Origin of the sequence: Microbacterium sp. A8/3-1 (assembly GCF_040267695.1) — a bacterium.
Lineage (GTDB): Bacteria > Actinomycetota > Actinomycetes > Actinomycetales > Microbacteriaceae > Microbacterium > Microbacterium luteolum.
This window is the reverse complement of the sequence record NZ_CP158357.1, coordinates 732678-846779: the sequence shown is the minus strand read 5'-3', so window position 1 is coordinate 846779 and position 114102 is coordinate 732678. Positions and strand designations below refer to the sequence as shown.

Genomic DNA, 114102 nt, shown 5'->3' with positions numbered 1-114102 from the left:
GGGCCCGTGCGCGTGCCCGGGAGCGACCACGAGATCGTCGGCAGCGACTGGACAGCGGCGATCTCGAGCTTCCTGCTGTTCGCCTCCGGCGCGATCATCCCCGTGCTGCCGTGGATCTTCGGCCTGCAGGGCGCCGCCGCCGTCATCCTCGCGCTGGTTCTGGTGGGCATCGCCCTGCTGAGCACGGGCGCGATGGTCGGCGTCCTCTCCGGCGGTCCGCCCCTGCGTCGTGCGCTGCGTCAGCTGGCGATCGGCTTCGGTGCGGCCGCCGTGACCTACGCGCTCGGGCTCGCGTTCGGCGTCGGCGTGGCCTGACCCCGAATGCGGGCACGCGCCCGGACCACGAAGAAGGCCCCTGATCCGGAGATCAGGGGCCTTCTTCTTACCTGTGCGCGGAGGGGGACTTGAACCCCCACGCCCTTACGGGCACTACGACCTCAACGTAGCGCGTCTACCATTCCGCCACCCGCGCAGGTCTTGGATGATCGTTGCCGACCGAAGAATGAGATTAGCACGTAATGGAGCGCGCTTCGAACCGAGCCGTACGCCCGGGCGTGGCTCGCCGCTTCGGTAGCCTGGAGGCATGACCGATCCCTCCCTGCCCGAGGTCGTCCGCATCGCGAGCGACCTGATCCGGTTCGACACGTCGAACTTCGGCGGCGGCAACGCCAAGGGCGAGCGCGAGGCCGCGGAGTACGTCGGCGCCTACCTCGAGGGCCTCGGACTCGACGTCGAGTACTACGAGCCGATCCCACGCCGCACGAACGTCATGGCACGGGTTCCGGGCCGCGACAGCAGCAAGCCCGCCCTCGTCGTGCACGGCCACCTGGACGTCGTTCCGGCGATGGCGGAGGACTGGAGCGTCGACCCGTTCGCCGGTCTGGTGCAGGACGGGATGCTCTGGGGCCGCGGGGCCGTCGACATGAAGAACATGAACGCGATGATCCTGACGGCCGTCGCGGACATCCTGCGTGCGGGGGAGCAGCCCGAGCGCGACCTCGTCCTGGCGTTCTTCGCCGATGAGGAGAACGGCGGCGTGGAGGGATCCGCGCTGGTCGTGCAGAACCACCCCGAGTGGTTCGAGGGCGCCACGGCCGCCATCAGCGAGGTCGGGGGCTACTCGATCACCGTCGATGACCGGCGCGCGTACCTGCTGCAGGTCGGCGAGAAGGCCCTCATCTGGATCCGCCTGGTGGCCAAGGGCCGCGCGGGTCACGGCAGTCGTCTGCACGACGACAACGCGGTCACGAAGCTCGCCGAGGCTGTCGCCGCCATCGGACGCACCCGCTGGCCCCTCCGCCTGACGCCCACGACCGAGGCACTGCTCCAGGGGCTCAGCGACCTGACCGGCCGCAGCACAGACGATCCGGATGCTCTCGCCGCAGCCGCAGGGCCGGCCGAGGCCTTTCTGCGCTCGTCCTTCCGGACCACGTCCAACCCCACCGCGCTGACGGCGGGGTACAAGCACAACGTGATCCCGGAGCGCGCCGAGGCGCTGATCGACGTGCGCGTCATCCCGGGCACCGAAGACGACGTGCTCGCCGAACTCCAGCAGATCATCGGCGACGACATCCTGATCGAGACGGTCGTGCGCGACATCGGCATGGAGACGCCGTTCGAGGGAGAGCTCGTCGAGGCGATGGTCGCGAGCATCGGCCGCCATGACCCCGGTGTCCCCGTGATCCCGTACCTGCTCGGGGCCGGAACCGACAACAAGGCGCTGGCGTACCTCGGCATCACGGGTTACGGGTTCGCCCCGCTGAAGCTGCCGGCCGACCTCGACTTCACAGGCATGTTCCACGGCGTCGACGAGCGTGTGCCCGTAGAATCGCTTGTCTTCGGCCAGCGCGTGCTGGCCGATCTGCTGCGCACGTACTGACCGCAGCCCCACCCGCTTCCGCGCCCTCCTCACACCAGAAGGCCCTCCATGCACCTGCTCGAAGCCCTCATCCTCGGCATCGTCCAGGGACTCACCGAGTTCCTGCCCATCTCCTCCAGCGCCCACCTGCGCATCCTGGGCACCTTCCTGCCTTCCGGAGAGGATCCGGGCGCGGCATTCACCGCCATCACGCAGATCGGCACCGAGGCCGCGGTCGTGGTCTTCTTCTGGCGCGACATCGTGCGGATCGTCTCGCAGTGGTTCCGCTCGCTCGCCGGACGTGTTCCACGCAACGACCCGGATGCGCGGATGGGCTGGCTGATCATCATCGGCAGCATCCCGATCGTGGTGCTCGGACTGCTCTTCCAGGACCAGATCGAGACCGTGTTCCGCTCCATGTGGATCGTCGCGATCATGCTCATCGTGTTCGGCATCCTGCTCGGCATCGCCGACCACGTCGGGGCCAAGCGCCGGAAGCTCGGCGATCTCACCTACCCGCACGGCATCGCGTTCGGCTTCGCTCAGGCTCTCGCCCTGATCCCCGGCGTCTCCCGCTCGGGCGGCTCGATCACCATGGGGTTGTTCCTCGGCTACGAGCGCGCCGCCGCGGCCCGGTACGCGTTCCTGCTCGCGATCCCCGCAGTCTTCGGCAGCGGCTTCTACCAGGTGTTCAAGAGCTGGGGAGAGCCCTCGTTCTTCTCGTTCGGCGACACGCTGGCCGCGACCGGCATCGCGTTCGTCGTGGCACTCGGAGTGATCGCGTTCTTCATGAACTTCATCTCGAAGCGCAGCTTCCTGCCGTTCGTGATCTACCGGATCCTGCTCGGCACGGTGCTGCTGATCCTGCTCGGCACCGGGGTCATCGCGGCCTGAGCCGCGTCAGCGCTTGTGATCGCCGGGGGCGTCGCCCCTACGGCGCAGATAGCGCTCGAACGCCTGCGCGATCGCATCTCCGGACGCCTCGGGGGAGTCCCACGTGTCCCGGGTGCGCTCGAGCTGGCGGATGTACTCCGCCATGTCCTCGTCCTCGGACGCCGCAGCATCGATCGACGCCTCCCACGCGGCCGCTTCGGTCCGCAGGTGGCTGCGGTCGACGTCCACACCGGTGAGTTCCTCGAGACGGTCGAGGAGCGCGAGAGTGACCTTGGGGGAGGGCGTGGCGGAGGCGACGTAGTGCGGCACGCTCGCCCACAGGCCCGCCGTCGGGATGCCCGCGCTCTCCGCGAAGTGCTCGAAGACGCTGAGGATGCCGACGGGTCCCTCGTAGAGCGATCGCTCGAGGCCATGGGCCTCACGCACTTGCTCGTTCTGGCTCGAGGCGAAGATCGAGATCGGGCGGGTGTGCGGGACATCCGCCAGCATGGCGCCCATGGTCACGAGTCCGGTGATGTCGTCGCGCAGGGCGATGTCGATGAACTCCGAGGCGAAGGCCTGCCACGTGCGCGCCGGCTCCACTCCGGTGAGCAGCCAGAACTCGGGCCCAGGGCCGGGATCGCGAGGGCGCCAGAGGCCGGCTTCCGGCCACTTGAGCTGGCGACGGCCCTCCGCATCCATCTGCGTCGAGGGACGCGTGTACTGGTAGTCGAAGTACAGTTCGGGGTCGACCGAATGCACGAGTTCGTAATCCGACGACGAACGCAGCGCCTCGACGGCGCCACTGGCTGCTTCGCCCGCGTCGTTCCAGCCGTCGAAGGCGGCGATGACGATGCGTGAACCGAGAACATCCATCATGGGCTCCCTTCGAGATCGAGGACGTATCCCTCCAGGCTAGTCCGCGGCGGCGGGATGTGGGCGGCACCGGGCTAGCATGGGTTCAGTGAGCAGAAAGCCCCGCGCAGTCCTCTGGGACATGGATGGAACACTGGTCGACACCGAGCCGTACTGGATGGCGGCGGAGACGTCGCTGGTGGAGTCCTTCGGCGGGTCGTGGACCCATGAGGACGCCCTGCAGCTGGTCGGGAGCGGTCTGATCGACAGCGCGATCATCCTGCAGAACGCCGGCGTGGCGATGGAGCCGGAGGCGATCGTCTCCCACCTGACCGATGTCGTGCAGGAGTCGCTGCGCACCCAGGGCGTCCCGTTCCGTCCCGGGGCACGCGAGCTCCTCGCGGAGCTCAGGGATGCCGGCATCCCCACGGGGCTGGTCACGATGTCCCTCCGCCGGATGGCGCTGAACGTCGTCGACCTGATCGACTTCGAGGCTTTCGACATCGTCGTCGCCGGCGACGACGTGGACAATCCCAAGCCGCATCCTGAGCCCTACCTGCAGGCTGCCGCCCTTCTCGACGTCGACATCACCGAGGTCGTCGTGATCGAGGACTCGCCGACCGGCGTGCGTGCGGGTCTCGCCTCCGGCGCCGTCACGCTGGGCGTCCCGCACATCGTCCCGCTGGACGACCTCGGGGCGCACGAGCTCTGGCCGACGCTCGCCGGACGAGGCGTGTCGGACCTCGGAGACCTGTTCGACGCGAACAACGCCATGACGGAGGTCATCCGATGACGGATTCCGCTGCCCAGCGACCGAGCGGACCTTTCCGCGTGGGCGACCGTGTCCAGCTGACGGGGCCGAAGGGCCGCCTGCACACCGTGACCCTCCGCGAAGACGGCGAACTGCACACGCACCAGGGCGTGCTCCGCCACCGCGACCTCATCAGCCTCCCCGATGGCTCGGTGGTCGCGAACAGCTCGGGACACGACTATCTGGCCCTGCGCCCGCTGCTGCGGGACTTCGCGATGTCGATGCCCCGCGGTGCCGCGATCGTCTATCCGAAGGATGCCGCGCAGATCGTCATGCAGGCGGACATCTTCCCCGGCGCCACGGTCGTCGAGGCCGGTGTGGGCTCCGGCGCGCTGTCGCTGTCGCTCCTTCGCGCGATCGGGCCGGTCGGACGACTGATCTCCTTCGAGCGCCGCGACGACTTCGCCGATGTCGCCCGGGGCAATGTCGAGACGTTCTTCGGCGGGCATCCGGACACCTGGCGCGTCGTCGTCGGCGACCTGGTGGAATCCCTCCCCGCCGAGACTCCTGCGGGCACCGTCGACCGCGTCGTGCTCGACATGCTCGCCCCCTGGGAATGCATCGATGCCGTGGCGGAGGCACTGACCCCTGGAGGCGTGGTGCTCTGCTACGTCGCGACCGCGACGCAGCTCTCCCGCGTGGCCGAGTACATCAGGGGGACCGGCCTCTTCACCGATCCCGATGCGTCCGAGACCATGGTGCGCGGCTGGCACGTCGAAGGACTCGCCGTGCGCCCGGACCATCGGATGGTCGCGCACACCGGATTCCTCCTGACCGCCCGCCGCCTCGCTCCCGGCGCGGTCGCGCCGTCGGTCAAGCGCCGCGCGTCCAAGAGCAGCTACGGTGACGACGACGTGGAGGCCTGGACTCCCGGAGCCGTCGGCGACCGGGAGATCAACGACAAGAACCTGCGCAAGCGCGCCAGGGAGGCGGGCAAGGCGGCCGAGGGGGCGCGCCTTGCTGCTGCTTCGCGCGAATCGGAGCACGCGACGGAATAGACTGGAACGCGTGCGTAAAACGTCCGCCGTTCTGGCCTCCCTCAGCCTCGCCGTCCTCGCCCTGACGGGCTGCACCGCGTCGGCCTCCTCCGACGGTGCTGCGTGCGATCGCGGCGGCGACGACAAGATCCTGAACATCGCCGACGTGAGCGGCGACCTCGGGTCTCTGCCGGACGTCTCCGTCTTCGGACCGGTCAAGACCGACAAGACCTCGTTCGCTGATGTCACCGTGGGCGATGGCCTCGCGCTGGGTTCGGACTTCCAGCCCGTCGTGCTGGACATCGCGTTCTATGGCGGCGACAGCGGCAAGAAGCTCTACCAGTCCGAGTTCAACGGCGACGGGAGTCGGGTGCACAGCATCGACTACTGGGCCCAGCGCTCCGCCGGGTTGTCGAGTGTGCTCGAGTGCGCGACCGAGGGCAGCCGCGTCCTCGCCGTGCTGACCCCGGAGGACTTCGGGGAGCAGAACGTCGAGGCATTCGGTCTCGCCAAGGATGAGACCATCGTGGCAGTCGTCGATGTGCTCGATGTCATGCCGTCGAAGGCCACCGGTGCGCTGCAGTTCAACGACGCCAGCGGTCTGCCCACAGTGGTGCGCGCTCCGGACGGCACTCCCGGGATCATCGTCCCCGACGTTCCGGCACCGACCAAGACCGTCACGCAGACGCTCATCAAGGGCGACGGCCCGAAGGTCAAGGAGGGCGACGCGGTCGTCTCCAACATCATGAGCGTCGGCTGGGACGACAAGAAGGTGACCACGAACACGTGGGGCACGGAGGCCAGCATCAGCGCGGCTCCCGAGCAGCTCATCGGTGCGACCGTCGGGTCGCAGGTCCTCGTCGTCTTCCCCGAGGCCGACGGATCTCCCTCCACGGTGGTCGTGGTCGACATCCTGGGCGCAGTGACGGCGCCCACCCAGTGATGGCCGCCCGGATTCCCGCGGAGGAGCGCCTGACGAATCTCGTCGTGGCGCTCATGGCCACGGAGATCGGGCTCACGAAGCAGCAGATCCTCGACAACGTCTCCGGCTACCGTCAGCGCGCCGATGCCGGCACGCGGTCGGATGCTCTCGAGAAGATGTTCGAGCGCGACAAGGAGGAGCTGCGGTCGCTCGGGGTGCCGATCGAGACCATCGGCGACGCCGCAGACCCGAACGATCTCCGCGAGGCGCGCTACCGTATTCCGCAGGCGGAATACGACCTGCCCGCCGACATCGAGTTCACTCCGGCCGAGCTCGCCGTGCTCCGCCTCGCGGGCAGTGTCTGGAGCGCCGAGTCCGCCTCGGGCGACGCGCAGTCCGGCGTGCGCAAGATCCGGGCGCTCGGCATCGACGGCGATGAGCCGATCATCGGCTTCGCTCCGCGGATCACTGCGCGCGATGCGGCTTTCGCGCCGCTGCAGGACGCGATCGAGAAGAGCAGGGTGGTCGCCTTCGAGTACCTCAAGCCGGGAGAGGCGGTGCCGCGTCGGCGCAGCATCCGTCCGCTGGCGCTCGTCGACTACGAAGCGCGCTGGCATGTCTTCGGGGTCGACGTCGACATCGATGAGGACCGCATGTTCCTGCTCAGCCGCATCGTCGGCGACGTCAAGGTGACGACCACGACATTCGATCCCGCGCTGCGCGATGGGGCGGGGGAGCGCGCTCTCGCAGGACTCGAGCGCGTCTCCGCGGAGAACGCCGCGCTGCTGGAGGTCACACCCGGCACCGAGGCGGCGCTGCGCCTCGGTCGGCGAGCGACGCCTGCGGCGCAGGGCATCACGGTGCCGTTCGTCGACCTGCACATCCTCGCCGACGAGCTGGCCTCGTACGGACCGGAGGTGCGCGTCGTCGAGCCCGCGGCGCTGCGAGATGCCGTCATCGCCCGGCTCCAGGCCGTCGTCGATGCGCATGCGGAACGTGAGGAGGCCCGATGAGCGCCCAGCCCAAGCCGCTCCTCGCCGCCGAGCGCGTCCGTCTTTACCTGACCCTCGTGCCGTATCTGCTCGAACACGGTCAGGTGTCGCTCGCCGAGGCATCGGCGGAATTCGGCGTCACGCCCCAGGAGATGCGCGGGATGGTCGAGAAGCTCACGGTGATCGGCCTTCCCGGCGAATCCGGATACTGGCAGCAGCCGCAGGAGATGTTCGACATCAACTGGGACCTCCTCGACCTCGAGGACGTCATCGAGATCACCAACGATGTGGCGCTCCGCCGGGTTCCGCGGTTCACGGCACGCGAGGCCGCTGCGCTGCTCGCCGGCCTCCAGATGGTCGCGGCGGTGCCGGCGGTCTCGGACTCCGGCCTCGTCGCGGGGCTGATCTCCAAGCTGTCCCGTGGCGCAGCCGACGCGCCGGCCGACGTCGTGGTGGCTCCCAGCGCGGTCGACGAGGTCCGCGAGGTCGTGGCGCGCGGGCTGCAGGACGGCGTCGCCATCTCCTTCACGTACCAGGCACCGGATGCCGCCCCGACCACGCGGACGGTCGATCCGGTGCAGATCCTGATCACCAACGCCCAGTGGTATCTGCAGGGCTGGTGCCATCTCCGACAGGCGATGCGCACGTTCCACCTCGACCGGGTGAGTGAGCCGAAGCTCACGGACATCCCGATCACGCACGGCGGGGATCAGGTCCCCGAGCCCTTCGCCGGCCTCGACGACGAGCGCGAGGTCACGGTGCGCGTCTCCGAGCGGTTCGCACCTCTGCTCAGCGGATTCCTGCCGGCGACCACGCTGGAAGCCGTCGACGGCTCGGTCACCGCGCACGTCCACCTGGCCGATCCCCGCGGCATCAAGCGTCTCGCCGCGCGCTTCGGCGGGGCCATGGAGGTCCTGGAGCCGGGTGTCGCGCGGTCGTCGACCCGCGAGTGGGCGGCATCCGGACTCGCGCTCTATCACCGCCCCGATCACGAGGATTGATCTGTAGACTGGGGCGAAAGCTTACCGAAGACGGGAATCCTGACATGTTCGCTGGAATGCAAGGCTGGCACCTGCTCATCGTGCTCGCCGTGATCCTCCTTCTGTTCGGTGCTGCGAAGCTGCCGGCGCTCGCGAAGAGCATGGGCCAGTCGGCCCGCGTCTTCAAGGGCGAGATGAAGGCCATGAAGGACGAGGACGCGACGCGCACCGACGCCGTCGTCGCCGAGCCCACCACGGTGAAGGACTCCGGCGTCGACCCTGAGACTCCGCCTCGCGCCTGACCGACCGTGGCAACCATCGAACCGACCGTGAAGCAGAAGGCGGATCGGGATCGGCGGATGTCGCTGGGCGCACATCTCGTCGAACTGCGCAAACGCCTGATGTATGCGGCGCTCGCGCTCGTCGTCGGCATGGTGGTCGCGTTCATCATCGCCGATCCGGTCATCCACCTGATCACGGAACCCATCCGCGTCATCATGGAGAAGCGTGGTGACAACTTCAGCGCGCTGAACTTCGGCACCGTGACGGCCGCGTTCGACATGCGCATGCGGATCGCCTTCTCGATCGGCCTGTTCATCTCCGCGCCCGTATGGCTGTGGCAGATCTGGGCGTTCATCATGCCCGGGCTCACCCGCAAGGAGATCAAGTACACGATCGGGTTCATCGCCGCCGCCGTGCCGCTCTTCTTCGCAGGGTGCTACCTCGGCATCGTGATCATGCCGCACGTGATCGAGCTGATGTGGGGCTTCACGCCCGAAGGCGGGACGAACTTCTACCAGGCGCAGGAGTACTACGACTTCATCTTCAAGCTGATGATCGTGATCGGGGTCTCCTTCGTGCTCCCGGTGTTCCTCGTCGCGCTGAATTTCGCCGGGGTCATGTCCGGACGCGCGATCCTCAAGGGCTGGCGCATCGCGATCATCATCGCGACGGTCTTCGCGGCCCTGGCGACGCCTGCTGCCGACGTGATCAGCATGCTGATGCTGGCCGGCATCCTCATCGTCCTGTTCTTCGCGGCCGCGGGGCTCTCCCTGCTCTTCGACCGCCGCAAGCGCAAGCGCGACGCCGCAGCGGGGCTTCTGCCGGACGCTGCATGAGTTCGCCGTCCGAGCGATATGCGGCAGCGCGAGAGGCTGCCGATAACCCGGCGACGAACGCCTTCGCCGCGCGCCAGAAGTTCGAGCTCGACCCGTTCCAGGTCGCTGGCTGCCACGCACTCGAAGCCGGCCGCAGTGTGCTCGTCGCCGCGCCGACCGGAGCGGGCAAGACCATCGTCGGCGAGTTCGCCATCCATCTCGCGATGCAGTCTCCGAGTGACAAGGCGTTCTACACGACGCCGATGAAGGCCCTGTCCAACCAGAAGTTCCGCGAACTGGTCGAGGTCTACGGCGCAGATGAGGTGGGGCTCCTCACCGGCGACACCAACATCAACGGCAACGCACGCATCGTGGTCATGACGACCGAGGTGCTGCGCAACATGATCTACGCCGACTCGGCGGCGCTCCGCGACCTCCGGTACGTCATCATGGACGAGGTCCACTATCTCGCCGACCGGTTCCGCGGTGCGGTGTGGGAAGAGGTGATCATCCACCTGCCGCAGCACGTGCGGCTCGTCTCCCTCAGCGCGACCGTGTCGAACGCCGAGGAGTTCGGCGACTGGCTCGACACCGTGCGCGGCGACACCGAGGTGATCGTCTCGGAGATCCGGCCCGTCCCGCTCGAGCAGCACGTGCTGGTCAGGGACGACCTGCTCCCACTGTTCGACGACCGGGCGGGCATCGCGACCGCGCAGGTGAATCAGGAACTGATGCGGATCCGCTCCTTCACGGGTTCGAACTACGAGAACAATCGTCAGGTGCAGTCGTACGTCAGCAACAGGCATGCCGGGCGGCAGGCCAAGCGACCGCCGCGCGGTGGCCAGCGGCCCGTACGGCCGTCCAACCTGCGCCGCATCGAGCGGATGGATCGCCCCGATGTGATCAAGCTCCTCGAGCGCGCCAACCTGCTGCCGGCGATCTTCTTCATCTTCAGCCGCGTGGGCTGCGACGCGGCGGTGCAGCAGGTGCGCCGCTCCGGCATCCGACTGACCTCGTCGGAGGAGAAGGCGGAGATCCGCGCGATCGTCGAGGAACGCACTCGATCGCTGCAGGACGAGGACCTCGGTGTGCTCGGTTACTGGGACTGGCTGGAGAATCTGGAGCGGGGCGTCGCCGCCCATCATGCCGGACTCCTGCCCGCCTTCAAAGAGGTCGTCGAGGAGCTCTACCGCCTCAAGCTCGTCAAGGTCGTCTTCGCCACGGAGACGCTGGCTCTCGGCATCAACATGCCCGCCCGCACGGTCGTGCTCGAGAAGATGGAGAAGTTCAACGGCGAGGCCCGGGTCGCGATCACCTCGGGGGAGTACACGCAGCTGACCGGGCGTGCCGGCCGACGCGGCATCGATGTCGAAGGACACGCCGTGGTGCAGTGGACCGAGGGCATGGATCCGCAGGCCGTCGCCGCATTGGCATCGCGGCGGACCTACCCGTTGAACTCCAGCTTCCGCCCCACGTACAACATGGCGGTCAATCTGATCGACCTGTTCGGCAAGGCGCGTGCCCGGCAGATCCTCGAGTCGTCCTTCGCGCAGTTCCAAGCGGACAGGGCTGTCGTCGGGCTGGCGCGTCAGGTGCGGGAGGCCGAGGAGTCGCTCGCCGGGTATCAGAAGTCGATGGCGTGCGAGCACGGAGACTTCCCCGAGTACGCGGCGATCCGGCGTGAGCTCAGCGACCTCGAGAAGAAGTACCGTCAGGACTCCGGCGCGCCACGTGTCGCCCGTGAGAAGCGCATGAAGCGCATCCAGGCGCTGCGGACGGCCATGCAGCGGCACCCCTGCCATCGCTGCCCGGATCGCGAGGCGCACGCCCGCTGGGCCGAGCGCTACTGGAAGCTCAAGCGGCAGACCGACCGCATCCGGCGCCAGATCGAGACGCGCACCGGCACCGTCGCGCGCGTCTTCGACCGCGTGGTCGAGGTGCTCGAGACCCTGGACTATCTCTCTGACGAATCCGGAGAGCCCGCGCTGACCGAGGCCGGTCGCACGATGCGCCGCATCTACGGGGAGCGCGACCTGCTGGTCGCCGAGTCTCTGCGTCAGGGATTGTGGAACGGACTCGACGCCCCGTCGCTCGCGGCGATGGCGTGCTGCCTCGTCTATGAACCGCGACGCGACGAGGCGAACTCGGGGGAGCGGGGCCTCCCGCGCGGCGCGTTCCGCACCGCGTACGAGAAGACCACCACGTTGTGGGCTGAGCTCGACGATCTCGAGAAGGATCACCACCTGCCGGGTTCCGAGCCGCTCGCGGCCGGTCTGGCCGGCGCGATGCACTCCTGGGCCCGCGGCGGCATGCTCGATCGCGTCCTGATCGACGCCGACATGGCGGCGGGTGACTTCGTGCGCTGGGCGAAGCAGACGATCGATCTGCTCGACCAGCTGTCGATCGTCGCGGAGGACGGTGCTCTCGCGCGGACGGCTCGCACGGCGCTCGACGGCGTGCGACGTGGAATCGTCTCCTACTCGTCGATGTGAGAATGAGAGGGATGTCTGAATCCCCGGCGCGCCAGCGCCCTCTCCTGCCGCTCTGGGCTGCTCTGCTCGCCGCCGCGCTCTCGGCCTTCCTGATGAACCTCGCCTATCCGGAGACAGCGATCTGGGTGCTCGCGTTCCCCGCTACCGCCCTCCTGCTCGTCGCGCTCATCGGTCGGCGTGCGGGAGGTGCTCTGCTGGTCGGGCTCGTCTACGGCATCGTGCTGTTCGGCTTCCTGGTGTCCTTCACCTCGCGTTATCTGGGGCCGATCCCGTGGGCGGCGCTGAGCGTGGTCGAGGGCGGGCTCACCGCTGTCGCATTGATCCTGACGGCGCTCGCCTACCGCTGGATGCCGCGTGCGTTCCCGGGCACAGCCGGACGCCTGCTGGGGCTCCCCATCGTCGTCGCCGCTCTCTGGGTCGGCCGGGAGGTGTTCGTCGGCTCCTTCCCGTACGGGGGCTTCCCCTGGGCGCGCATCGGCATGAGTCAGGCGGAGAGCCCGCTGGCCCCGCTGTCGTCCTGGTTCGGCGTCAGCGGCCTCGGATTCCTCATGGTGCTCCTGGTCGCCATGCTGATCGAGGTGGTCCGCCTGCGGGCATGGCGGTCTCCTCTGCGACTCCTCGTGCCCGCCGCGCTCGTACTCGTCCTGTTCTTCACACCGTTGTTCCCGACAACGGATGCCGGTTCGATGCGGATCGCCGCCGTACAGGGCAACGGTCCCACCGGCTACTTCGACGAGCGCGAGCCGTTCTCGGTGATCGACGCGCAGACCGAGGCCACGACCCCGCTGTACGGCGAGGGCGTGGATCTGCTGGTCTGGCCGGAGGGGTCGCTGGACACCGACCCGTTCCAGAACGAGGCGCTGGCTCGACGGATGACGCTGATCACGACCCGGATCGGGGCGCCCCTGCTCGCGAACGCCGCGACCGGGCGGAACGAGCGCTACTTCAACACGTCGATGCTGTGGACCGATGCCGGGGGAGCGACGCACCTCCACGACAAGCGGCATCCGGTGCCGTTCGGGGAGTACGTACCGGATCGGGCATTCTTCAACGCGCTGGCGCCCGACCTGATCGGACTCATCCAGCGCGAGTACACGCCCGGCGAGAATCCACCGGTGGTCGACGTCGACGGAGTTCCCGTGGGACTCGCGATCTGCTTCGACGTGATCTACGACGACGTGATCACCGAGGGTGTGAACGCCGGAGCACAGGTGCTGGTGTTCCAGACGAACAACGCCGACTTCCGCGGGACCGATGAGAATCTGCAGCAGCTTGCCTTCGCGCGGATGCGGGCGATCGAGACCGGCCGCAGCGTCATGAATATCTCGACGGTCGGCACGAGTCAGATCATCCGTCCCGACGGCTCGACCGTGACGAGCCTGGATGCCGGGGAGGCTGGTGCGATGCTCGAGGACGTCGAGCTGCGCACCGGGCTGACGGCGGGCGTCATCCTGGGGCCGTGGGTGCAGCAGCTCCTGGTCTGGGGCGGGCTGATCGCGCTCCTGATCGCGTGGTGGCGCAGCACGCGGCGGCGCGACGAGCAGGTGTGAACCGCGCCCGCCTCACACAGAGAAGCAGCAGGGCTCGTTCGAGCCCTGCTGCTTCGTGATCCGGGCGGTCAGGCCCCGATCTTCTCGCGGGTGGGGTCTTCGCCGGCACCGCGGCGGGCACGGATGAAGGCCAGACGCTCCTCGAGCAGCTCCTCGAGCTCGGCGCGCGTGCGACGCTCCATCAGCATGTCCCAATGGGTGCGAGCGGCCTTCTCGTCGGTGACCTCGAGCGTGACGGCCTGGCCGTCGACGTTCAGGCGGGCGTCCGCTCCACAGGAGCGGCATTCCCAGGTCTGCGGCGGCTCGGCGTCAGCCGCGAACATCAGGTTCGTGACGTGTCCGCACGTGTCACAGGAGTAGTGGGTCTCGCGGCGCTCCATGAAAACGACGCCCTCTTCGCTCTGTAGGCTCTGGGCGCCGAGTCGGATGCCGCGCAGGCTGCGATCTGCCATTTTGTGGTCCTCTCGTCGCTGTCAGGTATAACGCTCCAGCCTGTGCGCCTGCTCAACGCGAGCGGATTCTCGGTGGGATTCACAGCGTAATCCCAGCGAAGGAGGTTATAGAGCCCGCCGAGGGCCGTCAGCGGGGTGGAGCGCGGCCAGTGCGACGTCGGCACGATCGGAGACGATGCCATCGACCCCGAGGCCCACCAGGCGCCTCATCTCGTCCGGATCGTTGACCGTCCACACGTGCACCTCGACACCGGAGCGATGCGCGGCGCGGAGCAGCGCCGGGGTCAGCACCGTGAGCGCGCCATGCCGTTCGGGGATCTGCAGAGCATCGATCTCACGGAGGACCCTGGTGGGGGAGAGGCGCAGGGACGAGACCGCACGCAATGCGGCGATCGTGCGGCTGCCGCCCGACGTGGCAGGCCGGAGCGCGGCACCTGCTCCCATGACGGACGCGATCGTCGCGCGACGGTGTGCGTCGGAGAAGCTCGTCACGAGCACCCGATGCGTGTGCTCCGCGAGGATCGGGCCGAGGAGTCCCGTGGCGGCATCCGTCTTCACATCGATGTTGAACCGGATCCGCGGGAACGAGGAGAGTGCTTCCGCGACCGTGAGCAGCCCGCCATGATCGGCGAAGACGCTGCGGAGTTCCCTCGTGCGCACCTCCCTCACCGGACGTTGGTCGCCGAGGAGACGTTCGAGCGTCGCGTCGTGGAAGAGCACCACGTCGCCGTCGGCCGTCACCTGGCAGTCCGTCTCGATGTAGTCGACACCGGCGGCGTGAGCGGCGGCGAACGACGCCGCTGTGTTCTCCCAGACGCCGGAATCCTCGCCCGCCGCGGTGATCAGACCGCGGTGAGCGAGGACTCGGGGATGCCGTGCCTTCGAGAAGTACGGGTGCGTCACGCGCCCGGCAGAGTGTTGCTCGGGCCGCCCTGGCCGGGCTTCGGCGTGAAGGCGCTGCCGATGCCCTTGAGAGCCTCGGTGAGCTCGCTCGGGATGATCCACAGCTTGTTGGACTGGCCTTCGCTGATCTTCGGCAGCATCTGAAGGTACTGGTATGCGAGCAGCTTGTCGTCCGGAGCACCCTGGTGGATCGCCGTGAAGACGTTCTGGATGGCCTCGGCCTCACCCTGCGCGCGGAGCACCGCGGCCTGCTTGTCGCCCTCTGCGCGGAGGATCTCGGCCTGACGCGCACCTTCTGCTTCGAGGATCGCGGACTGCTTGGTTCCCTCTGCCGTGAGGATGGCCGCGCGCCGGTCCCGCTCTGCGCGCATCTGCTTCTCCATCGAATCCTGGATGGATATCGGCGGATCGATGGCCTTCAGTTCGACGCGGCCGACACGGATGCCCCACTTGCCGGTCGCCTCATCGAGCACGACTCGGAGCTGGCCGTTGATGTTGTCGCGGCTCGTCAACGCCTCTTCGAGGTTGAGTCCACCGACGACGTTTCGCAACGTCGTGGTCGTCAGCTGCTCGACGGCGCCGAGGTAGTTCGCGATCTCGTAGGTGGCCGCACGAGCGTCCGTCACCTGGAAGTACACGACCGTGTCGATGGAGACGACCAGGTTGTCCTCGGTGATCACCGGCTGCGGCGGGAACGAGACGACCTGCTCGCGCATGTCGATCAGCGGGCGGAGTCGGTCGATGAAGGGCACCAGGAGGTTCAGACCCGGCATGAGGGTCTTGTGGTACCGGCCGAGCCGTTCCACCACGCCCGCGGTCGCCTGGGGGATGATCCGGATGGACCGGGCCAGCGTGACCACCACGAAGATGATCACCGCGATAACGAGTATCCAACCGATGGCGGCCGGGATGAACGAGGAGTCGTTCATGTGTTTCTCCTAGTCATTGACGGGGCGGACGGTGGCGGTCGCCCCATTGATCGCGATGACCGCGACCGGTGAGCCTTGGGGGATCGGCACAGAGGTGGATGTGCGGGCGGTCCAGGTGTCACCGTTGCTGAGCTTGACCTGGCCGGAGATCTGCGTGACGTCGTGCAGAGCGATGCCACGGAGGTCGATCAGTGCATCGACATTCGACTTCGTGGGGTCCTCGCCGCGCCGCAACCTCTTCAGGAGTGGAGGCCGGAGGAAGAGGACGAACAACGCTGCGGCCGCCGCCGCGATCAGCACCTGTGCCCAGACCGGGAGCCCGACGAGGTCGGCGACCAGACCGATCACGCTGCCGAAGCTGAGCATGAGGAAGGTGAAGTCGAGAGTGAGCATCTCGATCACGAGGAAGAGAGCGATCAGGACCAGCCAACCGATCCACGCCCAATTGTCGATCAGTTCGATGAAGACGGAGAAGTCGTTCATGCGGCCTCCTTTGCGGTCAACCTATCACGCGCCGTCGACGCTCTCGGGTGCCCCGGGCCCTGATTGATAGTCTGTGAGAGCCGTGCGATCACGGCATCTCACCCATCTCCAGGAGTCATCGTGACCGACGTTCTTCCCGCAGGATCTCTCGACGGCAAGGTCGCCCTCGTCACCGGCTCATCCCGGGGGATCGGCGCCGACACGGTGCGCTACCTGGCCGAGGCCGGTGCCGATGTCGTCATCAACTTCCGGAACAAGGCTCCGCGGGCCGAGAAGCTCGCCGCGCAGCTGCGCGAACTGGGTCGCCGGGCGCTCGTCGTGGGGGCCGACCTCACCGATCCGGCATCCGTCGCCGAGATGTTCGACGCGATCCGCGCCGAGTACGGCCGGCTCGACGTCCTGGTCCTCAATGCCTCGGGCGGCATGGAGTCCGGGATGGCCGCGGACTACGCCCTGACGCTGAACCGCGACGCCCAGCTCAACGTCCTGAACGCGGCGACGCCGCTGCTCGGCGACGGCGCACGCGTGGTCTTCGTGACCAGCCACCAGGCGCACTTCATCCGCACCACGCCGACGATGCCCGAGTACGAGCCGGTCGCGCTCTCGAAGCGAGCGGGGGAGGATGCGCTCCGGGAGCTCATCCCCGGTCTCGCCGAGAAGGGCATCGGCTTCACCGTCGTCTCCGGCGACATGATCGAGGGCACGATCACGGCGACTCTTCTCGAGCGTGCCAACCCCGGTGCCATCGCCGAGCGCCGCGAGTCCGCGGGCAAGCTCTACAACGTGTCGGAGTTCGCCGCCGAGGTGGCGAAGGCCGCGGTCGACCCGGTGCCCGCCGACAACACGAGGCTCGTCGGCGACGTCAGCGCGTTCGCCGCAGAGTAAGAAGGACGCCCGAACGACGATCGGCCCCGTCCTGCTTCGCTCAGGGCGGGGCCGATCGCTGTCGTCAGGACCGTCAGGCCGTCGCGCCCTCCGCGGCGGTGAAGGTTCTCGCGTCCTTGCCGAGCGTGATCGCACGGACGATCTGCACGATGCCGAGTGCGACGAGCGAGATGCCGAGGAGCAGCCAGAACGCCAGGCCGGCGATGATCGGCGAGAACAGCACGACGACTCCGGCGATGATGCTCAGCAGCGCGTAGAGCAGCGTCCACACGCGCGAACCGTCACGGCCGAGCAGCGACAGCGAGACGACGCCGTCCACGATCCAGCTGATGCCGATGAAGATGACGACGAGGAACGCGAGGGTCGCCGCAGCCGCACCGAGGTTCGCGTAGGCGATCACACCGGCGACGATGTAGACGAGACCCAGCACGATGTGGCCGACGCGGGACCATCCGCCCTTGGCGCCCGAGAAGATGCCGAGTCCGATGTACACGAGGCCGGCGATGATCAGATAGGTGGCGAAGATCGCCGTCACGATGACCGCCGACTTCACCGGCCAGATCAGGAGGACGAGGCCGGCGATGAGAGCGATGACGCCGGACACGGCCAGCGCGACGCGGATGGACTTGAAGAGGGACTTCGCTTCGGAGAGTGGTTCGGACATGATGTGGACCCTTTCTGAGAGAATCCTGTGGGGATGCCCTCAGGGTAGCGCCCGCGGGATCGCCTGTGGGAGAGGCTTCGATCGCGCGTCGCAGAACGTCACCCCGTGACGTCTGGTGACATGACAGGATCGACTCGTGACAGCCGTGGACGACGCCCGCCTGCGCGAGCTCGCCGTGATGCGGAAGGTGAGGGACCGCATCGACCGCGAGTACGCGCGGCCGTTGGACGTCGAAGCTCTTGCCAGGGGAGTTCACATGTCTGCGGGGCATCTGAGCCGCCAGTTCCGCGAGGCGTACGGGGAGTCGCCGTACTCCTATCTGATGACCCGTCGTATCGAACGGGCGATGGCTCTGCTGCGCCGTGGCGACCTGAGCGTGACCGAGGTGTGCTTCGAGGTCGGGTGCTCGTCGCTCGGAACGTTCAGCACGCGGTTCACCGAGCTGGTCGGTGTCTCACCCCGGGTGTACCGTGAACGCGCCGCCAATGTCGACGGCATCCCGTCCTTCCAGGCCAAGCACGTGACCAGACCGATCAGGAATCAAGAAGCACCGCGCACCGATGCGCATCTAGCGTGAACACCATGAACATCAGCATCCACTACGCCTTCCTCCCGCACACCGACGCCGATGCGGCCCTCGGGTTCTACCGAGACACGCTCGGCTTCGAGGTGCGCAACGACGTCGGGTACGACGGGCTCCGCTGGCTCACTGTCGGTCCCGCCGGCCAGCCCGAGACCTCGATCGTCCTGCACCCGCCGGCCACTGACCCCGGCATCACCGACGTGGAGCGGCAGACCATCCTCGAACTCATCGCGAAGGGCAGCTATGGTGCGCTGACCCTCGCGAGCGACGATCTCGACGGCCTGTTCGAGCGTCTGGTCGAGGGTGGGGCCGACGTCGTGCAGGAGCCCATGGATCAGCCATACGGAGTGCGCGACTGCGCGTTCCGCGACCCGGCAGGGAACCTGCTCCGTATCAATCAGGCCGGCTGACCGATCAGCCTCGACAACGAAGGACGCCGATGACCGCCGCCGAGCATCCCGCAGACGCCCATGACCTGATCCGCGTGCAGGGCGCGCGGGAGAACAATCTGAAAGACATCAGCGTCGACATCCCGAAGCGACGCCTCACCGTCTTCACGGGTGTCTCGGGATCGGGCAAGAGCTCGCTCGTGTTCGACACGATCGCCGCCGAGTCCCGACGCATGATCGACGAGACCTACAGCGCCTTCGTGCAGGGGTTCATGCCGTCGGTCCCGCGTCCGGATGTCGACGTCCTCGACGGACTGACCACGGCCATCATCGTCGACCAGGAGCGTCTCGGCGCCAATCCGCGTTCGACGGTCGGCACCGTGACCGATGCGAACGCCATGCTCCGCATCCTCTTCAGCAAGCTGGGCTCGCCGTACATCGGCGGGCCGACGGCGTTCTCCTTCAACATCCCGACCCAGCGGGCGAGTGGCGTGATGACGGGCCCGAGCGGCGAGAAGAAGATCGTGAAGGATGCGATCTACCTCGGGGGGATGTGCCCGCGATGCGAGGGCAGGGGAGCGGTGTCCGACCTCGACCTCGCGCAGATCGTCGACGAGTCGAAGTCGCTCGACGAGGGCGCGATCATGGTTCCGGGGTACACCGCTGACGGATGGATGGTGAAGGGCTTCTCGGCCTCGGGCTTCTATCCGGCCGACAAGCCGATCGCGCAGTTCACCGAGAAGCAGCGGCACCTCCTGCTCTACGGCGAGGTGACCAAGGTGAAGATCTCCGGGATCAACATGACCTATGAGGGTCTGATCCCGAAGATCACCAAGTCGATGCTGTCGAAGGACCTCGACGCGCTGCAGCCGCACATCCGCGCCTTCGTCGAACGGGTCGCGACGTTCGCGGTCTGCCCGGAGTGCGATGGAACCCGGCTCACCGAGGGAGCGCGCTCCTCGAAGATCGACGGCGTCAGCATCGCCGATGCCTGTCGCATGCAGGTGACCGACCTCGCCGCGTGGGTGCGCGGACTCGAGCTGCCCGGAGCAGGACCCCTCCTCGAGGCTCTCAGCGCGAATCTCGACGCGTTCGTGACGCTCGGACTCGGCTACCTCAGCCTCGAGCGGCCGTCCGGTTCGCTCTCCGGGGGAGAGGCGCAGCGGATCAAGATGCTCCGCCATCTCGGGTCCTCGCTCACCGACGTCACGTACGTGTTCGATGAGCCGACGATCGGACTGCACCCGCACGACATCCAGCGCATGAACAGTCTGCTGCTGAAGCTGCGCGACAAGGGCAACACGGTCCTGGTGGTCGAGCACAAGCCCGAGACCATCGCCATCGGCGACCACGTGATCGACCTCGGCCCGGGAGCCGGAGGCGCCGGCGGAGAGATCTGCTTCGAGGGCACGGTCGAAGGTCTCAAGTCCAGCGGCACGCGCACCGGCGATCATCTGGAAGATCGTGCTCAGCTGAAGGATGCCGTGCGCGCGAGCGACGGCGCCATCGAGGTGCGGGGTGCCACGGCGAACAACCTCCAGAACGTCGACGTCGACATCCCGACCGGAGTGCTGACGGTCGTCACTGGCGTCGCAGGGTCGGGCAAGAGCTCGCTCATCCACGGTTCGGTCTCGCGTCGAGACGGCGTGGTGGCGATCGACCAGGGGGCGATCAAGGGTTCGCGGCGGAGCAATCCTGCGACGTACACGGGGATGCTCGAGCCGATCCGCAAGGCGTTCGCGAAGGCCAACGGAGTGAAGCCGGCCCTGTTCAGCGCGAACTCCGAGGGTGCGTGTCCGACCTGCAAGGGCGCCGGGGTCATCATCACCGAGCTCGGCTTCATGGACACGATCGAGACGCCGTGCGAGGACTGCGGTGGCAAGCGCTTCCAGGCGAGCGTGCTGGAGTACAAGCTGGCAGGCAAGGACATCACCGAGGTGTTGGATCTCCCGGTATCGGATGCGCGGGTGTTCTTCTCCGACGGCGAGGCGAAGATCCCGGCGGTCACCGCGATCCTGGGCCGCCTGGACGACGTCGGGCTCGGATACCTGTCACTCGGCCAGCCGCTGTCGACGTTGTCCGGCGGCGAGCGTCAGAGGATCAAGCTGGCCATCCAGATGGGGGAGAAGGGCGACATCTACGTGCTCGATGAGCCCACCACCGGTCTTCATCTGGCCGACGTCGACAAGATCCTCGGACTTCTCGATCGGCTCGTCGATTCGGGCAAGACCGTGATCGTGATCGAACACCACCAGGCCGTCATGGCGCACGCCGACTGGATCATCGACATCGGTCCCGGCGCGGGCCACGATGGCGGCACGATCGTGTTCGAAGGGAAGCCTGCCGATTTGGTATCCCAAAAATCGACGCTGACGGGGGAGCACCTCGCCGAGTACGTGGGGGTGTGACGCAGCCGGCGATCGCCTATGAGCCGGCACCGAGGTCGGTCTCATGTTGCTATGAGCCCCGCAGAGGGCGTCCTCTCGATCTAGCATCAGGACCTGTCCCGTCTCGTCCGTGGTCTCTCGCTCACAGCCCCCTCGTGCTCGCCATGACCGGGTGCGCGAGCGCGCCTGCCCCTGAGGCATCTCCGCCGTCGAAGCAGAGCAGCCTGGAGGCGGCCTACGGCGCTCTTGACCGCGCTGACACCTCGGTGGTCGTCGCTGTGTCATTGGACGGGGCGCCGCCGTCGGTGCGGGAGTTCGGTGCGCTGCAGGAAGACGGCGTGCCGGCGGAGAAGACGTTGGTGGACATCGGCTCGATCACGAAGACGGTGACGGCTGTGGCCGTCTCGAAGCTCGTCGATCAGTCGGTTGTGCGGCTCGACGAGACGCTGGCGGAGATCTTCCCCGGTGTGCCCGAGGACAAGTCGAGGATCACCGTCGAGCAGCTGCTCACGCACAGCGGTGGTCTGACCGGATCGGTAGGGGACGACTTCGAGCAGATCGATCGGGACGAGTTGCTGAGGCGTGCGTTCACATCGCCGTTGATCGAGCTCCCCGGCACGCGATATGCCTACTCGAACGTCGGATACTCGATCCTCGCCGCCATCATCGAGATCCGCAGCGGCAGGTCTTACGAGGATTACCTGCGTGACGAGGTGCTGGCCCCTACGGGAGTCGGGGGTATCGGGTACCTGTCGGAGTATGCCGATGAGCGGTCGATTCGCTCCGCGAGCGGCGAGAGCGTCCTTGCGGCGAGTTGGGGTGAACACGATGTCTCCTGGAACCTCGTCGGCAACGGCGGACTGGTCACCACGGCGCCGACGTTCGTCCGCTTCCTCCAGGAGTTGACGAGCGGCCGCCTGCTCTCAGCCTCGGCGCTGGACCGCCTGCAGCAGCCTCACATCGCTGAGGACGATGCCGGATCGAGCTTCTACGGTTACGGACTCGTCGTGCAGGACGTTCCCGATCTCGGCCGCATCTACTGGCATGACGGCGGGAACGACGTCTTCTCCGCCGAGTGGTCGCTCTACGCGGATCACGGAGATGTCATCTTCACCGCAGGAGTGGACGCGGCGCCGGGGGAGAGCGCCGCGGGTGCTGCTGCGAGTGTGCTTCGTGAGCACCTCTACGGCGCGTCGGGCTGAGTGCGGGGACCAGGGTCTCGCTTTCCCGTCGGCGCAGTGCGGTCAGTCCCGGCGCGCGACGATCGTGTATGTACAGGGCACGAGGTTGCGTTCGCCCTCGGGCCAAGCCCAGTCGCCGTCAACTTCGACCATGCGAGGGCTGAACTGCCACGGCAACGTGCGTCCTTCGTCGAAATGGATCAATCGGAGACCTGCGCGGAGCAGCGCTCCGATGATCTCCGAAAGCGGGTGCGGCCACTCGAAGGTGCGCGGGTGCGCCACGGTGCCGTCTCCGACGTAGGTGGAGGCATCGTCCCATTGCTGTGCTCGGCCGTCGCCGAAGTACGGGTAGCGGATCGTCAGCGTCGCGGCATCCTCGTCGAGGGCGTACAGCGACGGATGGCCGTCGCGGATGAAGAAGATGCCGCCGCGGCGGAGCAGCGCTGCGATCTGAGCGGCCCAGCGGTCCAGATCCTCCAGCCACGTGACGGTGCCGATGCTCGTGTAGACCACATCGAATTCACCCTCGACGGCGCTCCGAGCTTCGAGCACATCCGTCTCCACCCAGGTAGCAGTGACGCCCGTACGCCGTGCGAGTTCGGCAGCGGCACGGAGGGCGGGTCGTGAGAAGTCCACACCGGTGACCGTGGCGCCGGCACGAGCCAGCGAGATCGTGTCGGTCCCGATGTGGCATTGCAGGTGGCACACATCCAGCCCGGAGACGCTGTGCGACGCCAGGAACGACTCGAGTACCGGAAGGTCGTGCCGTATGAAGTCACTGAGATGCGTCGGGTCGTCGAAGGCGTCGAGTCCGTAGGCGTCCTCGTGCAACGGCACCCGGTCATTCCAGTTCTGCTGATTCGCGTGCCGCGCGGCTTCCCAGTCGATCTCGACGTTGCGTGGAGTCATGGGAGGAAGCCTAGTGAGGGCCCTCCCAATCGATCCACGCGGATAAACCGATAATGCACATTATGTCAGTTCGTCTCTGAAGATCCCCCACGCCTGGGCGAATCACTGCCCGGTCTCACCAGACGTGTCAGTTGTCTCATTGGACCTGTCAATCTCCGGGACTGCGGCCCGAATCTCATTCAACCTGTCAGTGACGGCCGCTCCGATGAGGGTTGATCAACCTGCTCTTGCGCGTTGATCCTTCGGGGGCACATGATTCTCCCATCGACCTCGGAGCCAGGCTGGGCGGTGACAACAATGAGTTCAGTGGTGAACCTGATGGCACAACCACGCGTGGTTTGCCAGCCACGAACGCATCGAGCCCGGGTCAATCTGTCTATCTCGGAGTTCGCCCAGAGCAAACCTGGGGAGCTCTCCCCCATCTCGCGAACTCCGGGTCGTGCAGCGGCCGAGTCCTTTCAGGGGAACTGGTGGTTTGCATCCACTGCATCGCACATCGGATTCCGATCGCTCGTGGAACGCGATGTGCTCATGATGATCGATTTTGGTGGGGGCGCGGCACAGATTGTGCGCGATCCGTGTCTCGTCCTGCCGGCGCGGGGTGCACCGGCGCTCCCCCGCCCCTGGTTGTTGATAGACCAGCGGGATCATTCACGTCTTCTGCTCGTTAGAGGTTCTGAGTCGGACGCAGACGAACTCGCTCACGTCTTTCGGGCGACCTCGGTGAACGTCGCAGCGGTACGAACCGTACCTCGACTGGCCATGAGCACAGCGAAGTGGCTGGCAGCGTATCGCTTCTCTCGCTGCCGGCTCGAACGAGAGGAAGAGACCCAGCTCCTCGAGTACGCTGCGGAACCGCGCGAGCTACGTGAGTTGATCAGCGCCCATGGAGGCGACGAGCGATTGACGCGGGCGGGCGTGTACTCCCTGCTTTGGCACCGGCGCCTCGCGCTTCAGGACGAGTGTTCCCCGCTGACTGACAACTCCGTACTGGTTGCAGTATGAACAAGATTCGGTTGTGGGAATGGGTCGTGCTCGACGGCATCCGCTGCCAAGTGGTCGCGATAGATGGCGCCACGGTGGAAGTACAGCACGCGAACTCTCTCCGACACCAGAAGGTCCTCGCGTCAACTCTGGTCTCGGCGGCCGCCATCGAACAGCATCGCGAGGCGCTATCCGATGTCGCGAAGCTCAGCCGCGTCTCGCCCGAGGAACGCGCACGGTGTGAGTTCCTCGCAGATGTACTGCACAACCATGCCGATGAGTCTGCTCGCGGTCTCAACGTGGAGCACGCGCGCCAGCAGCTGGCGGCACATGGTATCCGCGTGAGCGAGCGACAGGTGTGGCGGTACCTTGCTGCATATCGCGCTCATGGCATCGCGGGATTGATAGATCGTCGGCGAGACAACGGCCCGCGACCGTCACGCGTGGACCCGCGGATTCTCGAACTGATCGAGGAAGAACTGTCCGCTCAACAGGACGCATCAACGGGGACGCAGACACGCGCAATCCGGCGAATCGGATGGAACGCCGAGCGGATCGGTCTGAAGATCCCCTCACGCGCGACGATGTTCCGGCTTCTCCAAGAGCACGACCGTGGTCGAAGTAGTTTCGGGTCAGCGACAACGAGGCGTTCAAAAGCACTCCGACCGCAGCGGACATTCCACGGGACAGTTGCGACCCGCCCGGGCGAGCTGGTCGAGTTTGATTCCACACCGTTGGACGTGATCGCGGTTCTGCCCGATGGTTCCCACGGCCGACCTGAGTTGACCTACGCCATCGACGTTGCCACGGGTACGATCTGCGGCACGCTACTGCGCGCTGGGGCAACGAAATCGGTCGACATCGGCGCCGTGCTGCTCGCACGAATGCTCACCCCGCTGAGTAAACGCCCCGGCTGGCCTGCGACGCGTGATCAGGCACGTGCCCTGCTCGGCCCCGGTTTCCTCCCCACTGATGAGGAATGGCAGGAGCTGGCGGAGACGATGCCTTTAATCGTTCCCGAATCGGTGACCGTCGATCGCGGCAAGGTCTTCGCCGGATCAACCTTTACGGCCGCATGCGAGAGGCTCGAGATCTCGCAGATCATCGCGAACCCACGACATCCGACTGACAAACCGCACGTTGAGGGTGGGTTCAAGCGCATCCGTGATGGATTCGTTCAGTATCTCGCTGGATTCACAGGCGGGTCCGTTGCGGATCGTGGTGCGCACCCCAAAGACGACGCAGTATGGACGGTAGACGAGCTGCAAATTCTCCTCGACCTCTGGGTGCTCACGTCTTGGCAGACAACGCCGCAATCGGGCTTGCGCCTGCCTGACATTCCGCGACGCACGCTGAGTCCGAATCAGATGTATCAGGTGCTCGCCGTCGCTGCACCGCAGGTCGCTGTCGGCCTGGCTGAAGAGGACTACATCGCGCTGATGCCAATTGCGTGGAGAACGATTCAGCCATATGGAATCAACCTGCACGGACTCGTCTATGACAACGATGCGCTTCACCCGCTGCGCGGCCGCTCCTCCGGGTTGCCCGGCCCCGCACGTGGACGTTGGGAGGTGCGATTCGATCCGTACAATCTGCGACAGGTGTGGGTACGCGATCATCGTGCAGGCTCCTGGATCTGCGCGGCGTGGACCCTATCAGCCTTATCTGACCAGCCGTTCTCCGGGGAAGTCCTTCGCGCCGCGCGTGCCACTCTCGAGGCCGGCTCAGGTCCGACAGCACGCGGAGCCGATCTCCTCGAGGAGATAACTCGAATTCAGAGGGAACGCGCAGAGACACGCACACGAACGAAGAGTGCGACGGCGCTGACCGACCGCGCACCCATTCTGCGGATCGTCTCGCCTCCGACTGCGGACGAAACGGTGGATACCGACCTATCCTCTCCCCCAAGGCGTCTCAGGATTCTGGAGTAGCACCCCATGGCGCTTCCCACGACTCTGGACTCATGGCGCGAGTTCGTCTTACGTACCCAGTCAAAGCCCGACGAACTGACAGCTAAGCAAATCAGCGCACTCACCGCTGCCGCTCGCGAGAGCTATGACCGGCAACGCGTGCGGTGGCTTAGTGCCGACATCGTCCTTGAGACGCCCGACGTTCGCCAATTGCGCCGCCTATGGGCGATCCTCAGCGCAGAAGCACTGAGCGACGCGGCTACGCTCTCTCGCACGCTGGCGGTCTCCGGCGCCCCAACGTACGGGAAAACGACGGCAGTCATGTGGGTCGCAAAACAACATGAGAGACGGCAACGGCAACGACACCCCTTGCTGTCGACTACAGAGTTTCAGCCTTCGGTTTACGTGGTCACACCAGCGGCGACGACCCCGAAGATGCTCATGATCTCGTTCTGCAACACTCTCGGCATCCCCCACACCCGATCACAGACGGCGCAGGAACTCACAGAGCAAGTCGTTCACGTCTTGCGCACGCTACGCACGTCGCTTGTTGTATTGGACGAGATTCACAACGTGCATAGCAACCGCCAGATGGGCGCTGAAGCGGCATCAGTGCTAAAGCTTTTCGCCGAGCGCCTTGACGCCGCGTTTCTCTTTGCGGGTATTGACCTGCCGCGATCTCCCGTTTTTGCAGGCCCGGTCGGTGAGCAGCTCGCCGGCCGAGCCATGAAGTACGAGATGGTGGGGTATGCTTCCCGATCCGCCGAGGGGCGCGCCGAATGGAGGGAGCTGGTCGCGACGCTCAATGATCTTCTCCCTCTCGCAGAACAGCCGGACGACGCACTAAACCACGCGGCGGACTTCCTATTCGACGCCAGCGGTGGCTCGATTGGTCAACTGCGGGCACTACTTAGACGGGCGGCAATCGAGGCGATTCTGACGGGTCGTGAACACGTTGTCAAAGCTGATCTGCAGCACCTTGCGACGATAACCCGAAGCCCCGAGGCCTCCTCTGCCGGGCATGTCTCGCCGAGCGCACCCAGAGCGGCGTCGGCATGACTGATCAACCGCGACCGATCCGCCCGGAGGAACTACAGCCGTTACCAATCAGGCGTCGCCGCTTCGCAAACGAATCATTCGACAGCTATATTCGTCGCCTCGCAGAAGCCAACGGTACTAGTGCAAAGATCGTGAAAACATGGTTAACACAGATAGGCGCACTGGGTCCGTACGTCGATCAACGGGAGTGGCATGCCGCTTGGCGTGTGCTCGGCGATGATCACCCCTCACCGGCTTGTCAAGCGGTCTCGATCGGCGTGATCGACCGGGACCTTTGTCGTAGATGCACTCGGGGGCATCCTGCTTCGGGACCACTCCCCCAGTTCGGACTAGTCTGCTTCAAGCACGCCCGGTGGATCGATTCGACCGACGGCGGGAGTGCGGACGGCGGGTCTATGCGCGCCGAACGTAGCTTCCGCCGAGACATAGCTCTTGCTGGTCTGACGATGGAGTCGAGCGAGATGCGCTTCGCGTCTCGGCTGGTGCAGCTCGCAGTCGACCAACGCTGGATCAACGAGCGCCACCGCACACTCGATACGCGGACAACACGCGCCGCCCAGTACGCCTCCCAGGTGACGATTGCCCGCGACCTCTTTATCGGAGATGGACTGCTCCAGCTGGCTGGCTCCCCTGCAGGACAGAGGCTCAACCCGTGTACGGAATGGCTTGCTGCTCGCATAGAAGGGTTGGCTTCCAACGCGGAACCCTGGCGCGCCGGCGCGCTCCTAAGCCATTTGATCGGCGAGCTCGAGCGCGTTGAGATGCCAGCGGATCTGCTTCGCAGTGTCCGCACAGATATCTTGCAACGGCTCTCCCTGTAGCACTCGGCGATGTTGCATGGGCGCACGTCCGATCACCGCTCCGAGATATGCGCCACGCAGCGCGATCGTCGCGAGGGCGTCCTCGGTCGGCTTTCGTGATTCGGGGTCATGAACCATCACTCGCGCGTCAAGCACCACACCGGGACGGATCACGCCCGGGGCGTGTGCTGCGCCAGCCAGAGTGAACACGAGCAGGTGGTCGTCGAACAGTTCTAGGCTGACGCCTTGAGGCTGGTGGCGGACACGGGCGAGTCCTGGTTCGAAAGCCGAGCTTTCCATGCCCGACAAGACCTCGACATGTACGGGCTCACTCCCCGGTAGCTCCGCAAACCGAGGATTTGTCCAAGGTTCGAGTACCCAGCCGGGCACGAACCAAAGCCCTGTCATCGGCGTGCGACGCGTGCGTCTCCCCCAGCGCTGAAGGGACTCAGCCAGATCGGCCCGATTCTCCGGATGATCAGGGTCTGAGCGCAAAGCGCGGGTTCGTCCCCACGGGCGCGCGAGCACTGCCACTTCCGCGCGTGCCCGGTCAGCATCAGACGAGACGCTGGGCAACGCCAATCTACGCAGGTCGTCCAAACTCGTCGCAGAGAAATTGTGCGGGCGGTCGCAGATCGACAACCCCCGACGTCGTCGCCAGAACCCTGACTTATCTTGTTCTGTCGACGTGATGCCGTATATCCACGACGGCGCACCAACGGAAACGGGGCGATCCGCAGAACCAGACATGGCGCGTCAGCCTGTGACGGTCCGGATTACCCGAAGGCAACTGCACGAGGAGCTACTGGCGAGCGTCGCGATAGCTGCTGGTCGGTGCAACGTCATGAGCGCGGACTGAGGCGTGGTCAGCGCGAGGAGCTTGATCGTAGCGACCATATCGGGCGCCATACGATGAGTCCCTGAGCCAGCGCTCGGATGGGGAGCGAGCGTAGTGACGCCACGCTTCCGATACTGATACCCGCGCTGCGCTCTCTCGCGAATCCACCACCGCCCGTTAGCGTCCACCGCTCCTCTACATCTTTGCGTTGTCGCGCGCAGCTTCGGCTTGCTGGTGACGGTAAAGAGTTGCACGGCTCCACCCAACCAGGCGCGCCGCGTCCTCGGCGGTGCGGCCCTTCGCGCGAGCTTCCTTGACCAGCTCCAGCTTGTCAGCGATCACCGCCGGGTTGGACAGCGGCCGTCCGAAACGCGTGCCGTTTTGTCGAGCCGCTGCGATGCCGGCATTCACGCGTTCGACGATCAACTCGCGCTCGTACTCGGCAAGGGTGGCGAGCATGTTCAGCATCAGCCGGCCTGTCGACGTCGCTGGATCGATGCCGTCCGAGATAGATCGGACGTGTACGCCCCGCTCGCGCATCAGGTTAACCGTATTCAATACATCGATGAGAGATCTGCCGAGGCGGTCGACTCGCCAGACGACGACTGTGTCTCCCTCGGCGGCATGCTCGAGCAGCTTCATCATTCCCGGACGCTCGACCGCTTTCCGACTTCCCGACGTGACGTCTGCGAACACATCGCGCTTTTGAACGCCCGCCGAGGTGAGCGCGTCCACCTGCAACTGCGCGTCCTGACTCGACGTGCTCACCCGCGTGTATCCGAGAAGCCTCATGCGACCAGTCTGGCTCAGAAACCTTCTCTGCACACCTGGGTGAGACGAAATGCACCGAGACAAGTTTTCAAGACAGCACGCACCCCGAAATTTCGCGGAAGTCGCCTACGAAGCGTCCAGTGCTCGGTGCGTCTCGAAAACCTGTACATTTCTTGGACGCCGTCGCGGAACCTCACCAGATCAATCTTGTCCGCGAGACGCACGGGTGGCAATGGCTACGGAACCACGTCCGCGAGCGACGCGGGCGCCCCTCTGCTCGCGGTTCGAAGCTCCCGAATGCGCCGTACGCCACGATGCGCTCGGCGAGCGAGCCCAAGGGCGAGCAGGCTGTGAGGGTGATGAAACGCTCACTGGTTTGCATCTCGGGCATCTGAGGTACGTCCAGAAGCACTTCAACCTCGCTCGGTTTGACGTACGCGAGGTTGCGGTATCGGTAGGTGTAGCAGCCGTTAGATTTGATTCGACAATAGGAGCTCAAATGACGGACGACACCAGCGCCAAGCCTCCACGCATCACTTCCGTGGAGATTGGTCCAAGGACTCGCGCCCTTTGCTGGGTGTTCGGCGTCGCTCTCGTATCAGCAGGCGGAGTTGCAGCGTTCGTGTCGGACAACCAGGCCGGCACCACTGCGCTCGTCCTATTTGGCGGCTTACTGCTGTTCATCGCAATCACGCAGAGAGTGCCGCTACTGATCGAGGTTGGCACCGCGAAACTCGATACGTCCTACTACGAAGCGTCCGACTCCGTGTTCGAAGCCGGACGGGACGCTGCGGCCCCCGAACCGGAGATCGAACCAGCGGCTCCCGACTCAACAGTAAGCGAATCCGACCGCCGCCGCGTCCTCGGAAGCCTGTACCGAGGTGCTGTCGCAGCGAGGGCAGCTGGCATCACATACCGCCAGCTCGACTATTGGGCTCGAACAGAACTCGTTACCCCGACCACCGGAGATGACGAAGTTGGGGGGCGGCGATTTTCCGGTAACACCGTGGTCTTGTTGCGGCTGGTGAAGGAGCTCCTGGACTCGGGTCTGTCGCTGCAGCAGATTAGACAGATCATCGAAACGCTCCGCCCTGTTGATCTGGCAGGGTTGCGAGGCATGTACCTGGTGCACGATCGCAACGCCATCCAGATCACAGCCGAACTCAAATCGACCGATTTTGCTCTGCCATCCACGGTTGTCCGGCTAGATCCAGCGATCGATCGAGTCGTCCAGACCCTAGCTGCCTTCGACCCAACTACAGACACCGAAGGCAAGCAGCGATGAGGCCACGCGGAGATGAAGACCCGTTGTGATGGGTCATTGTTTCATCGGATCACCGGGCGCTCAATCTGAGCTGGGCAGACGAGGAGAGCCCCGAGACTGAGGGGTCCGCACCACGCTGATCACCGATCGGCTGTCCGTAGCGGGAGGCAACTGCGTTCGCGTCTGCTTCCATGCCTACTCGTCGTCGTACGCGTCCTCGGCCTGGTACTCCTCCGTCGCCTCATCCGGCTCCTCGCTGTTGAGCGTGACGACGCCGCGTTCACCCGAAATAAAGTCTTCGAGTCCTCGAGCTCGCGCGCGCCGATTTCCGAGATCGCTCGCAGCGCGCTGTACTGCACGCGCATAGTCCAGGACAGGCTTCACGACCGTTGCGGATTCGGTCGGGTCGAGCCGAAGAACGACGCCAACCTGATCGGCGAACTGCACGAGCTGAGCTGACAATTCTTCTCGCTCATCACTGGAAAGCGGGAATGCATCTGCGCGCGAGGCCAGGTAGAGGAAGAGCGTGTAGAAGTCAGACTTCTTTGCCCAGCGAGTTCGGCTGAGATTTGGCAACATCCGATCAATCTCGCCGAGGGTGGAACGAAACACAGCTTCCGTTCGTTCTCCCTCCTCGTACTCGGCCTCGTAGACGGCGTACCAGCGTTCGAGGCTGAGTTTCTTGTTCTGGGGGCCGTGCATCAGTCCGATTGCGAGTTCGCTGATGAACTCGACGTCGAGCATGCGGCGCACTTCGTTGGCGGTGAAGACTCCGGAGTTTCTCCAGAACCCGTCGGTGGCCAAGGTCTCCATGGACTTGATGAACTCGCCCCAATAGGTAGCGTGTCTGAGCTCTTGCCGACTGAGTGCGACCACGTTGCGGTTCAACCGCTGGAAGATAGCCCGGATCTGTTCGTCGGGCATCTCAGGTAGCATCCGCACGACGAAGTTGTAGCCAAAAATCGAGGTCTTCTCCTCGGCTGTCAAGTCTTCGAAGCTACTGTCGTTCCAGCTCGATTCGAGCCCACTGAGCGTGTATTCGCCTGCGATGAAGTCGAGAAGTGCGGTCAGACGTTGTTGACCGTCGACGACGATGTGGGTCTCGGCTCCCGTTTGGTCGGCCACGACCTGCATGTAAAGCTCGGGCACCGGGAAGCCGTGGAGGATCGTGTCGATCAGATAGCTCTTCTGGCCCTCCAACCACACCGGGTTGCGCTGATAGGGAGGTTTGAGCTCCAGTTGTCCGTGGTCCGACAGCCGCTTGAACGTCGCGGCAGTGAGCGTGGAGATACGGAGGTAGTCCTGAGTCATCATGCACCTTCAGCTAGACGTGTTCGGGCATCTTCCACTCCGCGACGCTGGTACGACCTGAGTGCGAATAGGTCTCGGTAGAGGCGCACCTTCACCTTGCGTCCGTTGGCCGGGGCAGCCAGGGTCATAGCCTCGAGAACTGGTACCCACGTTTTTCCGAATGGTAGATGTTCGACGAAGGTGTCCGTGGCAATGACCCCATCGAAAACATGGCCAGATCGATGCGAGTTCACGGCTTTCTTGCTCGCGGTGGGAAGTTTATGGATTTGTGCGCCCAGGTCTCGCAAGAACCGCCAGGCCTCATCGAAGTGTCGATCGGAAACAACAGCTACGTCCAGGTCACTGCGTTCATGGAAGTCGCGGAAGTTCTTTTGCGGGTTCAGACTGTATCCGGTACACGCGCTTCCTACGAGGATGACCCCGTAAGGATCTACCTTTAGCCCCGTGGCAAGTTCATGTTTCCACGCGATGTACGCGAAGCGGTCGTCGAAGACCGCCGGCACTCGGTCGATGAGTCGGTGAGAAACGTAGTCATCAGGGGTCAACTCAAGCAGCTCCGCGGCTAACGTCGACCGTTCTAACACAAGTCGATCATGCCGTGATCGCTAGAGGATGTCACGCGCACCTTCACCATCACTCCAATCGCCCCGGAGATCAAAGGCACCGCGCGCTACTCCCTGGCCTACCCGCGAGTTAGATCGGCGCTGACGGTGGTTCGCTCTATGGTTGTGACCATGGCGCGTACGGGGACGAAGACAGCGGCTGCGTCGGCGGCTGCGTATCGAGTGGATGCCACCGCCGAGGTTCTCACTTCGGTGCGGGGTTGGTGGGCTCATCGCGCGGCGCGGGCGGGGCTGTCGGGTCCATGGCTTGATCCCCAGCACGCGATCGCAGCACAAGAACCGGTGTTCGACGAAGTAGCCGATGCCCCTGATCTTCACGAGCGTTCTGGCCACGAACTCGGGCAAGCGTACGTACAGACGGTGTCGCCGGCCAGCCGCGTCCAGCACGGCCAGCATTACACCCCGGCTGACCTCGCCGACCATCTGTGGTCGCAGACGCGCGTCGCTCTGGGATGGAAGGCCGACTACAACCGGCTCCCTGGTCTCATTCGAGACCCTGCGGCTGGCTCAGGCGCATTGCTGTTGCCCCCTCTCCGGGAGCACCTCCACGCCACAACGACAGACGACGCCTCGCTCGTGCTCAACGGTCTTCCGCAACTCATCGAGGGTGTCGATCAGGATGCTCACGCAGCGTGGGTCGGGAGCGTAATTCTCGCTGCGGAGATGCTGCCGACACTCGCTCGCGTCCCCGAAAAGCACCGCCGGCCTCTCCCAGGGCTCGTTCGACAGGGCGATGGGTTGGACCCTGACCTTGCTCCAGCAACGATCGCGATCATGAATCCCCCTTACGGACGGGTCTCACTCGATCCGGCGACGCGCCAGCGCTTTGCTCACGCGGTCTACGGCCACGCGAACATCTACGGCCTGTTCATGGCAGAAGGTGCACGCAACCTCACGCCTGATGGTGTACTCAGCGCCCTGGTGCCCACGAGTTTCGCGGCCGGCCTCTACCAGCACAGGCTTCGCGGATATCTCTCTGAGCACGCTCCGCTGCGTAGCGTCGCGTTTGTTCAGGACCGCAGCGGATCGTTCACGGGAGTGCTCCAAGAGACCTGCCTCGCGGTGTTCCAGCGCCGACGACACCGCAAGACTGCGGTGGGGCGCGTAAATGGGCACATTGAATCGGTCGCATCCATCGCCCCTCCCCGCGGCGAAAACCCCTGGCTCATCCCGCGCGACCCCGCCGACGCCGCGATCGCCGCAGCGGCCGCCCAGCTTCCCCTCACCCTGAGCGCTGCTGGGTACCACGCATCAACCGGACCGCTCGTCTGGAACCGACGGCGCGACGATATCCACGCGAAACCAGCGAAGTCTCGCCGCCCCATCCTGTGGGGCGCTGACATCGAAGACGGAGAGGTGCACCGCAGCACGAGCCGAGACAGCCAGCGGTACCTCACGATCCACAGTGATCGCGACGCCAACGTCATGACTCTCAGCGAACCCGCGGTGTTGGTACAACGCACCACAGCTCCAGAACAGACGCGACGACTCGTTCCCGCCGAACTCACCGCGAAAAAACTCGACGAGCTCGGCGGGAGCGTCGTCGTAGAGAATCACGTCAACGTTCTGCGGCCGACCATGCTGGTCCCGCTGCTTTCCCGAGCTACAGTCGCGCGCGTTTTGGCCACTCGAACTCTCGACCGCTTGATGCGCTGCCTCAGCGGCACGGTCGCGGTATCCAGCTACGAACTCGCAGCTTTGCCCCTTCCCTCCGCGGAGGTCCTGGCATCCTGGGAGCAGTTACAGGGCGAGGAGCTTGAACGGGCCGTGGCGAAGGCATACAGGCTCAGCTGATGGTGTCCCTACGCCCCATCATCACGCGAGAACTTGCCGAACAACGGCTTCGAAGGATCTTCTCGCGGGAAGCGTTCGACGCGGATCTCTCCAGCCCCATCTCAGCCGCAGGCGTCGTAGCAATGATCTACGTCGGTGCCGTCGACGGCACCGACATCGTGTGGGCTCGCCCCTCGACCGCCTTGTGGATGCAAGAGGAAGTGCTCGCTACGGGCACCTCTGATGCCCAGCGCATCGCCTGGGGCAAAGCCGCGATGCGGGGCAGTAAGGCGGTCAGCAACCTGGTGGGCAGCTGGGGTCTGACATTCCAGCCCTGGTACGCCCAGGACTCGCGCGAATCACTCCGCGACGACTCGTGGAACTCGCTGTACGACAACAACGCCATGGTGAGTAAGCCCGGCGTGAAAACCACTTCGTCGGGCCCTCGCTGGGCACTCGCCGATCATTTCGCTGATCTTTTCGACCCGCAGCTGGTCGGTGATGACCTCGATGCAGCAATACTCGCCTGGATCGACACGCACATGACGACGAGCGCGAGAGCACGGGCCATGGCAGTGCGAGAGCGCGCACAGGCGGTCGATGCCGTAAAGGTTATCCTGCCCAACGGGTCAGTTCGACTCCTCGAGCCGGGCGCCGCATCACTGATCTTGAAGGGCGTCGTCGAAGAGTGGGCACCTCGCAAGCTGCTCAACCCGTTGGTCCTGGCAATCTCCGAGCCAGGCGAGAAGCAAGCGTACGTAGACGAACAACGACTCCAAAGACTCGGCTTAGCGATCTCCGTAACTCAGCTGCTACCGGATGCGTTGCTGTTCGACGGAGGTCCCGGAGGCCGCTTCTGGGTGATCGAGGCCGTCCATTCTGACGGCCCCATCGACGAACGACGCAAAGCTCAGCTCATCGAATGGGCAGCGGCTCAACGGATCCCGCCCGACCAACTCGCATTTCTCACCGCCTTCGAGAGCCGGAACGCCGACCCGGCGCGGCGGCGACTGAAGGACCTTGCTGCTGGCACGTTCGCGTGGTTCCGCGACGAGCCCGATTACGAGCTTCAGTGGGACACCATCGACACCACAGGCACGCTTGCACCAGTCACGCCGCTGAGGCCCGGAAGCTCCTGACCCGCTACGCACGCCTGATCGATATCATCTCCGGGTGCCGGCTGATTTGCCGAATCCGTTTCGCCGAAATCGAACGTTTCCGGCATCCTCTACAACAGTCCGAGTACCAGTGACATCGCGAGGAAGAGCACGAGCTGATACCCAGTGTTGATGATCGTGAGCTTGGCGGGCTTCAACTCGAATGCGTTGTGCTGGACCAGTGTCGACGCCGAGAACGCGACCCACATCACGAGCCCCACGAGCAATGCCGCCCACACCGAATCATCACCGGTCGCCTCGGCCGCGAGCTGGATCACGACCGCCAGCCCGATCGCCATGATGATGACGGTGATGAAGAGCTGGACCATGCTTCTCACCCGCACCGGCTTGATCCGCTCCGGGGTTACCCCTGTCAGCTTTTCCCAGGCGTTAGCGATGGGCCCTTTTTGGTACCAGACAAACGCGACGATCATCCCTACGACGATGGCGAGGACGACACCAAGCCAGTTGATACCCATCATGCGATTCACTCCCCTGTAGGCGCGAGCGTCGCCCGATGGCGGCCAGCAGTGGCAGACCAGGCAACAGGTTGATAGTATCTATCGCAATGGAGAAAGTAAAGCGACCCGGAGCCCGCTCCTACGGGCAGTTCTGCGGTCTGGCGCGCGCGCTCGACCTCGTAGGAGAGCGGTGGAATCTCCTCATCGTCCGGGAGCTGCTTCCCGGCCCATTGCGCTACAACGAACTGAAAGCATCACTCGCTGGCATCGCCTCGAACCTCTTGGCCGAGAGACTGCGCACGCTAGACGAAAACGGCATCGTCGAACGACGGCTCGGGGATGCTGGCGTGCTCTATGCCCTGACCCCGTGGGGTGCCGAGCTGCGCGAACCGATGGAAGCCCTTGGACGGTGGGGAACGCCACTGGTCGTCTCAGGACGTGGCGACGATGCGTTCCATCCGCGCTGGCTGGTTCTCGCTCTGCCCGCCCTCCTGAGAGGCGTCACGGCGACGCCCGCGGTCGAGGTCGATCTATTGATCGAGGGGTACTCGATCACCCTGCTCGTTGACGAGCGTGGCCCCCAAGCTCTCCATCGACCTGACCACGCGGCAGGGACCATCGTCGAAGCGGACCCTGAGGTTATCGTCGCCCTTGCAGCCGGCGCACTGACGGTCGAACAGGCGCGCCCCTCGCTGCGAATCCGCGGTGACGCGCAGGTTCTTGATTCCCTCTTTCCTGCGGGACGCTCCGCTGGCGTGCCGAAACTCAGCCCCGAAACCTGATCGCCCGAAAACCTGGTTTTGAATCGGCAGCCGTTTGTGGCCGCCCAGTCTCGCGGTCGCCGGAAACGATCGTTTCTGGCGGGACCGTCTTCCTCGGTCTGCGCGGCGTGCCAGAAACATCTGCCGGAGGAGAGTTCCGACGGACGATTGCGGCGGTGTGGCGGGTGATAGTGGCTGAGTCTGGTCGGCACGATGCCAGGCTCAGCCACTGTTCTACGTATCGAGCGGGTGCTGAAGCTCGACGATCCGCATGCGTCCTGCCGCGAGGGCGAGGAGAGCGAGAGCGGGCGGAATGATCCCAGCGACGATGAAGATGCTTTCCACGGGCACGAGCAGTGAGAGTGGGCCGGCGATTGCGATCGAGACGGGCATGAACGCGATTGAGACGAAGAAGTCGAGGCTTGCGACTCGACCGATCATGTCGAGCGGGACGAGTCGCTGCAGGAGAGTTCCCCAAATCACGACCCCCGCGCCGGTTGCCGCGCCCACGACGAACAGCGACGCCAGCATGAGCGGGAGGCTATCGGCCGTGCCAAGCAGAACGAGGGGTAACGTTCCGCCGCCCCAGCAGAGGATCATGAACGTCAGATACCGGCGCGGCAGCTTCAACGACGACACCACGAGTGACCCGAAAGCTCCACCGATCCCGAACGCCGCCAGAAGAATCCCGAAGGTAGCTTCCGCATCCTCGAAACGGTCGCGCGTCAGGAACGGCAGCAGGACTTCGATCGGCCCCTGGATGATGAGCGCGAGCGAGGAGCCGAAGATCAATGTCCAGAGCAACCAGCGGGTGCCCGCGACATATCGGATGCCCGCTTTGAGGTCATCCCACACGTTCGCCTGGTCGGTTGCCGCTGCCTCGTTCGTCTCCTCCCGCCGGCTGAGGAACAGAACGATGAGGAAAGCGATCCCGTAGGACGCGGCAACGATCACGGCACCGATCGCGGGGAAGAAAGCACCCACGATGATCCCGCCGAGAGCAGGACCGAGCCCCTGGCCCATCGAGGGGCGCAGCGCGCCCTCGAGGCCGTTGGCGGCAAGCAGCTGTTCCGGCGGAAGCACCTGAGGCAGATACGCGCTGTACGCGGGGTAGAAGAACGCGCTGCCGGCGCCCATCGCGAAAGAGGCGACGCCGACATGCCATAGCTCGATCGTGCCGGTGAGTGACAACGTGGCGACAGCTGCCATGACTAGTGCGGTGCAGCCCTGGACCGTGATGATGATGCGACGTTTGGAGAACCGGTCGGCGACGACCCCTCCGAGGATCGCGAAGGCGAAGAGTCCGAGGCTCATGCCTGTTGCGACGGCGGAGAGAGCCAGGGGGCTGTCGTTGAGTGCCAGCACCTGGAACACCATGACGATCGTCCACATGCCGGTGCCGAAGACCTCGATTCCGACCGCTGCAAACAGCAGCCGGTAGTCGCGAGTGGCGAGCGGGAGCAGAGCGCGCAGCGCCTTGGGATTCTTCTTGCTCATGCCAGCGCCTCACTTTTCGTCCTCGCATCGAGATGCAGCTGCGGCCAGTCGGCGACGTCGCGCAGGAGTTGACGATCGTGGCTGGACAGAACCACGGCGGCTTGTGTGGCGCCGAGCGCATCGGTGAGTTCGTCGACGAGCGTGATGGAGAGGTGGTTGGTCGGCTCGTCGAGCAGAAGCACGTGAGGCTTGCCCGCGAGCACCAGTGCCAGCTCGAGCCGGCGTTGTTGACCCATCGACAACTCACCGATGCGCTTGCTTGATTGCCGAGCTCGCAGAAGACCAAGCTGCGACAGCCCGACCGCTTCCGATGCGGGGAGGGTTCCGGCAGATACCAGAGCGTCAACATGCGCGGCATAGACCTCGCTCGCCCGGCGACCCAGCGGCAGATCTGTCTCCTGACGAAGGAACCCGAGAGGAGCGTTCTGCGGCATCCGGACCGAACCGGTGTCCGGGTGCAGCTCGCCCGCGACCACTCTCAGCAGGGTCGACTTGCCAGCACCGTTCGGGCCCGTCACCACCAGGCGTCCGCGATGCGATAGCGAGAACGATACGGAGGATGCCAAGCGTCCGGCCATGCTGACCTGATCGACGCTCAGTAGTACTGCTCCGGTCCTCGTGGGCAGGTCCGGGAACCGGAACTGCAGTGGTGGCTCAGGAACCGTCACCGCGTGTGCGTCGAGCTGTTCCTGACGCCGATGCACGCTCTGAACCAGCCCGCCAGCACGGGTCGCACGGCCGTGCTTGTTGGTCCCCTTCTCAGGCCGCCATCCCGAGACGAGCCGATTCCGTGCGGAGCTGAGGCTGTCCTGCAGGCGGGCATGCTCGGCTTGTTGCCGGTCGTACTCCTGTTCCCAGCGTTCCCGCTCGGCCTGTCGGCCCCCGCGATACCCGGCATACCCGTTGCCATACACCCGCACTCGATCATCAGGTGTCGGGTCCAGGTCGACGATGGTGTCCGCGACGTCCGAGAGCAGTGCCCGATCGTGCGTGACGACGACAACCCCGCCGGCACGGGACCGGAGCTGCGTACTCAAGAACTCGAGCCCGGATCTGTCGAGATGGTTCGTCGGCTCGTCGAGCAGCAAGAAATCATCGTCAGCACCGAGCAAGCACGCCAGACGCACTCGATACCGCTGTCCCACGGAGAGGTCACCGAGCAGCCGGGTCGGGTCGGTCTCCGCGTCGAGCGCTTCGAGCGCGATCTGCACCCGACGTTCGGCATCCCACGCATCGAGCAATTCGGCGTGCTCCAACGCAGCCGCGTAAAGTTCATCCGCGCCAACAGCCCCGGCCGACATCGCACGGGCCGCCTCGTCGAGAGACGCCAGAGCAGCGAGCGGTTCGGCAATCGCTTCCGCGACGGCCTGGCCCACGGTTCGGTCATCGTCCGCAGCCATCTCCTGTTCCGCGACGCCAAGTGTTCCGTTGCGCTGCACCGTTCCGGAGTCGGGGACCAGGGTGCCGTCGAGGACGTGAAGCAAGGTCGACTTTCCGCGGCCGTTCTCGCCGACGATCGCGATCCGCGATGCGGGAGTCACGGTGAGGTCGACGTGGTTCAAGACGCTGGTCGCCCCCCGCATCACTGAGAGGTCGGAGGCAATGAGTTGGGCGCGCTGGCGCGCCGGTAGATGTTTGGTCAGGGTGAGCATTCGAATCCTTCGAGACGACGCACCGAGCACTCCATACGGGAGCGCAAAGGTACACAGATGACGGCGACCCGCGAGGGTCAGGAACGAGCGGCCGCCGCAAGCTCGGAGAACTCAACGAGCGCGGTGGGCCTTACTCAGCCTTCAGAGGAACAACAAATGCACGTATCGATCGTACGATGCCGCACTTGCCTGCCGCAAACGATCGTTTCTGGTGGTCGATTGCGCGACCGCTGCTGTTTGGAAGGTCTAGCGGTCATTCACAGCCACACCTCGCACTCCCCCTGCCCATCGAACTCACTGATCTGTCGCACTATCCGTCAGGTGCGACTTAGGCTCAGGTCTATGGCTCCTCGTCCTCGCTGGTGGCACACCCTGCAGTCGTCAAAGGCAGAGGCGCGGCTAGCCGTCGACCTCTATAACCGCTCGGGCAATGAGCGGCAGTTGGAAGCATTCATCGTTCACATGAACCTCGGGTGGACGAAGCTTCTGCAGGCGCGAACGGAGGAGTCGGGCGGTGACCTGATAGTCAGAGACGAGCGTGGGTGGCGAAAAAAGCACCCCGAGGGCGGCTACTTGTACAAACCACTTCGCGAGCTGCTCGCGGAGCAATTCGTCGATGCCGATCCGCGCCGGAACAACATCATCTTCTTCCTCGGGCTACGTAACCAGATCGAGCACCGTCACGAAGCAAAGGTCGCTGCGCTTGTCGCGGGTCGGACGCAGGCACTCCTCATCAACTACGAGCAAACGCTGGTCGATTGGTTCGGACACGACGAAGCTCTCGGTTCCGAGCTGCGCTTCCCGCTATTCGTCTCAGCAATCACCGAGGACGCGGTCGAGGCAGTAAAGAATGTTCGCGCCCAGGTGCCCAAGGGCGTTCTCGATTGGCTCCAGGATTTCGACGCTTCCCTCGAACCCGGTCTGAGCGCAGATCAGCGCTTCGACTTCCGCATCTATCTGATTCCTCATACCGGGCCCAAGAGTGAAGCTGACGCATCTATGTCATTCATTCGCGAGGACGATCTCACAGAGGACCAGCGCGCGGCTGTCGAGCAAGTACGCACGATTATTCGGGAGAAGCACGTCCCCGTCGAGGACCTAAATAGGTTCAAGTTCGGCGAGGTCGTCGACCAGGTGGCCGCTCGTCTCGATGTACCTTTCAACAGCTACATGCACACCCAGGCGTGGAAGTACTTCGCTGCGCGACCCCTGACCAACGCCCCTGACCCCGCTGCCACGAAGCCGCAGTTTTGCGTCTACAACTCTACTTTCGAGCAGTACACCTACACTCCAGCTTGGGTTGAGTATCTCGTCAGACACTTGGCAGACCCCGCTGAGTATGCGTTAGTGCGCGCCTGGCGACCCTCGGTGCTCACCGATGCCACCGGGGTTGCTTCGGGATGATGCTGAGGTGGGTGGGGTTTCCCGCGAGTGCTGCCGTGTCATCGTATGAATGGGATTCAACACCCCAACCGGGCTTCACTTGTGCACGAATCAGACGGGTCAACAGAGGCGGCCGCCAATGCGGCGGCGCAGCCCCATGTTCACGCCCATCAGCGAGAGATCACCCGGTGTCTTAAACGATCGTTATCGGCCGGCGGTCGCAAGGGTGCCACACCGACTGCTCACGTCGACAGCGGAAATGACGGCGGAGATCTTGAACTCGAAGTGATCTACGGTCACCGAGGTCGATCTTCACTTCCTCATCTTTAGCCTCCCAACGTCAAGGGAGGTGCCGAGTCCATGCGTTTTGCGCTCCTTTGCGTGTAGCCATCGAAATCTATGTGCCCGCCCGCAAGCTCAACGAGGTCTGCAACCGCCGCCCGGTCAGGTTCCCAACCGGTCAGGTACTCAGAGGCGAATACCTGACGCACCGTTGCGCGGCGAAGGTCGTCAAGATCGCCGAAAAGCTCAGGCCACATCTCACAAACGTCGATACCTTTCATCCCATCCTTCATCTCCAGGCTCCCTTCAGTCGCTCCAGTCAATCCTGATGCCCGACCGACCCTCGAGCCGGCGATCAGCGCGAGCTGCGCCGCTCGTCGACCGTGACGTGCACCGCAACTTCACTGGGGTCGACATCGAGCCATGCCGAGGCGAGTTCTAGAGCCGCCTGGGCGATTCCGCGGGATGTGAACGCACTGCCAGTTGCAGGAATGGTTTCACCGCTGGGTGTCCTGGAAGTGAGTCTCGGGATCTCGATCGTCCACGTCTCGTCTTCTTCTTGAAAGGCACGAGCCTGAAGCTCAATCACGATGGAGCTAGTTCTCCCCTCCCCGCCACTGCGGGCTCCGGTGTTGTTCCTATGGCGCTCGCTGAACCGCGGCGTCCAACCCTCGGTGTCGATCTGAGCGAGCCCTCGGCGAATCGACTCAATTAGAACAGCATGAACGGATTGGCGCTCACGCTCGGCGTACTCTGCGACCGCGTCGCGAAGGACACCGTGGTGCTCCCAGCGGAGCAGACTTGAGGCGGGACGGTTCGCACGACCTGTAGCTCTCGGCGTCGACTCGGGATCAATGGTCGCCGTGGGCGACTCGGCCAGGGGTGCACTAGCGGCCTCAGCGAACGCCTGAATCACCGCTTCTCGGTCAGCCGGGACAGCGTCCCGGGTCTCTCTCGTCATCATGAGCTCAGCTCTGCCCGCGGATCATGGTGTGACCGCGGCCTTGCACGCTTCATGCGCACCTCTCACGATTCCGAGCTTCGACATCGTTCAGAAGTACCTCAGATACGACCCATTGCACAAGTAGTTGGGCAGACTTTTCCGCGCTACTACGCGCGAATTGAAGCATGCCTGTTTCTCGCTCGAGTGTGACCTCCGAGCAACAAGCAGCTTGGCAACACGCGAGGAAGCTCGTTGGTGCCGCGGTCCGTGAAGCGCGGATCCGTGCCGGACTTACCCAGGAGGCTCTAGCGCTTGAGTCCGGCGTCACGCGGAACATGCTCATTCACATCGAACACGGCACCCGAGGAGTGAGTTTCGAGAGGCTGTATGACCTGGCAGAGGCGTTGGATATCATACCCGCCTCGTTAGTGCCGGACATCGATCGGCATAGCCGTGCTCGCCGGAAACTCTAGCGACTCGCTCTCAAGAATGACAGATGCGATGAGACAGATTGGTAAGAATCTGTCTCACGCGACTTGTCGCAGCCGCGAAATCATGCGGACTTCGATGACAAGTCGAATGAGACCGGACAATCACCTCGATGACCGTCCCGTCGCGCCGCAGATAGAACGTACCGGCCTCTCTGGGCGGCGTTCTGGCTGGCGATGCTCCTGCCCGGGAACGGTGGTTTCCTCCGTAACCCGTCCGGCACGACCGAGGCCCAGGTCAGCCATTTGATGAGCCTCATCGGGTGATCGCGTCTCTCGGAGTTCGCAGCGAGTCGCCATAACATCCGGATGCGAGGGCCGATTCCCGCGAGATTCTCGAACTCCTGGCTGATGAACTCGAGCCATGACAGTGAGCCGCCGCGATCCCCTCCCCCGCCGATTCCTGCGCATCGCATGGTCGAGCGTGGCCACCCAGATGGCGGAACAGGTCGCGCTCGTGGCTGTGCCGCTCGCCGCCGTGCTGTCGCTCGGTGCCGGAGCGACCGAGACGGCGCTCCTGCATGTCGCCCAGACGTTGCCCTTCCTCGTGCTGGCTCTCCCCTTCGGCCTCGTCATCGATCGATCCTCCCCGCAGCGAGTGCTGATCGCGTCGGAGGTTCTGCGAGCCGCCACGCTGGGCGCCATCGTCGTTCTCATCACGCTCGACTCGCTGTCCATGGGCGCTCTTCTCGGGCTCGGCTGCCTCGGCGCGATCGGCACGGTGGGCGTGAGCGTCTCAGTCCCTTCAGCGGTGCCGCGCCTCGTGACATCCGATCGCCTGATCGACGCCAATCGATGGTTGGAGCTCGGAAGGAGTGCGGCCTTCATCTGCGGGCCTGTCATCGCTGGCGCCATCGTCTCCGCCGCCGGCGCGGGCACAGCCCTCGTGGTCGCCACGATCGCCTGCGTCGCCGCCGCGGCGCTATTGGTTCGACTGGACATCCCTCGAAGCGTGCCCTCGGCCGGTGGGTCAGCGTGGAGAGCGGCTGCCCACGGCGTGCGATATGTGCTGGGGCACCACCTCTTGCGGCCGATGATCGTCACCTCGACCATCTTCAATGTGGGCTGGTTCCTGATTCAGTCCGTGTTCGTCGTCTACGCCGTGGACCGGTTGGGGATGACAGCCACCACCGTGGGCATCGCGATGGGAGCGTACGGCGCAGGCATGGTGATCGGAGCGCTTCTGGTACCCCCGCTGTCCCGACGCTTCCGTCTCGGTGCGATGACTGTGCTCGGCCCGGGCGGCGGGTTCGTTGCGGCAGTTCTGATGGGCATCACACTGTGGACACCCGCACCCGCCCTCGCCTTCGCCTCATTCTTCCTCTTCGGCTTCGGCCCGGTGATCTGGACGATATCCACGACCTCGCTCCGCCAAGCCGTGACCCCGGCCCCGATGATCGGGCGAGTTTCATCGTTGGTGGTGGTCTCCACCTACGGCGCGCGGCCGCTCGGCGCGGGAATGGGAGTCGCGATCTCGGCAGGATTCGGGATGGAATGGTGCATCGCTGTCGCCGTCGTTGTCTTCGCTGCCCAACTCGTCACCGTCCTCTCGTCGGCTCTCCCGGCCGTGCGGGAACTTCCTGCTACGCCGACCCCGGCCTCTCGGTGAGCGCCAGGTCGGCGGATGGTCGGCTACGCGAGCACGCGGTAGCGCAGATGGACCTCACTCGCGAAGCCCGAGGTGTCGATGCGCTCCAGCCTCATCTGCCTGCTCAGTCCCGTGAACAGGGAGATCCCGCTCCCGAGCAGGATCGGCACGACATCCAGGACGATCTCATCGACGAGGCCCTTCTCCAGGCACTGCCTGGAGATGCTGCCCCCGAGCACGCTCACCCACTTGTCCCCCGCCGCTTGCTTGGCGGCGCTCACGGCTTCGACCACGTCGTCGACGACGAATTCGTAGATGATCCCGTCTCTCTCGATGGACTCGTGAGGGGTGTGCGTCATGAGGAACACCGGCACCCCCAGGATGCCGCCGTAGGGAATCTCCCCGTCTTCGATCGTCTGCGTCTTGTTCGCTCCCCCGACCACTGCGCCTATCTCCCCGACGACGCGCGAGACCACCGCCTCGTCTGCCGGATCGACCGGGAACCCGTTCATCCACTCGACTCCCCCGCTGGCATCGGCCATGAATCCGTCGAGCGACACAGTCGCGTGTATGAGTACTTTCGACATCACTACCTCCTGGATATGAGCCCTTGGCCCGAGAGGTGAGTCGTTCGACTCACCTCTGATTGCAGGCTAGCTCTCCGTGAGTCCCGAGTCAAGCGACTCACCACTACGGCATACTGGGTCCATGTCTCGAGAGCTCTCCGCCTATCACCGCCAGGTCGCCGCCGACAACCGAGCGGCAATCCTGGGTGCCGCCACCGATCTGTTCCTCGAGCTCGGCTTCGATCGAACTTCTCTTGCCAAGGTCGCCGAGCGCGCGGGAGTCTCGAAGGCGACGCTGTTCAAGCAGTTCCCCACCAAGGCCGAGCTGTTCGAGGCCATGGTCCTCGTGGCGGGCGACAACGCTGTCGGCGGGCCATTGGATCCCCCGTCCGGCGACTTCCACTCCGGCCTGGTGGCACTGGGGACCGCCTACGCATCCCTGCTCGCCCAGCCGCGGATGATGGAGCTCATCCGCGCCGTCATCACCGAGTCCGCACGATTCCCGGAGTTGCGCGCCCAGACGTTCGACTTCGGGACGCTGCCCGTCCTGCGCGCGCTCAGAGAGTTCCTCGAGAAGGCGAATGATCACGGCGACGCGTATATCGCTGACCTCGACGTCGTGTCCGCTCAGTTCCTCGGCATGATCGCGACCGTCGTGTTCTGGCCACGCCTCGTCCATGTCGGATGGTCGCTCACCGAGGAGGAGTCAGCCCGCACGATCGACGAGGCCGCCCGCACGATCGCGGCGCGTTTCGGTCGAAGCGATCCCGCCTGACGGGCCTCTCAGCGGTGCACGCGGGTAGCCAGTTCCCCCTGCACCCATTGCTCCACCGCGCCGGCCACCTCACTCGGTGACAGGTCATCCGTCTCGATCACCTCGGCAGCCCAGCGCGGATCCCCACTCCCCCAGTCGGCCCAGCGCTCCCAGACCATCGGCACGGAGCTGTCCACGCGGATCACATCCGGCATGTACGTCGGGTCGAGCGTATGGCCGAGGAACCACTCTCCGAACCGGTTGTGATGCACGATCGCTGCGGGATCCTCTCCGCGCGCCAGCAACCGCTCGCTACGTGTGGCCGGCGTGCAGTGCAGCATGCAGACGGCGATGCCCTCGAGCCGGTCAGCGGACGGAGCGGCGAGGAGCTCGCCCTGCGGCACCTGACCGCAGAGCAGCATGTGCTCACCCGCAGCCTCCGCTTCTACCGCCTGCCGGACCCAATGCTCGATGGCGCCGTGCCGCCAAGCCGTGTCGGCACCCGCCGGGACGCCGATGGAGTCGAACTCGACGCAGCGGATCGGTTCCGACCAGGCCACCCTCGCAAGATGCGCCAACACCGTCGACTTGCCCGCGCCACTCGCGCCAGTGAGAGAGAACAGCATCCGCACAGACTACTTCGGTGTCTGGATCACGGATGTGGCGTTGCTCAGGGCCTGGCGCACCTCCCCTACCGCGCTGCTCACTGCCGCCGGTAGCCCGCAAGGAAGAGGTCGACCGCGCGATCCACCGGCGAGGCATCGACGTCGCCGGCGAGCAGGCGGGCGTTGAGCGGTGCTCCGATCACGAGCCACGTGAAGTCCGCGGCCGCAGCATCCGCCACGTCCATCTGAAGACCGTGCCGCGCCGCCACCGTTCGCAATGCTTCGGCGAGGTTCCGGATGTTGGCGTTCCAACTCTCCTCGAGATACATCCTCGCCACCTCCGGCTGCGTCACGGCCTCCGCCGTCACGAGTCGACGCATGGCGAGCACCGGTTCGCTCAGGATGCCGAAGCGCATCGTCTCCGCGAGATCGGCGAGCCCTTGCCGAAGATCATCCGCCGCCTGCAACCGCTCCAGAGCCGGGCGCATCGCGTTGCGCCCGGAGGATGCCCAGTGGCGGACCACCGCTTCGTAAAGGGCCGACTTCGAGGGCTGCTCGCGATAGAGCGACGCCTTCGAGATCCGTGCACGTCTGGCGACCTCCTCCATAGAGGCTCCCCCATACCCGCGCTCGAGGAACACGTCGCGCGCCACCGCGAGGAGGTCCTCCCCCGTGAGGCCTGGGGGTCGACCCGGGGCGCGAGCTTCTGTCGTCATGCTTCCACTTTAGTACTTGACGGTTCTAAATTACCAGTCTACTCTGAGTACCAGTCGGTACTAAAGGAGTCGAAATGCTCATTCTCGGAATCGCCGTCGCCACCGTCGCTTCGTTCGTCGCCAGTGCGGCGCTGTACGCCATCCCCGCCGTCTCGGCCACGATCACCCGCACCAGCACTCCACGGCCCGGGCTGTCCATGGCCGCCCAGATGGCGTCCGTCATACTGCGCAGCCTCATCACCGCGTGCCTGATCGCCGGAATCCTGGTGTGTGCGGAATGGCACGGAGCCGTACCGGGACTGCTCCTGGGCCTCGCTCTCTCGGTCCTGCCGCTCACGCTGCTCATGGGTGGCGTCGTACACGAGAACACGGCCGTCTCAGCGGCCGCGATCCACCTCGTCGATTGGGTCGTCAAGCTCGCACTGATCGGCGTCATCGTCGGACTCTTCGTCTGATGACAGAACCGGAGGACATCATGACCACACCCGCACCCCTCGACATCACCTTCGTGGCCACGCTCGGCAAAGTCCGAGAAGGGGACACCTGGACCTGCGTCCAGCTCCCCGACTCCGCAGCCGTCTTCGGCACGCGGGGTCTCGTGAAGGTCGTCGGAACAGTGGACGGAGAGCCGTTCCGGGGCGCCTTCATGGCCCTGGGCGACGGCACTCACAAACTGCCGGTGACCGCAGCGATCCGCAAGAGGATCGGGAAGACCGACGGTGATGACGTGACCGTCCACCTCACCGGACGACTCACCTGATCGTCATGAGCCTCTACTGCGAGGCCCACACTCCGAGCTCATTGCCGCTCGGGTCGGCGAAGTGGAGGCGCCGACCGCCGGGGAACTCGTAGGGCAGCTGGAGGATCGTTCCTCCAGCCGCCGTGATCGCGTCCATCGTGGCGTCGAGGTCTTCCGAGTAGAGCAGGACGAGCGGTCCGCCGACGGGGCGCGCCTCGTCGGCGAGCAGAAGCCCTCCCACCTCGCTCCCGTCACCGCTCGGCGAGGCGATGCCCGCGTAGCCCGGTCCGTAGTCGACGAAGGTCCAACCGAAAGCCTCGGTGTAGAAGGCCGTGGCGGCGGCGAGGTCGGTGACGACGAATTCGGTGTAGTCGAGGGAATGGTGCACGGGTCGAGGGGTCATGCGATCACCGTAGCGGTGGCTGCCGACATGTGGGCGCCGACGATGTCTGACGCCTCTGGCAGGCTGTGAGGATGAGCTCGACCATCGCCGCCTGGAACGGCAGTCACGATCAGTTGACGCAGGCGGCAGAGCTGTACGCTGACGTCTTCTCCGAAGCGCCGTACGACGAGGAGCGTTCGCAGAGCATCGAGAGCTTCACTTCCCGCGTGCGACGCTATGCGGCCGAGAAGCCGTCGTTCCGGCTGCTCATCGCATCGGAGGGCGACCGGGTGGTCGGCCTCGTTCTCGGGACCGGCGCCTCCCGTGGCGACTGGTGGTGGGACCGCCTGGAAGCAATGTTGCCGGCAGACGTGCAGGAGCTCTGGCTCGATCCGGAGTGCTTCTCGGTGGAGGAACTCGCCGTCGACGCCTCGCACCGCCGTCACGGGGTCGCGGCCGCGCTGATGACTGCAGTCCTCGGTGAGCTTCCGTACCGCACCGCGCTTCTCTCCTGCTACCAGGAGGCGCGGTCGGCGCAGAAGCTGTACAGCGGCCTCGGCTGGACGATCATCGATCCTGCTGTCCACTTCACGGCGTCTCGCGCAGTGCAGGTGATGGGCATCCGCTTGCGCGAGTGACGATGCGAAACCCGCGCCGCTGCACAGGAGTAGCGTTGAGGCGTGTCGCAGGTCCCCCGCTCCCCCGTCTCGACGCCGGAGTGGCGAGCATGGCTGGTCTGGTCCGTGGGTGTCGCGGCCTACGTGCTCGCGATCACGAACCGCACCTCGCTCGGCGCCGTCGGCGTCGAGGCCGCTGATCGCTTCCAGGCCGACGCGTCGACGCTCGCGCTCTTCGCCGTCGTCCAGCTCGCGGTCTACGGAGGCATGCAGATTCCGATCGGGGTGCTGCTCGACCGGTACGGATCACGCCCGATCATGACGATCGGCATGCTCCTGATGGCCGCCGGGCAGTTGACGATGGCCCTCTCCCCCAGCGTCGGTATCGCGATCGTCGCCCGCATCCTTCTGGGTGCCGGTGATGCTGCGATCTTCCCCGCCGTCCTTCGTCTCGTCGCGACCTGGTTCCCCGCGCAGCGCGGCCCGATCATGGTGCAGTTCACCGGCATCGTCGGCCAGGCGGGCCAGCTGATCGCCCTCGTCCCGCTCGCTGCTCTCCTGCATGCGACGACGTGGACCATCACCTTCGGCAGCATCGCCGGCCTCGGCGTCCTCTTCGCGATCCTCGTCGCCCTGATCATCCGCAACCACCCGCCTGAGCGGAATGCCGACGTTACGGTGAACACCGACACCGGAGTGATCCGCGTCGTCACGTCCGCGATCGACACCGGCGTCGGCATCCGCGCCGCATGGGCGCACCCCGGGACCCGGCTCGCCTTCTGGTCGCATTTCACCTCGCCGTTCGCCGGCACCGCGTTCATCCTCCTGTGGGGGATGCCGTTCCTGACGGCGGCTCAGGGACTCGACACCGCCCACGCTGCGGGGATCATCTCGGTCTACGTGATCGCCGGCATGGTGCTCGGCCCGGTCATCGGCGACCTGTCCCGGCGGCTGCCGAACTATCGGTCGATGGCCCTCGTCCTCCCCGCTGTCGGCGTGCAGATGCTGGCCTGGATCGTCGTCATCGCGCTCCCCGGACCTGCCCCGCTGTGGCTGCTCTACGTGCTCGCCGTTGCCCTTGCGACCGGCGGCCCCGCTTCGATGATCGCGTTCGACCACGCCCGCACGCACAACCCTTCGCACCGACTGAGCACGGCGACCGGAGTGACGAATGCAGGCGGCTTCATCGCGGCACTCATCGCGATCTTCCTGATCGGTCTCGCGCTCGACCTGCAGGGGGCCGGGACCCCGGAGACGTATTCGCTCGACGCGTTCCGGATCGCGTTCCTGATGCCGATCCCGCTGTGGATCCTCGGAGTCGTCTTCATCCTGATCGAACGAAAGCGCACGCGCATCCGCATCGGCCTGGATCCCGACCGGCGTCGTTGACCACTCGTAGGATGAAGCATGGTCTCCGGCTTCACCTTCTCCTCCGATTCGACCCGCATCGACCGTGCCCGGGTGCACGCCTGGTTGAGCGAGCAGGCCTACTGGGCTCAGGGACGCGCCCGCGAAGTGCAGGATGCCGCGATCGACGGCTCGCGCAACTACGGCGTGTGGAACGAGAACGACGAGCAGGTGGCGTACGCCCGTGTCGTGACGGATGCCGTCACCTTCGCCTGGCTGTGCGATGTCTTCGTCGACCAGAAGGCGCGAGGGAGCGGTGTCGGCAAGATGCTCATCGAAGGCGTCATCGCCGACCTTCAGCCTCTGCCGGTCAAACGCATCCTGTTGGCCACGGCCGACGCGCACGGGCTCTACGCGCAGTACGGCTTCGCCCCCTCCGAGGACCCGAACCGGTACATGGTCAAGCACCTGGCTCAGGCCTGAGACGGGGAAGAGCGGGTGATCGACACCGATCCGGCCGTGATCCTCGTGCACGGGCTCTGGCACCAGGGCGCGCACATGGGCCCGCTCGCTGACGAGCTCCGGAATCGCGGCTTCGACGTGCATATCCCGACTCTTCACCGTGGATCGCTCGAGGCCGACACCGCGGCCGTGCAGGAGATCATCGACAGCCTCCCCGCTCCCCCGCTCGTCCTCGGCCACAGCTACGGCGGCGCGGTGATCACCGGCCTCCGTGGCGTGCGGTCCCTTGTCTACCTCGCCGCCTTCGTCCCGACGACCGAGGAGAGCTGCGCCTCGCTCGGCGGCGCTCTCGTGAACGATGCGATGCGACGCCATCCCGGGGGTGGGACGGCCGTCGACCCGTCACTGGCCGGCGCCGCACTCTACGCGGATGCCGATCCGCAGACCGCGGCGTGGGCGATCAGCCTGCTCGTGCCACAGGCGTCAGGGCACGGGCGCGGCGTTCCCGCCCGTGCGGCGTGGCGCGACGTCCGCTCGCGGTACATCGTGTGCGCGGAGGACCGGGCCGTCGCCCCTGACGTCCAGCGGATGCTCGCCCGGCGCTGCACGCACGCGACGGAGATCGATGCCGATCACTCGCCGTACATCTCGCGCCCCGGCGAGATCGCGGAGATCGTCGTGTCGGAGCTCTCGTCGAGCTGACGGTTCACCGCCGCAGCGGCGTCCATCCCGGCGGTAACGGGCCGTCGACGACCGCTCGCTCCCGGTCGATCTGCGCGGACCACCCCTGCGCTTCGTCGACCGTGTCGAACGCGCCGCGCGCGAGGCGCATGCCCACGTCGTCCTGATGCGTTCTCGGCGCACCCCCACGACGGACCGATGCGCGCACGCTCCAGGAGTCATCCGCGAACCCTCCACCGCGGAACACGCGGTAGTCGTCGTATCGCGCCGGATCCAGCAGGTCCCAGCACCACTCCCAGACGTTGCCGAGCGTGTCGAACAGTCCGTTGAGGTTCGGGATCTTTCCGCCGACGTTCTGCGGCGAGGCGACGCCGTCGGCGCTCGTCCATGCCGCATCCGCGAGAGGCGCGTAGTGCGGTCCCGTCGAGCCCGCGCGGCAGGCGAACTCCCACTCCGCTTCCGTGGGCAGGCGGTAGCCGTCCGCCGTGGCATCCCAGCTCACGTCCTCACCGTCGAACAGGTACACCCGGTCGAGGCCCTCCCACTCGGATGCGGCATTGCAGAAGTGCACCGCGCGCAGCCAGCTCACGTCGACCGCCGGACGTGACGGATGCCGGACGGCGATGCCGAGCACCTCGGCCATCTGCTCCTCGGTCACGGGGTAGACGCCGATCGCGAAAGGCTCCAGCGAGACCGTGCGCTGCACCTTGCGCCGTGCGTCGTGCAGGGTCACCGAGCCCGCGGGAAGGCGGGCCATCTCGAAGTCGGACATGCTCAGCCCGCGATCCGGATCTCGCCCGTGCGTGTCGCGGGCTCGGTCTCCGTCGTCTCGGGGATCCTGACGGCGAAGACGCGCAGGAAGAACTGGCACAGCGGTCCCACCAGGAGCGCGAATGCGACGGTGCCGACGCCCACGTTTCCTCCGAGGACCCAGCCGACGGCGACCACGGTCACCTCCAGCCCGGTGCGAACGACCCAGATGGGCCATCCGGTGCGACGGTGCAACCCGGTCATGAGTCCGTCGCGTGGTCCAGGATCGAATGCCGCACCGATGTACAGCCCCGTCGCGCCCGACAGCACGAGCAAGCCGATGACGAAGAACGCTATGCGGATCCAGAGCTCATCCGTCTCCGGGATCACGAGGAAGCCGATGTCGGCGGCGGGCCCGACCAGCAGCGCGTTGAGGACGGTACCGATTCCGGGCTTCTGCCGGATCGGGATCCAGAGCAGCAGAACGACCACGCTGACGAGAATCGTGATGACGCCGAACGTCAGCGGCACGTGTCGCGCGATGCCCTGCGTCAGCACGTCCCAGGGCGCCGCGCCGATCATTCCTCGGACGATGAACGAGATGCCGATGCCGTACAGGAACAGCCCGACGAGGAGTTGCGCGATGCGACGAGGCAGCCGCCGACCCCCGCTCCGACTCACGAAGGGGTCCGTTCGACCCAAGTGGGGTACTTGGCCGCGCGACCGTCGCCGGAGGATGTGCGAGTCACGCGTCGCCGGACCCACGGGCCGACGTGCTCACGGTAGTAGGCGAACCCGGAGGGCCGCGCTCCTCCCCGTTCGCTGGGTGCCCACCAGGTCTCGGGCGGCTCGAAGCCGAGCGCATGGACGACGCGAGCCGCGACACGATGGTGACCGGCCGCGTTCATGTGCAGCCGGTCCTCCGACCAGTAGGCGGTGTCGGAGAGCTCGCGGTCCGGCCAGTTCAACGCGCGGATCACATCCGGCCGGTTCTCGATCCGGCGGAGCACCGCCTCGGACAGCAGGTCGCCGCGGCGCTGTACGAGAGATCCCATCGGCAGCTGACCGCTGGGGTTCGCGCCGGAGAGCAGGATCATGGTCACGCCCTCCTCGTCGCAGCGACGGAGCACGCGGCTGAAGGCGTCGGCGATGTGCTCGACGTCGGTCCGCGGCCGCAGCATGTCGTTGCCTCCCCCGTTGAACGAGAGGTGGGTCGGATGCAGGGCGAGGGCGGGCTCCAGCTGCTGCTCCACGATCGGCCAGGCCAGCTTGCCGCGGATCGCGAGGTTGGCGTACTGGATCGGGCGACCCGCCGCATCGGCCCAGCCCTGGGCTGCCAGATCGGCCCACCCGCGCTCTCTGCCGTCGGGAAGGTCGTCGCCGACGCCCTCTGTGAAGGAGTCGCCGATCGCCACGAATCGCACATCTGCCACCGCACAAGCCTATTCCCGCGCGCGGCGGGCCAGGCGCACGTCAGCGGTCGTCGAGCGCGATGCCTCGGCGATCGGCAAGACCCCAGGCCGCCACAGCCGCGACCACGAAACAGACGCCGAAGACGACGAACAGCAGCGGCGTGCCCCCCGCGACGAGCAGCACGGGCACGGACAGCGGCGCGACGATCGAGGCGATGCGACCGACGCCGGCCGCCCAGCCCGCACCGGTCCCTCGGAGCGAGGTCGGATACGTCTCCGGTGTCACGGCGTAGAGCGCGCCCCACGCGCCGAGATTGAAGAACGATAGGGCCATACCCGAGGCGATGATGGCGAACTCCGTCGTGGCGGTGCCGAAGAACACGGCGGAGACCGCGGATCCGACCAGGAAGACCGACAGTGTGGCGCGTCGGCCCCAGACCTCGATGAGCCAGGCCGCGACGGCGTAGCCGGGGAGCTGGGCCAGAGTGATGATCAGCGTGAACCCGAACGACCTGACCAGGTCGAATCCGGCGTCGAGAAGGATGCTGGGGATCCAGATGAACGCGCCGTAATAGGCGAAGTTCACGCACAGCCAGACGAGCCAGAGGCACATCGTGCGGACGCGGAACTCCCGGTTCCACAGTGTCGTGAGACGCGCCCTGGTCGTGATCGCGATCGCGCGGGATGCCGGCTCCTTGCGGATCGCGGGCGCCGCGATGAAACCGGCATCCGCTTCGAAGGTTGACACGATGCGATCCGCCTCGGCGATCCGTCCGCGAGAGGCGAGCCACCGCGGAGACTCCGGCAGTCCCCACCGGATGATCAGCGCGTACACCGCCGGGATGGCCCCCAGTGCGAACGCCCAGCGCCATCCCGCATCGGATGCCGGGATCACGAAGTATCCGATGAGCGCCGATACCGTCCAGCCCACGGCCCAGAACGCCTCGAGGATGACGATGAGCCTGCCGCGGATGCGCGCAGGAGCGAACTCGCTGACATAGGTCGAGGCGACCGGCAGCTCGGCGCCGAGCCCGAGGCCGACGAAGAACCTCAGGACCAGCAGCACGGCGATCCCGCCGACCAGCGCACTGGCACCGGTCGCGATGCCGTACACGAGGAGGGTGAGCGCGAACACCTGACGGCGTCCGAGACGATCGGCGAGGAGGCCTCCGAGCGTCGCTCCGATCGCCATGCCGAGGAACCCGATGGACGCGATCCAGCCGGCATCCGTCTTGGTCAGACCCCACTGCTGAGTGAGGGCCGCGAGGATGAAGGAGATGAGGCCGACATCCATCGCGTCGAGCGCCCAGCCGACGCCCGAACCGGTCAGGACACGGAGATGGCGTCGCGTGAACGGCAGGTCGTCGAGGCGCTCGGCGAGCGAGGCACGGCTCGGCAGGGCGGTGTTGGCCATGCCCTCATCGTAGGGGCGCGCGCACAGTCACGGCCCCTATGACGACGTCAGTCGCGCTCGGCGAGGATCTTTCGCACGCGCGGGATGACCTCGGTGCCGTAGAGCTCGATGCTGCGCATCATGGACCCGTGCGAGAGGGTTCCCGTGGCGTACTTGAGGTCGAAGCGGCCGAGCCCGAGGGTCGTGACGGTGTCGGCGATCTTGGCTGCGACACGATCGGGCGAGCCCGCGTAGATGGCGCCCTCGGGACCGACGTCGTTCTGGAATCGCGCACGGCTGTAGGCAGGCCAGCCGCGCTCGCGCCCGATGGTGTTGTTCATCGCCTCGAAGCCGGAGTATGCCTCGTCCCAGGCCTCGGCATCCGTCGCGGCGATGTGCCCGGGCGAGTGCACGGACACCGGGTGCGACGTCGTGCCGAAGGAGGCGACCGAGCGATGGTAGAGCTCGACGAACGGCTTGAATCGCACGGCGGGACCGCCGATGATCGCGAGCATCAGTCCGAGACCATGCCGTGCGACGCGCACGACGGACTCGGGGCTGCCGCCCACGCCGACCCAGGTGCGAAGCCCGTTCTCGGTCTTGGGGAACACGTTCGCGTTATCCAGCGAGGCGCGCATCGTGCCGGACCAGGTGACGGGCTCCTCCTTGAGCAGCTCCGTGAACAGCTCCAGCTTCTGCTCGAACAGCGCCTCATAGTCGCGGAGGTCGTATCCGAAGAGCGGGAAGGACTCGATGAAGGATCCACGGCCGAGAACGACTTCTGCGCGACCGCCGGACAACGCGTCGAGCGTCGAGAAGCGCTCGAAGACGCGCACCGGGTCGTCGGATGACAGCACGGTGACGGCCGTGCCCAGGCGGATGCGTTCGGTCCGGGCGGCGATCGCCGCCAACACCATCTCGGGCGCGGACACCGCGAATTCCGGGCGATGGTGCTCCCCCACCCCGAAGAAGTCCACGCCGACGCTGTCTGCCAGCTCGGCCTGGGCCACCACGTTGCGGATCGTCTGCGCCCCGGTGAGGAGCTCGCCGTTCGCATCGCGCGTGATGTCGCCGAAGGTGTCCAGTCCGAATTCGATGCTCATGTCATCCCTTTCCATTCAGATGAATGAACACACCGCGGACGCGCCGCATTCCCGTCAGCGCGGAAGGAGCGAGCTGCGCAGGGTGTCGAGACCGACGCCGCCCATGTCGAGCGCCCGCTTGTGGAACTCCTTGAACGAGAAGGACTCCCCCTCGGCGGCGCGGACGGCATCGCGGACCTGTTCCCAGATGCGCTGTCCGACCTTGTACGACGGCGCCTGTCCCGGCCAGCCCAGGTAGCGGTTCACCTCGAACTGCACGAACTGGTCCGACATGTTCACGTTCCCGCGCAGGAACTCGAGGGCATAGGCCGCGTCCCAGGTCCCCGTTCCGTCGAGACGGGGCTTGCCCAGGTGCACGCCGATGTCGAGCACGACGCGTGCGGCGCGCAGGCGCTGACCATCGAGCATGCCCAGCCGGTCGGCCGGGTCGTCGAGGTAGCCCAGCTGCTCCATCAGGCGCTCGGCGTACAGCGCCCAACCCTCGGCGTGCCCGGACGTACCGGCGAGGAGCCGCCGCCAGGAGTTCAGTTCTGCGCGGTTGTACACGGCCTGCGCGATCTGCAGGTGGTGTCCGGGCACGCCCTCGTGGAAGACCGTCGTCAATTCGCGCCAGGTGTCGAACTCCGTGACGCCCTCGGGAACCGACCACCACATGCGTCCGGGGCGGGAGAAGTCGTCGGTCGGGCCGGTGTAGTAGATGCCACCCTCCTGAGTAGGGGCGATCATGCACTCGAGCGTCCGGATCGCCTCGGGGATGTCGAAGTGCGAGGCGCCGAGCTCCGCGACCGCGCGGTCGCTCGTCTCCTGCATCCATTTCTGGAGCGCGTCGGTGCCGACGAGCTTGCGAGCGGGATCGGCCTCCAGATGGGCGACGGCCTCCTCGACCGATGCGCCCGGAAGGATCTCGCTCGCGATGGCGGTCTGCTCGGCCACCATGCGGGCGAGTTCTTCACGTCCCCACTCGTAGGTCTCGTCCAGATCGATCGTCGCACCGAGGAAACGGCGCGAGTTGAGAGCGTAGAGCTCACGGCCGACCGCATCGACGTCGCCGGCCGCCGGCGCGAGTTCCTCGGCGAGGAACCGGCGGAGCTCGTGGTAAGCGACCCGTGCTGCCGCCGAGTTGTCGGCGAGCGTGCGGGCGAGAGACGCGGGAAGCTGCCCCTCCTCCGGGCCGCCTTCGGCCACGAACGCGGCGAAGAAGCCGTCGTCCGCGGTGTAACGATCGATCTGCGTTGCGACCTCGACGACCTGCCGCCGTGCCGGGGTGACGCCCTCGGCGATCCCCTGACGAAGCGTCTCGGTGTAGCCGCGCAGCGCATCGGGCACCGCGGCCAGTCGCGTCGCGATCACACCCCAGTCGTCGGCTGTGGCGGTGGGCATCAGGTCGAACGCCGACCGCACGTCCTGCGCCGCCGAGGCGATCACATTGAGGTCGCGCAGGTGCCACTTGGCCTCATGCAGTTCGAGGTCGAGACGAAGCTCGGCGCTCAGATCCGTCTTGGTGACCTCGTCGATCGCATCGACGGGCTCGAGCGCCGACAGCTTGTCGAGCGTGGAGCGGGTCGCCGCGGCGATCGCCTCGTGTCCCGCGGGGCTCAGATCGCCGAAGCGGTCGTTCACCTCGTCGCGGCCGATATACGTTCCGAGAGTCGGCGCGAGCACAACGATCGTGTCGACCCACTCATCGGCGACCTTGTCGATGGCGGACGGAGTGCGGGGAGCTGAAGTCATCCCTTCAGCCTAATCCCCGGCATCCGCTCGATATATCGGTTCTGTCGGTCGATCTCAGTGCGCGGCCTCGTTCCAGTCCGCACCACGGCCGACCTGTACGTCGAGCGGCACCGTCAGGTCGGCGGCATCGCCCATGCGCGCACGCACGATGCGCTCGACCGCATCCCATTCCCCAGGAGCCACCTCGACCACGAGTTCGTCGTGGATCTGCAGCAGAGCGCGGGATGACAGTTCCTCGGACCGCAGGTCGTCATGGATGTTCAGGAGCGCGATCTTCATGATGTCGGCGGCGCTGCCCTGGATCGGGGCGTTGAGCGCCGCGCGCTCCGCGTTCTCCCGCAGCACCCGGTTGGGACTCGCGAGGTCGGGGAACGGGCGACGGCGCCCGAAGATCGTCTCGGTGTAGCCGACCTCCTTCGCCTTCATCACGGACGCACGGAGGTAGTCGCGGACGGCACCGAAACGGGCGAAGTACTCGACCATCAGCTGCTTCGCCTCGGACTGCTCGATGCGCAGCTGCTTGGACAGGCCGAAGGCGGAGAGACCGTAGACGAGGCCGTACGACATGGCCTTCACCTTGGTGCGCATCGCCGCGGTCACCTCGCTCGGCTCGACACCGAACACACGCGCACCGACGAACCGGTGCAGGTCCTCGCCGCTGTTGAAAGCCTCGATCAGCCCTTCATCTCCGGAGAGGTGCGCCATGATGCGCATCTCGATCTGGGAGTAGTCCGCCGTCAGCAGCGCCTCATAGCCCTCGCCGACCTGGAAGGCGCTGCGGATGCGACGCGACTCCTCGGTGCGCACCGGGATGTTCTGCAGGTTGGGGTCGGTGCTGGAGAGACGCCCCGTCTGGCTGCCGGTCTGCACATACGTGGTGTGGACGCGGTGATCCTCGCCGATGGCAGTGTCGAGCGATTCGATGATCTGACGGAGCTTCGTCGCCTCCCGGTGCTGCAGCAGCAGACTCAGGAACGGGTGCGGGTGCGTCTCCTGCAGGTCGGCGAGAGCGGCGGCATCCGTCGAGTACCCGGACTTCGTCTTGCGGGTCTTCGGGAGCTGGAGATCTTCGAACAGGACCTCCTGCAGCTGCTTGGGCGAACCGAGATTGAACTCTCGCCCGATGCTCGAGAACGCCTCTTGGGCGACGCCCTCGGCGCGGGTGGCCAGCTCGCCCGAGAACGTCGAGAGCACGTCGTGCGAGACCGCGACTCCGGCGACCTCCATGTCGGCGAGCGTCATCAGAGTCGGGAGCTCGATGTCGACGAGCACCTTCGCGACCGATTCCGGGATGTCCTCGCGCAGGGCGTCAGCGACCCGGAGCGCGAACCATGCCTCCTGGGAGGGCGTGGCACCCTCGGTCTCGGGGACCAGTTGCGAGGGATCGGCCTCGGGCAACTTCTCGCCGAGGTAGCGCTCGACGAGGTCGGCGAGCGTCTTGTCGGGGAAACTCGGGCGCAGCAGCCAGCCGGCGAGGCTCGTGTCGTAGGCGAGGCCGCCGAGACGGATGCCCTGGCGCAGGAGCGCCTTGACCTGCGGCTTCGCGTCGTGCAGGACCTTCGGGCTCGACGACTCGATCCAGCCGCGAAGGGCGTCGGCCGCAGCATCCGTCCAGTCGGCCTCACGGAGCTCGCTGGTGGTCGCCGCGCCGATGCGGACGGGCTTGCCGCCCTGAGTGGTGATGCGGAGCGCGACATCGCCGTCCTGTGCCGCGGCCCAGGTCGCGAGCTCGGCGGGGGCGACCTCGCCGGGCACGGGCAGCACGACAGCGGAAGCCGGATCGTCGGCGACCTCGCCGGCGCCGACCGCTTCGAAGACGCGCGGGAGGAGCGTGCGGAACTCGAGCCTCGCGAAGATGTCGCGGACGGCCTGGGCATCGATCGGCGTCACCGCGAGATCGCCTGGTGCGACCGGAAGCTCGACGTCGGTGAGCAGGCGGTTCAGCTTGCGGTTGCGCCGCACATCCTCGATGTGGTCGCGCAGGTTGCCGCCGACGACGCCCTTGATCTCGTCGGCACGATCGAGCAGCTCGTCGAGCGTCCCGAACTGCGTGAGCCACTTCACGGCGGTCTTCTCCCCCACCTTGGGTACGCCCGGCAGGTTGTCGCTGGTCTCGCCGACCAGGGCCGCGATGTCGGGATACTGCTCCGGCCGGACGCCGTAACGCTCCTGCACCGTGGTCGGGTCGTAGCGCTTGAGCTGCGAGACGCCCTGAACATTCGGGTACAGCAGCGTGACCTCGTCATTGACGAGCTGGATGCTGTCACGGTCTCCCGAGACGATCAGCACGTCGTAGCCCTGCTCGACGCCCTGCGTCGACAGCGTGGCGAGGATGTCGTCGGCCTCGATACCTTCCTTCGTGAGGACGGGAATGGACATCGCGGCCAGGCAGTCCTGGAGCAGTGGGATCTGGCCGCGGAACTCCTGCGGAGTCTCGGACCTCGTCGCCTTGTACTCGGGATACTCGTCGGTGCGGAACGAGTGCCGCGAGGTGTCGAAGGCGATCGCCAGGTGGGTCGGCTGCTCGGCCTTGATCAGATTCACCAACATCGACAGGAAGCCGTAGATGGCGTTCGTGTGCTGGTTGTCCTTGGTCGTGAAGTTCTCGACCGGAAGGGCGAAGAAGGCACGGTAGGCGAGCGAATGGCCGTCGATGACCATGAGGGTAGGCTTTGCGGAGTCCGTCACCCTGTCAGCCTAACGAGGACGACAGACACCCGCTGAGGAGGATTCATGAGCGACGTCGCGACGAGCGAGGGACTCGACTGGGCGACAGCCCGCGGTATGGGGGCACTGGCTCAGAAGATGGGCATGGAGTTCCTCGAGTTCACCCTCGAGCGGTGCGTCGCCACCATGCCCGTCGAGGGCAACACGCAACCCGTCGGCCTCATGCACGGCGGCGCCTACGTCGTTCTCGGCGAGTCGCTCGGGTCGATGGCGGCGAACCTGCACGCCGGACCGGGACGCCTCGCGGTCGGCGTGGACATCAACGCCACCCACACGCGCTCGGCCACCTCCGGCATCGTCACGGGCGTCTGCACGCCGGTGCACCTCGGCCGCAGCATCACCGTCCACGAGATCGTGGTGACCGACGATCAGGGCCGACGCTGCTCGACGATCCGGATCACCAACATGATCAAGGCCGTCCCTGCCGCGGACTGACCGGCTTCAATACCGGCCGCAGAGGAGTTCAAGCAGCCGCGCGAGTTTCGCGTCGATCTCTTCCACCTGCTGTTCGATCCTGTCGAGCCGCCGACTCACTCCCCCGAATCGCGAATCGATGGCGCTGATGCTGTCGATCTGCCGGTTCGTCATCTGCTCAAAGCGTGAGCGTTGCTGAAGAAGCGTGCCGTGGATGGATCGGATCTCCGAATATGCCTCGGCAGGGCTGTAACCGAGAACGGGCAGGATGAGGTCGATCTCTTCGTCGGTGTTCATCAGCGGTGCTTGAGGATGCCGAGAATCTCGCCCGACTGAGCTTTGAGCTCGCCCTGCTGAGCCTTGAGCTCGCCCACCTGCTCGGCAAGACCGTCGAGAAGGCGAGTGTGCTCGGTGAGCGTGCCATTCATCGTCTTGAGCAGGTCATAGATTTCCACCGTGTCGTTCGCATTCTGCTCGACCCGGCGCTGTAATTCCACTTGGCTCATCCCTATGAGCACGAGATTACGCCCCACGAGGGGCGAGCAGAACGGTGTCAACAGGAACTGTGTGTAACTTCGACTCACTACAAGATGTGTAGAAAACATCGAACGATCTGAACCAGAGGGAGCCCTGGTCCCGGTCCACCGCCGACACGATCAAGGCCGTTCCTGCCGCGGACTGAGCGGCTCCTCCAGCAGCAGCTGGAACAGCAGGTGGTCCTGCCACTCCCCCGCGATCCGCAGATACCGCGGTGCGAGGCCGATCCTCTCGAACCCGCTCTCGGCGAGCACGCGCTGCGAACCGACGTTGTGCAGCAACGTCGCGGCCTGCAGGCGATGAAGCCGCAGCTCCTCCCCGGCGTAGGCGGCCACGCGCTCAACGGCGCGGGACGCGAGGCCTCGACGCAGGCGCGAGACGTCGATCCAATAGCCGAGGTCGGCGCTCCAGAAAGCACCGCGCACGATGTTGTTGAGGTTCATCCGGCCGCGGATCTCGCCGTCGTCGGACTCGATGAGGAATCGAATGCTGCGGCCCGAGGCGGCATCCGTCTCGCACTCCCGCGCGTGCCGCTCCTGGAACTCCTCCGTGAAGAACGACTCGGCCCGGGTGGGCTCCCAGGGCGCGAGATGCTCGCGGTTCGCGAGGTACGCGCGAGCGAGTGGTGCGCCGTCACCGCGACGAACCGGACGCAGAGTGTGCTCGGCATCGAGCCGGAGGTGAGATTCCGACAGGCTCAATCCGAGCCCTCCGGGCTCACTTCTTCGGCGCGAGCTGCTCGATGATCGCCTTCGCGACGTCCTGCATCGTCAGACGGCGATCCATCGACGCCTTCTGGATCCAGCGGAACGCCTCGGGCTCGCTCAGGCCCATCTTCTCGTTGAGCAGGCCCTTGGCCCGGTCGACGAGCTTGCGGGTCTCGAAGCGCTCGACCATGTCGGCGACCTCGGCCTCGAGCGTGATGATCTGCTCGTGACGGGCCAGCGCGATCTCGATCGCGGGAAGCAGGTCGTTCGGGGTGAACGGCTTGACGACGTACGCCAGAGCGCCGGCCTCACTCGCCCGCTCGACGAGCTCCTTCTGGCTGAACGCCGTGAGGAGCACGACCGGGGCGATGTTCCCCTTGTGCAGCTTCTCGGCGGCACTGATGCCGTCGAGCTGAGGCATCTTGACGTCCATGATGACGAGGTCGGGGCGCAACTCGGTCGCGAGAGCGACAGCGGTCTCGCCGTCGCCGGCCTCGCCGACAACATCGAAGCCGTTGTCGCGGAGGATCTCGACGATGTCGAGACGGATCAGCGATTCGTCTTCGGCGACGACGACGCGTCGGGGTGCGGATGCCGTGGGCTCAACAGCCTGCTCTTCTTGCTCGGTCACAGATACATCCTAGTGGAGAGGCCCTGTGCACCGGCGGTGGCCCGGCGCTCCGCCCCGTGCGCCTGCGCTAAAGTCGAAGGCGCGACACACGAGCCGGCGTGGCGGAATGGCAGACGCGGAGCACTCAAAATGCTTTGTCCGAAAGGGCGTGTGGGTTCGAGTCCCACCGCCGGCACCCTGATTGCGCTATACAGTCCCTATGGACAGTGGCGCGCCCGCGGCGCACGCACGTCGACCGAGACGACGACGGGTCCTCCTCCTCATCGGGGCCGTCCTCATCGTCGTGCTCGTGCTCGCCGCCGCGGAGTTCGCCCGCCGCTACATCGAGGGTGAAGCCGACCTCAAGACCGACCCGGCGTTCTACTCGTTGCCCTCCCCTGCTCCGACGGGCGAACCCGGGGAGATCATCCGTATCGAGCCGATCGCGAGTGCGCCCGCGGGGTCGTCGGCCTGGCGGGTGATCTATCACTCCCGAGATCTCGCCGGCGATGACGTCCCGGTCTCGGGCGTCGTGATCGTCCCGGACGGTCCGGCACCAGACGGCGGCCGGACCGTGATCTCCTGGGCACATCCGACCACGGGCGCCGCCACGCAATGCGCGCCGTCACTCGGCCTCGATCCCTTCCAGTACATCGAGGGGCTGCACGAACTGCTCGCCGAGGGGTACGCGATCGCCGCGACCGACTATCCCGGACTCGGCGTCGACGGACAGTCGTCGTATCTTCTCGGGGTGCCCGAATCGAACAGCGTGCTCGACATCGTGCGCGCGGCGCGCAGGATCGACGGTGCCGGCATAGGTGATCGCCTCGTCCTGTGGGGGCATTCGCAGGGCGGGCAGGCGGTGCTCTTCGCGGCGGAACGTGCATCGTCGTACGCCCCGGAGCTGAAGCTGGAGGGTGTCGCGGTGGCAGCGCCGGCGGCGAATCTGAACGCGCTCATGACCGATGACATCATCGACCTCTCCGGAGTGACCATCGCCTCGCTCGCCATCCCCGCGTACACGGTCGCCTACGCGGACCGGTACACCGCGGATGAGATCACCGCGATACTCACTCCCGCCGGTGCGAAAGCCACCCCCGCGATGGCCGAGCTCTGCCTCCTCACCCAGACGAAGGAACTCCATGCGATCGCCGATCCGCTCGTAGGCGGCTATGTGACGAGCGACCCGGCCACCACCGAGCCCTGGAAGACGCTGCTAAAGGAGAACAGCGCGGGCGGGCAGCCGGTGACCGTGCCCGTCTTCGTCGGACAGGGCGAGGCGGACCAGCTGGTGCGCCCGAGTGCGACCGAGGGCTATGTGAAGCTGCTCTGCTCTCAGCAGGCGGATGTCACGTTCCACACCTACCCGGACATCGATCACGGACTGGCCGCCTACGCCGCGCTCCCGGATCTGCTGCTCTGGCTGCCCACTCTGGGAGATGGACGCACACCTGCGGGGAACTGCGGTTGACTTCTCCCCGCGGCAGTTGGGCACAATGAGATGCATGCCCCGTCCTCGACCACGCTCGGCCTTGTTCTCCGCTGTTGCACTGTCCTCCATCTCGGTGCTGTTCTTGAGCGGATGCACCGGCCCGTCGGACCCGTCTGAGACGACTGCCATGACGCCGGTCGAGTCCGCTCCCGCGCACTACGATGCCGCTCAGGATGCATACTCCCCGGTGGTTGTGACCGTCACGAATCCGCCGATCGCGGCGCCCGCCACCGACGGACGCATTCATCTGGCTTATGAGCTCCTGCTCGTCAATGCCTCGGCGTCGCCGGTAACGATCGAATCGGTCGAATCCAGCGCTGACGGCGGCACACTGCAGTCGCTCACCGGCGAGGAGTTGACGGCCGTCTACCGCGGTGTCGGCACAGGCGACGCCAGCGGTGCCCTCCAGGGCGGCGGAAGCGCCATGATCTGGATGGACGCGATCGTCGTATCTGCCGCCGAGGTGCCGACCACGATCGAGCACACCGTGACCGTGCGGATGCCCGAAGCCAACCCGCCCATCTACGACTCTGTCGTCGTCGAACACGTTCCCGCCGTCATGGTGAGCGTTTCGAATCCCGTCACCATCGGTCCACCGCTGCAGGGCGCGGGCTGGCTGAACGGCAACGGATGCTGCACTCTCACACCGCACCGCGGAGCGGTCAGCCCCATCAACGCCGGCTTCAAGGTGCCGGAACGCTGGGCCATCGATTACGTGCAGCTCACCGAGGACGACCGGCTGTTCACCGGAGACAAGACCGTGGCCCAGAACTACCCGACCTTCGGCAACGCCATCATCGCAGTCGCCGACGGCCCGGTGGTCGCGATGACCACCGACCGGCCTGAGCAGACACCGGGGGCGAACCCCACTGGCCTCACCCTCGACGAATACGGCGGCAACTACATCGTGCAAGACATCGGCGACGGCCGCTTCGCCTTCTACGCGCATCTGCAGCCCGGCAACCCGGAGCACGTCGAGGTGGGCCAGCAGCTGAAGAAGGGCGAACCGATCGCGCTGCTCGGCAACTCGGGCAATTCCGACGCCCCGCACCTGCACTTCCACATCATGGACTCACCGAGCCCGCTCGCCTCGAACGGCTTGCCGTTCCTGATCGACTCGTTCACCCTCGACGGAGTGGTGCCGAGTGCTGAGGCGATCGAGGCAGGCTTCGCCGGCACGCCCTACAACCTCGATACCGCGGTCTCGGGCGACCGCACCGCCGAGGCGCCTCTCGTCGGGGATGTCATGACCTACGCCCCCTGACCGCAGGCCGAAGCATCGAAGGCGACGTGAACCGGGTAGGAGACACGCCCTGGGCCGGAGGAATGCCTACTCGGCCAGGACCGCGAGCTCGGCGAGCACGCGCGGATGGGCGAGGATGCGGAAGTGCCCTCCGGTGTCGAGCCGGACGTTCTTCGCTCCCGCCAGCTCGCTCCCCTCGGGGATGTGCGGGTCGAATTCGGCGTAGATCGAGACGATCCGCGCGTTGACCTCGAGCTGCCGGGTGAGACCCACGATCGACGGGTCGTCCGGAGAGAAGGCGCGCAGCGTGCGCATCGGGATCCTCCGTGCGTACCGGGAACCACCGAAGGGCGTCGCGATCGCGAGCATCGCGCGCACCCGGCTCGCCGCACGACCCGTCATGACGAGCTTGCCGGCGAGGCCGCCCTTGCTGTGCGCGACGAGGATGACATCCGTCAGGTCGTTCACCTCGAGGAAGTCGGCGACCTGCTCGGCCATCTCGGCCACCGGCCGCTGGTTCCGCCGAAGCACATCGACCACGTGCACGGGATGGCCGCGCGCATGCAGCGCCGTGATGAGCGGCTGCATGAACCGCCATGTCTCGTACACCCCGGGAAGCGTGACGATGTGCGCCGCGTCGCCCGAGGAGAACTCCGCTGCGTCGGAGCGCGCGAAGGAAGCCCTGAGCTGCCAGTACCCGGCATACGCGTAGTCGGCGAGCCACCAGCCGAGCGCCTTCAGCGGGTTGATGTCGTCACCATGGGCGTCACGGGATCGGGTCGGCGGCTCGGTAATCCCATGGCGGCAAAGCTACCCGATACCGACAGAGGGGCGGGACCGAAGTCCCGCCCCTCTGTCGGTATGTCACCGGATCAGACGGTGGCTTCCTTGTAGATCGGTGCCGCGCCGTTGACCGCATCCCCGACCTTGTGGACGCGGATGTCGTTCGTCGAGCCGACGATTCCGGGAGGGGAACCGGAGATCACGACGACCTTGTCCCCTTCCTGAGCCAGGCCGCTCTTGAGCAGATAGTCGTCGACCTGCAGATACATCAGGTCGGTGTGCTGCACCATGTCGACGAGGGTCGAGCGGATGCCCCACGTGAGCGCCATGCGGCGACGGATGTCGGGCTCGGGCGTGAAGGCCAGCATCGGGATGCGCGAGCGCAGACGCGAGAGACGACGAGCGGAGTCGCCCGACTGCGTGAAGACGCAGAGGAACTTCGCGTCGACGAACTCGGCGACCTCGAGGGCGGCGAGGGTGATCGCACCGCCCTGGGTGCGCGGCTTGGTGGTGAGCGGCGCAATGCGCTCCAGGCCGTGCTCCTCGGTCGACTCGATGATGCGGGCCATGGTCTCGACGACCACGACCGGGTAGTCCCCGACGCTGGTCTCGCCGGAGAGCATGACCGCATCGGCGCCATCGAGCACGGCGTTGGCGACATCGGAGGTCTCGGCACGCGTCGGCACCGGGCTGTTGATCATCGACTCGAGCATCTGCGTCGCGACGATGACGGGCTTCGCCATGCGACGGGCGAGCTCGACAGCGCGCTTCTGCACGATCGGGACGGCCTCGAGCGGCAGTTCGACACCCAGATCACCACGGGCGACCATGATCGAGTCGAACGCGTCGACGATCTCTTCGAGGGCATCGACGGCCTGCGGCTTCTCGACCTTCGCGATGACCGGAACCCGGACACCCTCTTCGGCCATGATCTCGTGCACGCGGGTGACGTCGGACGCGTTGCGGACGAACGACAGCGCAATCAGGTCGGCGCCGATGCGCAGGCCCCAGCGGAGGTCGTCTTCGTCCTTCTCGCTCAGCGCGGGGACGTTCACGGCGACACCGGGAAGGTTGATGCCCTTGTTGTTCGACACGGCTCCGGCGACGATGACCTTCGTCGTGACGACGACGCCATCGGTCTCGACGACCTCGACGCGCACCTTGCCATCGTCGATCAGGAGGAAGTCACCGGGCTTGACGTCCTGCGGCAGACCCTTGAAGGTCGTGCCGCAGATCTCCTTGTTGCCGATGATGTCTTCGGTGGTGATCTTGAAGATGTCGCCCTTGGCGAGCTCGTAGGGGCCGTTCTCGAACTTGCCGAGACGGATCTTCGGACCCTGGAGGTCGACGAGGATGGCGACAGCGCGGCCGGCGTCGTCCGCGGCACGGCGCACGTTGGCGTAGTTGTTCTCATGCACGGAGTAGTCGCCGTGGCTGAGGTTCAGGCGTGCGACATCCACCCCCGCATCGATCAGTGCGCGCACCGTCTCATAGGTGGAGGTGGCGGGGCCCAGGGTGGCGACGATTTTCGCGCGTCTCAACAGAATTCTCCAGGGTAGAAAAGTGGGGGAAGGTGAATCAGGCGACGGTGCCGCGGCTCAGCCTACGCGGGCTGGAGTCCGATCGCGACATCATGCGGTCGCACCGGCTCGGGAAGCACCGTGGTGCCCATCAGGAACCGATCGACGTTGGCCGCAGCCGCGCGGCCCTCGGCGATGGCCCAGACGATGAGGGACTGCCCGCGTCCGGCATCTCCGGCGACGAAGACACCGGAGACCGTGGACTCGTAGGTGGTGTCGCGACGGAACGCACCGCGGTCGGTCACCTGCGGGAGGGTCTCCTCGGTGTAGCCGTCCTGCTCCGGACCGGTGAAGCCCATCGCGATCAGCACGAGGTCCGCGGGGATCTCGCGCTCGGTGCCGCTCTTGGGAACGCGACGGCCGTCGATGTACTCGGTCTCGGCGACGCGGAGTGCGCGCACCTCGCCGACCTCGTTCGCGAGGAACTCGACGGTGGAGGCGAGGAACATCCGCTCGCCGCCCTCCTCGTGCGCGGACGCGATCTCGAACACGGTCGGCATCATCGGCCACGGCTGGTGGTCGGGACGCTCGGTGCCGGGCTGCTTGCCGATGGCGAGGTTGGTCACGCTCAGCGCGCCCTGTCGGTGTGCGGTGCCGATGCAGTCGGCGCCGGTGTCACCGCCGCCGATCACGATGACGTGCTTGCCCTCAGCAGTGATCTGATTGGTGACCTTGTCACCGGCGACCGCGTGGTTCGACTCGACCAGGTACTCCATGGCGAAGTGCACGCCGTCGAGGTCGCGCCCGGGGATCGGGAGGTCGCGCGGCACCGTCGCGCCGGTCGCGATGACGACCGCGTCGTAGCGTGCGCGCAGGTCGGCCCAGGAGATGTCCTTGCCGATCTCGACACCCGCACGGAAGCGGGTGCCCTCTTCCTGCATCTGGCGAAGACGCGTCTCCAGCTGTCCCTTCTCCATCTTGAAGTCGGGGATGCCGTAGCGGAGCAGTCCGCCGATCCGGTCATCGCGCTCGAACACCGCGACCGTGTGTCCGGCGCGTGTCAGCTGCTGCGCGGCGGCGAGGCCGGCGGGGCCGGATCCGACGACGGCGACCGTCTTGCCGGTGAGGCGCTCGGGCGGCTCGGGCTCGACCCAGCCCTTCGCGAAGGCCTCGTCGATGATCGAGACCTCGATCTGCTTGATCGTGACCGCGGGCTGGTTGATGCCGAGCACGCACGAGCTCTCGCACGGTGCCGGGCACAGCCGTCCGGTGAACTCCGGGAAGTTGTTGGTGGCGTGCAGGCGCTCGATGGCCGCACGGCCCTCGCCGCGCCACGTGAGGTCGTTCCACTCGGGGATGAGGTTGCCGAGGGGGCAGCCGGAGTGGCAGAACGGCACACCGCAGTCCATGCAGCGGCCGGCCTGGCGCTGCAGCACGGCCTTGTCGCCGCGCTCATAGACCTCTTTCCAGTCCATGATGCGCACGGGCACGGGACGTCGTGCGGGGAGTTCCCGCTCGGTCACCTTCATGAAGCCTTTGGGATCAGCCACCGGTCACCTCCAGGATGCGGTTCCACACGATGTCGCCGTCGGGGTCGATCCCCTCGGCCAATGCTTCTTCGCGCATGCTCCGCACGGCGGCGAAGTCACGGGGAAGAACCTTGACGAACTCGGCCGCCGTCTCGTCGAAGCGCTCCAGGAGAGCGGATGCCCGCGGCGACGCGGTGCGCTCCACATGAGACGTGAGCAGGCTGCGCAGCACCTCGAGGTCGGCGCGGTCCAGCTGCTCGAGCAGGAGCTCTCCGCTGCCGAGGGACTGCGCGTTCACCTTGCCGGTGTCGAGCGCGTGCACGTAAGCGACGCCGCCGGACATTCCGGCGCCGAAGTTGCGGCCGGTGCTGCCGAGGATCACGGCGAGTCCGCCGGTCATGTACTCGAGCGCGTGGTCTCCCACGCCCTCCACGACGGCGGTGGCGCCCGAGTTGCGGACGAGGAACCGCTCCCCCACGACACCCGAGATGAACATCGTGCCGGAGGTCGCACCGTAGCCGATGACGTTGCCGGCGATGACGTTCTCGTGCGGCGCGATCGAGGAGCCGCGCGGCGGACGGATCGTGATGTCGCCGCCCGACAGGCCCTTGCCCACGTAGTCGTTGGCGTCGCCCTCCAGCCGCAGCACGATCCCCGGCGGCAGGAACGCGCCGAGCGACTGCCCTGCGGTTCCGTGCAGGGTGACGTCGATGGTCTCCTTCGGGAGCCCCGCGGCGCCGTGCCGCGACGTGACCTGGTGGCCGAGCATCGTGCCGACCGCCCGCTCGGTGTTCGCGATCGGGAGCTCGACGACGACCGGCTCGCCGTTGAGGAGCGCGCCCTTCGCGATGTCGATCAGCTGCACGTCGAAGTGCTTCTCGAGCTCGTGGTCCTGCGCGCGACCGCTGCGACGCGGCTCGCCGGCCGGGAACACGGGGCCGTCGAGCACCGGGCTGAGATCCAGGCCCTCGGCCTTCCAGTGGTCGACCGCGGCATTCATCTCGATGAGGTCGGCACGGCCGACGATCTCGTCGATCGAGCGGTATCCGAGCTCGGACAGGAGCTCGCGCACCTCCTCGGCGATGAACTCCATGAAGTTGACGACGAACTCCGGCTTGCCCGTGAACCGCTCGCGCAGAGCGGGGTTCTGCGTCGCGACGCCGACCGGGCACGTGTCGAGGTGGCAGACACGCATCATGATGCAGCCGCTCACCACGAGCGGGGCCGTGGCGAAGCCGAACTCCTCCGCGCCGAGCAGGGCGCCGATGATCACGTCACGGCCGGTCTTGAGCTGACCGTCGACCTGCACGACCACACGGTCGCGCATGCCGTTGAGCATGAGGGTCTGCTGCGTCTCGGCCAGGCCGAGCTCCCACGGCGTTCCCGCGTGCTTGAGCGAGTTCAGCGGACTCGCGCCCGTGCCACCGTCATGCCCGGAGACCAGGATCACATCGCTGAGCGCCTTCGCCACACCGGCAGAGACCGCGCCGATGCCCGACTGGCTCACGAGCTTGGTGTGGATGCGCGCCTCGGGGTTCGCCCTCTTCAGGTCGAAGATGAGCTGCTTGAGGTCCTCGATCGAGTAGATGTCGTGGTGCGGCGGCGGCGAGATGAGCCCCACGCCGGCGGTCGCGTGACGCGTGCGCGCCACCCACGGGTACACCTTGGTCGGCGGCAGCTGGCCGCCCTCGCCGGGCTTGGCACCCTGCGCGAGCTTGATCTGGATGTCGTCCGACTCGGTGAGGTAGAGGCTCGTGACGCCGAAGCGGCCGGACGCGACCTGCTTGATCGCGCTGCGACGCTCAGGGTCGACAAGGCGGTCGGGGTCTTCCCCGCCCTCACCGGTGTTCGACTTGCCGCCGATGCGGTTCATGGCGATCGCGAGGGTCTCGTGCGCCTCGCGGGAGATCGAGCCGTAGCTCATCGCTCCCGTCGAGAAGCGCTTGACGATCGCGGACACCGGCTCGATCTCGTCCAGCGGGACGGGCTTGCGGGTGCCGGTACGCAGGCTGAAGAGTCCGCGCAGCGTCTTGAGCTCCGCAGCCTGGTCGTCGACGAGCTTCGTGTACTCGCGGAAGATGTCGTAGCGACGCGTCCGCGTGGAGTGCTGCAGCTTGAAGACCGTCTCCGGGTTGAACAGGTGCGGAGAGCCGTCGCGACGCCACTGGTACTCGCCGCCGGTCCACAGGCGCTCGTGCGCACGGGCCGCAGCATCCTCCGGGTAGGCGTAGTCGTGGCGCGCCTGGTTCTCGGCGAAGATCTCCTCGATGCCGATCCCGCCGAGCTTGGACTCGGTCCGGGTGAAGTAGGCGTCGATGAACTCCTGGCTGAGGCCCACGGCCTCGAAGACCTGGGCGCCGGCGTAGGAGGACACCGTGGAGATGCCCATCTTCGACATGATCTTCAGCACGCCCTTGCCGAGCGCGTAGATCAGGTTCTTGACGGCCTTCTCCGGCGTGATACCGGTGATGTAGCCGGTGCGCACCAGGTGCTCGACCGTCTCCATCGCCAGGTACGGGTTGATCGCCGAGGCGCCGTAGCCGATGAGCGTCGCGACGTGGTGCACCTCGCGCACGTCGCCCGCTTCGACGATGAGACCGACCTTCATGCGGTTCTCACGGCGGATCAGGTGGTGGTGGATCGCCGAGACCATGAGCAGCGAGGGGATCGGCGTCAGATCCTTGTTCGAGTCGCGGTCGGACAGGATGATGAACTCGGCGCCGTTCTCGATCGCCTCGTCCACCTCCGCGCACATCTCGGTGAGACGCTCGGCGAGCGAGTCGGGCCCCGAGTCGAAGTGGTACAGACCGCGCACGGTCACGCTCGATCGGTCCGGCAGGGCCTTGTCGATGTGGCGGATCTTCGCGAGCTCGTCGTTGTCGATCACGGGGAAGTCGAGCGACACGGTGCGGGTGTGCTCCGGACCCCACGAGAGAAGGTTGCTCTCCGGACCGAGACCGAGCTTGAGGCTCGTGACGACCTCTTCGCGGATCGAGTCCAGCGGCGGGTTGGTCACCTGCGCGAACTGCTGCGTGAAGTAGTCGAAGAGCAGGCGCGGACGCTTGCTGAGCACGGCGATCGGGGTGTCCGATCCCATCGCGCCGAGGGGCTCGACACCGGTCTGGCCCATCGGGGTCAGCAGGATGCGCACCTCCTCCTCGGTGTACCCGAACGTGCGCTGACGGCGGGTGATCGAGGCCGGCGGGTGCACGATGTGCTCGCGCTCCGGAAGATCCGCGAGTCGAACGGCTCCGGCGTCCAGCCAGTCCTGCCACGGGTGCATCGTGGAGAGCTCGCGCTTGATCTCCTGGTCCTCGACGATGCGCCGCTGGGCGGTGTCGACGAGGAACATCTTGCCGGGCTGCAGGCGGCCGCGGCGCTTGATGTGCTCCGGCTCGAACGTCAGCACACCGGTCTCCGAGCCGATCACGACGAGGCCGTCGGTGGTCTCGGTCCAGCGACCGGGGCGCAGGCCGTTGCGGTCGAGGGTGGCGCCGACGAGCGTCCCGTCGGTGAAGATGAGCGCGGCGGGTCCGTCCCACGGCTCCATCTGGTTCGAGTGGTACTCGTAGAAGGAGCGGAGCTCAGGCGTGATGTCCGACTGCTTCTCGTAGGCCTCCGGCACCATCATCATGATGGCGTGCGGAAGGCTGCGGCCCGTCAGCGTCAGCAGCTCGAGCACCTCGTCGAACGAGGCCGAGTCACTGGCGCCGTCGGTGCAGATGGGCAGCAGCGGCGCGACGTCGCCGAGCAGTTCGGACTCGAGCTGCGACTGACGCGCGCGCATCCAGTTGCGGTTTCCGCCGACCGTGTTGATCTCGCCGTTGTGGGCGAGCATCCGCAGGGGCTGCGCGAGAGGCCACGACGGGAAGGTGTTCGTCGAGTACCGCGAGTGCACGACGGCCAGCTCGGAGGCGAAGCGCTCGTCCTGGAGATCGGGGTAGAACGGCTCGAGCTGGAGCGTCGTGACCATGCCCTTGTAGCCGAGCGTGCGGCTCGAGAGCGAGACGAAGTAGGCGCCGAGCTCGTGACCCGCGCGCTTGCGCAGTCGGTAGGCGACGCGGTCGAGCGCGATGCCCGTGAGCGGGGCCTGCGCATGGGTGGCTCCGCCGGCGCTGACGAACAGCTGCTCGAAAGCCGGGCGCGCCTCGTCGGCGAGCTTGCCGAGGTTGTCGTTGGCGGTCGGCACCTCGCGCCAGCCGAGCACGCGCAGTCCCTCGGCGCGGGCGATCTTCTCGATCCCGGCCTTCTGCTGGCGACGCTCGCTCGAATCGCGCGGCAGGAAGGCGAGCCCTGCGGCGTACTCCCCCACCGGCGGCAGCTCGAAGCCCGCCACCGCGCGCAGGAATGCGTCGGGCATCTGCGTGAGGATGCCCGCTCCGTCGCCGGTGCCGGCATCCGACCCGATCGCGCCGCGGTGCTCCAGGTTGCGCAGCGCCTGGAGCGCGAGCGCGATGATGTCGTGTCCTGCCGTGCCACGCAGCGTCGCCACCATGGCGAGGCCGCAGGCGTCCTTCTCGAACGCCGGGTTGTACATGCCCTGCTTGGCCGGGTAGTGCAGCCCGACGGGTGCGCGGAGGTCGCTCGATGCCATGCGGTACCGTCCTCAGATCTTCAGGTGACCCGGGGACGTCATTGGCCGGGTGGATGCGTGGGGTTCCTCACGGAAGAGGAGGCTATCGAGAGCCGTCCGTGTCCGTGGGAGCGACGCTTGTGGCGCTGGCTCCTGCGGTGACTTCTTCGGCCGGAGGCTCGCTCAGGTCCACGAAGTCAGAGGGATTGTCCTGCGATTCTACATCAGCGCCTTCGTCACTCCGGCCGCGGCCCGGCTGGTAGGGCGACGGCTCGAGGCCGGGGTGGCGGCGCGACTGCACGATCAGGATCGCGAGACCCACGACGATGCCGAGGATCGCGGCCCAGACGTTGCTGCGCAGACCGAGGATGATCTCGCTCGGGTCGATGCGGATCGACTCCCAGACGACGCGTCCTGCGCTGTACCAGATGAGGTAGATCGCGAACAGGCGGCCCCACTGGAAGAAGAGCTTGCGGCCGAGCCACAGCAGCACGAGGACGCCCAGACCGTTCCAGAGCACCTCGTACAGGAACGTGGGGTGGAACAGCGTGCCCTCGGGAAGGCCGGGAGGGAAGGCGGAGTTCGTCGACTCGATCTCGAGTCCCCAGGGCAGGTCGGTCGGGAGGCCGAAGAGCTCGTGGTTGAACCAGTTGCCGAAGCGACCCATGGCCTGCGCGAGCAGGAGGCCGGGCGCGAGGGCGTCGGCGAAGGTCCAGAAGCGGATGCCGGTCCACCGGCATCCGAGGTAGGCGCCGATCGCGCCGCCGATGAGCGCTCCGAAGATGGCGATGCCACCCTCCCAGATCGCCCAGACCGAACCCGGCTCGAACGGGTTCCAGGTGTTCTTGCCCTCGCCGAAGTAGAAGTTCGGGTGGGTCAGCACGTGGAAGATGCGCGCGCCGATGATCGCGATCGGGACCGCGAGGATCGAGATGTCGATCACGACCCACGGCTCCGCACCGCGCTTGGTCAGGCGGTGGTTGGTGATCAGCGCGGCCGCGATGATGCCGGCGATGATGCACAGGGCGTAGAAGTGGATCCGAACCGGCCCCAGGTCGAAGTACGACACAGGAGGGCTCGGGATGCTGGCGAGCACGCCGTTGAAGGTGCTGTGGAGCGCGAGGGACATGAGTGCGATTCTAGTTCTCGTGATCGGGGCGTGCCGACGACGTGCCGGATGCCAGGTTTCGGGTGACCTCGGCGAGAGCCGGGATGCCGCCGTCGCGCAGCGCGCGGACCAGCGCGGTGCCGACGATCGCGCCGTCGGCGTACTCCGAGACGCCGGCGATCTGCTCAGCGGTGGAGATGCCGATGCCGACGCAGGCGCGGGCGGCTCCGTGATCGCGCAGGCGCGCGACGAGCGTGCGCGCGGCCCGGTCGAGCTCGGTGCGCTCTCCGGTGATCCCCATGGTCGAGACGGTGTACACGAAGCCGGTGGACGACTTCACGACGAGATCGAGGCGCTCGTCCGTGGAGGTGGGTGCAGCCAGGAAGACGCGGTCGAGTCCGGTGCGCTGGCTCGCGGCGATCCACTCCCCTGCGACGTCCGGCGTGATGTCGGGCGTGATGAGCCCGGCGCCGCCGGCCGCGAGCAGGTCGTCCGCGTAGCGGTCGATGCCGTACTGCAGAACCGGGTTCCAGTAGGTCATCACGAGCACCGGCGCGTCGGTGGCGGCCGTGATGGCGCGCACGGCCGTGAACAGATCGGCCGTCGTGAAACCGGCGGCCAGCGCCTGGGTCGTCGCCTCCTGGATGACCGCGCCGTCCATCACCGGATCGCTGTACGGCGGGCCGAGCTCGATGATGTCGACACCGTTCTCCGCGAGCGCGATGGCTGCCTGGATGCTCGTCTCGAGGTCGGGGAAGCCGACGGGGAGGTAGCCGATGAAGGCGCTGCGTCCGTCGGCGTGTGCGGCGGCGATCGCCTGTTCCACGCGGCTCACAGTTCCGGTTCCCCCTTCGAGGCCGCCTTCTCGGCGGCGCTCTCCTCTGCGACGTCGTGCGCCAGGGCCGCTTCGTCGTACAGCTCGAAATAGCGCGCCGCCGTGTCCATGTCCTTGTCGCCGCGCCCGGACAGGCAGATGGCGATGATCGCATCCGGCCCGAGCTCGCGGCCGACGCGCAGCGCACCGGCGAGGGCGTGCGCCGACTCGATCGCCGGGATGATGCCCTCGGTGCGGCTGAGCAGGCGCAGCGCCTGCATCGCCTCGTCGTCGGTGGCCGGGATGTACTCCGCACGGCCGATGTCGGCCAACCAGGAGTGCTCGGGACCGACGCCGGGGTAGTCGAGGCCCGCGGAGATCGAGTGCGACTCGATCGTCTGGCCGTCGCCGTTCTGCAGCACGTAGGTCTTCGCTCCGTGGAGCACGCCGGGGCGTCCGCGTTCGATGGAGGCGGCGTGGCGGTCGGTGTCGACACCGTCTCCGGCGGCCTCCACACCGTAGAGCTTCACGCCCTCGTCGTCCAGGAACGCGTCGAACATGCCGATCGCGTTCGACCCGCCCCCGACGCAGGCGAAGACCGCGTCGGGGAGCCGACCGACCTCGTCGAGGAGCTGCGCCCTGGCCTCCTCGCCGATGATCTTCTGGAAGTCGCGGACCATCGCCGGGAACGGGTGCGGGCCTGCGGCGGTGCCGAAGATGTAGTTGGTCGTCTCGACGGATGCCACCCAGTCGCGGTACGCGTCGTTGATCGCGTCCTTGAGGGTGCGGGAGCCGGAGGTGACCGCGACGACCTCGGCGCCGAGCAGGCGCATCCGCGCCACGTTGAGCGCCTGGCGCTCGGTGTCGACCTCGCCCATGTAGATCGTGCAGTCCAGCCCGAACAGTGCGGCAGCGGTCGCCGTGGCGACGCCGTGCTGACCGGCACCGGTCTCGGCGATCACGCGGGTCTTGCCGAGGCGCTTGGTGAGCAGCGCCTGTCCGAGGACGTTGTTGATCTTGTGGGACCCGGTGTGGTTGAGGTCCTCGCGCTTCAGGAAGATCCGCGCACCGCCGGCGTGCTCAGCGAACCGCGGAACCTCCGTGATCGCCGAGGGGCGACCGGCGTACGAGCTCAGGAGCTGGGCGAGCTCGGCGCGGAACTCCGGATCCGCCACCGCAGCCTCGTAGGCCACCGTGAGCTCGTCGATCGCGGCGATCAGCGACTCGGGCATGTATCGCCCGCCGAACTCTCCGAAGTAGGGTCCGTGCTGGTCGCGCAGACTCATGATGCCTCCAGGAAGCTCTTGAGGGTGGCGACGGGGTCGCCCGTGACGAGCGCCTCGCCGATGAGGACGACATCCGCGCCGGCGGAGCGGTAATGCACCACGTCGGCGGGAGTCAGGACGGCGGATTCGGCGATCTTCACCGCGGTGTCCGGGATGCGATCGACCAGGCGGCCGAACAGATCGCGGTCGAGTTCGAGGGTCTTCAGATCGCGCGCGTTCACGCCGATCAGCGGTGAGCCGAGATCGATCGCCGCCTCGAGCTCATCGGCCGAGTGCGTCTCGACGAGCGGTGTCATGCCGAGCTCGGTGATGAATCCGAACAGATCCTGCAGCACGGCGGGCTCGAGTCCGGCGACGATCAGGAGGACGAGGTCGGCTCCCGCCGCCCGGGCCTCGAGGACCTGGTAGCGGTTCGCGATGAAGTCCTTGCGGAGCACCGGCAGGGACACGCGGGATGTGACGGCTTCGAGGTCGGCGAGGCTGCCGCCGAAACGGCGCTCCTCGGTGAGCACGCTGATCGCGGAGGCTCCCCCTGTCTCATAGAGCGAAGCCTGGAGGGCGGGGTCGGGGATGTCGGCGAGGGCGCCGCGCGACGGGCTGGCCCTCTTGACCTCGGCGATGATCTTCACCTGATCGGCGGGAGCCAGGAACAACAGGGCATCCTTCGCCGCGGGTCGGGCGAGCGCCTCCCGTTCGACGACGTCGAGGGGACGCGTGAGCGAGCGACGCTCGGCGTCTGCGACAGCGCCGGCCGTCAGGTCGGCGAGGACCACTAGTGCGCCTTCGGCGAGTACTTGGGGCCCTTCACGCCGTAGCCGGCCTTGGCCAGCGCCCAGCCCACGATCGCACCGATCGGGATGAGAGCCGAGGAGATCCAGACGAGGGTCGGCTGCTCGAAGCAGAACGCGACGGTGCCGGCGGTGAAGCCGACGAGCATGATCACGACGGCGGTCCAGGCCGCAGGCGAGTGTCCGTGGCCGGGGTCGGCGATCGGGTTGGTCATGTTCTCCTCCGGGGGACGACGTGCGGGGCGTGTTCAGTCTATCGGGGTCACCGCGTCGGGTCGGTTCCGCGGGACAGCTCGTCCCAGGAATCGACCGCGTCAACGGGACCGTCGTGCGGAGCCGCGTCGGCGGCATCCGTGCGGTAGCGGCGGCCACCGGCCTTCCATCCACGCCACGTCACGAGGACGACGACGGATGCCGCGAGAAGGATGACCCAGCCGACCAGCGCGATGATCGGCCAGGCGGTCGGCGCGACCGCCTGCACGACGTCGCCCAGGGCGCCGCCGCCGGCCAGACCGGTGGCATCGGTCACGGAGGGGCCCACCGCGTCGACGGGGGCGGCGAGCAGCTGCAGCGTGGACCAGATGAGGAAGACGGATGCCGCCCCGGCCAGCACGGCGAAGATGACCCGCAGCACACGGGCCGCGATGGAGAGTGCGGCGCCGAGGGCCAGCACCGCCAGACTCAGCGGTGCGAGCAGGACGAGGGCCGATGCGCCTGGTACCAGGATCGCCTCCCCCGCATCCGCGCGCTCGACCGTCAGCCACGTCTGCGTCGACGAGATGATGCCGATCGCGCCGGCGAGGAGGAAGCCGGAAACCGAGATCGAACGACCCCGCTGGGCGAAGGTCACGACTCCCCCGCTCCCACGGTCGCCTCGAGATCGGTGGTGTCGAAGCAGGTGCGGGTGCCGGTGTGGCACGCGGGGCCGGTCTGCGCGACCTCGAGGAGGATCGCGTCGCCGTCGCAGTCGAGGCGCGCCTCGCGCACGACCTGGATGTTGCCCGAGGTGTCGCCCTTGCGCCAGTACTCCTGCCGGGAGCGCGACCAGTACGTCGCGCGTCCCGACGTGAGGGTGCGGCGCAGCGCCTCGGCATCGACCCAGGCGAGCATCAGCACTTCGTGGGTGTCCCACTGCTGCACGATCACCGGCGCCAGGCCGTCGGCGTTGAAGACGACCTGCGCGATGCGCTCCTCGACCGAACTCATCGGACCAGCACTCCTTCCGCGCGCAGCGCGTCCTTGACGTCGCCGACCGTCAGCGCGCCGGTGTGGAACACGCTCGCGGCGAGCACGGCATCCGCTCCGGCCTTGATGGCGGGCGCGAAGTCCGCGGCCTTGCCGGCGCCGCCGGAGGCGATCACCGGCACGTCCGCCACCTCGCGCATGAGACGCACGAGTTCGAGATCGAAGCCGTCCTTGGTGCCGTCGGCGTCGATCGAGTTGACGAGGAGCTCTCCGGCGCCGCGCTCCGTGGCCTCGCGGGCCCAGGCGAGCGCATCGAGCGTCGTCTGCGTGCGGCCGCCGTGCGTGGTCACCACGAATCCCGACGGCGTCGTGTCCGCGCGCTTCACGTCGAGCGAGAGGACCAGCACCTGGGCGCCGAAGCGGTCGGCGATCTCGCCGATGAGCTCCGGACGCGCGATGGCCGCCGAGTTCACGCCGACCTTGTCCGCACCGACCGCGAGCAGTCGTGCCACGTCGTCGACGCTGCGCACTCCCCCGCCGACGGTGAGCGGGACGAAGACCTGCTCGGCCGTGCGCTGCACCACGTCATAGGTCGTCGCACGGGCATCGACCGTGGCGGTGACGTCGAGGAAGGTGATCTCGTCTGCGCCCTGCGCGGCATAGTGCCGGGCGAGCTCGACCGGGTCGCCCATGTCGCGCAGGTTCTCGAAGTTGACGCCCTTGACGACGCGGCCGTCGGCGACGTCCAGACACGGGATGACGCGGCTGGCGAGAGCCATCAGAGCCTCGCGTTGTGGATGGCGGTGACGAGGATGGCACGCGCACCGAGCGCGTACAGCTCGTCCATCACGTGGTTGACGCGCGTCCGCGCGACCATGACCCGTACGGCCACCCACTCGGGGTCGCGCAGCGGCGAGACGGTCGGGGATTCGACACCGCCGGCGATCTTGACCGCGTCGTCGAGCAGCGTGACGGGCAGGTCGTAGTCGATCATGACGAAGCGACGCGCGACCATGACGCCCCGCAGGCGCCGGAGGAGCGTCTCGGAGCCGTCGGCATCGACCGGACCGGCGATGAGGACCGCCTCGGACTCCAGGATCACGGGGCCGAACACGTCGAGCCCCGCCTGCCGGAGCGTCGTGCCGGTCTCGACCACGTCGGCGACCGCATCCGCGACGCCGAGGCGCACGGCGGACTCCACCGCACCGTCCAGGGGGACGAGGTCGACGGCGATGCCCCGCTCATCGAGGAAGGCGTCGACGAGCCCGGGGTACGAGGTCGCGATGCGCAGACCGTCGAGCTCCGAGACATCGCTGTAGCGGCCGGAGGGCGCGGCGAAGCGGAACGTGGAGCCGGCGAAGCCGAGCGCCTCGATCTCCCGCGCGCCCGGCATCCGCGCGTCCAGCAGGAGGTCGCGTCCGGTGATGCCCACATCGATGGCTCCGGAGCCGACGTACGTGGCGATGTCCTTCGGGCGGAGGAAGAAGAACTCGACGTCGTTCTCGGCGTCGATGACGTGCAGGGTCTTCGGGTCGCGTCTACCGGCGTAGCCGGCCTCCGCGAGCATGTCGGCGGCGGTCTCGGAGAGCGAGCCCTTGTTCGGAACAGCGATGCGCAGCATGGATGGCCTTCAGTTCGAGAGGAGAGGAACGGAGCGCATCACAGATGTCGGTAGACGTCCTGCAGGCTGAGACCTTTCGCGATCATCATGACCTGCAGGTGGTACAGCAGCTGGGAGATCTCCTCGGCGGCATCCTCGTCGGACTCGTACTCCGACGCCATCCAGACCTCGGCGGCCTCTTCGACGATCTTCTTGCCGATCGTGTGCACGCCGGCATCCAGCTCGGCGACGGTGCCGGATCCCTCTGGTCGGGTCTCGGCCTTGACGCTGAGCTCGGCGAACAGCTCGTCGAAAGTCTTCACCCCTCCAGGCTACCGGCTCGCGCGCGGTCCCTGAGCCGAGTGACGGCCGCCTCGATGTCGTCGGCTCCAAAGACCGCCGAACCCGCGACGAAGGTGTTCGCACCGGCGGCGGCGGCGATCTCGATCGTGCTGTCCGAGATGCCCCCGTCGACCTGCAGCCACACCTGCGATCCGCGCCGGTGCGCCTCGTCGGCGAGTGCCCGCAGCTTCGGCATCGTCTCGGGCATGAAACCCTGCCCGCCGAATCCCGGCTCCACGGTCATGACGAGGATCTGATCGAACTCCTCGAGGACCGAGTAGAGGGGCTCCGCGGGGGTGTCCGGCTTGATGGCGATGCCGGCCCGTGCGCCGATGTCGCGCAGCCGGCGGGCGAGAGCGATCGGATCCGCGGCCGCCTCGAGGTGGAACGTCACGCTGGCCGCGCCGAGCTCCGCATAGCCCGGAGCCCAGCGGTCCGGGTCGGTGATCATGAGGTGCACGTCGAGCGGGATGGGGCTGGTCGCCTGGATGCGCTCCACCATCTGCGGTCCGAACGTGAGGTTCGGGACGAAGTGGTTGTCCATCACGTCGACGTGCGCGAAGTCGGCCGTCGCGATCTTGGCGAGATCGGCCTGCATGTTCACGAAATCGGCGGCCAGGATGCTGGGGTTGATGCGGGGTGCGCTGGGGAGTTCCACGGTCCTAGTCTTCCTTCGCTGCGGTATTCGGAATGTCCGTGCGCTGGAGCAGCGCGAGGAACATGGCATCGGTGCCATGACGATGCGGCCAGAGCTGTGCACTGCCGGAACCCGCGCGTCCGTCCTCGGCGAGGTCGATCGGCGAGCGGGCGAGATCGGCGATCGCGGACCGCGCATCGAGCTCGGTGATGTCGGCACGGTCGCGCAGCACCTCCTGCACGACGCCGACGGTCTCGGCGAGATGCGGCGAGCATGTGACGTACGCCACGATGCCGCCGGGCGTGAGAGCCTCCAGTGCCGCCGTCAGCAGGTCGACCTGCAGCGGCACGAGTTCCGCGACGTCGGCCGGCGACTTGCGCCACCGCGCCTCGGGGCGGCGACGCAGCGCGCCGAGGCCGGTGCAGGGGGCATCGACGAGGATCCGGTCGAAGGCTCCGGCCCTGGTCGCCGCGAGCTCGCGGCCATCTTGTTCGTGGACCACGACTTCGCCCGGCACGGCCCGGAGCGCGTTGCGCACCAGACGGGCGCGCGTGGGGACGATCTCGTTCGCTTCGAGGATCGCCCCGTGCTCGCGGGCGATCGCGGCGAGGAGGGCGGTCTTGCCACCGGGGCCGGCGCACAGATCCAGCCACCGCTCCCCCGCCCGGATCGGCGCGGCCTCGGCCAGAGCCAGCGCGACGAGCTGAGAACCTTCGTCCTGGACGCGCACGGTGCCGCCCGAGGCTTCGACGGAGCGTCGTGGGTCGCCGCCGGGCGACGCGAAAGCGGTGGCGGCATACGGCCGACGAGGGTCGACGGGCTCGGCGAGCCCCGGCAGCGCGACCAGTGTCACCTCAGGCGAGACGTTGTCGGCCTCGAGCAGCGTCTCGAGCTCGTCGACACGCCCCTCGGCCGCGAGAGCACGTCGCAGGGCCCGGATGATCCAGACCGGATGCGCCGATCGCAGCGCGAGGCGCTCGTCGTCGGAGCGCGCGTCCTGCGCGATCCGCTCCTGCCACTGCTCGGGAGTCTCCCGCGCGATCCGCCGGAGCACGGCGTTGGTGAAGCTCGACGCTCCGCGTCCGACGGTCGTCGCCACCAGGTTCACCGACTCGTTGACGGCGGCGTGGGAGGCGACGCGGGTCGCCAGCAGCTGGTGCACGGCGAGGCGAAGCGCATCCAGGACGGAGGGATCGATGCTGTCGGTCGCACGATCGGCTGCCGCCGCGATGATCGCGTCGTAGAGCCCGCGGCGCCGCAGGGTGCCGTAGGTCAGCTCGGTGGCGAGGGCGGCGTCCTGCGGCGTGAGCCCTGCCTCGGCGATGGCCGTGGGAAGCATGAGGTTGGCGTACGCGTCGGAATCCGAGACGGCGCGCAGCACGTCGTAGGCGACCTGTCGCGCCGGCTGAACGGCGCGGCTCGGGCCACGACCTCCGGATCGCTCACCGCGATTCGTCGGGCGGGCCTCGCCACCCGATCGCCCCTGGGGACGACGTGCCGACCTTCCCTGCTCTGACGGGCTCATGATCCGGCACGCAGCCCGTCCGTGTCGCGATGTCCGCGCCACCAGTCGACGGCGCTCATCGCGCCCTTGCCTGCCGGCTGCAAGCGCGTGACAGCGAGAGGGGCGGATGCCGTGCCGATCAGCAACGCGGATCTCGTGCTGCTGATCCGGCCGGGCTCCAGGGGCTCTGCGTCACCGGCGGGCGCCGCCTCGAGGATCTTCAGCCGCTGGCCGTCGATCGTCGTGTGCGCTCCGGGCTCGGGGGTCACACCGCGGAAGCGCGCGAACAGCGCATCGACGGACTGCGACCAGTCGAGCAGGCCGTCGTCGAGCGTCAGCTTCGGGGCGAGGGTCGGTTCTCCCTGCTGCGGCACGGCACGGGCGGTGCCATCGGCGATCGCGGCCACGACCTCTTCGGTCAGCTCGGCGCCGTCGTGCGCGAGGGTCTCCAGCGCCTGATCGGCAGTGGCGGTCGGCGCGACATCGATCGTGCGCATGGCGAACACGTCGCCGGCGTCGAGCTCCGGGACGAGCTGGAAGACGCTCGCGCCGAGCTCGCGATCACCGGCGATCAGCGCGCGCTGCACCGGCGCGGCTCCCCGCCACGCGGGCAGCAGCGAGAAGTGGAGGTTGATCCATCCGGCATCCGGAGCGGAGAGCAGCGGCTCGCGCACCAGCCCGCCGTAGGCGACGATCACACCGAGCTCAGGCGCGAGCGCCGTGATCTGCGCCGTGGCATCGGCATCGAGACGTGCCGCGCGGATCACGGGGAGACCGAGCTCATCGGCCGCCTGGGCGACCGGCGATGGCGTCAGCACCCGCTTGCGGCCGAGCGGGGCATCGGGGCGCGTGACGACCGCGACGATGTCGTGCAGCGTCGCGAGACGTCGCAGGGTGGGCACGGCAGCAGCGGGTGTGCCGGCGAAGACGAGGCGCATGAAGGTTCTCCGGATGGGTCAGAGCTCTGGATCGAGGATATCGAGACGGACCGAGAGAGTGTTCTTCGCGTTGCGCGCCCGGCCTCGACGTCCGGCGACCGCCTCGGCCACGACCGCCGCCCGCAGGACCGTCGCGACGCGGCTGCCGGCGCCGTAGTCGAATCGGACGAGTGCGCGCACGCGCGGCGGCACGTCCTCGGAGTCGACGGGCACGGGCCCGAGGACGGCATCGGCGGGAAGCGCGAGTTCTCCCAGAGCCACCAGGGCGCGTGAGACGGCCGCGGCCGACCCCTCGACCAGGGCGACACGCGCCGTCGGGGGCATGTGCAGCGGTGCACGGCTCTCGAGCTCGGAACGCGCGTAGCCCGCCTGATTCCAGGTCGCGAGAGCCATGCCGACCGCACCGCTCACGCCGACCAGATGGATCGGGGCTCCGGGGGCGGCGAGGGCAGCCGCGTTCGACCACCAGCGCAGGCAGGCCTCGCCGATGCGCAGATCCGGCGCCTGCAGCATCCGCGGCCCGTCGAGGAGGACGACGGCACGGTACCCGCCGGCGGCGAGCGGTTCGGCCCCGCGCGTCGCCACGACGAGTGCGGGCTTCGCATCGACGCGCTCGACGGGGTGCGCACTGTCGGCGACGATCACTCGGATCCCCGGGAACGCCCGCCCGAGCTCGTCGGCGGTGCGTTCGCTGCCGGAGGATGCGAGGCGGAGCTTCGTCGAGGAGCACGCCGGGCAGGCCCAGGCGCGCGCGCTGCGGCCGCACCAGCCGCACACGGGGACGGCGCCGCGGTGGCGCGCGCCGAGCGGACCCCCGCAGTGCGGGCAGCGGGCGGGCGCGCGGCACTCCGCGCAGACCAGCGAGGGCGAGAAGCCGGGGCGCGACACCTGCACCAGCACGGGGCCCTCCGCCGCGGCGGCGCGTGCAGCGAGGAACGCCGAGGACGGCATCCGCTGGGCGGCCGGCTGCTCCATCTCCTGCGGCGTGCTGAGCACGACCTTCGGAAGCACACGGCGCGCCGCGCGTACATCCTGCAGCCAGCCGTGCGCGACGAGGCGCTCCACGTCGGTCGTGCGGGTGTGCCCGGCGAACAGCAGAGCCGACTGCTCGAGCTCCTGCCGGAGGAGCGCCGCGTCCCGCGCGTTCACGTACGGTGCGAGCTGCTCGCCGAGCAGCGGGTCGCCGTCGTCCCAGACGGCGACGAGACCCGCCTCGACCGGGGCGTAGACGGCCGACCGGTTCCCCACGACGATGCAGGGCGACTCCTCGAGCGTGCGGAGGAAGCCGCGGTAGCGATCCGGGTTGGTCTGACGGGAGTCGTATCGGACGACGGCTTCGCCGGGGACGAGCGACTCGAGGGCCGTGAGCAGCCGATCGAGGTCGCGGTGGTCGGGCACGATCAGGATCGAGGAGCGGCCCGCCGCCAGCATCCGCGTCGCCGATGCTGCCAGGAGCTGAGCCCAGGCCTCTCCCCCGTCGCGCAGCTGCGGGACGGCTTCGACGGCGGCACGTCCGCCGTCGTCCAGCACGGCGACGAGGCCCTCGTAGACATCGAGGATCTCCTGGCTCCGCTCCGCGGCAGCCTCTTCCACAACCGGTGCCGGGCTTTCACCGGTCCAGGCCTTCTCGACCCGCACCTGCCGCTTCGGGATCACCAGTCGCAGCACATCGGAGGCGGAACCTGCCGCGCGATCGGCGACGCGCCGCGCGAGCCGGTGCAGGCGCTCCGGCAGCACCGGCACCGCGGACACGACGCTGTCGACCTCGGAGAGGGGGCGGTCGGCGTCATCCTCGGTGTCGATGTCGACGATGTAACCGTCGATCACACGACCTGCGGTGCGCAGCGGCACGCGCACGCGCACGCCGAGCGGCACGTCGCCGAACTCCGCAGGGAGGGCGTAGTCGAACAGGCGGTCGAGCTGCGGCAGCGGCGAGTCGAGGAGCACGCGCGCGATGCGCCGGCTCTCGGACGTCATGAGGACCGAGGCCCCATCAGAGACCGGCAGCGCGGCGCAGCTCTTCGACGCGGTCGGTCCGCTCCCACGTGAAGTCGGGAAGCTCGCGGCCGAAGTGGCCGTACGCGGCGGTCTGCGCGTAGATGGGCCGCAGCAGGTCGAGCTGCTCGATGATGGCCTGTGGGCGCAGGTCGAAGACCTGCTCGATCGCACGGATGATCGCCTCATCGGTCACCTTGCCGGTGCCGAACGTCTCGACGTAGAGCCCCACCGGACGCGCGACGCCGATCGCGTACGCGACCTGCACCTCGAGCCGATCGGCGAGCCCGGCGGCGACGGCGTTCTTCGCGACCCAGCGCGTGGCGTACGCTCCGGAGCGGTCGACCTTCGACGGGTCCTTGCCGCTGAAGGCGCCACCGCCATGACGGGCTGCTCCCCCGTACGTGTCGATGATGATCTTGCGGCCGGTGAGGCCGGCATCGCCCTTGGGGCCACCCGTGACGAAGGGACCTGCGGGGTTGATGTAGTGCGTGACGTCGCTCAGATCGAGGCCCGTGGTCGCGAGGATCGGGTCGATGACGTGCTCGCGCACCTGCGCCTTCAGCTCGTCCTGCGAGATGTCGGGGTGGTGCTGCGTGGAGAGCACGACCGCGTCGACGGTCTTGGGCGTGAATCCGTCGTAGCCGAGGGTGACCTGCGTCTTGCCGTCGGGGCGGAGGAACGGCAGCAGACCGCTGCGACGCACCTCGGTGAGGCGCTCGGCGATGCGGTGCGCCGTCCAGGCGGCCATCGGCATGAGCTGCGGCGTCTCGTTCGTCGCGAAGCCGAACATGATGCCCTGGTCGCCGGCGCCGAGCGCGTCGAGCGGATCGACGGACGAGCCGTCGCGGTGTTCCTGCGCATTGTCGACGCCGTGCGCGATGTCGGTGGACTGCTCGCCGACCGAGATGCTGACACCGCAGGAATCGCCGTCGAAGCCGGTCTCGCTCGACGTGTAGCCGATGCGGTTCACGACCTGGCGGACGATCGTCGGGATGTCGACGTACGCCTCGGTGCGGATCTCCCCCGCCACATGCACGAGGCCGGTGGTGACGAGCGTCTCCACCGCGACGCGCGAGCCCGGGTCCTTCGCGAGCAGACCGTCGAGGATGCTGTCCGAGATCTGGTCGCAGATCTTGTCCGGGTGCCCTTCGGTGACGGACTCGGACGTGAACAGACGCAGCGCGCTCATCGGTGCTCCAGAACGGGGACGGACGGTGGGAGGGGTGTTGCACCCATTCTGGACCGCGGCGCCGACAGAGCGGCGCGCGCGGCCTCGAATATCACTCCGCGTGACGCAGGCGCAGCTTGTCCTCGTTGATCTCGTGCAGTGCGATGGTGAGCGGCTTGTCCTCGACCGAGGAGTCGACGAGCGGGCCGACGTTGTCGAAGAGGTTGCCCTCGTGCAGGTCGGAGTAGTAATCGTTGATCTGACGGGCGCGCTTGGCGGCGTAGATCACGAGCTCGTACTTGGAGTCGACGCGGTCGAGCAGGTTGTCGATGGGGGGATCGATGATGCCCTTGGTGTGGTGTCCGGCCATGATGGGACCTCCAGATCAGGCGACGGGATCGTCGCGAAGACAGTGCAATAGGCGCGACAGAGAACTCAGCGCGCAGAGCCTGAGGACAATTCTACGACCTCGTGGGCGGCAGCGGCGACGTCCTCGTTCACGATGAGGTGATCGAACTCGTTCTGGGCGGCTAGTTCGACCTTCGCGGTGCGCAGTCGTCTGGCCCGTTCCTCGGCCTCCTCGGTGCCCCGGCCGACCAGTCGGTGGACCAGTTCGTCCCAGCTCGGCGGGAGCAGGAAGATGAGGGTCGCGGCGGGTTCGGCGCGCCGCACCTGACGTGCGCCCTGCAGGTCGATCTCGAGCAGAACGGTCTTGCCCGCAGCCAGCGCGGCGTCGATCGGCGCCCGCGGGGTGCCGTAGCGGGAGCGATTGTGCACCACGGCGTATTCGAGCAGCTCGTCGTCGGCGATCAGGCGATCGAACTCGGCGTCGTCCACGAAGAAGTAGTGCACGCCCTCGATCTCGCCGGGACGCGGAGGGCGCGTCGTCGCCGACACCGAGAGGTGGATCTCCGGGTTGTGCTCGCGGATGTGCGCCGCGACGGTGCCCTTGCCGACCGCGGTCGGCCCCGCGAGCACGAGCAGTCGGCTGCGTGCGCCGCGCGGCTCCAGCACAGGGAACCGGGAGTCGAGCCAGTTCTCGAGGACGACGCGCTGACGAGCACCGAGACCGCCGAGCCGCTTGACCGGCGAGATGTGCAGCTCGCCCAGCACGCGATCGCGCTTGCCCGCACCGATCGCGGGGAGGGCGAGGAGGAAGTCGGTGATCCGCATGGACCCTTCGACCGAGTCCGCATCCGCGGTGGCCCGGTGCAGCACCGTTTGCGGGGACACGACACGCATCGTGAGATCGCGCTTCAGCGACGCCCTGGCCCGTCGACGTTCCACGGCCCTGCGGGCGGCCGCCGCGCGGTCCACCTCGGGGACGGTCCGACGCACTTCAGACACTGACGACCTCCCGGTATTCGGCGGCGCGGGCGTCGATCGCTGCGGCGAGTCCGTCCGGACCGGCGGAGAGGATGCTGCGGCTCTCGCTCGCGATCACGGCATCCGACATCCGTCCGAATCGTGGACGCAGGTCGGCGGGCGTCGCTCCCTGCGTGCCGAAGCCCGGGGCGAGGATCGGAGCCGTGGGCGCGAACGGTGCGATGCCGGCCTGCGCCCAGTCCACCGTCGCGCCGATGACGAAGCCGAAGCTGCCCCACGCGCCATCGGCCGACGCGACGGCGTTGCGCGCCGAGACATCCGCGATGATCTCGGCCGAGACGGTCACTCCGGTGGATCCGATCGAGCGCTGCACGCCCTCGGCCTCGGGGTTGCTGGTGGCGGCGAGCACGAACAGGCCCTTGCCGTACTTCTCGGCCAGTGAGAACGCGCCGTCGAGGGCGCCGACGCCGAGGAAGGGGTTCACCGTGAGGGCGTCGGCCTCGAGCGGCGATCCGGGGGTGAGCCACGCTGTCGCGTAGTCGTCCATGGTCGAGCCGATGTCACCGCGTTTGGCGTCCGCGATCACGAGCAGCCCGGCCGCGCGTGCGGCCGCGAGCACATCCTCCAGGGCTGCGAACCCCTTCGAACCGAACCGCTCGAAGAACGACACCTGCGGCTTGACGACGCCGACGCGGCCCGCGGCCGCCTCGACCGTGCGCAGCCCGAACGTGCGCACGCCACTCGCATCGTCGCTCAGACCCCAGGCGGCGAGAAGCGCCGCGTGCGGATCGATGCCGACACAGAGCCGGCCATGCGCTCCGAGGGCGGCGCGGGCCCGCTCGCCGAAGGTCTGCGTCATAGTGCCGCCGCCCGATCGATCGCGTACTCCTGCAGACTCCGCACCTGGAAGCCCTCGTGCGCGGCATCCATACCGCTCACGGCGGCACCGAGCACGGCCATCGTCGTGAAGAGCGCCTTGTCGGCCGCGACGGCCGCCGCGCGGATCTCGTAGCCGTCGGCACGTGCCGCGCCCCCGGAGGGCGTGTTCACGACGATATCGATCGCTCCCTCGTTGATCAGGTCGACGATGTTCTTCGCGCCGGACTCCTGCGTCTCGCTGTACTTCTCCACCACGGTCACCGCGATGCCGTTGCGGGAGAGGATCTCCGCGGTGCCCTCGGTCGCGACGATCGTGAAGCCGAGCTGCTGCAGGCGGTGCGCCGGCAGGATCACCGCGCGCTTGTCGGAGTCGGCGACCGAGATGAACACGGTGCCCGAGGTGGGCATGCCGCCGTAGGCCGCCGCCTGGCTCTTCGCGAAGGCCGTCGGGAAGTCGCGGTCGATGCCCATGACCTCACCCGTGGAGCGCATCTCCGGGCCGAGCACGGAGTCGACGGTCTTGCCGTCGGCGGTGCGGAAGCGCTTGAAGGGCAGCACGGCCTCCTTGACGGCGACCGGGGCGCCCAGCGGTACGCGCGAGCCGTCCTGCTGCGGCAGCATGCCCTCGGCACGCAGCTCCGCGATCGTCGACCCGGTCATGACGCGGCTCGCCGCCTTGGCCATCGGGATGCCGAGCGCCTTGGACACGAACGGCACCGTGCGACTGGCGCGAGGGTTCGCCTCGATGACGTAGAGCACGCCGGCGCTGATCGCGAACTGCACGTTCAGCAGGCCGCGCACGCCGACGCCCTCGGCGATGGCCAGGGTCGCCTCGCGCACGCGATCGACATCGGTGCGTCCGAGCGAGACGGGCGGGAGCGTGCAGCTGGAGTCGCCGGAGTGGATGCCGGCCTCTTCCAGGTGCTCCATGACGCCGCCGATGTAGAGGTCCGTCCCGTCGTACAGCGCGTCGACGTCGAGCTCGATCGCATCGTCCAGGAAGCGGTCGACGAGCAGGGGCTTGCCCTCCTCGATGATGACCTCTCCGGCCGTGCGCACGAAGTAGTCGCGCAGCGACGCCGTGTCGTACACGATCTCCATGCCGCGACCGCCGAGCACGAAGCTCGGGCGCACCAGCACCGGGTAGCCGATCTCCTCGGCGATGCGTACGGCGCCGTCGGCGTCGATCGCGGTGCCGTTGCGCGGGGCGAGGAGTCCGGCGTCGTCGAGCAGACGCGAGAACAGCTCGCGCTCCTCGGCGAGGTCGATGGCGGCGGGGCTGGTGCCGAGCACCGTGTAGCCGGCCGCCTCGATGCCCTTGGCGAGTCCCAGCGGGGTCTGTCCGCCGAGCTGGCAGACGACGCCGAGGATCGTGCCGCTCGCGGCCTCCGCATCCAGGACCTCGAGCACGTCCTCGAGCGTGAGCGGCTCGAAGTACAGCCGGTCGGACGTGTCGTAGTCGGTCGAGACCGTCTCCGGGTTGCAGTTGACCATCACGGTCTCGAATCCGGCATCCGACAGCGCGAACGAGGCGTGCACGCACGAGTAGTCGAACTCGACGCCCTGTCCGATGCGGTTCGGGCCCGAGCCGATGATGACGACCTTGGTGCGCTCGGAGGGAGCGACCTCGGTCTCGAAGTCGTAGCTGGAGTAGTGGTACGGCGTCAGGGCCGGGAACTCCCCCGCGCACGTGTCGACCGTCTTGTAGACCGGGCGGATGCCCAGACCGTGACGGATGCCGCGCACCTCGGGCTCGTTCGTGCCGCGGAGCTCAGCGAGCTGCGCGTCGGAGAAGCCGTGCTCCTTCGCATAGCGGAGCGTCGCCGCATCGAGCTCGGGAGCCGTGCGCACGATCTCGGCGACCTCGTTGATCAGCACGATCTGGTCGAGGAACCAGGGGTCGATCGCCGTCGCGTCGAACGCCTGCTCGACCGTCGCACCCTTGCGGAGCGCCTGCTGCAGCGTGACGATGCGGCCGTCGGTCGGGATCTTCGCGATCTCCAGGAGCTCCTCGAGCGAGCGCTCCTCCGTGCCCCAGTGGAAGCTCGAGCCGCGCTTCTCGAGCGAGCGGAGCGCCTTCTGCAGGGCCGTCGCGTAGTTGCGGCCGATGGCCATCGCCTCGCCGACCGACTTCATGGTGGTGGTGAGCGTGGCGTCGGCGGCGGGGAACTTCTCGAACGCGAACCGCGGGACCTTGACCACGACGTAGTCGAGCGTCGGCTCGAAGCTCGCCGGGGTCACGCCCGTGATGTCGTTCGGGATCTCGTCCAGGCGGTAGCCGAGCGCGAGCTTGGCCGCGAGCTTCGCGATCGGGAAGCCCGTCGCCTTGGAGGCGAGGGCGCTCGACCGGGAGACACGCGGGTTCATCTCGATGACGATGATGCGCCCGTTCTCGGGGTTCACCGCGAACTGGATGTTGCAGCCGCCGGTGTCGACTCCCACCGCGCGGATGATGTCGATGCCGATGTCGCGGAGCTTCTGGTACTCGCGGTCGGTCAGCGTCAGCGCCGGTGCGACCGTGATCGAGTCGCCGGTGTGTACGCCGACCGGGTCGACGTTCTCGATCGAGCAGACGACGACCGTGTTGTCGGCGGTGTCGCGCATGAGCTCGAGCTCGTACTCCTTCCAGCCGAGGATCGACTCCTCCAGGAGGACCTCGGTGGTCGGCGAGTCGCGCAGACCCGCGCCGGCGATACGGCGGAGGTCGTTCTCGTCGTAGGCGAACCCGGAGCCGAGTCCCCCCATCGTGAAGCTGGGGCGGACGACGAGCGGATATCCGAGCTCGTCGGCTGCGGCGAGCACCTCGTCCATCGTGTGGGCGATGCGCGAGTCGGCGACGTCGGCGCCGGCGTCGAGGACCAGCTGCTTGAAGATCTGACGATCCTCGCCCTTGTTGATCGCCTCGAAGCTCGCGCCGATGAGTTCGACGTCGTACTTCTCGAGGATCCCGTGGTTGTGCAGCTCGATCGCGGCGTTGAGCGCCGTCTGTCCGCCGAGGGTCGGCAGGATCGCGTCCGGACGCTCCTTGGCGATGATCGTCTCGATGACCTGCCAGGTGATCGGCTCGATGTAGGTCGCGTCGGCGAAGTCGGGGTCGGTCATGATCGTCGCCGGGTTGGAGTTGACCAGGATGACCCGGACGCCCTCCTCGCGCAGCACGCGGCACGCCTGGGTGCCGGAGTAGTCGAACTCGCAGGCCTGACCGATGACGATCGGACCGGATCCGATGACGAGGACGGAGTTGATGTCGTCGCGCTTGGGCATTACTTGCTGTCCTTCTGAGTCGCGATGACCAGGTCACGGAACCGGTCGAAGAGGTAGTTGGCATCGTGCGGGCCTGCGGCGGCCTCGGGGTGGTACTGCACCGAGAAGGCGGGGATGTCGAGCGCTCGCAGGCCCTCGACGACGTTGTCGTTCAGCCCGACGTGGCTGACCTCGACCTTGCCGTAGCCGTTCGGGCTGTCGAACGAGCCCTCCAGCGGGGCGTCCACCGCGAAGCCGTGGTTGTGCGCCGTGATCTCGACGCGACCCGTGGTCTTGTCGAGAACGGGCTGGTTGATGCCGCGGTGGCCGAACGGCAGCTTGTAGGTGCCGAGTCCGAGAGCGCGGCCGAGCAGTTGGTTGCCGAAGCAGATCCCGAAGAACGGGAGACCGTCGTCGAGGACCGCGCGCAGCAGTTCGACGTGGTCATCGGATGCCGCGGGGTCGCCGGGGCCGTTCGAGTAGAACACCGCGACCGGATCGATCGCGCGGATCTCGTCGATCGTCACGTTCTGCGGCAGCACGTGCACCTCGAAGCCGCGGGCGGCCAGGTTGTCGATCGTGGCCTGCTTCACCCCGAGGTCGAGGACCGCGAGGTTGCCGACCCGCTGTCCCATCGCGGTCGTCACGGTCGCGACGTCCACCGACACCTCGGCGGACAGGTTCCGACCCGCCATCTCGGGCGCCTCGCGGACGATGCGCACCTGCTCCTCCGCGTCGAGCGCGGCATCCGCACCGGAGAAGATTCCGCCGCGCATCGAGCCGGCCGAGCGGATGTGACGGGTGATCGAGCGGGTGTCGATGCCGCTGATGCCGACGATGCCGTCGTTGACCAGCACCTCGTCGAGCGAGGCGTTCGCGCGCCAGTTCGAGACGACGCGCGATGGGTCGCGGACGATGTAGCCGGCGACCCAGATGCGACGGGACTCGGCGTCCTCGTCGTTCATGCCGGTGTTGCCGATGTGCGGTGCGGTCTGCAGGACGATCTGTCCGGCGTACGACGGGTCGGTGATCGTCTCCTGGTAGCCGGACATGCCAGTCGCGAACACCACTTCGCCGAGGGTGCGACCGCGCGCACCGTACGCGCGACCGGTGTGGCGGGTGCCGTCTTCCAGGACGAGGACGGCGGTTTCGGGCAGGGAGGTCATCGTGTGGCTCCTGTGTCGGGGGCAACGGGAACGAGCCGCTGCAGTTCAGAGATGAGGTTCTTCGGGTCGCCGGAGGCGAGGCGCAGGTACGAGTCCACGACGGTGTCGTCCGCGGCGTTCCAGGCGATGCGGACGAGCCCGCCGGGCTCGACGACGCGGTCGATCGTCACGGTCGCCCTGTCGACCTGCACCAGGCGCGACGAGGCGAGGAACACGGTCGGCGCGCCGTCGAGGCAGAGCGCGACGCCCCGGTCCGTGACCGCGAGCTCTCCGCGGGCGCGATACGTCAGCGGCGAGATCGCCAGTCGTTCCAGCGGCTGGTCGTGGCGGGTCGTCGAGACGTAGAGCACCTCTTCGCGGTGGACGACCTCGGCGTGCTCCGGGACTCCGAGCGGTGCGGCGAGACCGGAGTCCCGGCGCAGTCGTCGTCGCCACGCGAAGAGCATCGCGAGCAGGATGAGCACGGCCACGGCGATCATGACCGTGATGGCCAGTTCCCGCGTCACGCGTTCAGCTCCTCGACAACGGCTCCGCCGTCGACCGTGAGTGTGCCGCCGTGCACCGTGAACTCGACCCGACCGGGAAGTGCCCTGCCGAGGTACGGCGAGTTGACGCTGCGCCCGTGCAGATCGGCTTCCGTGAACACGCCGTCGACGGAGGCGTCGTAGAGCGCGATCTGCGCGCGGGCGCCGACCTCGAGGGGCGTGCCGTGCCCGGCGAGCCGTCCGATGCGCGCGGGGGCGGCGCTCATGACCCTGGCCACGTCCGCCCAGCCGATGAGCCCGGTCTGCACCATCGACTGGTGCACGACGCGCAGTGCGCTCTCGAGCCCGACCATGCCGTTCGCGGCAGCCTGCCACTCGCAGGCCTTGTGCTCGCTCGGGTGCGGGGCGTGATCCGTCGCGACGATGTCGATCGTGCCGTCCGCGAGTCCTTCACGCACAGCCAGGACGTCCTCCTCGCGCCGAAGCGGCGGGTTGACCTTGTACCGGGCGTCGTATCCGCGCACGAGCTCGTCCGTCAGCAGCAGGTGATGCGGGGTCACTTCGGCGGTGACCGCGATGCCGCGCTTCTTGGCCCAGCGGATGATGTCGACCGATCCGGCCGTCGAGAGGTGGCACACGTGCAGCCGCGAACCCACATGCTCGGCGAGCAGCACGTCGCGGGCGATGATCGATTCCTCGGCGACCGCGGGCCAGCCGGCGAGACCGAGCTCGGCCGAGACGGTTCCCTCGTTCATCTGCGCGCCCTCGGTGAGGCGCGGATCCTGCGCATGCTGGGCGATGACACCGTCGAACGACTTCACGTACTCGAGTGCGCGACGCATGATCAGCGGGTCGAACACGCAGAAGCCGTCATCGCTGAAGACGCGCACCTGTGCTCGGGAGGTCGCCATCGCGCCCAGCTCGGCGAGACGCTCGCCCTTCTGGCCGACCGTGACGGCGCCGATGGGCTGCACGGTGGCATACCCGGCGGCCTCACCGAGTGCGAGCTCCTGCTCGACCACCCCGGCGGTGTCCGCGACCGGTGACGTGTTCGGCATGGCGAAGACGGCCGTGAAGCCGCCTGCTGCGGCCGCCCTCGTGCCGGTGAGGATGGTCTCGGATGCTTCGTAGCCGGGTTCGCGCAGATGCGTGTGCAGGTCGACGAGACCCGGCAGCGCGACGAGTCCGTCGGCGTCGATCACGCGCGCACCCGCGCGGCTCAGGCCGGCGCCGATCTCGGTGATGACACCGTCCTCGACGATGATGTCGGCGCTCTCCGCGCCGAGCAGCTGTGCACCGGTGATGACGAGGGTCTCGCTCACAGGTCTCCCCCTCGTTCGTCGTCTCGTTCTCCTGCCAGCAGCAGGTACAGCACCGCCATGCGGACGGATACTCCGTTGGTGACCTGCTCCAGCACCGTCGAGCGGGCGGAATCGGCTGCTTCGGAGGAGATCTCCAGTCCACGGTTCATGGGTCCGGGGTGCATGACAATGCTACCGTCCGGAAGCCCGGCCACACGCCGTGCGTCGAGTCCCCAGCGGCGCGAATACTCCCGCTCAGTAGGGAAATACGCGGCGCTCATCCGTTCGAGCTGGATCCGCAGCATCATGACGGCGTCCGGCCCCTCGGCAAGGGCCTCGTCGAGGTCGTAGACCACGCGCACCGGCCAGAGCGAGACGTTCTGCGGAACCAGGGTCGGCGGCGCCACCAGCGTGACAGCGGCGCCGAGCGTCGTGAGCAGCCAGACGTTGGAGCGTGCGACCCGCGAGTGCAGCACATCGCCCACGATGACGATCCGGAGCCCGGCGAGGTCGCGCCCGCGGCTGTCGGCGCCGAAGCGGCGCTTGCGGATCGTGAACGCGTCGAGCAGCGCCTGCGTGGGGTGCTCGTGCGTGCCGTCGCCGGCGTTCACCACGCCGGCCGAGATCCAGCCGCTCGTCGCCAGCGTCTGCGGTGCGCCGGATCCGGGGTGGCGCACCACGACGGCGTCGGCACCGATCGCCTCGAGGGTCTGCGCGGTGTCCTTCAGGCTCTCGCCCTTCGAGACGCTCGAGCCCTTGGCGGCGAAGTTGATGACGTCGGCGGAGAGGCGCTTCGCGGCGGCCTCGAAGGAGATGCGGGTGCGGGTCGAATCCTCGAAGAAGAGGTTCACCACGGTCTTGCCGCGGAGCGTCGGGAGCTTCTTCACCTCGCGCGACTGAGTGTCGGACATGTCCTCGGCGATGTCGAGGATGCGGAGAGCGTCGGCCTTCGCGAGGGTGCGGGTGTCGAGGAGGTGTCTCATTCGCCGATCGTCACCTCCTCGGCCCCGTCGTTCTCGAAGAGGCGCACGTTGACCCGCTCGGTGCGGGCAGAGGGGATGTTCTTGCCGATGAAGTCCGGTCGGATGGGCAGCTCGCGGTGACCGCGGTCCACGAGGATGGCCAGGCGCACGACGGCGGGCCGGCCGATCGACTGGATCGCGTCGAGCGCGGCGCGGATGCTGCGACCGGAGAAGAGGACGTCATCGACGAGGACGACCGTCCTGCCGTCGATCCCGCCGTCCGGGATCTCGGTCGGATGCGGTGACCGCGTCGGATGCTTGGCCAGGTCGTCGCGGAAGAGCGTGACATCCAGCGCGCCCACGGCGACGGAGGTCTGCGCGATCTCGCCGATCAGCCGGGCCAGGCGGTGGGCGAGAGTGACGCCGCGGGTCGGAATGCCCAGCAGGACGAGGTTCTCAGCCCCTCGATTCGACTCGAGGATCTCATGCGCGATACGGGTCAGAGCCCGCGATACGTCGGCTTCGTGCAGCACAGTGCGTGCGCTCATCGGCCGCTCCCTTCTCCGCCTCACAGGACGGTGTTAAAGGTTGCTTGTCGGCTCAGTCTACCGGAGGGGCTCAGGCGCCGACGACCTCGACACCGCGCGAACGAGCGATGTCCGCCAGGCGCCGGTCGAAGGTGGCGAGGGTGGCGCCGAACGATTCGGCCGTCGCGAGGACGGCGCAGTCCGGAAGCGTCATCGACGAAGCGGCCCGCAGACGCGCGATCTGCACGGGCTCGTCGACATTCTCGTCTCGCCGAAGCAGTCCGAGGGAGTCGATCCTCGCAAGATCATCCAGCTCGGTGCCCCGCCGCGCTGGGTGCACGAGCGCCTCGGCAAGGGTCAGTGGGTGGATGAGCAGATCCTCCTCGGTGTCGAGGATCTCGAACGCCGCGTCCTGATGAACGTCATCCGCCGCCAGGTGAGCGATGAGCACCCCGGCATCCAGGACGATCACTCCGGCCAGTCCTTCCGCAGGTCTTCGAGATACCCGGGTGGATAGTCGATCGTCCCTCGTGTCGCCTCGAGCGCCGCCCGTCGCGCTGCTCGCTTGGCAGAGCGTTCCGTGGCGAGCACCTCAGCACCCAGTACGGCCAGTCGCCCGACCAGCTCGGACTTCGGCAGCCCTGGCCACTTCTGCTCCGCGAGTTCGATCGCGTCACGGAGCTGCCCGGTCTGAGTGACCTGAATTCGAGTCAAGGTGGTCGGCATGCCCACGAGAGTACCACCTCAGCACCCCGGTGGTACAGGTCAGCTCGCCTGAGGCAGGGCCTCCCCCGGCACGCCCGTCTCCACGATCCTCGAGGACCGGATCGGATGACCGCTCGTGGTCAGGCAGCGACCGGTGTTCAGGTCCCACTTCCAGTCGTGCATGCTGCAGGTGAGGATGCCGTCCGCGTCGACCTTGCCGGTCTTCGTGAGGTCCGCGCGCAGGTGCGGGCAGCGTCGCTGCACGACCCAGTCGCCGATCTCGGCATCCTCGGTCTGGTCCGTCTGCTCCTGATACCAGTTCTCGACGTACTCGATGCGGTCGACCGACAGGCACTTGAGGAACGTCGTCAGGAACTCGTTGAACTTGCCGCTGCGACCGACCTGGAACTGCATCGACAGGAAGATCGAATTCGACCAGTCGATCTCGCGATCGCGGATGTTCGTCGAGACGAGGTCGGCGGGGATCGTGTACCAGTAGATGCACTCCTCCCCCGCGTACTCGCGGACCTTCGCCCGAGGGAAGTCGACGACCATGTCGAGCTCGCCGATCTTGAATCGCACGCATCCGCCGACGCCGAGGCGGATCGTGCGGGACTTCTTCAGCAGCGGCTCCCACCATGTCTTCAGCGTCTCGAGCATCTCTGCCGGCGGGATGACCTCGGCGCGCGAGGCCTCCTCGTCGCGGATCTCCTGCTGGCGGCTCGCGCGCTGCGACTCGAGGTAGTCCCACTTCTCGTCGAAGATGTGCGCGATCTCGGCATCCGTGTAGAGGGACTGCTCGGTGGTCACCGACGCGCCCTCGACCGTCACGACGGTGCCGGGGACGAAGAGGTGCCCGTCATACTGCGGCGCGAGTTCCTTCATGTGCGCGAGGAACTGCTTCTGGTCGGTGAAGATCGACTCGCCGTTCTTGCCGGTGCCGTTGAAGTCGAACAGGTCGTCGCGCAGGAACATCGGCGGTCCGGCCATCGGGAAGACGTGCGTCGCGTCGACCTTCTCGATGTAGTACATCGCCCGCTTGTTCTGCGCGTCGCGCTTGAGCTTCGCGAAGTTCTGCTTGGCGTCGAGCGGCAGGTCGTAGACCATGGGCCACCAGATCGCGCCCGAGACCTGGGTGAAGTAGGCGTCGGGCTTGCCGAAGCTCAGCAGCTTCTCGAGGTCGAGGGGGTGCGAGTCGTTCTGATTCAGCACGGATGCGGTGCCGTCGTCGACGCTCAGCGACGAGTCGCCGATCGGGCCGTCGCTCGGGGCTCGGAGCGGCGTGATCATGATCTTCAGATCGCCGCGCTCGATGATCTGTCCCGCCGGCGCGTAGGTGATGTTCGTGTAGCCGAGGGCGCGGATGTCCTGCTCGAGATCGTCGATCGGGTACTCCGGCAGCAGGACCTCGATGTCCTTGCGGATGTACCGCTCGAGCAGCTTCGGGTCGAAGTGGTCGCGGTGCCGGTGCGAGATGTAGAGGAAGTCGGCCTCGCGGCCGAAGCGCTCCCAGTCGAGGCCGCGGTTGTCGGGGAACGGGAACCAGGATCCGTAGAAGGAGGGTCCGAGGACGGGGTCGCAGATGATGTTCCCGCCCACCGTCTCGATGAACATCCCGGCGTGGCCGAGTCCCGTGATCCGCATTGCATTCCTCTCGAAAGTGAACCGTAAGAGTCTACCGACGGCCTCCTGGGCGCCCGCGGAGACGAGCCGTGAATACTCCCGCCGACGGGGCGAGGTCGGCCGGCGACACGTCTCAGTCGTCGAAGAGCCCGCGGATGTCGTCGGCGGTGAGCGACTGGGCGAACAGTTCCTGGTCGTCCATCACCGCCGTGAACAGCCGCGCCTTGCGCTGCTGCAGCTCGCGCACCTTCTCCTCGATCGTGCCGGCCGAGATCATGCGATAGACGAAGACCTGGCTGGTCTGGCCGATGCGATGCGTGCGGTCGATCGCCTGCGCCTCCGCCGCCGGATTCCACCAGGGGTCGAGCAGGAAGACGTAGTCTGCCTCGGTCAGGGTGAGCCCGAATCCACCGGCCTTCAAGCTGATCAGGAACACGACCTGCTCCCCCGCCCGGAACCCGTCGATCACGTCCTGTCGGCGCCGGGTCGATCCGTCGAGGTGGGCGTACGGGATGCCGGCGGCCTCGAGGCGCGCGGCGGCGAGGTCGAGGAACGAGGTGAACTGGCTGAACACCAGCGCGCGGTGCCCCTCGGCCTGCAGCTCGACCACCCTCTCGAGCAGGGTGTCGAGCTTGCTCGATCCGATGTCGGCGTCGGCCTCATCGACGAGACCGGGAGCGAGGCTCAACATCCGCAGCAGGGTCAGAGAGCGGAAGACGATGAAGCGGTTGCGGTCGAGGTCGTCGATCAGCCCGAGCACCTTCTGCCGCTCGCGCTGCAGCACCACGTCGTAGAGCGCGCGATGGGCGGGGCTCAGCTCGACCTCGAGCACCTGCTCCTGCTTCGGCGGCAGATCGGCGGCGACGATCTCCTTCGTGCGGCGCAACATGAGCGGACGGATACGACGGCGCAGCTGGTCGAGCCGACGACGACGGTATTCACCGCCCTCCTCGTTCTCGGGGACCTTGCCCTTCTCGATCGGCTGGATGTACCGATCGCGGAACTTCCGGGCGGAGGGGAAGAGGCCGGGAGCGGCGAGCTTGAGCAGCGACCACAGGTCGGACAGGCTGTTCTCCATCGGGGTGCCTGTGACCGCGTAGGTCACATCGGCACGGAATGTGGCGATCGCCCGATGCAGCTTCGTCTTCGGGTTCTTCACGAACTGGGCCTCGTCGAGGATGAGCCCCGCCCACTCGACCGCCGCGAACTCCTTCTCATCGAGTCGCGCCACCGTGTAGGAGCTCACGACGACATCGACCCCGGCGGCGGCATCCGCGAGCGTTCCGCGGCGTGTTCCGCTCGTGGTGTCGACGAGCGCCACGCGCAGTTCGGGCGTGAACCGCGCAGCCTCGGTCTTCCAGGTGCTGAGCACCGAGGTGGGCGCGAGCACGAGGAACGGCCGTCGCTCTCCCGTGTCGCGCGTGTGCTGCACGAAGGTGAGCAGCTGGAGCGTCTTGCCGAGTCCCATGTCGTCGGCCAGGATCCCGCCGAGCCGGTGCTTCCAGAGGAACGCCAGCCAGTCGAATCCGGACTTCTGGTAGGGACGCAGCTCGGCGCGGAGCGACGGCGGCACGGGGGTGGCCGGAACGCCGGTCGCCTGCCGCAGACCCTCGGCGGTCGAGCGCCAGCTCACGGCCGGCTGCGCCTCGTCGGCGAGATCCTCGAACTCCTCCCAGAGATCGGTCTGATAGCGGCTGATGCGCGGCCCGGTCTCCCACTCGTCGAGCTCCCCCGCCTCATCGATGAGTTCGCGCAGGCGATCGAGTGCCGGGTGGTTGAGCGTGAAGTAGCCGCCGTCGGAGAGCAGCAGCTTCTTCTTCCCCCTGCTGAGCGCCGTGAACAACGGGCCGAACGGGATGCTCCTCCCGTCGATCGTCACGATGATGCCCAGATCGAACCAGTCGGAATCCGTCGTCTCGACCGTCGACACCGTGACCTCGGGGACACCGGTCAGTTCGCGGTATTCCTTGCGCGTGCCGCTCGTGACGATCGCGACGCCCGCGGCCTCGAACGCGGGTACGACCTGGGCGACGAAGGCTGCCGCGTCGATGTCGTGGAACGAACCGGACGGCGCGAACCGGTTCGTCGTGTGCTCGTGCCAGACAGTCTCGAGCTGCGCGCGGCGCGCCGCCTCGGCCTCGGGGTCGCGAACCGCCGCTCGACCGGCCGCGAACGGCACGGTCCCGAATCCGCGGTACGACCAGGCGAAGGAGTAGCTGACGACGTCGCCGCGTTCGAAGGCGACGTTCAGGACGGGCTCCGGCGCGGGGATCTCCGGCAGCGCGACCTCACCGACGGTCTGCACGGCGGTGCGCCGCGCGAGGAGCGGGTACGCCTCGGCGACGAACGCCTCCTCCTCGGCTGCGGGGACCACGATGGGTCGCTGCGCCTCGAGGAGGGCGCGCACCTGCTCGCTGAGCGGGACCTCGGCGAGCGTGATCTGCATCCGGCTGCCCGACAGGACGGCGGAGTACACCCCGGAACGGCCGATCGGGTGCACAGCGGCTGCCGAGACGTCATGGCCGTCGATGGTGGCAGCGGCGGCCACGGTCAGTGCCCCGTCATCGTCGCGGGCGATCGTGGCCGTGATCTCGGCGGTGTCGGCGAGGTGCACGGCGGCGTTCTTCTGGCTGGCCACCAGAGGGATGCCGAGGGCCACCCCGGCGCGGAGATGTCCCCACAGGAGTCCGGACTCGATCTGGTCGACCACGAGCCAGTCGCCGGAATTGCCGGAGAGCAGCGAGTCGCGCGAGATGCTGAGCAGGTCGCCGAACCAGCGCGTCTGCGTCCGACCGAACTGCGCGGCATCCCGCCGCACGACATCCCATCCGGCGTGACCCTGGATCCACGCGCCGGTCTGATGGCTGCGCATCAGCGGGCGGATGGCGAGAAGCAGCTCGCCCGTCGACCGAGCGAGGTCCCTGGGCGTCGCCGGACGCACCGCGCGCGGAGCCCAGTGGTTGTCGCCCCGCGGCTCGCGATGCCGCAGCTCGACCCCGAGCGCCAGCGGACGGGTCTGCGCCGAGCTCGCGGGGTCGACCAGCGCACGCCAGGAGGGCACTGCGGGGGTCGTCGGGGCCGGGGCGGGCAGGACGGGCTCGACGACCCGCGCGCCGTTCTGCTGCGAGTACTCGTGGACGTTCGAGGCGAGCAGTGCGGCGACGACGTGCTTACAGGCGGAGCGCACCGGGCAGGAGCACCGGGTCGACCGGACGTGCCGCTTGCCGTTCGAGGACACGAAGCCGACCTCGACGAGGTACTGCGCGCCCTGACTGCCCTTCACATGGCCTTCGAGCTCCTGCAGGTCCTCGTCCCAGACGAGGTCGAGGACGTTCCCCTCGCGGAAGTACGCGAGCCCGCGCGCGTACCCACCGGCGTCCGTGATCTGCATGAGGTCACGGAGGTCGACGTGCGGTGCGGGCATGCCCGTATCCTTCCCGCGGCATCCGACATGGGTGCCGCGACTCGGACGAACCGATCAGGAGGCGCGGGCCACCCTGGCGAGGACGCCGTGCACGAACGCACCGGAATCGTCCGTCGAGAACTCCTTGGCGAGTTCGACGGCCTCATCGATGGCGACGGCCGTCGGCACCGCGTCGTTGTGCAGGATCTCCCAGACGCCGATGCGCAGCAGGGCGCGGTCGACGGCGGGCATCCGCTCGAGCTTCCAGTCACGGCTGTGCGTGGTGATCTGCTCGTCGATCTCATCGCGCTGGTCGATGATGCCGTCGACGATCTCGCGGGCGTACAGCCAGGAGGCTTCGCGCGAGGGCTCGCTGGCCGCACGCTTCGCCTCGGCCGCGAGGGTGACCGAGAGGTCGTCGCCGCGGACGTCGGACGAGAACAGGATGTCGAGAGCGCGCTTACGCGCCTTCGTGCGGGCGCTCACGCCTTACTTCTCGCGACCCAGGTAGTCACCCGTGCGGGTGTCGACCTTGATCCGGGTGCCGGTCTCGACGAACAGCGGGACCTGCATCTCGTAGCCGGTCTCGACGGTCGCGGGCTTCGTGCCGGCCGAGGAGCGGTCGCCCTGGAGGCCCGGCTCCGAGTACGTCACCTCGAGGATGACGGAGGCGGGCAGATCGATGTACAGCGGGTTGCCGTTGTTCAGCGCGATCGTGACCTGCTGGTTCTCGAGCAGGAAGTTCTTCGCGTCGCCCACGGTCGCCGCACCGACGGTGATCTGGTCGTAGTCGGAGGTGTCCATGAAGACGAAGCTGTCGCCGTCGGCGTACAGGTAGGTGAAGTCGCGACGATCGACGTTCTCGATCTCGATCTTGGCGCCGGCGTTGTAGGTGCGGTCGACGACCTTGCCCGACACGACGTTCTTCAGCTTGGTCCGCACGAACGCGCCACCCTTGCCGGGCTTGACGTGCTGGAACTCGATGACGTTCCAGAGCTGTCCGTCGATGCTGAGAACGACGCCGTTCTTGATGTCTGCGGTAGATGCCATGCGCTGAGAGTTCCGTTCCTGAGTCTGTGGGGCCGGCCTCTCCCGCGCGATACAGGCAGGGCCGACAGTCGATTCTACGGGATGCGCGAGGGCGGCCCGGAAACGGTCGTCTCAGAGCGAGCCGATGAGCTCCCGCACGGCGTCCGCGTAGCCGTCGATTCCTCGCCCGATCACGCGCACCGCGGCGACATCGTGCAGGTACGAGTGATGACGGAACTCCTCGCGGGCGTACACGTCGGAGATGTGGACCTCGGCGAACGGCAGCGACACCCCGGTGAGCGCATCACGCAGCGCGACCGAGGTGTGCGTGAGCCCGCCGGGGTTGATGACGATGCCGACGCAGTCGGCGCGGGCCGCATGGATCGCGTCGATCAGCACACCCTCGTGATTGCTCTGGATCGCCCGTACCTCGTACCCGAGAGACCCCGCGACCTCGGCGGTCAGACGTTCGACGTCGGTGAGGGTCGCCGTGCCGTAGACGTCGGGCTCGCGCGTGCCGAGCAGGTTGAGGTTCGGCCCGTTCACGAGGAGCAGGCGGGGGTTCGCGGTCACGAGGACACACTATCCGTGGGTGCGAGCGCACGGCTCATCTCGAGCTCCGGCCCGATCGATCCGGTGAAGCGCAGCCCGGTCTCGACGAATCCCGCCCGGCGATACGCGGCCTGCGCCCGATGGTTGTCCACGTGCACGTCGAGGGCGAGCGCACCGTCTCCGAGGGAGCGCGCCCACTCGGCCGCTGCACCGAGCAACGCGTCAACCGTGCCGCCGGCACGATTCTCGGGACGTACGAAGACGCCGACGACATCGCCGCGCGCCGCGGAGACCTCGCGTCCATGATGATCCGTGTCGCCCGCCTTCCAGCGGATCACCGTGACCGTGCCGACCCACTCGCCGTCCGCTTCGGCGACGAACTGCGCCACGCCGTCGCCCTCGGCGGCGTTCGCCGCACGATCGTGCCAGAACTCGTCCGGGTGCGCCGCCTCCGTCTCGTAGGAGTGCAGGAAGGCGATGGAGGCGTCCGGGTCGCGGACCGCGTCGAGACGCAGATCGCGGACCCGCTCCCCCTCGTCTGCGCGCACGCGCCGGATGACGACGCTCACGCACCGACCTCCTGGTAGGCGGCGAAGAGGAGGGACTCGTCGGGGGCCTGCAGCACGGTGGGCTTCGCGATGTCGTCGAGCAGGATGAAGCGGAGCATCCCGCCACGGCTCTTCTTGTCGCGCTGCATCGTCGCCAGCAGCTGCGGCCAGGCACCTGCGCGATACGAGGTCGGCAGGCCCAGAGACTCCAGGATCGTGCGGTGGCGCTCGGCCGCGGCATCCGACAGACGACCGGCGAGCCGGGAGAGCTCGGCGGCGTACAGCATGCCGATCGAGACCGCGGCACCGTGCCGCCACTTGTAGCGCTCGGCGTGCTCGATCGCGTGGCCGAGCGTGTGGCCGTAGTTGAGGATCTCGCGGAGGCCGGCCTCCCGGAAGTCGTCCGACACGACCTTCGCCTTCATGTCGATGGCGAGTTCGACGGCCCGACGGAACTCCTCCGTGGTGGTGTCGACCGCCCGAGCGGGATCCGCCTCGATGATGTCCAGGATCTCCGGAGCCCAGATGAAGCCCGCCTTGACGACCTCCGCGAAGCCGGCCGTCGCCTCGTTCGGGCTCAGGCTGCCGAGTTCGTCCAGATCACCGATGACCGCGCTCGGCGCCCAGAACGCGCCGACGAGGTTCTTCCCCTCGGCCGTGTTGATGCCCGTCTTGCCGCCCACCGCGGCATCGACGAGGCCGAGGACGGTCGTCGGCACCTGCACCAGCTGCACACCGCGCAGCCAGGTCGCCGCGACGAATCCCGCGAGGTCGGTCACAGCTCCCCCGCCGTAGCCGATCACCGCATCGCTGCGGGTGAAGTCCGCCTGTCCCATGACCTGCCAGCAGAAGGCCGCGACCTCGATGCGCTTGCCCTGCTCCGCATCCGGGACCTCAGCCAGGAGCACCTCGCGCGGCCCGTTCTCCGTGTCGGCCAGCAGGCGCTCCCGCAGCTCGGCGGCGCGCGCGGCCAGCGTCGGCGGGTGCACGACGAGGATCTTGCGCACGGTCGGCGCGAGTGCGGCCGAGACCTGATCGAGCACACCCCGTCCGATCGTGATGTCGTACTCGTCGTTCCCGGTGACACTGATGGTCGTCGTGCTCATCGCTGCTCTCTCCTCCATGCCACGATCTCGTCGGCAATCCTCTGCATCGGCCGCCGCGACGTGTCGAACGTCGTCGATGCCACTTCGTCGTACCAGTCGCGCCGCTCGTCGAAGATCCGGATCCAGTTCTCGACAGGATCCTCCCCTGCCAGCAGCGGACGGTTCCCTCCGCGGATCCGGTCGGCGACCGCATCGACGCTCACCGTCAGGAAGACGACCGGATGCTGTCGCAGAAGCTCTCGCGTGCCGGCATCCGTCACCGCCCCGCCGCCGAGCGAGATCACTCCGCCGTCCGCGAGCGCCGCGGCCACGGCGGCGCGCTCGAGCTCTCGGAAATGCGGCTCCCCGTGGTCGGCGAAGATGGTCGGGATCGGGCCGTGCGCGGCGACGATCCGCTTGTCGGTGTCGATGAAGGGCACGCTCAACCGCCGCGCCACACGTCTGCCGACGCTGGTCTTGCCGGCGGCCATCGGGCCGACCAGCACCAGCGTGAGCGGGTCAGCCGCGCTCGTCATGCGCGATGAGCGCCGCCTCGGACGCCGGGGTCGTGCGCAGCTCGGCGGGGATCCCTGCGAGGTACCCCTCGAGATTGCGACGCGTCTCGCGGATGCTGTCGCCGCCGAACTTCTCCAGCACGGCGTTCGCGACCTCGACGGCGACCATGGCCTCCGCCACGACGCCGGCAGCCGGGACGGCGCAGACGTCGGAACGCTGGTGGTGCGCTGTCGCGTCCTCACCCGTCGCCACATCGATCGTGCGCAGCGAGTGCGGCACGGTCGCGATGGGCTTCATACCCGCGCGGACGCGCAGCACGGTGCCCGTGGACATGCCGCCCTCGGTGCCTCCGGCGCGGTCGGAGCCGCGGGAGATCCCGTCGGCTGTCGCGAACAGCTCGTCGTGCGCGGCCGAGCCGCGGCGACGCGTCGTCTCGAAGCCGTCGCCGACCTCGACGCCCTTGATGGCCTGGATGCTCATCAGCGCCTGGGCGAGACGAGCGTCGAGGCGACGATCCCAGTGCACGTGCGAGCCGAGCCCCGGCGGAAGGCCGTAGGCGAGCACCTCGACGATGCCGCCGAGCGTGTCGCCGTCCTTCTTCGCATCGTCGACCTCGGCGACCATCAGCGCGGACGTCGCGGGGTCGAAGCAGCGCAGCGGATCGGCGTCGAGAGCCTCGACGTCATCCGGCGTCGGGAGGGGCGAGCCCTCCGGCACCTGCACGGGGCCGATCGACAGCGTGTGGCTGACCAGGCGGATGCCGAGCTCAGCGAGGAACGAGCGCGCGATCGCACCGAGGGCGACACGGGCGGCGGTCTCCCTGGCGCTCGCGCGCTCGAGGATCGGACGCGCCTCGTCGAAGTCGTACTTCTGCATGCCGACGAGGTCGGCGTGTCCGGGACGCGGACGCGTCAGCGGGGCGCTGCGACCACGGGACTTGTCGGTCAGCTCGACCGGCTCGGGGTTCATGACCTCGATCCACTTCGGCCACTCGGTGTTGCCGATGCGCAGCGCGATCGGGCTGCCCAGGGTCTTGCCGTGGCGGACACCGCCGGAGATCGACAGCTCGTCCTGCTCGAACTTCATCCGCGAGCCGCGGCCGTAGCCGAGCTTGCGGCGGGCGAGGTCGGCCTGGATGGCCTCGGACGACACCGGAACGCCGGAGGGCAGACCCTCCATGACGGCGATGAGTTCTGGGCCGTGCGATTCGCCGGCCGTGAGCACGCGGAGCATTGCTCCAGTCTCCCATGCGATTCACCCTGCCCTGCGCCGCGTTTCGCCGAACGCCCTCCCGATCAGAGCACGGCGCGCATGGCAGAGACCACGGCGGCCTCGTCGGGCATCGCCGTCGACGGGTCGCCATGACGGAAGATCCGGATCTGACGCACCGCCTGATGCAGCAGCATCCCGAGTCCGGAGACCACAGCGGCATCGCCCCATCCGGCTGCGAGGGCCGACGGCCAGGGAGCGTACGCGGCGTCGAAGAGCGCGCCCCCTCGCTCAGCCAGCGCCGCGGCGACCTCTTCGGGCAGGACGGTTCCGCTCGGAAGCGTCGCGATGGTCAGATCGGCATCGGCCACAGCATCGTCGAGCGACCGCGCATCGACGGAGACGCCGATGTGCTCCCCCAGCGCCACGAGGCCCGCCGCACGCTCCGGCCGACGGGCCGAGACCTCCACGCTCTCCGCGCCCAGATCAGCGGCGGCGACGAGAGCGGATGCCGCGGTCGCCCCCGCCCCCAGGATGCGCACGGACCGCGCCTCGGTGATCCCCGCCTCGGACAGCGCATCGATGATGCCGCCGACATCCGTGTTGTAGCCGGCGATGTCGTCGCCGAGCAGCAGCGTGTTCACGGCGCCCGTCAGCTCCGCATGCGCATCGCGCGTGGCGGCGGCGCGGAACGCCTCCTCCTTCAACGGCATGGTGAGCGACAGACCTCGCCAGTCGGCGCCGAGCCCCTCGAGCGCGTCGCGGAACGACGCCGCATCGACCTGCCGTCGGCCGTACTCCCAGTCGAGGCCGAGAACGCGGTAGGCGGCGGCGTGCAGGGCCGGCGACTTCGAGTGCGCGATCGGGTCTCCCCAGACGGCGAGCTGGAAGGCGCTCACCGGCTCAGCAGCCGCCGTCGGGATTGGCCTCGCACCAGTCGCGCCACTTCTCTACACCCTGCTCGTGCTCGGCGAGGGTCTCGGAGAACTGCGTCTCGCCCGTCTCCAGGTTGATCGTGACGAAGTACAGCCACGGACCGTCTGCCGGGTTCATCGCCGCTTCGATCGCCGCGTCGCTGGGGCTCGCGATCGGAGTGACCGGAAGGCCGGTGTGCACGTAGGTGTTCCACGGGTTGTCGTCTTCGAGCGCTTCGGCCGAGCTCGACACGACCCCCTCGTGCAGCGAGCCGTAGCCGTACTGCGCCGTCGAGTCCATCTGCAGGAGCATGTCCATGTCGAGGCGGTTCTGGATCACGCGCGACACCTTGGCGAAGTCGTCCAGTCGGCCCTCGCGCTCGATGATCGAGGCGATGGTCAGAATCCGTTCCGCATCCTCATCCGCCACCCCTGCCGTCGCGAGGGACTCGCGCGTACGCTCGACCATCCGCTGGATGACCTGCGTCGCCGTCACCTCCGGGTCGAAGGTGTAGACCGCGGGGAAAAGCCATCCCTCGAGGCTCGGCGCCGTCACGCCGTAGGCCGCGGGATCGGCGACGGCGGCCTCGAAGTCCGCGAGCGGGATGCCGAGTGTGCCGGCGATGTTCTCCAGGGACGAGGCGATCGTCCCGCCTTCCGTGATCGACACCGTGTTCTCGAGCTTGTTCTTCTCATCCTTGAGAGCAGCGAGGGCGGCCTCGGCCGTCATCTTCTCCTGCAGCCGGTAGATACCGGGGTAGAACGTCACGGCGAGGTTCTCGTTGATGAGGTAGTCGTAGAAGACATCCTCGGTCCTGGTCACGCCGGCATCGTAGAGTGCGGTCGACACCGGCCCTCCCGTGTCGCCCTCGCGGATCGTGACCATCACCTCACCGGTCGCGATGCCGGGCTCCCAGTCAGCCGCACCGCCCCAGCCGAGCGCTTCGCTGATCTTGTCACCGTAGGTGTTCCAGGCCCAGATCCCTCCGGCGGCCAGGCCGCCGACGATCGCGAGCACGATGGCCAGCGCGATCAGGCAGCCGGTTCGCCGCTTCTTCTTCGGGCCCTTGGCGGCGGCATGCTCCTCAGGAGGCGTGAAGAGGTCGTCCAGCCCTCCGCCGAGCGGCGGGGCGGGATCGGTCTGCCTCGGAGATGCGGTCGTCGAGGAGGCGGAAGAATCCGGCTGCGACGACGCAGCCGAGGCGAACAGGGCTTCGGCGCCCGAGGGTTCGCGACGGGCCGGCTCCGTGTCGGGGGCGTCCTCGCTCAGCGGATCCGTCCCGTGGGCGTCGTGCGGCCCCGAGGGACGCCCTGCGGCCTCGCGGGCCGCGCGGCGCGATCCCGGAGTCGGTGCACTGTTGTCGACGGTCGGGATCTGACGTGTCGGGGCGGGCAGGTTCTCGAACAGGTCGCCCAGGCGGGCGCCCGGATCGTGCTGGGGGGAAGCACTCTCGCGTTCGGACATGTTCAGACGGGCTCCTCGTCAGCCGGGATCGTGGCACCGGCCGGGTTTCCGGTGCTCTTCTCCGTGTCGATCGCCTGCTGCAGCAGCACCACGGCGGCGACCTGATCAACAATGCTACGAGACTTCTTCTGTGATCGCCCGGAGGAACGCAGTGCTGCGTGGGCGGTGACGGTGCTGAGGCGCTCGTCCACCAGCCGCACCGGCACACCGCTGAGCTGCTGGAGAGCGGCGGCGAACTCGCGGGCATCCGTGGTGGACGGAGTGTCCGCGCCCTGCATGTTCACAGGAAGACCGACGACGAACTCCAGGAGGTCGTACTCTTCCGCGATCTGCAGGATCCGGTCGATGGAGAGGTCGTTCCGGGGCACGGTCTCGACGGGAACGGCGAGCATTCCATCGGGGTCCGAGCGCGCCACGCCGACCCGGGCACGGCCCACGTCGATGCCGAGGCGCACCCCGCGGCGGAACCCGCTCACGCGGCGTGCAGCTCCTGGGAGACGGACTCCAGAGCAGCCGGGAGCGCCGAAGCATCCGCCCCGCCGCCCTGCGCGACGTCGTCGCGACCGCCGCCTCCGCCACCGAGCACACCCGCTGCGCGCTTGGCGAGCACACCGGCCTTGGCACCCGCGGTGCGGGCGGCATCGTTCGTCGCGACGACGACGACCGGCCGACCGCCGACCACGGCGCCGAGGGCGACCACGGCAGCCTCGGAACCGAGGCGGTCGCGCACACCGAGCACGAGCTCTCGCACATCGTCTGCCGAAGCGACCTCCCCGAGCGACTGCGCGGCGACGAGGAAGGCGCCGACCCGCTGCGCGGCATCCGCGATGGCCGGGACCTGACCCGCGCGCTCCTTGGCCTCGAACTGCGCGATGCGCTTCTCGGCGGCCTTGAGGCTCGACGCGAGATCGGCGATCCGCTCCGGCAGCTGTTCGCGGGGCGTCTTCAACGACGCGGTGAGCTGCGACACGAGCGCCCGCTCCGCCGCCAGCTCGCGGAACGCGTCCGCACCGACGAGGGCTTCGATACGACGGTTGGATGCGCCGACGGAGGATTCGCCGACGACACTGACCAGACCGATCTCGGCGCTGGAGCTGACGTGCGTGCCGGCGCAGAGCTCGCGGGACCACGGGCCGCCGATGTCGACCATGCGCACCACGTCGCCGTACTTCTCGCCGAAGAGAGCCATCGCTCCGGCCTCCTTCGCCTCGTCGAGAGACACGATGCGCGTGGTGACCTCGAGGGCATCCTGCACGGCGCGGTTCGTGATCTCCTCGATCTCCGAGCGCGTCTCGGTCGACAGCGCCTGCGACCACGAGAAGTCGAAGCGCATGTAGCCGGCGCGGTTCAGCGACCCCGCCTGCGTCGCCGTGTTGCCGAGCGTGTCGCGCAGCGCGGCGTGCACGAGGTGCGTGGCCGAGTGCGCCTGGCGCGCAGCGCGGCGGTTCGCGGCATCCACGACGGTCGTCGCGGCGTCATCCACCGCCACGGTGCCGCGCGTGACCTCGACCGTGTGGCTGATCAGACCCGGAACCGGACGCTGCACATCGAGCACCTCGAGCTCGAAGCCGGGTCCGACGATCGTGCCCTTGTCGGCGACCTGGCCGCCGGACTCCGCGTAGAGCGTCGTCTCGGCCAGGACCACCTCGGCGATCTGTCCCTCGGATGCGCTGCGCACGACAGCCCCGTCGACCAGGAGGCCGAGGATGCGCGACTCGACCTCGAGGGCGGTGTAGCCGTCGAAGCCGGTCTCGCCGAGCGCGCGGAGGTCGCGGTAGACCGAGACGTCGGCGAGCTGGCGCTTGCGGTTGCGGGCGTCGGCCTTCGCGCGCTGACGCTGCTCCTGCATGAGCGAGTCGAATGCTGCGCGGTCGACGTCGAGACCTGCCTCCTCGGCGACCTCGAGCGTGAGGTCGATCGGGAAGCCGTACGTGTCGTGCAGCAGGAAAGCCTCGGGGCCGCTGAGCGTCGTGCCGCCGCCCTTCTTCGTCTGGTCGAGTGCCAGGTCGAGGATGGTCGATCCCGAGACGAGCGTGCGACGGAAGGTCTCCTCCTCGGCGACGGCGGATGCGGAGAACGTCGACCAGTCCTTCTCGAGCACGGGGTAGGCCGACTTCATCGCGTCTCGCGACGTCGCGAAGAGCTCCGGGAACACGGGCTCGTCGACGCCGAGCAGACGCATCGCGCGCACCGTGCGCCGCATGAGGCGCCGGAGGATGTAGCCACGGCCCTCGTTCGACGGGCGCACGCCGTCGGAGAGCAGCATGAGCGACGAGCGCACGTGATCGGCGATCACGCGGAAGCGCACGTCGTCCTCGTGGGACGCGCCGTAGCGACGGCCCGAGAGCTCGACCGCACGATCCAGCACCGGGCGCACCTGGTCGGTCTCGTACATGTTGTCGACGCCCTGCTTGAGGAACGCGACGCGCTCGAGACCCATGCCGGTGTCGATGTTCTTCATCGGCAGTTCGCCGACGATGTCGAACTCGGTCTTGCTGCGGATGTTCTCGATGAAGTCCTGCATGAACACGAGGTTCCAGATCTCGAGGAACCTCGAGTCGTCGGCCGCGGGCCCGCCGTCCTTGCCGAAGGCCGGACCCCGGTCGAAGAAGATCTCCGAGTCGGGACCGCCGGGGCCGGGCTGACCGGTGTTCCAGTAGTTGTCGGCGCGGCCGAGGCGCTGGATGCGCTCCGGCTTCAAGCCGATGATGTCGCGCCAGATCGCCTCGGCTTCGTCATCCGTCTCGTAGACGGTGACCCAGAGGTCTTTCTCGTCGAAGCCGTAGCCGCCGTCGGCCTCGGAGCTCGTCAGGAGCTCCCAGGCGTACCGGATGGCGCCTTCCTTGAAGTAGTCGCCGAACGACCAGTTGCCGAGCATCTGGAAGAACGTGCCATGGCGCGCAGTGCGGCCGACCTCTTCGATGTCGTTGGTGCGGATGCACTTCTGCACGTCGGCGATCCGCGGGTGGGGAGCAGGCACCACACCGGTCAGATACGGGATCATCGGCACCATGCCCGCGACCGTGAACAGCAGGGAGGGATCGTCACTGACCAGAGAGGCCGACGGGACGATGACATGGTCGTTCTTCTCGAAGAAATCGAGGTAACGCTGCGCGATCTCCGCAGTTTTCATAGAGTGCCGGGTGTCCTTGCGTGAGAATGCCGCGCCGAGGCGCAGCGATGGTTCAGTTGTCGCCCGGCTCCGTGAGCCGTGCCTCCTGCTCGCGGTAGGCGTCGCCGAGGGCAGCCGTGAATCCGTTGATCCTGGCATCGACCTCGGCGAGGATGTCGTGACCCCGCGGGTCCTTGTCCATGAAATGAGCAACGACGAAGCCGCCGACCAGACCGAACAGGAACCATCGCAAGCTCTTCATGTCACCATCCTTGCCTTTATCCGCGAAGGCGCGGTTTCTCCATCGTAGGCCGAAACGACAGAAGGCGTCGGGTTGCCCCGACGCCTTCTGCGAATTGCTCGATCGCTGGATCAGCGAGCCGCGTAGTACTCGACGACGAGCTGCACTTCACAGGTCACGGGGACCTCGGCGCGCTTCGGACGACGGAGCAGACGGGCCTGGAGCTTGTCGAGCTCGACCTCGAGGTAGCCGGGAACGGGGGGAAGCACCTCGGCGTGACCGCCGGCTGCCGCCACCTGGAAGGGCTCGGTGCCCTCGCTCTTGGCCTTGACG

110 protein-coding genes, 2 tRNA genes and 1 pseudogene (2 of these 113 running past the window's edge) are annotated in these 114102 nt (G+C 67.3%); 37 read left to right on the top strand and 76 right to left on the bottom strand.

Annotated features, from left to right (window positions below; translation table 11 throughout):
• Positions 1-315: the end of a VIT1/CCC1 family protein gene (locus ABS642_RS04220; RefSeq protein ID WP_350352366.1), read on the top strand. The gene continues 780 nt to the left of window position 1, outside the view; 315 of the gene's 1095 nt are visible here — the last part of the coding sequence; the start codon falls outside the window, past its left edge; its stop codon occupies positions 313-315.
• Positions 316-389: 74 nt separating this feature from the next.
• On the opposite strand, the gene ABS642_RS04215 is transcribed toward ABS642_RS04220, so the two are convergent.
• Positions 390-472, bottom strand: a tRNA-Leu gene (locus ABS642_RS04215).
• 111 nt (positions 473-583) lie between these two features.
• Here ABS642_RS04215 and ABS642_RS04210 point away from each other — a divergent pair.
• Positions 584-1879 carry a M20/M25/M40 family metallo-hydrolase gene (locus tag ABS642_RS04210; RefSeq protein WP_282217202.1) on the top strand — a complete coding sequence of 432 codons (1296 nt, stop codon included), beginning with the start codon at positions 584-586 and terminating at the stop codon, positions 1877-1879.
• 48 nt (positions 1880-1927) lie between these two features.
• A complete protein-coding gene (locus ABS642_RS04205; protein WP_282217201.1) occupies positions 1928-2752 on the top strand; it encodes an undecaprenyl-diphosphate phosphatase in 825 nt (274 codons plus the stop codon).
• A gap of 6 nt (positions 2753-2758) precedes the next feature.
• Here ABS642_RS04205 and ABS642_RS04200 read toward each other — a convergent pair whose 3' ends face one another.
• Entirely contained in the window at positions 2759-3607 is an 849-nt protein-coding gene (locus tag ABS642_RS04200; RefSeq protein WP_350352365.1) for a PAC2 family protein, read from the bottom strand.
• 121 nt (positions 3608-3728) lie between these two features.
• On the opposite strand from ABS642_RS04200, the gene ABS642_RS04195 reads away from it, so the two are divergent.
• Genes ABS642_RS04195 through lnt form a run of 9 tightly spaced genes read left to right on the top strand, consistent with a single transcriptional unit; the run spans position 3729 to position 13407 of the window.
• Positions 3729-4379: an HAD family phosphatase gene (locus ABS642_RS04195; RefSeq protein WP_350353396.1), complete on the top strand. Its 651-nt coding sequence runs from the start codon at positions 3729-3731 to the stop codon at positions 4377-4379.
• Entirely contained in the window at positions 4376-5395 is a 1020-nt protein-coding gene (locus tag ABS642_RS04190) for a tRNA (adenine-N1)-methyltransferase (RefSeq protein WP_350352364.1), read from the top strand. Before ABS642_RS04195 ends, ABS642_RS04190 begins: the two co-directional genes overlap by 4 nt.
• A gap of 10 nt (positions 5396-5405) precedes the next feature.
• The gene (locus tag ABS642_RS04185) at positions 5406-6317 is read left to right on the top strand and encodes a hypothetical protein (RefSeq protein ID WP_350352363.1); all 912 of its coding nucleotides are present in this window, start codon (positions 5406-5408) and stop codon (positions 6315-6317) included.
• A complete protein-coding gene (locus ABS642_RS04180) occupies positions 6317-7309 on the top strand; it encodes a WYL domain-containing protein (RefSeq protein WP_350352362.1) in 993 nt (330 codons plus the stop codon). Before ABS642_RS04185 ends, ABS642_RS04180 begins: the two co-directional genes overlap by 1 nt.
• Entirely contained in the window at positions 7306-8289 is a 984-nt protein-coding gene (locus ABS642_RS04175; protein ID WP_282217196.1) for a WYL domain-containing protein, read from the top strand. The genes ABS642_RS04180 and ABS642_RS04175 overlap by 4 nt, the downstream gene beginning before the upstream one ends.
• Before the next feature lie 44 nt (positions 8290-8333).
• The gene (gene tatA / locus ABS642_RS04170; protein WP_116634986.1) at positions 8334-8570 is read left to right on the top strand and encodes a twin-arginine translocase TatA/TatE family subunit; all 237 of its coding nucleotides are present in this window, start codon (positions 8334-8336) and stop codon (positions 8568-8570) included.
• 57 nt (positions 8571-8627) lie between these two features.
• A complete protein-coding gene (tatC, locus tag ABS642_RS04165) occupies positions 8628-9386 on the top strand; it encodes a twin-arginine translocase subunit TatC (protein ID WP_282217484.1) in 759 nt (252 codons plus the stop codon).
• Positions 9383-11857: a DEAD/DEAH box helicase gene (locus ABS642_RS04160; protein WP_350352361.1), complete on the top strand. Its 2475-nt coding sequence runs from the start codon at positions 9383-9385 to the stop codon at positions 11855-11857. The genes tatC and ABS642_RS04160 overlap by 4 nt, the downstream gene beginning before the upstream one ends.
• 11 nt (positions 11858-11868) lie before the next feature.
• Positions 11869-13407 (top strand): apolipoprotein N-acyltransferase, encoded by a 1539-nt coding sequence (lnt, locus tag ABS642_RS04155; protein ID WP_350352360.1) that lies wholly within the window; start codon positions 11869-11871, stop codon positions 13405-13407.
• 68 nt (positions 13408-13475) lie between these two features.
• On the opposite strand, the gene ABS642_RS04150 is transcribed toward lnt, so the two are convergent.
• From ABS642_RS04150 to ABS642_RS04135, 4 genes are all read right to left on the bottom strand, one after another.
• A complete protein-coding gene (locus ABS642_RS04150; protein ID WP_282217193.1) occupies positions 13476-13859 on the bottom strand; it encodes an RNA polymerase-binding protein RbpA in 384 nt (127 codons plus the stop codon).
• 105 nt (positions 13860-13964) lie between these two features.
• On the bottom strand, positions 13965-14762 hold the full coding sequence (locus ABS642_RS04145; RefSeq protein WP_350352359.1) for a glycerophosphodiester phosphodiesterase family protein: 798 nt from the start codon (positions 14760-14762) through the stop codon (positions 13965-13967).
• The gene (locus tag ABS642_RS04140; RefSeq protein ID WP_282217191.1) at positions 14759-15691 is read right to left on the bottom strand and encodes an SPFH domain-containing protein; all 933 of its coding nucleotides are present in this window, start codon (positions 15689-15691) and stop codon (positions 14759-14761) included. The genes ABS642_RS04145 and ABS642_RS04140 overlap by 4 nt, the downstream gene beginning before the upstream one ends.
• 9 nt (positions 15692-15700) lie before the next feature.
• Complete coding sequence (locus tag ABS642_RS04135) at positions 15701-16174, bottom strand: NfeD family protein (protein WP_282217190.1); 474 nt, start codon at positions 16172-16174, stop codon at positions 15701-15703.
• A 120-nt stretch (positions 16175-16294) separates the two neighbouring features.
• On the opposite strand from ABS642_RS04135, the gene ABS642_RS04130 reads away from it, so the two are divergent.
• On the top strand, positions 16295-17059 hold the full coding sequence (locus ABS642_RS04130; protein WP_350352357.1) for an SDR family oxidoreductase: 765 nt from the start codon (positions 16295-16297) through the stop codon (positions 17057-17059).
• Positions 17060-17132: 73 nt separating this feature from the next.
• Here the strand turns inward: ABS642_RS04130 and ABS642_RS04125 are convergent, their stop codons facing one another.
• Positions 17133-17723: a DUF308 domain-containing protein gene (locus ABS642_RS04125; RefSeq protein ID WP_350352356.1), complete on the bottom strand. Its 591-nt coding sequence runs from the start codon at positions 17721-17723 to the stop codon at positions 17133-17135.
• 178 nt (positions 17724-17901) lie between these two features.
• Here ABS642_RS04125 and ABS642_RS04120 point away from each other — a divergent pair, with 178 nt between their 5' ends.
• The 4 genes from ABS642_RS04120 (at position 17902) to ABS642_RS04105 (ending at position 22284) form a co-directional block, all read left to right on the top strand.
• Entirely contained in the window at positions 17902-18300 is a 399-nt protein-coding gene (locus tag ABS642_RS04120; RefSeq protein WP_282217483.1) for a helix-turn-helix transcriptional regulator, read from the top strand.
• 5 nt (positions 18301-18305) lie between these two features.
• On the top strand, positions 18306-18716 hold the full coding sequence (locus ABS642_RS04115) for a VOC family protein (RefSeq protein ID WP_282217187.1): 411 nt from the start codon (positions 18306-18308) through the stop codon (positions 18714-18716).
• A gap of 29 nt (positions 18717-18745) precedes the next feature.
• Positions 18746-21103 carry an excinuclease ABC subunit UvrA gene (locus ABS642_RS04110; protein ID WP_350352355.1) on the top strand — a complete coding sequence of 786 codons (2358 nt, stop codon included), beginning with the start codon at positions 18746-18748 and terminating at the stop codon, positions 21101-21103.
• 143 nt (positions 21104-21246) lie between these two features.
• Positions 21247-22284 (top strand): serine hydrolase domain-containing protein, encoded by a 1038-nt coding sequence (locus tag ABS642_RS04105; protein ID WP_350353395.1) that lies wholly within the window; start codon positions 21247-21249, stop codon positions 22282-22284.
• 42 nt (positions 22285-22326) lie between these two features.
• Here the strand turns inward: ABS642_RS04105 and ABS642_RS04100 are convergent, their stop codons facing one another.
• Entirely contained in the window at positions 22327-23172 is an 846-nt protein-coding gene (locus tag ABS642_RS04100) for a methyltransferase (protein WP_350352354.1), read from the bottom strand.
• 1001 nt (positions 23173-24173) lie between these two features.
• On the opposite strand from ABS642_RS04100, the gene ABS642_RS04095 reads away from it, so the two are divergent.
• Both ABS642_RS04095 and ABS642_RS04090 read left to right on the top strand, forming a co-directional pair.
• Positions 24174-26087 carry a Mu transposase C-terminal domain-containing protein gene (locus ABS642_RS04095; RefSeq protein WP_350352353.1) on the top strand — a complete coding sequence of 638 codons (1914 nt, stop codon included), beginning with the start codon at positions 24174-24176 and terminating at the stop codon, positions 26085-26087.
• 6 nt (positions 26088-26093) lie between these two features.
• Positions 26094-27125, top strand: a complete 1032-nt coding sequence (locus ABS642_RS04090; protein WP_350352352.1) for an ATP-binding protein — start codon at positions 26094-26096, stop codon at positions 27123-27125.
• A 725-nt stretch (positions 27126-27850) separates the two neighbouring features.
• Here the strand turns inward: ABS642_RS04090 and ABS642_RS04085 are convergent.
• Entirely contained in the window at positions 27851-28225 is a 375-nt protein-coding gene (locus ABS642_RS04085; protein WP_350352351.1) for a hypothetical protein, read from the bottom strand.
• A gap of 733 nt (positions 28226-28958) precedes the next feature.
• Positions 28959-29555: a recombinase family protein gene (locus tag ABS642_RS04080; RefSeq protein ID WP_350352350.1), complete on the bottom strand. Its 597-nt coding sequence runs from the start codon at positions 29553-29555 to the stop codon at positions 28959-28961.
• An 847-nt stretch (positions 29556-30402) separates the two neighbouring features.
• On the opposite strand from ABS642_RS04080, the pseudogene ABS642_RS04075 reads away from it, so the two are divergent.
• Positions 30403-30624: pseudogene (locus tag ABS642_RS04075) on the top strand (MerR family transcriptional regulator); the annotation flags it as partial.
• A gap of 369 nt (positions 30625-30993) precedes the next feature.
• On the opposite strand, the gene ABS642_RS04070 reads toward ABS642_RS04075, so the two are convergent.
• Positions 30994-32112 (bottom strand): DUF262 domain-containing protein, encoded by a 1119-nt coding sequence (locus ABS642_RS04070; RefSeq protein WP_350352349.1) that lies wholly within the window; start codon positions 32110-32112, stop codon positions 30994-30996.
• Positions 32113-32894: 782 nt separating this feature from the next.
• Here ABS642_RS04070 and ABS642_RS04065 point away from each other — a divergent pair.
• Positions 32895-34526 (top strand): Eco57I restriction-modification methylase domain-containing protein, encoded by a 1632-nt coding sequence (locus tag ABS642_RS04065; RefSeq protein ID WP_350352348.1) that lies wholly within the window; start codon positions 32895-32897, stop codon positions 34524-34526.
• Positions 34526-35644, top strand: coding sequence for a BsuBI/PstI family type II restriction endonuclease (locus ABS642_RS04060; RefSeq protein ID WP_350352347.1), 1119 nt, complete (start codon positions 34526-34528; stop codon positions 35642-35644). Before ABS642_RS04065 ends, ABS642_RS04060 begins: the two co-directional genes overlap by 1 nt.
• Before the next feature lie 89 nt (positions 35645-35733).
• Here ABS642_RS04060 and ABS642_RS04055 read toward each other — a convergent pair whose 3' ends face one another.
• Positions 35734-36144, bottom strand: a complete 411-nt coding sequence (locus ABS642_RS04055; RefSeq protein ID WP_350352346.1) for a DUF1761 domain-containing protein — start codon at positions 36142-36144, stop codon at positions 35734-35736.
• 86 nt (positions 36145-36230) lie between these two features.
• Here ABS642_RS04055 and ABS642_RS04050 point away from each other — a divergent pair, with 86 nt between their 5' ends.
• Entirely contained in the window at positions 36231-36905 is a 675-nt protein-coding gene (locus ABS642_RS04050) for a helix-turn-helix domain-containing protein (RefSeq protein WP_350352345.1), read from the top strand.
• Between the two features lie 213 nt (positions 36906-37118).
• Here the strand turns inward: ABS642_RS04050 and ABS642_RS04045 are convergent, their stop codons facing one another.
• Complete coding sequence (locus ABS642_RS04045; protein ID WP_350352344.1) at positions 37119-38381, bottom strand: MFS transporter; 1263 nt, start codon at positions 38379-38381, stop codon at positions 37119-37121.
• A complete protein-coding gene (locus ABS642_RS04040; RefSeq protein WP_350352343.1) occupies positions 38378-40033 on the bottom strand; it encodes an ABC-F family ATP-binding cassette domain-containing protein in 1656 nt (551 codons plus the stop codon). The genes ABS642_RS04045 and ABS642_RS04040 overlap by 4 nt, the downstream gene beginning before the upstream one ends.
• 342 nt (positions 40034-40375) lie before the next feature.
• Between ABS642_RS04040 and ABS642_RS04035 the strand changes: the two genes are divergently transcribed.
• Entirely contained in the window at positions 40376-41437 is a 1062-nt protein-coding gene (locus ABS642_RS04035) for a DUF3644 domain-containing protein (RefSeq protein ID WP_350352342.1), read from the top strand.
• A gap of 305 nt (positions 41438-41742) precedes the next feature.
• Here ABS642_RS04035 and ABS642_RS04030 read toward each other — a convergent pair whose 3' ends face one another.
• Both ABS642_RS04030 and ABS642_RS04025 read right to left on the bottom strand, forming a co-directional pair.
• Positions 41743-41955 carry a hypothetical protein gene (locus tag ABS642_RS04030; protein ID WP_350353394.1) on the bottom strand — a complete coding sequence of 71 codons (213 nt, stop codon included), beginning with the start codon at positions 41953-41955 and terminating at the stop codon, positions 41743-41745.
• 98 nt (positions 41956-42053) lie between these two features.
• Positions 42054-42287: a hypothetical protein gene (locus ABS642_RS04025; RefSeq protein WP_350352341.1), complete on the bottom strand. Its 234-nt coding sequence runs from the start codon at positions 42285-42287 to the stop codon at positions 42054-42056.
• A gap of 539 nt (positions 42288-42826) precedes the next feature.
• On the opposite strand from ABS642_RS04025, the gene ABS642_RS04020 reads away from it, so the two are divergent.
• Entirely contained in the window at positions 42827-43114 is a 288-nt protein-coding gene (locus tag ABS642_RS04020) for a helix-turn-helix transcriptional regulator (protein ID WP_350352340.1), read from the top strand.
• Positions 43115-43493: 379 nt separating this feature from the next.
• Entirely contained in the window at positions 43494-44738 is a 1245-nt protein-coding gene (locus ABS642_RS04015; protein WP_350352339.1) for an MFS transporter, read from the top strand.
• A gap of 23 nt (positions 44739-44761) precedes the next feature.
• Here the strand turns inward: ABS642_RS04015 and ABS642_RS04010 are convergent, their stop codons facing one another.
• Positions 44762-45304 carry a dihydrofolate reductase family protein gene (locus ABS642_RS04010; RefSeq protein WP_350352338.1) on the bottom strand — a complete coding sequence of 181 codons (543 nt, stop codon included), beginning with the start codon at positions 45302-45304 and terminating at the stop codon, positions 44762-44764.
• A 121-nt stretch (positions 45305-45425) separates the two neighbouring features.
• On the opposite strand from ABS642_RS04010, the gene ABS642_RS04005 reads away from it, so the two are divergent.
• Entirely contained in the window at positions 45426-46058 is a 633-nt protein-coding gene (locus ABS642_RS04005) for a TetR/AcrR family transcriptional regulator (RefSeq protein ID WP_350352337.1), read from the top strand.
• Positions 46059-46066: 8 nt separating this feature from the next.
• Here the strand turns inward: ABS642_RS04005 and ABS642_RS04000 are convergent, their stop codons facing one another.
• Together ABS642_RS04000 and ABS642_RS03995 are read right to left on the bottom strand one after the other, a co-directional pair.
• Positions 46067-46663, bottom strand: coding sequence for a hypothetical protein (locus tag ABS642_RS04000; protein ID WP_350352336.1), 597 nt, complete (start codon positions 46661-46663; stop codon positions 46067-46069).
• Positions 46664-46740: 77 nt separating this feature from the next.
• Positions 46741-47358: a TetR/AcrR family transcriptional regulator gene (locus ABS642_RS03995; protein ID WP_350352335.1), complete on the bottom strand. Its 618-nt coding sequence runs from the start codon at positions 47356-47358 to the stop codon at positions 46741-46743.
• Between the two features lie 74 nt (positions 47359-47432).
• Between ABS642_RS03995 and ABS642_RS03990 the strand changes: the two genes are divergently transcribed.
• Both ABS642_RS03990 and ABS642_RS03985 read left to right on the top strand, forming a co-directional pair.
• Positions 47433-47813 carry a DUF1761 family protein gene (locus ABS642_RS03990; RefSeq protein ID WP_350352334.1) on the top strand — a complete coding sequence of 127 codons (381 nt, stop codon included), beginning with the start codon at positions 47433-47435 and terminating at the stop codon, positions 47811-47813.
• A complete protein-coding gene (locus tag ABS642_RS03985; RefSeq protein WP_350352333.1) occupies positions 47813-48118 on the top strand; it encodes a DUF1905 domain-containing protein in 306 nt (101 codons plus the stop codon). The genes ABS642_RS03990 and ABS642_RS03985 overlap by 1 nt, the downstream gene beginning before the upstream one ends.
• Positions 48119-48131: 13 nt before the next feature.
• Here ABS642_RS03985 and ABS642_RS03980 read toward each other — a convergent pair whose 3' ends face one another.
• Positions 48132-48500, bottom strand: coding sequence for a VOC family protein (locus ABS642_RS03980; protein WP_350352332.1), 369 nt, complete (start codon positions 48498-48500; stop codon positions 48132-48134).
• Between the two features lie 71 nt (positions 48501-48571).
• On the opposite strand from ABS642_RS03980, the gene ABS642_RS03975 reads away from it, so the two are divergent.
• Genes ABS642_RS03975 through ABS642_RS03960 form a run of 4 tightly spaced genes read left to right on the top strand, consistent with a single transcriptional unit; the run spans position 48572 to position 51607 of the window.
• Positions 48572-49117: a GNAT family N-acetyltransferase gene (locus ABS642_RS03975; RefSeq protein ID WP_350352331.1), complete on the top strand. Its 546-nt coding sequence runs from the start codon at positions 48572-48574 to the stop codon at positions 49115-49117.
• A gap of 42 nt (positions 49118-49159) precedes the next feature.
• A complete protein-coding gene (locus ABS642_RS03970) occupies positions 49160-50485 on the top strand; it encodes an MFS transporter (protein WP_350352330.1) in 1326 nt (441 codons plus the stop codon).
• Positions 50486-50503: 18 nt separating this feature from the next.
• Positions 50504-50926: a GNAT family N-acetyltransferase gene (locus ABS642_RS03965; RefSeq protein WP_350352329.1), complete on the top strand. Its 423-nt coding sequence runs from the start codon at positions 50504-50506 to the stop codon at positions 50924-50926.
• Positions 50927-50941: 15 nt separating this feature from the next.
• A complete protein-coding gene (locus ABS642_RS03960; protein WP_350352328.1) occupies positions 50942-51607 on the top strand; it encodes an alpha/beta hydrolase in 666 nt (221 codons plus the stop codon).
• A gap of 4 nt (positions 51608-51611) precedes the next feature.
• Here ABS642_RS03960 and ABS642_RS03955 read toward each other — a convergent pair whose 3' ends face one another.
• The 7 genes from ABS642_RS03955 to polA are packed head-to-tail and all read right to left on the bottom strand — an operon-like array spanning position 51612 to position 60636.
• A complete protein-coding gene (locus tag ABS642_RS03955) occupies positions 51612-52358 on the bottom strand; it encodes an SUMF1/EgtB/PvdO family nonheme iron enzyme (RefSeq protein WP_350352327.1) in 747 nt (248 codons plus the stop codon).
• Between the two features lie 2 nt (positions 52359-52360).
• A complete protein-coding gene (locus ABS642_RS03950) occupies positions 52361-53017 on the bottom strand; it encodes a hypothetical protein (protein ID WP_350352326.1) in 657 nt (218 codons plus the stop codon).
• Positions 53014-53760 (bottom strand): SGNH/GDSL hydrolase family protein, encoded by a 747-nt coding sequence (locus ABS642_RS03945; RefSeq protein ID WP_350353393.1) that lies wholly within the window; start codon positions 53758-53760, stop codon positions 53014-53016. Before ABS642_RS03945 ends, ABS642_RS03950 begins: the two co-directional genes overlap by 4 nt.
• A gap of 49 nt (positions 53761-53809) precedes the next feature.
• Positions 53810-55162, bottom strand: coding sequence for an MFS transporter (locus ABS642_RS03940; protein ID WP_350352325.1), 1353 nt, complete (start codon positions 55160-55162; stop codon positions 53810-53812).
• Between the two features lie 47 nt (positions 55163-55209).
• Positions 55210-56244: an LLM class flavin-dependent oxidoreductase gene (locus ABS642_RS03935; protein ID WP_350352324.1), complete on the bottom strand. Its 1035-nt coding sequence runs from the start codon at positions 56242-56244 to the stop codon at positions 55210-55212.
• 54 nt (positions 56245-56298) lie between these two features.
• The gene (locus tag ABS642_RS03930) at positions 56299-57975 is read right to left on the bottom strand and encodes a DUF885 domain-containing protein (protein WP_350352323.1); all 1677 of its coding nucleotides are present in this window, start codon (positions 57973-57975) and stop codon (positions 56299-56301) included.
• 54 nt (positions 57976-58029) lie between these two features.
• The gene (gene polA / locus ABS642_RS03925; RefSeq protein WP_350352322.1) at positions 58030-60636 is read right to left on the bottom strand and encodes a DNA polymerase I; all 2607 of its coding nucleotides are present in this window, start codon (positions 60634-60636) and stop codon (positions 58030-58032) included.
• 72 nt (positions 60637-60708) lie between these two features.
• Here polA and ABS642_RS03920 point away from each other — a divergent pair, with 72 nt between their 5' ends.
• The gene (locus ABS642_RS03920; protein WP_350352321.1) at positions 60709-61137 is read left to right on the top strand and encodes a hotdog fold thioesterase; all 429 of its coding nucleotides are present in this window, start codon (positions 60709-60711) and stop codon (positions 61135-61137) included.
• Between the two features lie 6 nt (positions 61138-61143).
• Here ABS642_RS03920 and ABS642_RS03915 read toward each other — a convergent pair whose 3' ends face one another.
• From ABS642_RS03915 to ABS642_RS03900, 4 genes are all read right to left on the bottom strand, one after another.
• Positions 61144-61413: a hypothetical protein gene (locus tag ABS642_RS03915; RefSeq protein ID WP_282217147.1), complete on the bottom strand. Its 270-nt coding sequence runs from the start codon at positions 61411-61413 to the stop codon at positions 61144-61146.
• The gene (locus ABS642_RS03910; protein ID WP_350352320.1) at positions 61413-61622 is read right to left on the bottom strand and encodes a hypothetical protein; all 210 of its coding nucleotides are present in this window, start codon (positions 61620-61622) and stop codon (positions 61413-61415) included. The genes ABS642_RS03915 and ABS642_RS03910 overlap by 1 nt, the downstream gene beginning before the upstream one ends.
• A 150-nt stretch (positions 61623-61772) precedes the next feature.
• Positions 61773-62354, bottom strand: coding sequence for a GNAT family protein (locus tag ABS642_RS03905; RefSeq protein ID WP_350352319.1), 582 nt, complete (start codon positions 62352-62354; stop codon positions 61773-61775).
• 16 nt (positions 62355-62370) lie between these two features.
• Positions 62371-62991 carry a response regulator gene (locus tag ABS642_RS03900; RefSeq protein WP_282217145.1) on the bottom strand — a complete coding sequence of 207 codons (621 nt, stop codon included), beginning with the start codon at positions 62989-62991 and terminating at the stop codon, positions 62371-62373.
• A gap of 92 nt (positions 62992-63083) precedes the next feature.
• Between ABS642_RS03900 and ABS642_RS03895 the strand changes: the two genes are divergently transcribed.
• The 3 genes from ABS642_RS03895 to ABS642_RS03885 all read left to right on the top strand — a co-directional run bounded on the left by ABS642_RS03895 (position 63084) and on the right by ABS642_RS03885 (position 65726).
• Positions 63084-63166 (top strand) — tRNA-Leu (locus ABS642_RS03895).
• A 24-nt stretch (positions 63167-63190) separates the two neighbouring features.
• On the top strand, positions 63191-64441 hold the full coding sequence (locus ABS642_RS03890; protein WP_350352318.1) for an alpha/beta fold hydrolase: 1251 nt from the start codon (positions 63191-63193) through the stop codon (positions 64439-64441).
• A gap of 148 nt (positions 64442-64589) precedes the next feature.
• Positions 64590-65726, top strand: coding sequence for a M23 family metallopeptidase (locus tag ABS642_RS03885; RefSeq protein WP_350352317.1), 1137 nt, complete (start codon positions 64590-64592; stop codon positions 65724-65726).
• Between the two features lie 66 nt (positions 65727-65792).
• On the opposite strand, the gene ABS642_RS03880 is transcribed toward ABS642_RS03885, so the two are convergent.
• The 45 genes from ABS642_RS03880 to rpsD all read right to left on the bottom strand — a co-directional run.
• A complete protein-coding gene (locus ABS642_RS03880) occupies positions 65793-66314 on the bottom strand; it encodes an alpha/beta hydrolase (RefSeq protein WP_345774194.1) in 522 nt (173 codons plus the stop codon).
• Between the two features lie 263 nt (positions 66315-66577).
• Positions 66578-68029 (bottom strand): pyruvate kinase, encoded by a 1452-nt coding sequence (pyk, locus tag ABS642_RS03875; RefSeq protein WP_282217142.1) that lies wholly within the window; start codon positions 68027-68029, stop codon positions 66578-66580.
• Between the two features lie 62 nt (positions 68030-68091).
• A complete protein-coding gene (locus ABS642_RS03870; protein ID WP_282217141.1) occupies positions 68092-69558 on the bottom strand; it encodes a glutamate synthase subunit beta in 1467 nt (488 codons plus the stop codon).
• Complete coding sequence (gene gltB, locus ABS642_RS03865) at positions 69551-74131, bottom strand: glutamate synthase large subunit (RefSeq protein WP_350352316.1); 4581 nt, start codon at positions 74129-74131, stop codon at positions 69551-69553. Before gltB ends, ABS642_RS03870 begins: the two co-directional genes overlap by 8 nt.
• An 82-nt stretch (positions 74132-74213) precedes the next feature.
• Complete coding sequence (lgt, locus tag ABS642_RS03860) at positions 74214-75239, bottom strand: prolipoprotein diacylglyceryl transferase (protein ID WP_350352315.1); 1026 nt, start codon at positions 75237-75239, stop codon at positions 74214-74216.
• A gap of 10 nt (positions 75240-75249) precedes the next feature.
• Positions 75250-76053 carry a tryptophan synthase subunit alpha gene (gene trpA / locus ABS642_RS03855; RefSeq protein ID WP_350352314.1) on the bottom strand — a complete coding sequence of 268 codons (804 nt, stop codon included), beginning with the start codon at positions 76051-76053 and terminating at the stop codon, positions 75250-75252.
• Positions 76050-77318 carry a tryptophan synthase subunit beta gene (gene trpB / locus ABS642_RS03850; protein WP_350352313.1) on the bottom strand — a complete coding sequence of 423 codons (1269 nt, stop codon included), beginning with the start codon at positions 77316-77318 and terminating at the stop codon, positions 76050-76052. Before trpB ends, trpA begins: the two co-directional genes overlap by 4 nt.
• Positions 77315-78091, bottom strand: coding sequence for an indole-3-glycerol phosphate synthase TrpC (gene trpC / locus ABS642_RS03845; RefSeq protein WP_350352312.1), 777 nt, complete (start codon positions 78089-78091; stop codon positions 77315-77317). Before trpC ends, trpB begins: the two co-directional genes overlap by 4 nt.
• Positions 78091-78321, bottom strand: coding sequence for an HGxxPAAW family protein (locus tag ABS642_RS03840; protein WP_282217135.1), 231 nt, complete (start codon positions 78319-78321; stop codon positions 78091-78093). The genes trpC and ABS642_RS03840 overlap by 1 nt, the downstream gene beginning before the upstream one ends.
• A gap of 47 nt (positions 78322-78368) precedes the next feature.
• A complete protein-coding gene (locus ABS642_RS03835; protein ID WP_350352311.1) occupies positions 78369-78956 on the bottom strand; it encodes a Trp biosynthesis-associated membrane protein in 588 nt (195 codons plus the stop codon).
• Positions 78953-79312: a phosphoribosyl-AMP cyclohydrolase gene (gene hisI / locus ABS642_RS03830; RefSeq protein WP_350352310.1), complete on the bottom strand. Its 360-nt coding sequence runs from the start codon at positions 79310-79312 to the stop codon at positions 78953-78955. The genes ABS642_RS03835 and hisI overlap by 4 nt, the downstream gene beginning before the upstream one ends.
• Entirely contained in the window at positions 79309-80070 is a 762-nt protein-coding gene (gene hisF, locus ABS642_RS03825; RefSeq protein ID WP_282217132.1) for an imidazole glycerol phosphate synthase subunit HisF, read from the bottom strand. The genes hisI and hisF overlap by 4 nt, the downstream gene beginning before the upstream one ends.
• Complete coding sequence (gene hisG / locus ABS642_RS03820) at positions 80070-80912, bottom strand: ATP phosphoribosyltransferase (RefSeq protein WP_350352309.1); 843 nt, start codon at positions 80910-80912, stop codon at positions 80070-80072. The genes hisF and hisG overlap by 1 nt, the downstream gene beginning before the upstream one ends.
• Positions 80913-80950: 38 nt before the next feature.
• Complete coding sequence (locus tag ABS642_RS03815; protein WP_350352308.1) at positions 80951-81214, bottom strand: phosphoribosyl-ATP diphosphatase; 264 nt, start codon at positions 81212-81214, stop codon at positions 80951-80953.
• Positions 81211-81831 (bottom strand): ribulose-phosphate 3-epimerase, encoded by a 621-nt coding sequence (gene rpe / locus ABS642_RS03810; protein WP_350353392.1) that lies wholly within the window; start codon positions 81829-81831, stop codon positions 81211-81213. The genes ABS642_RS03815 and rpe overlap by 4 nt, the downstream gene beginning before the upstream one ends.
• A gap of 64 nt (positions 81832-81895) precedes the next feature.
• Positions 81896-83395 carry a transcription antitermination factor NusB gene (locus ABS642_RS03805; protein WP_350352307.1) on the bottom strand — a complete coding sequence of 500 codons (1500 nt, stop codon included), beginning with the start codon at positions 83393-83395 and terminating at the stop codon, positions 81896-81898.
• The gene (gene fmt / locus ABS642_RS03800) at positions 83392-84312 is read right to left on the bottom strand and encodes a methionyl-tRNA formyltransferase (protein ID WP_350352306.1); all 921 of its coding nucleotides are present in this window, start codon (positions 84310-84312) and stop codon (positions 83392-83394) included. The genes ABS642_RS03805 and fmt overlap by 4 nt, the downstream gene beginning before the upstream one ends.
• A gap of 18 nt (positions 84313-84330) precedes the next feature.
• Positions 84331-86289 carry a primosomal protein N' gene (locus tag ABS642_RS03795; protein WP_350352305.1) on the bottom strand — a complete coding sequence of 653 codons (1959 nt, stop codon included), beginning with the start codon at positions 86287-86289 and terminating at the stop codon, positions 84331-84333.
• Positions 86290-86305: 16 nt separating this feature from the next.
• Positions 86306-87499, bottom strand: a complete 1194-nt coding sequence (gene metK / locus ABS642_RS03790; RefSeq protein WP_282217125.1) for a methionine adenosyltransferase — start codon at positions 87497-87499, stop codon at positions 86306-86308.
• Between the two features lie 91 nt (positions 87500-87590).
• Entirely contained in the window at positions 87591-87848 is a 258-nt protein-coding gene (rpoZ, locus tag ABS642_RS03785; protein ID WP_116634940.1) for a DNA-directed RNA polymerase subunit omega, read from the bottom strand.
• 65 nt (positions 87849-87913) lie between these two features.
• A complete protein-coding gene (gene gmk, locus ABS642_RS03780) occupies positions 87914-88825 on the bottom strand; it encodes a guanylate kinase (RefSeq protein ID WP_350352304.1) in 912 nt (303 codons plus the stop codon).
• The gene (gene pyrF / locus ABS642_RS03775; protein ID WP_350352303.1) at positions 88818-89663 is read right to left on the bottom strand and encodes an orotidine-5'-phosphate decarboxylase; all 846 of its coding nucleotides are present in this window, start codon (positions 89661-89663) and stop codon (positions 88818-88820) included. The genes gmk and pyrF overlap by 8 nt, the downstream gene beginning before the upstream one ends.
• Entirely contained in the window at positions 89660-92947 is a 3288-nt protein-coding gene (gene carB, locus ABS642_RS03770) for a carbamoyl-phosphate synthase large subunit (protein ID WP_350352302.1), read from the bottom strand. Before carB ends, pyrF begins: the two co-directional genes overlap by 4 nt.
• A complete protein-coding gene (carA, locus tag ABS642_RS03765; protein WP_350352301.1) occupies positions 92947-94092 on the bottom strand; it encodes a glutamine-hydrolyzing carbamoyl-phosphate synthase small subunit in 1146 nt (381 codons plus the stop codon). Before carA ends, carB begins: the two co-directional genes overlap by 1 nt.
• On the bottom strand, positions 94089-94598 hold the full coding sequence (locus tag ABS642_RS03760) for a hypothetical protein (RefSeq protein ID WP_350352300.1): 510 nt from the start codon (positions 94596-94598) through the stop codon (positions 94089-94091). The genes carA and ABS642_RS03760 overlap by 4 nt, the downstream gene beginning before the upstream one ends.
• Positions 94595-95899, bottom strand: a complete 1305-nt coding sequence (locus ABS642_RS03755) for a dihydroorotase (RefSeq protein ID WP_350352299.1) — start codon at positions 95897-95899, stop codon at positions 94595-94597. Before ABS642_RS03755 ends, ABS642_RS03760 begins: the two co-directional genes overlap by 4 nt.
• Positions 95896-96861, bottom strand: coding sequence for an aspartate carbamoyltransferase catalytic subunit (locus tag ABS642_RS03750; RefSeq protein ID WP_282217118.1), 966 nt, complete (start codon positions 96859-96861; stop codon positions 95896-95898). Before ABS642_RS03750 ends, ABS642_RS03755 begins: the two co-directional genes overlap by 4 nt.
• Positions 96858-97388, bottom strand: coding sequence for a bifunctional pyr operon transcriptional regulator/uracil phosphoribosyltransferase PyrR (gene pyrR, locus ABS642_RS03745; protein ID WP_282217117.1), 531 nt, complete (start codon positions 97386-97388; stop codon positions 96858-96860). The genes ABS642_RS03750 and pyrR overlap by 4 nt, the downstream gene beginning before the upstream one ends.
• A gap of 70 nt (positions 97389-97458) precedes the next feature.
• Positions 97459-97839 (bottom strand): PIN domain-containing protein, encoded by a 381-nt coding sequence (locus tag ABS642_RS03740; RefSeq protein WP_350352298.1) that lies wholly within the window; start codon positions 97837-97839, stop codon positions 97459-97461.
• Positions 97836-98093 (bottom strand): hypothetical protein, encoded by a 258-nt coding sequence (locus ABS642_RS03735; RefSeq protein ID WP_350352297.1) that lies wholly within the window; start codon positions 98091-98093, stop codon positions 97836-97838. Before ABS642_RS03735 ends, ABS642_RS03740 begins: the two co-directional genes overlap by 4 nt.
• A gap of 39 nt (positions 98094-98132) precedes the next feature.
• The gene (locus ABS642_RS03730) at positions 98133-99716 is read right to left on the bottom strand and encodes a Rieske 2Fe-2S domain-containing protein (protein WP_350352296.1); all 1584 of its coding nucleotides are present in this window, start codon (positions 99714-99716) and stop codon (positions 98133-98135) included.
• Positions 99717-99828: 112 nt separating this feature from the next.
• On the bottom strand, positions 99829-103119 hold the full coding sequence (locus ABS642_RS03725; protein ID WP_350352295.1) for a DEAD/DEAH box helicase: 3291 nt from the start codon (positions 103117-103119) through the stop codon (positions 99829-99831).
• Between the two features lie 54 nt (positions 103120-103173).
• On the bottom strand, positions 103174-103584 hold the full coding sequence (gene nusB, locus ABS642_RS03720; protein ID WP_282217112.1) for a transcription antitermination factor NusB: 411 nt from the start codon (positions 103582-103584) through the stop codon (positions 103174-103176).
• 3 nt (positions 103585-103587) lie between these two features.
• Positions 103588-104148, bottom strand: coding sequence for an elongation factor P (efp, locus tag ABS642_RS03715; RefSeq protein ID WP_282217111.1), 561 nt, complete (start codon positions 104146-104148; stop codon positions 103588-103590).
• Between the two features lie 111 nt (positions 104149-104259).
• The gene (aroQ, locus tag ABS642_RS03710; protein WP_350352294.1) at positions 104260-104700 is read right to left on the bottom strand and encodes a type II 3-dehydroquinate dehydratase; all 441 of its coding nucleotides are present in this window, start codon (positions 104698-104700) and stop codon (positions 104260-104262) included.
• Positions 104697-105248, bottom strand: a complete 552-nt coding sequence (locus tag ABS642_RS03705; protein WP_350352293.1) for a GNAT family N-acetyltransferase — start codon at positions 105246-105248, stop codon at positions 104697-104699. The genes aroQ and ABS642_RS03705 overlap by 4 nt, the downstream gene beginning before the upstream one ends.
• Positions 105245-106333, bottom strand: coding sequence for a 3-dehydroquinate synthase (gene aroB / locus ABS642_RS03700; RefSeq protein ID WP_350352292.1), 1089 nt, complete (start codon positions 106331-106333; stop codon positions 105245-105247). The genes ABS642_RS03705 and aroB overlap by 4 nt, the downstream gene beginning before the upstream one ends.
• Positions 106330-106848, bottom strand: a complete 519-nt coding sequence (locus ABS642_RS03695) for a shikimate kinase (RefSeq protein WP_350352291.1) — start codon at positions 106846-106848, stop codon at positions 106330-106332. The genes aroB and ABS642_RS03695 overlap by 4 nt, the downstream gene beginning before the upstream one ends.
• On the bottom strand, positions 106832-108061 hold the full coding sequence (aroC, locus tag ABS642_RS03690) for a chorismate synthase (RefSeq protein WP_282217106.1): 1230 nt from the start codon (positions 108059-108061) through the stop codon (positions 106832-106834). The genes ABS642_RS03695 and aroC overlap by 17 nt, the downstream gene beginning before the upstream one ends.
• Positions 108062-108123: 62 nt before the next feature.
• Positions 108124-108936, bottom strand: coding sequence for a shikimate dehydrogenase (locus tag ABS642_RS03685; protein ID WP_350352290.1), 813 nt, complete (start codon positions 108934-108936; stop codon positions 108124-108126).
• 4 nt (positions 108937-108940) lie between these two features.
• Positions 108941-110416: an endolytic transglycosylase MltG gene (mltG, locus tag ABS642_RS03680; RefSeq protein WP_350352289.1), complete on the bottom strand. Its 1476-nt coding sequence runs from the start codon at positions 110414-110416 to the stop codon at positions 108941-108943.
• 2 nt (positions 110417-110418) lie between these two features.
• On the bottom strand, positions 110419-110892 hold the full coding sequence (ruvX, locus tag ABS642_RS03675; RefSeq protein ID WP_350352288.1) for a Holliday junction resolvase RuvX: 474 nt from the start codon (positions 110890-110892) through the stop codon (positions 110419-110421).
• Positions 110889-113549, bottom strand: a complete 2661-nt coding sequence (alaS, locus tag ABS642_RS03670) for an alanine--tRNA ligase (protein ID WP_350352287.1) — start codon at positions 113547-113549, stop codon at positions 110889-110891. Before alaS ends, ruvX begins: the two co-directional genes overlap by 4 nt.
• A 52-nt stretch (positions 113550-113601) precedes the next feature.
• Positions 113602-113790: a hypothetical protein gene (locus tag ABS642_RS03665; RefSeq protein ID WP_282217101.1), complete on the bottom strand. Its 189-nt coding sequence runs from the start codon at positions 113788-113790 to the stop codon at positions 113602-113604.
• Between the two features lie 110 nt (positions 113791-113900).
• Positions 113901-114102, bottom strand: partial view of a 30S ribosomal protein S4 gene (rpsD, locus tag ABS642_RS03660; RefSeq protein ID WP_282217100.1) — the 3' portion only. Its footprint extends 428 nt past the window's final position; only the last 202 of its 630 coding nucleotides appear in the window; the start codon falls outside the window, past its right edge — the gene reads right to left on this strand; the stop codon is at positions 113901-113903.

Coding starts and splice junctions, on each gene's coding strand:
- hisI (WP_350352310.1), bottom strand. CDS start 79,312: ATGAGTTCGGTCGAGGAGCGCATCGCGCAGGTCGTCTTCAACGCCGAC.
- lnt (WP_350352360.1), top strand. CDS start 11,869: ATGTCTGAATCCCCGGCGCGCCAGCGCCCTCTCCTGCCGCTCTGGGCT.
- ABS642_RS03665 (WP_282217101.1), bottom strand. CDS start 113,790: ATGAAGAGCTTGCGATGGTTCCTGTTCGGTCTGGTCGGCGGCTTCGTC.
- ABS642_RS04055 (WP_350352346.1), bottom strand. CDS start 36,144: ATGATGGGTATCAACTGGCTTGGTGTCGTCCTCGCCATCGTCGTAGGG.
- ABS642_RS03885 (WP_350352317.1), top strand. CDS start 64,590: ATGACGCCGGTCGAGTCCGCTCCCGCGCACTACGATGCCGCTCAGGAT.
- pyrF (WP_350352303.1), bottom strand. CDS start 89,663: ATGACGCAGACCTTCGGCGAGCGGGCCCGCGCCGCCCTCGGAGCGCAT.
- ABS642_RS04110 (WP_350352355.1), top strand. CDS start 18,746: ATGACCGCCGCCGAGCATCCCGCAGACGCCCATGACCTGATCCGCGTG.
- tatA (WP_116634986.1), top strand. CDS start 8,334: ATGTTCGCTGGAATGCAAGGCTGGCACCTGCTCATCGTGCTCGCCGTG.
- ABS642_RS04015 (WP_350352339.1), top strand. CDS start 43,494: ATGACAGTGAGCCGCCGCGATCCCCTCCCCCGCCGATTCCTGCGCATC.
- ABS642_RS03890 (WP_350352318.1), top strand. CDS start 63,191: ATGGACAGTGGCGCGCCCGCGGCGCACGCACGTCGACCGAGACGACGA.
- ABS642_RS03935 (WP_350352324.1), bottom strand. CDS start 56,244: ATGAGCATCGAATTCGGACTGGACACCTTCGGCGACATCACGCGCGAT.
- ABS642_RS03990 (WP_350352334.1), top strand. CDS start 47,433: ATGCTCATTCTCGGAATCGCCGTCGCCACCGTCGCTTCGTTCGTCGCC.
- ABS642_RS04105 (WP_350353395.1), top strand. CDS start 21,247: ATGACCGGGTGCGCGAGCGCGCCTGCCCCTGAGGCATCTCCGCCGTCG.
- aroC (WP_282217106.1), bottom strand. CDS start 108,061: ATGCTCCGCGTGCTCACGGCCGGCGAATCGCACGGCCCAGAACTCATC.
- ABS642_RS04120 (WP_282217483.1), top strand. CDS start 17,902: ATGCGGAAGGTGAGGGACCGCATCGACCGCGAGTACGCGCGGCCGTTG.
- rpe (WP_350353392.1), bottom strand. CDS start 81,831: ATGCAGGCCGATCTCGCCAAGATCGCGACGGCCGACTTCGCGCACGTC.
- ABS642_RS03940 (WP_350352325.1), bottom strand. CDS start 55,162: ATGGCCAACACCGCCCTGCCGAGCCGTGCCTCGCTCGCCGAGCGCCTC.
- ABS642_RS03735 (WP_350352297.1), bottom strand. CDS start 98,093: ATGCCGACCACCTTGACTCGAATTCAGGTCACTCAGACCGGGCAGCTC.
- ABS642_RS04125 (WP_350352356.1), bottom strand. CDS start 17,723: ATGTCCGAACCACTCTCCGAAGCGAAGTCCCTCTTCAAGTCCATCCGC.
- pyrR (WP_282217117.1), bottom strand. CDS start 97,388: ATGAGCGCACGCACTGTGCTGCACGAAGCCGACGTATCGCGGGCTCTG.
- ABS642_RS03955 (WP_350352327.1), bottom strand. CDS start 52,358: ATGTCCGACTTCGAGATGGCCCGCCTTCCCGCGGGCTCGGTGACCCTG.
- ABS642_RS04150 (WP_282217193.1), bottom strand. CDS start 13,859: ATGGCAGATCGCAGCCTGCGCGGCATCCGACTCGGCGCCCAGAGCCTA.
- efp (WP_282217111.1), bottom strand. CDS start 104,148: ATGGCATCTACCGCAGACATCAAGAACGGCGTCGTTCTCAGCATCGAC.
- carA (WP_350352301.1), bottom strand. CDS start 94,092: ATGACCTCCCTGCCCGAAACCGCCGTCCTCGTCCTGGAAGACGGCACC.
- ABS642_RS04045 (WP_350352344.1), bottom strand. CDS start 38,381: ATGAGCAAGAAGAATCCCAAGGCGCTGCGCGCTCTGCTCCCGCTCGCC.
- ABS642_RS04050 (WP_350352345.1), top strand. CDS start 36,231: ATGGAGAAAGTAAAGCGACCCGGAGCCCGCTCCTACGGGCAGTTCTGC.
- ABS642_RS03965 (WP_350352329.1), top strand. CDS start 50,504: ATGGTCTCCGGCTTCACCTTCTCCTCCGATTCGACCCGCATCGACCGT.
- metK (WP_282217125.1), bottom strand. CDS start 87,499: ATGAGCGCGCTGCGTCTGTTCACGTCCGAGTCCGTCACCGAAGGGCAC.
- ABS642_RS04035 (WP_350352342.1), top strand. CDS start 40,376: ATGGCTCCTCGTCCTCGCTGGTGGCACACCCTGCAGTCGTCAAAGGCA.
- ABS642_RS03795 (WP_350352305.1), bottom strand. CDS start 86,289: ATGACGTCCGAGAGCCGGCGCATCGCGCGCGTGCTCCTCGACTCGCCG.
- ABS642_RS03995 (WP_350352335.1), bottom strand. CDS start 47,358: ATGACGACAGAAGCTCGCGCCCCGGGTCGACCCCCAGGCCTCACGGGG.
- ABS642_RS03915 (WP_282217147.1), bottom strand. CDS start 61,413: ATGAACACCGACGAAGAGATCGACCTCATCCTGCCCGTTCTCGGTTAC.
- ABS642_RS04210 (WP_282217202.1), top strand. CDS start 584: ATGACCGATCCCTCCCTGCCCGAGGTCGTCCGCATCGCGAGCGACCTG.
- ABS642_RS04085 (WP_350352351.1), bottom strand. CDS start 28,225: ATGGAAAGCTCGGCTTTCGAACCAGGACTCGCCCGTGTCCGCCACCAG.
- ABS642_RS03985 (WP_350352333.1), top strand. CDS start 47,813: ATGACAGAACCGGAGGACATCATGACCACACCCGCACCCCTCGACATC.
- ABS642_RS04000 (WP_350352336.1), bottom strand. CDS start 46,663: ATGCTGTTCTCTCTCACTGGCGCGAGTGGCGCGGGCAAGTCGACGGTG.
- ABS642_RS04160 (WP_350352361.1), top strand. CDS start 9,383: ATGAGTTCGCCGTCCGAGCGATATGCGGCAGCGCGAGAGGCTGCCGAT.
- lgt (WP_350352315.1), bottom strand. CDS start 75,239: ATGTCCCTCGCGCTCCACAGCACCTTCAACGGCGTGCTCGCCAGCATC.
- ABS642_RS04200 (WP_350352365.1), bottom strand. CDS start 3,607: ATGGATGTTCTCGGTTCACGCATCGTCATCGCCGCCTTCGACGGCTGG.
- mltG (WP_350352289.1), bottom strand. CDS start 110,416: ATGTCCGAACGCGAGAGTGCTTCCCCCCAGCACGATCCGGGCGCCCGC.
- trpB (WP_350352313.1), bottom strand. CDS start 77,318: ATGAGTCTGCGCGACCAGCACGGACCCTACTTCGGAGAGTTCGGCGGG.
- ABS642_RS03930 (WP_350352323.1), bottom strand. CDS start 57,975: ATGACTTCAGCTCCCCGCACTCCGTCCGCCATCGACAAGGTCGCCGAT.
- ABS642_RS04100 (WP_350352354.1), bottom strand. CDS start 23,172: ATGACTCCACGCAACGTCGAGATCGACTGGGAAGCCGCGCGGCACGCG.
- ABS642_RS04115 (WP_282217187.1), top strand. CDS start 18,306: ATGAACATCAGCATCCACTACGCCTTCCTCCCGCACACCGACGCCGAT.
- ABS642_RS04005 (WP_350352337.1), top strand. CDS start 45,426: ATGTCTCGAGAGCTCTCCGCCTATCACCGCCAGGTCGCCGCCGACAAC.
- ABS642_RS04030 (WP_350353394.1), bottom strand. CDS start 41,955: ATGTGGCCTGAGCTTTTCGGCGATCTTGACGACCTTCGCCGCGCAACG.
- fmt (WP_350352306.1), bottom strand. CDS start 84,312: ATGCGCCTCGTCTTCGCCGGCACACCCGCTGCTGCCGTGCCCACCCTG.
- ABS642_RS04140 (WP_282217191.1), bottom strand. CDS start 15,691: ATGAACGACTCCTCGTTCATCCCGGCCGCCATCGGTTGGATACTCGTT.
- gltB (WP_350352316.1), bottom strand. CDS start 74,131: ATGGCATCGAGCGACCTCCGCGCACCCGTCGGGCTGCACTACCCGGCC.
- ABS642_RS03840 (WP_282217135.1), bottom strand. CDS start 78,321: ATGACCAACCCGATCGCCGACCCCGGCCACGGACACTCGCCTGCGGCC.
- ABS642_RS04195 (WP_350353396.1), top strand. CDS start 3,729: ATGGATGGAACACTGGTCGACACCGAGCCGTACTGGATGGCGGCGGAG.
- ABS642_RS04070 (WP_350352349.1), bottom strand. CDS start 32,112: ATGATGACTCAGGACTACCTCCGTATCTCCACGCTCACTGCCGCGACG.
- ABS642_RS04090 (WP_350352352.1), top strand. CDS start 26,094: ATGGCGCTTCCCACGACTCTGGACTCATGGCGCGAGTTCGTCTTACGT.
- aroB (WP_350352292.1), bottom strand. CDS start 106,333: ATGAGCACGACGACCATCAGTGTCACCGGGAACGACGAGTACGACATC.
- polA (WP_350352322.1), bottom strand. CDS start 60,636: ATGGTCATCGACGGCCATTCGCTCGCCTACCGTGCCTTCTTCGCCCTT.
- ABS642_RS04135 (WP_282217190.1), bottom strand. CDS start 16,174: ATGAACGACTTCTCCGTCTTCATCGAACTGATCGACAATTGGGCGTGG.
- rpoZ (WP_116634940.1), bottom strand. CDS start 87,848: ATGGCCGGACACCACACCAAGGGCATCATCGATCCCCCCATCGACAAC.
- ABS642_RS03725 (WP_350352295.1), bottom strand. CDS start 103,119: ATGCCCGCACCGCACGTCGACCTCCGTGACCTCATGCAGATCACGGAC.
- ABS642_RS04095 (WP_350352353.1), top strand. CDS start 24,174: ATGAACAAGATTCGGTTGTGGGAATGGGTCGTGCTCGACGGCATCCGC.
- ABS642_RS03750 (WP_282217118.1), bottom strand. CDS start 96,861: ATGAGACACCTCCTCGACACCCGCACCCTCGCGAAGGCCGACGCTCTC.
- ABS642_RS03920 (WP_350352321.1), top strand. CDS start 60,709: ATGAGCGACGTCGCGACGAGCGAGGGACTCGACTGGGCGACAGCCCGC.
- ABS642_RS04040 (WP_350352343.1), bottom strand. CDS start 40,033: ATGCTCACCCTGACCAAACATCTACCGGCGCGCCAGCGCGCCCAACTC.
- tatC (WP_282217484.1), top strand. CDS start 8,628: ATGTCGCTGGGCGCACATCTCGTCGAACTGCGCAAACGCCTGATGTAT.
- ABS642_RS04020 (WP_350352340.1), top strand. CDS start 42,827: ATGCCTGTTTCTCGCTCGAGTGTGACCTCCGAGCAACAAGCAGCTTGG.
- ABS642_RS04060 (WP_350352347.1), top strand. CDS start 34,526: ATGGTGTCCCTACGCCCCATCATCACGCGAGAACTTGCCGAACAACGG.
- alaS (WP_350352287.1), bottom strand. CDS start 113,549: ATGAAAACTGCGGAGATCGCGCAGCGTTACCTCGATTTCTTCGAGAAG.
- ABS642_RS04205 (WP_282217201.1), top strand. CDS start 1,928: ATGCACCTGCTCGAAGCCCTCATCCTCGGCATCGTCCAGGGACTCACC.
- ABS642_RS04180 (WP_350352362.1), top strand. CDS start 6,317: ATGGCCGCCCGGATTCCCGCGGAGGAGCGCCTGACGAATCTCGTCGTG.
- hisF (WP_282217132.1), bottom strand. CDS start 80,070: ATGGCTCTCGCCAGCCGCGTCATCCCGTGTCTGGACGTCGCCGACGGC.
- carB (WP_350352302.1), bottom strand. CDS start 92,947: ATGCCCAAGCGCGACGACATCAACTCCGTCCTCGTCATCGGATCCGGT.
- hisG (WP_350352309.1), bottom strand. CDS start 80,912: ATGCTGCGCATCGCTGTTCCGAACAAGGGCTCGCTCTCCGAGACCGCC.
- ABS642_RS03730 (WP_350352296.1), bottom strand. CDS start 99,716: ATGCGGATCACGGGACTCGGCCACGCCGGGATGTTCATCGAGACGGTG.
- ABS642_RS03805 (WP_350352307.1), bottom strand. CDS start 83,395: ATGAGCCCGTCAGAGCAGGGAAGGTCGGCACGTCGTCCCCAGGGGCGA.
- ABS642_RS04190 (WP_350352364.1), top strand. CDS start 4,376: ATGACGGATTCCGCTGCCCAGCGACCGAGCGGACCTTTCCGCGTGGGC.
- ABS642_RS03975 (WP_350352331.1), top strand. CDS start 48,572: ATGAGCTCGACCATCGCCGCCTGGAACGGCAGTCACGATCAGTTGACG.
- ABS642_RS03980 (WP_350352332.1), bottom strand. CDS start 48,500: ATGACCCCTCGACCCGTGCACCATTCCCTCGACTACACCGAATTCGTC.
- ABS642_RS04080 (WP_350352350.1), bottom strand. CDS start 29,555: ATGAGGCTTCTCGGATACACGCGGGTGAGCACGTCGAGTCAGGACGCG.
- ABS642_RS04175 (WP_282217196.1), top strand. CDS start 7,306: ATGAGCGCCCAGCCCAAGCCGCTCCTCGCCGCCGAGCGCGTCCGTCTT.
- ABS642_RS03910 (WP_350352320.1), bottom strand. CDS start 61,622: ATGAGCCAAGTGGAATTACAGCGCCGGGTCGAGCAGAATGCGAACGAC.
- ABS642_RS03695 (WP_350352291.1), bottom strand. CDS start 106,848: ATGACGAGCGCGGCTGACCCGCTCACGCTGGTGCTGGTCGGCCCGATG.
- ABS642_RS04010 (WP_350352338.1), bottom strand. CDS start 45,304: ATGTCGAAAGTACTCATACACGCGACTGTGTCGCTCGACGGATTCATG.